General features: G+C 59.9%; 69 protein-coding genes. 36 read left to right on the plus strand and 33 right to left on the minus strand.

What is annotated here, in order from left to right:
* The first annotated feature begins 414 nt into the window (after positions 1 to 414).
* The 4 genes from IE091_RS12570 (at position 415) to IE091_RS12585 (ending at position 7,679) form a co-directional block, all read left to right on the plus strand.
* Entirely contained in the window at positions 415 to 2,085 is a 1,671-nt protein-coding gene (locus IE091_RS12570) for a methyl-accepting chemotaxis protein (RefSeq protein ID WP_189463777.1), read from the plus strand.
* Positions 2,086 to 2,278: 193 nt separating this feature from the next.
* On the plus strand, positions 2,279 to 3,940 hold the full coding sequence (locus IE091_RS12575) for a methyl-accepting chemotaxis protein (protein WP_229800827.1): 1,662 nt from the start codon (positions 2,279 to 2,281) through the stop codon (positions 3,938 to 3,940).
* A 251-nt stretch (positions 3,941 to 4,191) separates the two neighbouring features.
* Positions 4,192 to 5,865 carry a methyl-accepting chemotaxis protein gene (locus IE091_RS12580; protein ID WP_189463778.1) on the plus strand — a complete coding sequence of 558 codons (1,674 nt, stop codon included), beginning with the start codon at positions 4,192 to 4,194 and terminating at the stop codon, positions 5,863 to 5,865.
* Positions 5,866 to 6,023: 158 nt separating this feature from the next.
* Entirely contained in the window at positions 6,024 to 7,679 is a 1,656-nt protein-coding gene (locus tag IE091_RS12585) for a sensor domain-containing diguanylate cyclase (RefSeq protein ID WP_189463779.1), read from the plus strand.
* Here IE091_RS12585 and IE091_RS12590 read toward each other — a convergent pair.
* Positions 7,657 to 8,244 carry a DUF1415 domain-containing protein gene (locus IE091_RS12590; RefSeq protein WP_189463780.1) on the minus strand — a complete coding sequence of 196 codons (588 nt, stop codon included), beginning with the start codon at positions 8,242 to 8,244 and terminating at the stop codon, positions 7,657 to 7,659. The two genes, IE091_RS12585 and IE091_RS12590, sit on opposite strands and share 23 nt — an antisense overlap.
* A 61-nt stretch (positions 8,245 to 8,305) precedes the next feature.
* Complete coding sequence (locus IE091_RS12595) at positions 8,306 to 8,974, minus strand: GntR family transcriptional regulator (protein WP_016914714.1); 669 nt, start codon at positions 8,972 to 8,974, stop codon at positions 8,306 to 8,308.
* Positions 8,975 to 9,189: 215 nt separating this feature from the next.
* Here IE091_RS12595 and IE091_RS12600 point away from each other — a divergent pair, with 215 nt between their 5' ends.
* The 9 genes from IE091_RS12600 to IE091_RS12640 all read left to right on the plus strand — a co-directional run bounded on the left by IE091_RS12600 (position 9,190) and on the right by IE091_RS12640 (position 20,250).
* On the plus strand, positions 9,190 to 9,747 hold the full coding sequence (locus tag IE091_RS12600; protein ID WP_189463781.1) for a chromate transporter: 558 nt from the start codon (positions 9,190 to 9,192) through the stop codon (positions 9,745 to 9,747).
* A complete protein-coding gene (locus tag IE091_RS12605) occupies positions 9,744 to 10,274 on the plus strand; it encodes a chromate transporter (RefSeq protein WP_189463782.1) in 531 nt (176 codons plus the stop codon). Before IE091_RS12600 ends, IE091_RS12605 begins: the two co-directional genes overlap by 4 nt.
* Positions 10,275 to 10,387: 113 nt before the next feature.
* Positions 10,388 to 11,368: a Bug family tripartite tricarboxylate transporter substrate binding protein gene (locus tag IE091_RS12610; protein ID WP_229800828.1), complete on the plus strand. Its 981-nt coding sequence runs from the start codon at positions 10,388 to 10,390 to the stop codon at positions 11,366 to 11,368.
* 104 nt (positions 11,369 to 11,472) lie between these two features.
* Positions 11,473 to 11,943: a tripartite tricarboxylate transporter TctB family protein gene (locus IE091_RS12615; RefSeq protein ID WP_039176840.1), complete on the plus strand. Its 471-nt coding sequence runs from the start codon at positions 11,473 to 11,475 to the stop codon at positions 11,941 to 11,943.
* 15 nt (positions 11,944 to 11,958) lie between these two features.
* Positions 11,959 to 13,467: a tripartite tricarboxylate transporter permease gene (locus IE091_RS12620; RefSeq protein ID WP_096922437.1), complete on the plus strand. Its 1,509-nt coding sequence runs from the start codon at positions 11,959 to 11,961 to the stop codon at positions 13,465 to 13,467.
* Between the two features lie 58 nt (positions 13,468 to 13,525).
* On the plus strand, positions 13,526 to 15,133 hold the full coding sequence (locus IE091_RS12625) for a gamma-glutamyltransferase family protein (protein WP_189463783.1): 1,608 nt from the start codon (positions 13,526 to 13,528) through the stop codon (positions 15,131 to 15,133).
* Between the two features lie 121 nt (positions 15,134 to 15,254).
* Entirely contained in the window at positions 15,255 to 17,099 is a 1,845-nt protein-coding gene (locus IE091_RS12630; protein WP_189463784.1) for an ABC transporter ATP-binding protein, read from the plus strand.
* 163 nt (positions 17,100 to 17,262) lie between these two features.
* The gene (locus tag IE091_RS12635) at positions 17,263 to 18,948 is read left to right on the plus strand and encodes a methyl-accepting chemotaxis protein (RefSeq protein ID WP_189463785.1); all 1,686 of its coding nucleotides are present in this window, start codon (positions 17,263 to 17,265) and stop codon (positions 18,946 to 18,948) included.
* A gap of 153 nt (positions 18,949 to 19,101) precedes the next feature.
* A complete protein-coding gene (locus IE091_RS12640) occupies positions 19,102 to 20,250 on the plus strand; it encodes an EAL domain-containing response regulator (protein ID WP_189463786.1) in 1,149 nt (382 codons plus the stop codon).
* A 29-nt stretch (positions 20,251 to 20,279) separates the two neighbouring features.
* On the opposite strand, the gene IE091_RS12645 is transcribed toward IE091_RS12640, so the two are convergent.
* On the minus strand, positions 20,280 to 22,520 hold the full coding sequence (locus IE091_RS12645; RefSeq protein WP_189463787.1) for an ATP-binding protein: 2,241 nt from the start codon (positions 22,518 to 22,520) through the stop codon (positions 20,280 to 20,282).
* Between the two features lie 53 nt (positions 22,521 to 22,573).
* The gene (locus IE091_RS12650; RefSeq protein ID WP_189463788.1) at positions 22,574 to 23,080 is read right to left on the minus strand and encodes a putative pterin-binding protein; all 507 of its coding nucleotides are present in this window, start codon (positions 23,078 to 23,080) and stop codon (positions 22,574 to 22,576) included.
* A gap of 158 nt (positions 23,081 to 23,238) precedes the next feature.
* Here IE091_RS12650 and IE091_RS12655 point away from each other — a divergent pair, with 158 nt between their 5' ends.
* A complete protein-coding gene (locus tag IE091_RS12655) occupies positions 23,239 to 23,952 on the plus strand; it encodes a response regulator transcription factor (RefSeq protein ID WP_052196350.1) in 714 nt (237 codons plus the stop codon).
* 128 nt (positions 23,953 to 24,080) lie between these two features.
* On the opposite strand, the gene arfA is transcribed toward IE091_RS12655, so the two are convergent.
* The 4 genes from arfA to IE091_RS12675 all read right to left on the minus strand — a co-directional run bounded on the left by arfA (position 24,081) and on the right by IE091_RS12675 (position 29,297).
* Complete coding sequence (arfA, locus tag IE091_RS12660) at positions 24,081 to 24,290, minus strand: alternative ribosome rescue factor ArfA (RefSeq protein ID WP_308428131.1); 210 nt, start codon at positions 24,288 to 24,290, stop codon at positions 24,081 to 24,083.
* 82 nt (positions 24,291 to 24,372) lie between these two features.
* Positions 24,373 to 25,656 (minus strand): phospholipase D-like domain-containing protein, encoded by a 1,284-nt coding sequence (locus tag IE091_RS12665; RefSeq protein ID WP_229800829.1) that lies wholly within the window; start codon positions 25,654 to 25,656, stop codon positions 24,373 to 24,375.
* 82 nt (positions 25,657 to 25,738) lie between these two features.
* Entirely contained in the window at positions 25,739 to 26,623 is an 885-nt protein-coding gene (gene cobA, locus IE091_RS12670) for a uroporphyrinogen-III C-methyltransferase (RefSeq protein WP_189463789.1), read from the minus strand.
* Entirely contained in the window at positions 26,583 to 29,297 is a 2,715-nt protein-coding gene (locus IE091_RS12675; RefSeq protein ID WP_189463790.1) for a nitrate reductase, read from the minus strand. The genes cobA and IE091_RS12675 overlap by 41 nt, the downstream gene beginning before the upstream one ends.
* Here IE091_RS12675 and IE091_RS12680 point away from each other — a divergent pair.
* From IE091_RS12680 to nirD, 4 genes are all read left to right on the plus strand, one after another.
* On the plus strand, positions 29,296 to 29,766 hold the full coding sequence (locus IE091_RS12680; protein WP_189463791.1) for a hypothetical protein: 471 nt from the start codon (positions 29,296 to 29,298) through the stop codon (positions 29,764 to 29,766). The genes IE091_RS12675 and IE091_RS12680 overlap by 2 nt on opposite strands.
* 132 nt (positions 29,767 to 29,898) lie before the next feature.
* A complete protein-coding gene (locus IE091_RS12685; protein WP_189463792.1) occupies positions 29,899 to 31,194 on the plus strand; it encodes an NAD(P)/FAD-dependent oxidoreductase in 1,296 nt (431 codons plus the stop codon).
* Positions 31,195 to 31,196: 2 nt separating this feature from the next.
* The gene (nirB, locus tag IE091_RS12690; protein WP_189463793.1) at positions 31,197 to 33,713 is read left to right on the plus strand and encodes a nitrite reductase large subunit NirB; all 2,517 of its coding nucleotides are present in this window, start codon (positions 31,197 to 31,199) and stop codon (positions 33,711 to 33,713) included.
* A gap of 87 nt (positions 33,714 to 33,800) precedes the next feature.
* Positions 33,801 to 34,187, plus strand: a complete 387-nt coding sequence (nirD, locus tag IE091_RS12695) for a nitrite reductase small subunit NirD (RefSeq protein ID WP_189463794.1) — start codon at positions 33,801 to 33,803, stop codon at positions 34,185 to 34,187.
* 15 nt (positions 34,188 to 34,202) lie between these two features.
* On the opposite strand, the gene IE091_RS12700 is transcribed toward nirD, so the two are convergent.
* Positions 34,203 to 34,718, minus strand: a complete 516-nt coding sequence (locus IE091_RS12700) for a GNAT family N-acetyltransferase (RefSeq protein ID WP_189463795.1) — start codon at positions 34,716 to 34,718, stop codon at positions 34,203 to 34,205.
* 120 nt (positions 34,719 to 34,838) lie between these two features.
* Here IE091_RS12700 and IE091_RS12705 point away from each other — a divergent pair, with 120 nt between their 5' ends.
* Complete coding sequence (locus IE091_RS12705; protein WP_189463796.1) at positions 34,839 to 35,774, plus strand: cation diffusion facilitator family transporter; 936 nt, start codon at positions 34,839 to 34,841, stop codon at positions 35,772 to 35,774.
* 75 nt (positions 35,775 to 35,849) lie between these two features.
* Here IE091_RS12705 and IE091_RS12710 read toward each other — a convergent pair whose 3' ends face one another.
* The 3 genes from IE091_RS12710 to IE091_RS12720 form a co-directional block, all read right to left on the minus strand.
* Complete coding sequence (locus IE091_RS12710; protein ID WP_096922424.1) at positions 35,850 to 37,100, minus strand: PQQ-dependent sugar dehydrogenase; 1,251 nt, start codon at positions 37,098 to 37,100, stop codon at positions 35,850 to 35,852.
* Between the two features lie 119 nt (positions 37,101 to 37,219).
* Positions 37,220 to 38,047: an alpha/beta fold hydrolase gene (locus IE091_RS12715; RefSeq protein ID WP_189463797.1), complete on the minus strand. Its 828-nt coding sequence runs from the start codon at positions 38,045 to 38,047 to the stop codon at positions 37,220 to 37,222.
* A 64-nt stretch (positions 38,048 to 38,111) separates the two neighbouring features.
* Complete coding sequence (locus IE091_RS12720; protein WP_189463798.1) at positions 38,112 to 39,824, minus strand: thiamine pyrophosphate-dependent enzyme; 1,713 nt, start codon at positions 39,822 to 39,824, stop codon at positions 38,112 to 38,114.
* Between the two features lie 153 nt (positions 39,825 to 39,977).
* On the opposite strand from IE091_RS12720, the gene IE091_RS18580 reads away from it, so the two are divergent.
* Together IE091_RS18580 and IE091_RS12725 are read left to right on the plus strand one after the other, a co-directional pair.
* A complete protein-coding gene (locus IE091_RS18580) occupies positions 39,978 to 40,109 on the plus strand; it encodes a hypothetical protein (protein WP_260851376.1) in 132 nt (43 codons plus the stop codon).
* 869 nt (positions 40,110 to 40,978) lie between these two features.
* Entirely contained in the window at positions 40,979 to 41,599 is a 621-nt protein-coding gene (locus IE091_RS12725; RefSeq protein ID WP_229800830.1) for a M48 family metalloprotease, read from the plus strand.
* Positions 41,600 to 41,698: 99 nt separating this feature from the next.
* On the opposite strand, the gene speG is transcribed toward IE091_RS12725, so the two are convergent.
* Positions 41,699 to 42,238: a spermidine N1-acetyltransferase gene (gene speG, locus IE091_RS12730; protein WP_016914738.1), complete on the minus strand. Its 540-nt coding sequence runs from the start codon at positions 42,236 to 42,238 to the stop codon at positions 41,699 to 41,701.
* A gap of 69 nt (positions 42,239 to 42,307) precedes the next feature.
* Positions 42,308 to 43,528, minus strand: a complete 1,221-nt coding sequence (locus tag IE091_RS12735; protein ID WP_189463799.1) for an NAD(P)/FAD-dependent oxidoreductase — start codon at positions 43,526 to 43,528, stop codon at positions 42,308 to 42,310.
* A 93-nt stretch (positions 43,529 to 43,621) separates the two neighbouring features.
* Between IE091_RS12735 and ltaE the strand changes: the two genes are divergently transcribed.
* Positions 43,622 to 44,638, plus strand: coding sequence for a low-specificity L-threonine aldolase (gene ltaE, locus IE091_RS12740; RefSeq protein ID WP_039176897.1), 1,017 nt, complete (start codon positions 43,622 to 43,624; stop codon positions 44,636 to 44,638).
* Here ltaE and IE091_RS12745 read toward each other — a convergent pair.
* From IE091_RS12745 to fhuB, 7 genes are all read right to left on the minus strand, one after another.
* A complete protein-coding gene (locus IE091_RS12745; RefSeq protein ID WP_039176900.1) occupies positions 44,630 to 45,244 on the minus strand; it encodes a LysE/ArgO family amino acid transporter in 615 nt (204 codons plus the stop codon). The two genes, ltaE and IE091_RS12745, sit on opposite strands and share 9 nt — an antisense overlap.
* Positions 45,245 to 45,391: 147 nt before the next feature.
* On the minus strand, positions 45,392 to 46,288 hold the full coding sequence (locus IE091_RS12750; protein WP_189463800.1) for an ABC transporter substrate-binding protein: 897 nt from the start codon (positions 46,286 to 46,288) through the stop codon (positions 45,392 to 45,394).
* 3 nt (positions 46,289 to 46,291) lie between these two features.
* A complete protein-coding gene (locus IE091_RS12755) occupies positions 46,292 to 48,772 on the minus strand; it encodes a TonB-dependent siderophore receptor (RefSeq protein WP_229800831.1) in 2,481 nt (826 codons plus the stop codon).
* A 101-nt stretch (positions 48,773 to 48,873) separates the two neighbouring features.
* The gene (locus IE091_RS12760) at positions 48,874 to 49,890 is read right to left on the minus strand and encodes a FecR domain-containing protein (protein WP_189463801.1); all 1,017 of its coding nucleotides are present in this window, start codon (positions 49,888 to 49,890) and stop codon (positions 48,874 to 48,876) included.
* Complete coding sequence (locus tag IE091_RS12765) at positions 49,891 to 50,442, minus strand: sigma-70 family RNA polymerase sigma factor (protein WP_052196354.1); 552 nt, start codon at positions 50,440 to 50,442, stop codon at positions 49,891 to 49,893.
* Positions 50,443 to 50,449: 7 nt separating this feature from the next.
* A complete protein-coding gene (locus IE091_RS12770; RefSeq protein ID WP_039176904.1) occupies positions 50,450 to 52,108 on the minus strand; it encodes a multidrug ABC transporter permease/ATP-binding protein in 1,659 nt (552 codons plus the stop codon).
* A gap of 49 nt (positions 52,109 to 52,157) precedes the next feature.
* Positions 52,158 to 54,158 (minus strand): Fe(3+)-hydroxamate ABC transporter permease FhuB, encoded by a 2,001-nt coding sequence (gene fhuB / locus IE091_RS12775; RefSeq protein ID WP_189463802.1) that lies wholly within the window; start codon positions 54,156 to 54,158, stop codon positions 52,158 to 52,160.
* Between the two features lie 324 nt (positions 54,159 to 54,482).
* On the opposite strand from fhuB, the gene IE091_RS12780 reads away from it, so the two are divergent.
* From IE091_RS12780 to IE091_RS12795, 4 genes are all read left to right on the plus strand, one after another.
* Positions 54,483 to 55,250, plus strand: coding sequence for an ATP-binding cassette domain-containing protein (locus IE091_RS12780; protein WP_144982002.1), 768 nt, complete (start codon positions 54,483 to 54,485; stop codon positions 55,248 to 55,250).
* A 118-nt stretch (positions 55,251 to 55,368) separates the two neighbouring features.
* Positions 55,369 to 56,142, plus strand: a complete 774-nt coding sequence (gene fhuF, locus IE091_RS12785) for a siderophore-iron reductase FhuF (protein ID WP_039176910.1) — start codon at positions 55,369 to 55,371, stop codon at positions 56,140 to 56,142.
* Positions 56,143 to 56,204: 62 nt separating this feature from the next.
* A complete protein-coding gene (locus IE091_RS12790; protein ID WP_189463803.1) occupies positions 56,205 to 57,071 on the plus strand; it encodes a LysR family transcriptional regulator ArgP in 867 nt (288 codons plus the stop codon).
* Between the two features lie 229 nt (positions 57,072 to 57,300).
* Positions 57,301 to 59,121, plus strand: coding sequence for a diguanylate cyclase (locus tag IE091_RS12795; protein WP_189463804.1), 1,821 nt, complete (start codon positions 57,301 to 57,303; stop codon positions 59,119 to 59,121).
* Between the two features lie 6 nt (positions 59,122 to 59,127).
* Here IE091_RS12795 and IE091_RS12800 read toward each other — a convergent pair whose 3' ends face one another.
* The 3 genes from IE091_RS12800 to IE091_RS12810 all read right to left on the minus strand — a co-directional run bounded on the left by IE091_RS12800 (position 59,128) and on the right by IE091_RS12810 (position 61,440).
* Positions 59,128 to 59,850: a membrane protein gene (locus tag IE091_RS12800; protein WP_039177057.1), complete on the minus strand. Its 723-nt coding sequence runs from the start codon at positions 59,848 to 59,850 to the stop codon at positions 59,128 to 59,130.
* A gap of 36 nt (positions 59,851 to 59,886) precedes the next feature.
* Positions 59,887 to 60,444, minus strand: a complete 558-nt coding sequence (locus tag IE091_RS12805) for a cytochrome b (RefSeq protein ID WP_039176917.1) — start codon at positions 60,442 to 60,444, stop codon at positions 59,887 to 59,889.
* Between the two features lie 126 nt (positions 60,445 to 60,570).
* A complete protein-coding gene (locus IE091_RS12810) occupies positions 60,571 to 61,440 on the minus strand; it encodes a LysR substrate-binding domain-containing protein (protein ID WP_039176919.1) in 870 nt (289 codons plus the stop codon).
* A 108-nt stretch (positions 61,441 to 61,548) separates the two neighbouring features.
* Between IE091_RS12810 and IE091_RS12815 the strand changes: the two genes are divergently transcribed.
* The gene (locus tag IE091_RS12815) at positions 61,549 to 62,427 is read left to right on the plus strand and encodes a DMT family transporter (protein ID WP_039176921.1); all 879 of its coding nucleotides are present in this window, start codon (positions 61,549 to 61,551) and stop codon (positions 62,425 to 62,427) included.
* A 6-nt stretch (positions 62,428 to 62,433) separates the two neighbouring features.
* On the opposite strand, the gene IE091_RS12820 is transcribed toward IE091_RS12815, so the two are convergent.
* Entirely contained in the window at positions 62,434 to 63,222 is a 789-nt protein-coding gene (locus IE091_RS12820; RefSeq protein ID WP_227406941.1) for an RsiV family protein, read from the minus strand.
* Between the two features lie 97 nt (positions 63,223 to 63,319).
* Positions 63,320 to 64,759: a hypothetical protein gene (locus tag IE091_RS12825; protein WP_189463805.1), complete on the minus strand. Its 1,440-nt coding sequence runs from the start codon at positions 64,757 to 64,759 to the stop codon at positions 63,320 to 63,322.
* Between the two features lie 314 nt (positions 64,760 to 65,073).
* Here IE091_RS12825 and IE091_RS12830 point away from each other — a divergent pair, with 314 nt between their 5' ends.
* Together IE091_RS12830 and IE091_RS12835 are read left to right on the plus strand one after the other, a co-directional pair.
* Complete coding sequence (locus IE091_RS12830; RefSeq protein WP_039176927.1) at positions 65,074 to 65,466, plus strand: septal ring lytic transglycosylase RlpA family protein; 393 nt, start codon at positions 65,074 to 65,076, stop codon at positions 65,464 to 65,466.
* A 177-nt stretch (positions 65,467 to 65,643) separates the two neighbouring features.
* Entirely contained in the window at positions 65,644 to 66,642 is a 999-nt protein-coding gene (locus tag IE091_RS12835) for an NADP-dependent oxidoreductase (RefSeq protein ID WP_039176930.1), read from the plus strand.
* 102 nt (positions 66,643 to 66,744) lie between these two features.
* Here IE091_RS12835 and IE091_RS12840 read toward each other — a convergent pair whose 3' ends face one another.
* Positions 66,745 to 68,742, minus strand: a complete 1,998-nt coding sequence (locus tag IE091_RS12840; protein WP_189463820.1) for a TonB-dependent receptor family protein — start codon at positions 68,740 to 68,742, stop codon at positions 66,745 to 66,747.
* 157 nt (positions 68,743 to 68,899) lie between these two features.
* Here IE091_RS12840 and IE091_RS12845 point away from each other — a divergent pair, with 157 nt between their 5' ends.
* The gene (locus IE091_RS12845; RefSeq protein WP_016914759.1) at positions 68,900 to 69,073 is read left to right on the plus strand and encodes a YqaE/Pmp3 family membrane protein; all 174 of its coding nucleotides are present in this window, start codon (positions 68,900 to 68,902) and stop codon (positions 69,071 to 69,073) included.
* A gap of 111 nt (positions 69,074 to 69,184) precedes the next feature.
* Here IE091_RS12845 and IE091_RS12850 read toward each other — a convergent pair whose 3' ends face one another.
* A complete protein-coding gene (locus IE091_RS12850) occupies positions 69,185 to 70,453 on the minus strand; it encodes a dicarboxylate/amino acid:cation symporter (protein ID WP_189463806.1) in 1,269 nt (422 codons plus the stop codon).
* 219 nt (positions 70,454 to 70,672) lie between these two features.
* Here IE091_RS12850 and IE091_RS12855 point away from each other — a divergent pair, with 219 nt between their 5' ends.
* Positions 70,673 to 70,888 (plus strand): TIGR02450 family Trp-rich protein, encoded by a 216-nt coding sequence (locus IE091_RS12855; protein WP_039183856.1) that lies wholly within the window; start codon positions 70,673 to 70,675, stop codon positions 70,886 to 70,888.
* 222 nt (positions 70,889 to 71,110) lie between these two features.
* Positions 71,111 to 71,317: a cold-shock protein gene (locus IE091_RS12860; protein WP_009095703.1), complete on the plus strand. Its 207-nt coding sequence runs from the start codon at positions 71,111 to 71,113 to the stop codon at positions 71,315 to 71,317.
* Between the two features lie 105 nt (positions 71,318 to 71,422).
* On the opposite strand, the gene IE091_RS12865 is transcribed toward IE091_RS12860, so the two are convergent.
* Positions 71,423 to 72,280 (minus strand): putative RNA methyltransferase, encoded by an 858-nt coding sequence (locus IE091_RS12865; protein WP_189463807.1) that lies wholly within the window; start codon positions 72,278 to 72,280, stop codon positions 71,423 to 71,425.
* A gap of 163 nt (positions 72,281 to 72,443) precedes the next feature.
* Here IE091_RS12865 and IE091_RS12870 point away from each other — a divergent pair, with 163 nt between their 5' ends.
* On the plus strand, positions 72,444 to 75,917 hold the full coding sequence (locus IE091_RS12870) for an acyl-[ACP]--phospholipid O-acyltransferase (protein ID WP_189463808.1): 3,474 nt from the start codon (positions 72,444 to 72,446) through the stop codon (positions 75,915 to 75,917).
* A 28-nt stretch (positions 75,918 to 75,945) separates the two neighbouring features.
* Here the strand turns inward: IE091_RS12870 and IE091_RS12875 are convergent, their stop codons facing one another.
* From IE091_RS12875 to IE091_RS12885, 3 genes are all read right to left on the minus strand, one after another.
* Positions 75,946 to 76,731: an alpha/beta hydrolase family protein gene (locus IE091_RS12875; RefSeq protein WP_189463809.1), complete on the minus strand. Its 786-nt coding sequence runs from the start codon at positions 76,729 to 76,731 to the stop codon at positions 75,946 to 75,948.
* Between the two features lie 61 nt (positions 76,732 to 76,792).
* A complete protein-coding gene (locus IE091_RS12880; protein WP_189463810.1) occupies positions 76,793 to 78,613 on the minus strand; it encodes a mechanosensitive ion channel family protein in 1,821 nt (606 codons plus the stop codon).
* 80 nt (positions 78,614 to 78,693) lie between these two features.
* Positions 78,694 to 81,159: a GDYXXLXY domain-containing protein gene (locus IE091_RS12885; RefSeq protein ID WP_189463811.1), complete on the minus strand. Its 2,466-nt coding sequence runs from the start codon at positions 81,157 to 81,159 to the stop codon at positions 78,694 to 78,696.
* Between the two features lie 177 nt (positions 81,160 to 81,336).
* On the opposite strand from IE091_RS12885, the gene msrP reads away from it, so the two are divergent.
* The 3 genes from msrP to IE091_RS12900 all read left to right on the plus strand — a co-directional run bounded on the left by msrP (position 81,337) and on the right by IE091_RS12900 (position 84,847).
* Complete coding sequence (msrP, locus tag IE091_RS12890; RefSeq protein ID WP_189463812.1) at positions 81,337 to 82,353, plus strand: protein-methionine-sulfoxide reductase catalytic subunit MsrP; 1,017 nt, start codon at positions 81,337 to 81,339, stop codon at positions 82,351 to 82,353.
* On the plus strand, positions 82,353 to 82,970 hold the full coding sequence (msrQ, locus tag IE091_RS12895) for a protein-methionine-sulfoxide reductase heme-binding subunit MsrQ (RefSeq protein ID WP_189463813.1): 618 nt from the start codon (positions 82,353 to 82,355) through the stop codon (positions 82,968 to 82,970). The genes msrP and msrQ overlap by 1 nt, the downstream gene beginning before the upstream one ends.
* A gap of 98 nt (positions 82,971 to 83,068) precedes the next feature.
* On the plus strand, positions 83,069 to 84,847 hold the full coding sequence (locus IE091_RS12900; RefSeq protein WP_189463814.1) for a S8/S53 family peptidase: 1,779 nt from the start codon (positions 83,069 to 83,071) through the stop codon (positions 84,845 to 84,847).
* Positions 84,848 to 84,919: 72 nt separating this feature from the next.
* Here IE091_RS12900 and IE091_RS12905 read toward each other — a convergent pair whose 3' ends face one another.
* Positions 84,920 to 85,498 (minus strand): NAD(P)H-dependent oxidoreductase, encoded by a 579-nt coding sequence (locus tag IE091_RS12905; protein ID WP_039183470.1) that lies wholly within the window; start codon positions 85,496 to 85,498, stop codon positions 84,920 to 84,922.
* Positions 85,499 to 85,737 lie beyond the last annotated feature (239 nt).

Genomic DNA, 85,737 nt, shown 5'->3' on the forward strand with positions numbered 1-85,737 from the left:
TGTTGGGCATGGCACTGTCTGGGTGAATGGCGATAATGGCTATATTGCCATGCAGGTCAGTGGGTTAGAAGTGCTTCCGGGGGCCGGTCTCACGGATTCAGGTTTATTTATAGCAGCTTTACTTATCTAGATCTTACTTACATCAATGATTATTTAAAATACAAAACGCATCAAAAGACTGTCAAAGAGAAAACTTTAAAAAACTTAAGAAACAATACCGGATGACAACTTATAACATAACAATGTTTATTATTTAATAAAACTTACCATCATACCCTTACTTCACCAAAAACCTAGACATGAATTAAATAACACTGTCAACTTATTTTTAACAATCAAATCAATAGTAAACAACTATCATGTTAATTCCCTCTAATATGCCAATCCAGGCATATGGGAACATGGAGGTTGACTATGAAAAACATATCCGTCAAAAGAATGATAGGAACGGCATTATTAGTACTGCTAGGCATGGTTGTCATTCTCGGAGGCATGGGGATCAAAGAAGAGAGAGAGGCAGCAGAGACACTCACTGAAATTAACCAAATAAGCGCTCAACAGGCAAGTGCTGCCAATAGGTCTGAAACGAACCTCATGGAGGTACGTGTTCGTCTGGAGAGAATGGTGCAGCATTATCGAAACTTGCGACAAGATAGAGCCGAAAACGCTCTTCGTGAAGCACTCCACAGCCTCTCCAGGGCAGATGCCCGTATTCAATCACTAAGCAGTATCGTTTTGACAGAAGGAATCGAAAGACGCCTGCTGATAGACAACATTCTCAGTGCTTATGGGTTCGTTGTGACCGATGCGTTACGTGCAGACCTGAATAATAGCCACTTCGAGGCCATTGAACAGCAGCTAGACCCAATCAATGAAAGATTTTCTCGCTTTAGCGATGCAGTCGAGGAGTTTAATGGCTATGCGATGGATAGAGGAAATCAAGCTCACGCTAAAGCGGTACGAGATGGTCTGATTTTCTCCATTGTCGTTGGCACATTGGTAGTACTTGCTATCAGTCTGTATGTCGTAATGCAGATGACCCTGAACCGTCACCTCATTGCACCATTACAACGAGCGGTGCAGATTTGTGAAAACATTGCCAAGGGCGACCTGACCAGCCATATCGAAGCCCGTGGACGCAATGAGATGGGCCGCTTGTATAGCGCCATGGACGATATGCAGGAGCGTCTGGAAGAGATGATTGGCACGCTGAACCAGAGCAGTTCCGCCGTGGCCAGCAGTTCACAGCAAATCGCCAGCGGCAGTCAGGACCTGGCATCGCGCACCGAGCAGCAAGCCGCCGCCCTGCAACAAACCGCCGCCAGCATGGACGAGATCTCTTCCATCGTGCGCCAGAATGCCGATACCGCAAGCCAAGCGGAGCTGTTGACCCAGGATGCATCACGCAAAGCCGAAACGGGCCAGCATAAATCGCAGCAAACCAGCCAGTTGATGCACGGTCTGGAAGAAAGCTCCAAACGGGTCAATGAGATCATTCAAGTGATCGACTCCATCGCCTTCCAGACCAATATCCTGGCCCTGAATGCCTCCGTGGAAGCAGCCCGTGCAGGCGAACATGGTCGTGGCTTTGCCGTCGTGGCCAGCGAAGTGCGCTCGCTGGCCACCAAAACCTCCAACTCCTCGAAAGAAATTCGCACCATGATCGAAGATATCTCCCAGCGCATCGTGGAAGGAGCCAATCAGGCTCAGCAAAGCGGCGAAAGCATGGAGGAGATCAACCAGGCGATTCTGCGCGTCACCGACATGATGCAGGAGCTGGCCCTCTCGGCCAAGGAGCAGGAAGCCGGCATCAGCCAGATCAGCACCGCCGTCTCGCAGATGGATTCCGCCACACAGGAGAATGTCTCACTGGTAGAAGAGACCAGCACTGCCTCCGCCTCATTGCAGGACGAAGCCTCACGACTGGCCGAGCTGGTCAGCGAGTTCAAACTCAAACGCGCCAGCGAGCACCACGCCAACACCGGACTCCCGCTGTCGGTACAGCGAGCGTTCCAGGTCGCCTCAGCGCCTAAACTAGCATCTCCTACCCACCGCCCCACCACCCCAGAATGGGAAGCGTTTTAACGACCACGTTATAACATCGACTTAAATAATTAAGGGGAGCCTAACATGGCTCTCCTTTTTTATTTTAATCTTTTCACCCTCAAACGCTTTACTATCAATACGACAAAATCTAAAGTCACGCCCCCTATAACTAAAATAAATCTATACAAATCTGACCAAGCAATTACTCTAGGAAAAAGAAATGATCAAGAACATGTCCGTCAAATTCGCAGTGGCGGGGGCCTTGGCTGCGTTACTCATTGCGCTGTTAATCATTGCTGCTGCAGGCATTATTGGTGAGAGAAGTGCAGTACGTAATTTAAACTACGTCAATGAAATAGCGGCTCACCAAATCACCTATATCAATCGTACCGAAGTCAACCTGATGGAAATACGTATCCGTCTGGCGCGCTTTGGTGAGTACTCACGTACTGGTGAACACCAGGCAGCTCAAGAGTCATTGCGTCTGGCGCAAAATGCGTTGGTGTTGGCAGACAGCCGTCTCAAGGAATTACTTAGCACCGACATTCCCCAAGGCGACCCACGCAGCACCCTGTTGAATTCGTTCGAGAGCTTGTTTCATCAGGTTCTCAATAGTGACTTCAGAAGCGACTTGAGCAGTGCCAACGTCAATGCGCTCATGGAGCACCGAGAGCGCATCAATCAACAGTTCGATGCCATCACTGAAACCGTTGGCCTTTTCAACGACTTGGCTCAGGGAGTATCGAACGACGTGATTGCCGATACGGAGCGCTTCAGCCTGTTCATTACCGTGCTGAGCTGTATTCTTATCGCACTGGCTATCGGGATTTACATTTCGGTACAGATAGGCATCAATAAACTGGTCGTTGGCCCCCTAAAGCGGGCGGGTACTGTCTGTGAAAGTATCGCCAAAGGCGACCTGACCAACACCATCGAGTCTCGCGGTAATAATGAAATTGGACAGCTCTATCGAGCATTGCAAAACATGCAGAGCCAGCTGCAAGCCATGGTAGGCACCCTTTCCCAAAGCAGCGCAGCCGTGGCCAGCAGCTCTCAGCAAATCGCCAGCGGCAGCCAGGATCTGGCGTCGCGCACCGAGCAGCAGGCCGCCGCCCTGCAACAAACCGCCGCCAGCATGGACGAAATCTCCTCCATCGTGCGCCAGAATGCCGATACCGCCAGCCAGGCGGAGCTGCTGACGCAGGATGCCTCCAAGAAAGCCGAAACGGGCCAGCATAAATCGCAGCAGACCAGCCAGTTGATGCACGGCCTGGAAGAGAGCTCCAAGCGGGTCAACGAGATCATTCAGGTGATCGACTCCATCGCCTTCCAGACCAATATTCTGGCCCTGAATGCCTCCGTGGAAGCGGCCCGTGCAGGCGAGCATGGGCGAGGCTTTGCCGTCGTGGCCAGCGAGGTGCGCTCGCTGGCTACCAAAACCTCCAGCTCCTCGAAAGAAATTCGCACCATGATCGAGGATATCTCCCAGCGTATCGCGGAAGGCGCCAACCAGGCCCAGCAAAACGGCGAGAGCATGGAGGAGATCAATCAGGCGATTCTGCGCGTCACCGACATGATGCAAGAGCTGGCGCTCTCGGCAAAGGAGCAGGAAGCAGGCATCAGCCAAATCAGCACTGCCGTCTCGCAGATGGATTCAACGACTCAGGAAAACGTGTCGCTGGTGGAAGAAACCAGCACGGCTTCAGCGTCCTTGCAGGCTGAAGCCTCACGCTTGGCCGAACTGGTAGGCGAGTTCAAACTCGAACGCGCCAGTCATCATCAGGCCAGCACCAGGCTCCCACCAGCGATAAAGCGAGCGTTTCAAGCAGCCCCGACACCGGCGTTGGCGTCTCCCGCCCACCGCTCGGCCACCCCGGAATGGGAAGCGTTTTAAGCTATTATCGAGCTTAGAAAACCAAGGGCCCGCACATGGCGGGCCCTTTTTTTATTCAAAAACGATACGTCTTTCTCAAGCTGTTCAATAAAATTATTACAAAATAATTTTTCTATTAAAAATCAAAATCTTATAAAAGTAAAAAAATGTGACGTCCACTCTCATGATGCAACCAAATGTGCCGATAATGAGAAAGCAGGCCTCCCCTACCTGCCCTGACTCGATCCCCTATCGCACCTGAGAAGACCACCATGCGAAATATCTCTGTCAAACACTCCCTGGCAGCGGTGCTTGCCCTGTTGCTGATCGCTCTACTGGCCATTGCCACGACGGGCATTCTTTCCAAACTCAGTGTGATGGAAAGCCTGCGCGAACTGGACGAGGTGGCAGCACAACAAGTTGCCGCGATTAACCGAACAGAAGTCAACCTGATGGAGATGCGCCTGCGCCTGGCTCGCTACACCGCTTATGTGGATGAGGGAGCCACTGGCCAAGCGCAAGAAGCCCTTGAACTTGCCCGTGCCGCATTGGAGCGCGCGGATACGCGGTTCAGCGAATTTACTGCCATTGAAGTGCCTCCCACGGCCATTCGGGCACCGCTGATTGCTGCCATCGTCGATTATTACCCGCGCATGATCAATGATGCCTTTCGCAATGATATGGCGGCGGCCAACTTTACCGGCTTGGCGCAACATCGCGAGCGCTTCAATGCCGAATTCGATACCTTGACCGACTCGATCCGTGCGTTCAATAGCCGTGCGCAGGCGCTGGCTGCCGAAGAAATTGCCCAGGCTGAGCGCTTGCATCATTTAACCTTGATCTTCAGCGGCGCCTTGATTTTCCTGGCCATTGCCCTGTTCATTGGCGTACAGATCGGGATCAATCGAATGATCGTACGCCCCTTGCAGCGGGCCGTTCAGCTGTGTGAAAACATCGCCCAGGGCGATTTGACCAGCGATATCGAATTGCGGGGCAATAACGAGATTGGTCGCCTGTACAGCGCCATGCATGACATGCAGGCCAAGCTGCAAACCATGGTGGGCACCCTGGCCCAAAGCAGCAGCGCCGTTGCGGCCAGTTCGCGCCAAATCGCCGGAGGCAGCCAGGATCTTGCCTCACGCACCGAACAGCAGGCCGCTGCCCTTCAGCAGACCGCCGCCAGCATGGATGAAATTTCGTCCATCGTGCGCCAGAACGCCGATACCGCTTCGCAGGCAGAACGCTTGACCCAGGACGCCTCGAAAAAAGCCGCGAATGGCAAGCAGGAGTCCGAGCAGACCAGCCTGCTCATGCGTGACCTGGAAAGCAGCTCGCAAAAGGTCAATGAAATCATTCAGGTCATCGACTCCATTGCTTTCCAGACCAACATCCTGGCATTGAATGCCTCGGTAGAAGCCGCCCGAGCCGGCGAGCACGGGCGCGGCTTTGCGGTCGTGGCCAGCGAAGTACGCTCGCTGGCCACCAAGACGTCGAACTCCTCGAAAGAAATTCGCACCATGATCGAGGATATCTCTTCGCGCATTGCCGATGGCGCCGATCAAACGCTGAAAAATGGCGAAAGCATGGAGGAGATCAACCAGGCCATCGTGCGGGTCAACGACATGATGCAAGAGCTGGCGTTGGCGGCCAAAGAGCAAGAGTCAGGCATCAGCCAGATCAGCACCGCCATCGCCGAGATGGACTCCGCCACCCAGGAGAACGTCTCGCTGGTGGAAGAGACCAGCACGGCCTCGGCGTCGCTGCAAGATGAAGCCTCTCGACTGGCAGAACTGGTGGCAGCTTTCCGGCTGCATCATTCAACGCAACGCGCCAGCCACACGCTCCCGACGTCTCGCCCGGCTCCGCGGCTACGCCAAGCCGCCACGAGCGCCCCATCATCCAAGCGCCCCACTTCGCACGCCGAGCCGGAATGGGAAGAGTTTTAATCGCCGCCTCGTCCAGGGCGTTCTAGCGGCATCGCGCTATCGATAACCCCATGACGCAGGCCAGGTAGGCCTGCGTCATTGCCCTGCTCTATCGTACAAAAATTAAAATTGCGATAGGGTAGTCCTTTTCCGCTGCTGACTGCCTCCCTGGCTTCCCCATGCCGACACCCTACACTTCGTTACGCCGCCTGCCGCTTCGCACACGCATCATCGGCTTGATTACGGCGCTCGTCTTTACCATCACGCTGTTGCTGAGCTGGGTCGCCTCTCGCGAAGCCGCGTTTCATCTGGAACGTCAGATTGGTGACGCCAGTGCCAACACGGCGTATCAAATGGCAGATAAGTTGAGCCGCAGCATGGATGCTCGCATCAAGGAGGTGCAGTTACTCCTGGGCATTCGTGACGCCATGGGGAATCCCGATGCCCCGTTGACACGCCTCCAACTCGAACAGCTACAGCGCAACTACGAGGTGACCTCATGGATTGGCGTGACCGACGCGCAGGGTATGGTCGTCGCTGCCACAGGAGGCATTCTCGAAGGCCAATCCATTGCGGCACGGCCGGTGTTCATGGAAGGCCGACAAGCCCTCTGGATTGGCGACGTACATGAGGCTGTCCTGCTGGCCCAACTGCTGCCCAATCCCAGCGGCGAGCCGATCAAGTTCGTGGATATCGCGGCACCGCTGCTCAATGGGCAAGACCAGCTACTTGGGGTCTTGGCCGTGCACCTCAGTTGGGATTGGGCGGCACAGGTAAAAGCCTCGATGTTCACCCCCGCCCTGCGTGAACAGCAAACGGATCTACTACTGCTTTCTGAAGAGGGTTCTGTGATTCTGGGCCCCCCTGACCTGCTGGGGGAAACGCTCACGTTTGCCTCGGCAAGTAGCACGATGTCCAGTGCTACTTGGGACATTGAAACCTGGCCCGATGGGAAAGATTACGTGACGGGCATGGCCCCTAGCCAAGCATTTGGCGCTTTTCCTGGACTGGGGTGGAGCGCCATTAGCCGTCAGCCAGTAGAGGCGGCCTTCGTCCCTGTGGCCCGCTTACAAGAGCTCATTCTAGGCACCGGTTTACTCATGGCGCTGATGTTTTCAATTATCGGCTGGATTCTGGCGGCTCGCTTAGTGGCCCCGTTAACGCGCCTGGCCCGTTCAGCCGATCATATTCAAACGGCCCAAAGCCGCTGTGCCATCGAGATCGAAACGGGCTCACCTGAGCTGGAGCGCCTCTCCACCTCGATCCGCAAAATGGTCGAGCGCCTGCAGGACCAGCACCAGACCATCAATCAACTGGCGGACCTGGTGAATACCGACCCATTGACCGGCTTGCCCAATCGCGCCTTTCTGAATCAGTACTTGCAGCATGCCCAGCCGGAGGCCCAACGCCAACAGCAGAGCCTGGTCATGCTGATGTTCGACCTGGACGGCTTCAAGAACGTCAACGATACACTGGGGCATCATGCGGGTGATCTACTGCTGATCGAAATCACCCAGCGTTTGAGGGCTACCTTGCGCAGTGGTGATGTGGTCGCCAGGCTGGGCGGCGATGAGTTCCTCATGGTCATCAAGAGCACTCCAGAAAACAGTCACTCTCTGGCCGAGGAAGTAAGCCAGCGCTTACTCACTCAAATCGCACTGCCTATCGAATTGCCCGGCAACATGACCACCCAAGTCGGTTGCAGCCTGGGCGCTGCGGTGTGGCCTGAGCATGGCATGGACATTCAACAGGTCATACGCCATGCCGACAACGCACTGTATCAGGCCAAGCATCAGGGCAAACATCGCCTGGTCATTTATCGACCTGATCAGTAAAACAGCGCTGCCACTGCTGCTCCAGCGCGTCCTGGCCCATCTCGGTGAGGTAAGTGATGTTGCGTTCCGGAATGGCCGCCGTATCGCCGTAGAACTCGATGGCTTTTTCCACGCTGGCTTCGCGTAATACGTGGATCATCGGGTACGGCGAACGATTGGAGTAGTTGGCAGCCTCGTCGGGGGCGGCATCGGCGAAGCAGTAATCGGGGTGGAACGTCGCCAGTTGATACACGCCCTCATAGCCCAGCTGTTCCAATAGCTGTTCCGCCAGTTCCACGAAGTCCAGGTAGTGGTCGAAGCTTTTGAACAGCGTGGGAAACACCAGCAGGCTGGTTTCTGCCTCTGGGTGGGCATCCAGCCACTCGAACTCGGCGACCAGCTCCTCCAGCGCAATATCCACCTTTTTGGAGCGCACGACTTCCACACGCACCGCCTCGCGCTCCAATTCACGCTTGGCAAAGGGGCAGATATTGTGCCCGACGATGAAGTTGGCCACCCAAGTGAGCGTCTGGGCAACGACCAGGGCATCGTCAGCGTGATGCGAAGCAGAGGAAGCGGTATCCATAAAGCTATTCCTAAAAACGATTCTTAAAAACGATCCCTAACACTCTTTTGGAACCCAGCCATCAGGCATGCTGGTGGTATCGCGCCAGCGCGACTTCGTAGGATTTGTGGATATGGTCGTCCATTAATGCCCGCGCAGCAACCGCATCTCGTTTCAGGGCAAGCTCTACCAGCTGATGGTGCTGATCGTCCAGTTCCTGACGGATGGTGGGCATTTTCGGGCCTAGCCGACGGTAGCGATCGAACTGGTCGTGCAACTGCTCGATGAAGCGCAGCAGCCACACCGAACCGCAGGGCGCCACCAGCGTGCGGTGAAACTGGGTGTGCAGTCGCTCCCACTCTTCTACCTTGTCCAGTGTGAGGTCCGCGCGTTTGAGGCGGTGTGCCGCCGCCAGTAGATCGGCTTCCCATACCGCATCTCCGTGGGCAATGGCACGCTCCAGCGCCATGCCTTCGAGCTCGGTGCGCATCCGAGCAATGTCGTCCAGCTCTTCTCGGGAGAGCTTGGGTACTCTGAAGCCACGCTGATTCTCCTGAATCAGCAGGCCATAGGCTGCCAGCTTGTTCAAGGCTTCACGTAGTGGGCTCAGCCCCACCTGATACTGCTCCTTGAGCGCATTGATGGCCAGCTTCTCCCCTGCCGCAAAACGCCCCGCGACCAAATCACGGCGCAAAACGTCGTAAATGGAGCCAGGCACTTTCTCTGCGGAGAGCTGAATATGTTTGTTCATTACCGAGTCCTCAGGCAGGTTTTTCTCTGCATCGGTTGGCGAAGATGATGAGACCAAGTGTTGACGCCCCTCGACAGGCTCACCTATATTCTATTTTAGACAAGATAATCGATTTTTTAACCTACAAACGATCAAAGAGTCATCCGCATGCCATTCGACCCCGCTTCGGCCTTTGCCACGCCGTCCTCGAAGACGTTTACACAGGCGTTCGACACATGAAACAAACCGCGCTCTTCTGGGCTTTTTTCAGGGTGGGCATTTTTGGCTTTGGCGGTGGCCCCTCCATGATACCGCTGGTGCATGCAGAAGCCGTGACACGCCACCAGTGGCTCACCGACGAGGAGTTTGCCGATGTACTGGCGATTGGCAATACCCTGCCGGGTCCCATTGCCACCAAGATGCCAGGCTACATTGGCTACCGCGTGGCGGGCATCAGTGGGTGCGTGCTCTCCGTGCTGGCAGTGGTGTTGCCCATGCTGATCGCCATGGTCGTGATGCTGGGTGCTTTCAGTCGCTATCGCGACATTGGCTGGATACAGGGCATGGGGCAGGCCGTGATCCCGGTGGTGATGGTCATGATGGGCCAGCTCACCTGGGATTTCTTCGATAAATCACGCGCCGCGCTGGGCTGGCTGGTGAGTATTGTCATGGCCGTCGTCGCGGGTGGCGTCATCTACTGGCTTGGCGTTCACCCAGGCTTCGTCATCGGCGCCATTCTGCTGGCAGCGCTGCTGCGGCCAAACCGCCAAGCGCGCTCGAAGGAGGCCGCATGATCTACTGGGAGCTGTTTCTGGCGTTCTTTATTCCCAACATCGTGGGTTACGGTGGCGGGCCGGCCATCATCCCGCTCATCGAGGCAGAAGTGGTTGGCCGCTACGGCTGGATGAGTTCGCAGGCATTTGCCGAAACCCTGGCCCTGGGGAACGCGCTTCCCAGCCCTATCGCCACCAAGATGGCGGGCTATATCGGCTATGAAGTCGCCGGCCTGGGAGGCGCCGCCGTGGCCGTGGCCGCGACGGTGGTTCCTTCCCTGCTGCTGATGATCGGGGCACTGGGGCTGCTCTACCGCCACCGTGAATCGCCCAGGGTCAAGCGCATGAGCCAGTGGGTACGCCCGGTCATTGCCATCATGATGGCGTGGCTCACGCTCAGTTTCCTGCTGGAAAGCACCGCCAGTAGCGGTATCGTCCACACCCTGATCATCGGTATCGTCGCGGCTATCGCCCTCGTACGATTCAACACCCACCCCGCTTTCGTTGTCATCGGCGCACTGGTTTATGGAGGGCTCTTTCTGGGCTGATCTTGACGTTTCACTGCATACAACAAGAACCCGAAATGGGACCACGCGCTCACCCTGTCACTGCTGAAAAGCAGTGGCCCACCGCACCAACTCAATCAAAAAAGGTGTATCACATGACGCGTTCGACATTTGCTCTCAGCACTACCCTGGCAGCCATTGGCCTCAGCGCCAGCATGGCGTTCACTTCCAATGCCTTCGCCGACTACCCGGAGCAGGACATCCGGTTGGTTATCCCCTATGGCCCTGGCGGCGCCACGGACATCATTTTCCGGTTGATTTCCCAGGAGGCTGAACAGCACCTTGGCACATCCATCGTCCCCATGAACATGGCTGGCGCTGGCGCGACGCTAGGTTCGCGTAACGTCAAGGATGCCACGCCTAACGGCTATACCCTGCTGGGTAGCCATGACACCATTGCCCTTTCCAAGCTGGCAGGAATGGTCGACTACTCTTACGATGCCTTCGAACCGATTGCCCTGCTGACGCAAACCATCAATATCCCCACGACCTATGCCGGGCACCCGGTGGAAAGCGCTGCCGACATCGCCGAATACGTGCGTGAGAATCCAGGCCAGGTGCGCTTCAGCATGATCCCCAGTTCGACGGACCACTTCTTCTGGGCACAATTTTTCCAGGAGGCCGGGATCGATATGGCCGATATCCGCCTGGTGGGTTACCCGGATACCGGCGAGCAGGTCTCTGCACTGATGGCCCAGGAGATCGACTTTGCCATGTTCAATCTTCCGTCCGGGGGCGCCTTCTACCAGGACGGCACCTTTGTGCCGCTAGGCATCGCTCACCCCGAGCGGCTGGACAGCTTGCCTGACGTCGCCACCCTGCGAGAACAGGGCATCGACATGGACCACTCCACCAGCCGCGGCATTTTTGCGCCCAAAGGCACTCCTCAGGAAATCCTCGACACGGTGGCTGCCGCGTACGGCCAAGCGCTGGAAAACGAACAAGTGCAGAGCCGTATCGAGAATGAATTCGGGTCTGTGGTTCGCTTCCTGGCAGGCGACGACTATCAAGCGTTTTTGACGGAGAACGAGGCAGCGCTATCTGCGGCAGCTGAAAACATCGATTTTCAGAACTGATCGACTCGCAGAGAGCTGTTTCATCACGTACTGACGCTTTATTGGTCTCACTCTGTCATTGGCCCCTGCGGCAAGCACCCCAGGGGCCTGTGGAGGCATCGCTAATGCTAACGCTTACCAAAGACCGCGCACTGGCGCTGGCGCTGCTCTTGATCGTGGCTGTCATGTGGGTGGAGTCGAGTTCCATCAGGCCCCCCACCAGTTGGCAACCCTATGGCTCAGCGCTCTTTCCGCGCATATTGCTGGTCACCATTGCCCTGCTGTCACTGGTGCTTCTGGTGCGCACCTTTTTTTCCCCTGCCACGCCGCCCCCTTCGTGGTCGGCAGCGGTCTCTCACTGGTTCAACCGGCGGAAATCGGTACTGGCACTTTTTGGGATCTTCGGGCTGTACGCCGCCCTGCTTCCCGTACTTGGGTACATCGTTGCCACGATGGGGTTCATGGTGGCCTCGCTGGCGCTGCTGCTAGGTATGGACTCGCGACGCAAGTGGCTGATCAATCTGGGGATCAGCGGCACGCTGGTACCGTTGGTCTATATCATTTTCCGCTATGGCCTCAAGGTCTGGCTCCCCTAACGGCGAGGCGTTCACATGAGTCACTTTTTTCTTCAGGCACTCGCCGAGGTCAGCAGCCCTTCCGTATTGGGGCTCATCGTACTTGGCGTTCTGTTTGGTATCGTCGGGGGAAGCATTCCCGGCTTTACAGTTACCATGGCCATCCTGGTGGTCTTTCCCTTCACGTTCGCCATGGACCCGGTCAGCGGGGTGTCATTGATGGTGGGCGTCTTCGTGGGTGGTTACTCAGGCGGCATCGTCTCGGGCGTCATGCTGGGCATTCCCGGTACGCCCTCCTCCATTACCACGGTTTACGATGGCTACCCCATGGCTCAGAAGGGGGAGCCTGGGCGGGCGCTGGGCATCGGGGTCATGGCCTCGTTTCTGGGCACCTTGATCAGCGTTGCCGTGCTGGTGTTCTTTGGCCCCTTGATTGCCAGCTTCAGCATGAATTTCCGCCCCTGGGAGATCACGGCACTGATCGTGTTCGCCCTGACGCTGGTGGCAGGGCTCTCCAACGGCGCGCTATTGAAAGGCTTGCTGGCCGCGGCCATCGGGCTTTTGATCACGACCGTGGGCTATGACCGCAACAGCAACCTGCGTTTTGACTTCGGCATACCCGCCCTGGGGTCTGGCTTTGAAATGCTGCCGGTGATGATTGGCATCTTTGCCTTTTCTCAGTTGCTCGGCAATATCGAAAAAATGCGTGACTCTGGCAGCAGCGGGAAAAGCGTCGATACCAACGTCGCCATCCCCTACGGTCAGATCATGCGTGACATGGCGGGCCAGAAACTGAACACACTACGCTCGTCACTGATCGGCAGCCTGATTGGCGCGCTGCCGGGAACCGGTGGCACCGTGGCAAACTTCGTCAGCTATGATCAGGCCAAGAAATTTTCCCGCCAACCCGAAACCTTCGGCACCGGCACGCCTAGCGGAATTGTCGCGTCCGAAGCCTCCAACAGCGCCGTCGCTGGAGGCGCTTTCGTGCCTACCCTGGCGTTAGGCATTCCAGGCGACCTGCCCATGGCCATCATGATGGGCGTGCTCATTTTGCATGGCATAACGCCCGGCCCCATGATGTTCGAACAGAACCCGGTATTGGTCGGTGCCATTTACGCGGGGCTGTTGATCAGCGCCGTCGTCATGGTGCTGTGCAACCTGCTGCTGGTGCGCTGGTTCGCCAAGATTTCACTGATTCCCCAGCAAATTTTGGTGCCCGTCGTACTGATGCTATGTGCCATTGGCGCTTATGCCCTCAATAACAATCTGTTCGATATCTGGGTGCTGTTCATCTTTGGCGTGATTGGCTATCTGCTATGGAAGGCCGAGGTGCCGCTGACGCCATTGATCCTCGGTGTCGTGCTGGGCAACAACCTGGAACGACAGCTGTTCAGAGCGCTGGAACTCGACCCTAACTGGCTGACGTTTTTGACACGCCCACTGTCGGCGCTGTTTCTTGCGCTAGCCGTCGCATCGGTGGTGTTTTCGCTCTACCAGGACCGCAAGACCAAACGTCTGAAACAGGCACCTGCATCTCATTGACTCTGATCTCACTGACTCTGATCTCGATAACCCTTGTTCACTGCACAGGAAACCAACAATGCATAACGATGCTCTTTTCTACCCGAGCGCCTCGCGCCGCATGACCACCTATGGCAAACGTGGCATGGTCGCCACGTCTCAGCCCCTGGCTGCCCAGGTCGGGGCCACCATCTTGCAGCAGGGTGGCAATGCCATCGATGCTGCCATTGCAACGGCAGCAGCGCTCACCGTGGTGGAGCCGACCTCTAACGGCATCGGTGGTGATGCCTTTGCCATCGTGTGGGTCGATGGCAAGTTGCACGGCCTGAATGCAAGTGGCCCCGCCCCTCAGGCGGCCACCATCGATGCCCTGAAAGCGCTGGGCCACGATGTCATGCCCAACCATGGCTTGCTACCGGTCACGGTGCCCGGTACGCCAGCCGCCTGGGCGGCGCTCTCGGAACGCTTTGGCAAACTGCCTTTTGCCGACCTGCTCGCCCCTGCCATCGCCTTGGCAGAAGAGGGCTTTGCGGTCACCCCCATCATTCATCAGATGTGGCAAGAGGCCTTCAACACCTACGCCGTTTACCCCGATGCCGCCTTCAAACCGTGGTTTGACACCTTCGCTCCCAAAGGGCGGGCACCTCGTCCTGGCGAGCTATGGGCGTCTCCAGACCACGCCAGAAGCCTTACCGCCATTGCCAACACCCATGCCAAAGCATTTTACGAAGGCGAATTGGCCGATGCCATCGATGCCTTCTCGCGGGAGCACGGGGGCCTGCTGCGCAAGGAGGACCTGGCGGCTTACCAGCCCGAGTGGGTAGACCCGATCAGCGTCCGCTACCAAGGGCATGATATCTGGGAGATTCCACCCAATGGCAGCGGTTTGATCGTGCTCCAGGCCCTCGGCATGCTGGAGCACCTGGGCGCGGCTGCCCATGATCCTGTGGAAACCCTGCACCATCGCATCGAGGCCACCAAACTGGCTTATGTAGATGGCTTCAAGCACATCACCGAAGGTGAAGCCATGCAGCCGTCGGTCGCACAGATGCTCGACGATGGCTACTTGAAGGCTCGTGCAGCTCTCATCAACGAGCAAGCCCTGGACCCTCAGCATGGCAACCCGTTGCAAGGCGGCACCGTCTACCTGGCAACAGCCGATGGCGAAGGCAACATGGTGTCGTTCATCCAGAGCAACTTCAAAGGCTTCGGGTCTGGCATCGTCGTGCCGGGTACGGGGATCAGCCTGCAGAACCGCGGCTGGTCCTTCTCGCTGGACCCCGAGCATGCCAATGCACTGGCGCCGGGCAAGCGCACCTATCACACCATCATTCCCGGGTTCATCACCAAGGGTGATCAGGCGGTAGGACCGTTTGGCGTGATGGGTGGCTACATGCAGCCTCAGGGCCATGTTCAGGTTGTCACGGCCATGCTGGAAGACCACTTGAACCCGCAGGCAGCGCTGGATATGCCGCGCTGGAAATGGACCTCCGGCAAGACCGTCGAAGTCGAAGCCGACTTCCCCAACCACCTGGCCCTGGCGCTGGCACGACGAGGGCACCACATCGTCAAGGTCGCTGACTCGCTCAGCTTTGGCCGTGGCCAGATCATCCTGCGCAACCCGGACACCGGGGTGCTTCAGGGGGGCACAGAGCCTCGTACCGACGGCGCCGTGCTGCCGCTCTAACGCATTTCCGCGTTGGCGCTTCTTGCCCACCCGCCCTTCCCAGGGCGGGCTGGCTCTTGTAGGCAAATCAACGCATCATGGGCACCGATGTTTCTTCTTCTGGCCACCCAGCGATGTCTCCATGAAACCTGCTCCCTCCTCCTCTCCCGCGCTATCAAGCGGGTTTTTCAACGTCTTTCGTTACAGCCAGCATGCCCTGCGCCTGGTATGGGAGACGTCACGCTGGATGATGCTGGGGCTTGCGCTGTGTACGCTGGTGGCGGGGGTACTGCCGGCCGTGGCGGCCTACGTTGGCCAATTGATCGTGGATGGCGTGCTGGCGGCCATGGAAGCCTACCAGGCCACCGAGGCGCCGAGCCTTTGGGAAGCCATTACCCCCGTGCTGGGCTTGGTGGCGCTGGAAGGCGCGATCATTGCCCTCATCGCGCTCGCTCAGCGGGGCCTCTCGGCGCAGCAGGCGCTACTTCGTGCATTGCTGGGCCAGAAAGTGAACGTCATGATTCTGGAAAAAGCGGGCAAACTGTCGCTGGGCCAGTTCGAGGACTCGGAGCTTTACGACAAGCTGACCCGCGCTCGCCGAGAGGCCTCGACACGCCCGTTGGCACTGGTCACTAAAACCTTCGGGCTGCTGCAAAATGCGATCTCACTGGTCAGCTTTGGCGTCTTGCTGGTGCAGTTTTCGCCCTGGGCGCTGCTGATTCTGGTGGCTGGGGCGCTGCCGGTGTTCATCTCCGAAGCCAAGTTCTCCGGCGATGCCTTCCGTCTGTTTCGTTGGCGCTCGCCACAAACGCGCATGCAGATGTACCTGGAAACCGTGCTGGCCCGCGAGGACAGCATCAAGGAGGTCAAGCTGTTTGGTCTCGAGCCGCTGTTCCTGCAGCGCTATCGGGCGATCTTTCAGCAGCTCTTTGCCGAAGACCGCCGGCTCACGCTACGCCGCGAGAGCTGGGGTTTCGTGCTGGGGTTACTAGGCACGCTGACCTTTTATGCCGCCTACGGCTGGGTCGTGATCGAGACCATTGCCGGAGCGCTCACGCTAGGGCAGATGACCATGTACCTGATGGTCTTCAAACAGGGCCAATCAGCATTGTCGGCCAGCCTGACGGCGATCAGCGGAATGTACGAAGACAACCTCTACCTTTCGAATCTCTACGAGTATCTGGAACAACCCACCGAAGGCGAGTCAGGCCACCTCACGCAGGGGGTTCAGCCAGGTGATGGCCTCCGCTTCGAGCAGGTCTCGTTTGCCTACCCAGGCGGCGGAGACGTCTTGCACGATATTTCACTGCACCTGGCACCCGGTAGCAGCCTGGCCCTGGTGGGTGAAAACGGCTCGGGCAAAACCACTTTGATCAAACTGCTGACCCGGCTGTATCGGCCCACCCAGGGGCGCATACTGCTGGACGGCAGCGACCTGAACGACTGGGAAACACAGGCCTTGCGTGCCCGCGTGGGTGTTATTTTTCAGGATTTCGTGCGCTATCAGCTCTCGGTAGGCGAAAATCTGGGCGTCGGCGACATTCAGGCTTTCGATGACGCACAGCGCTGGCAGCAGGCTGCCGAGGAAGGGCTGGCCGACCCTTTCATTCGGCGCATGCCCGAGGGCTACCAGACGCAGCTGGGGCGCTGGTTCAAGAATGGCCAGGAACTCTCGGGCGGGCAGTGGCAAAAAGTGGCGCTATCACGTGCCTACATGCGCCAGGAGGCGGATATTCTGGTGCTCGACGAACCCACCGCCGCCATGGATGCCGCCGCCGAAGCCGATGTCTTTGCGCGCTTTCGCGAACACAGCCGCAATAAAATGACGATTCTGATTTCCCACCGCTTTTCCACCGTGCGTAGCGCCGAGCAGATCATCGTCATCGATCAGGGGCGTATCATCGAGCGTGGCACCCACGAATCGCTGCTTGCCGACAAGGGGCGGTACGCCTCGCTGTTCCACCTCCAGGCAGAGGGGTATCGATAGCCGACCGTCGCCTTTTAATACACTATTAACTTCATATTTTTTCACTATTTAGTGCTTCTCGGAGAACGTGAACAAAAGTGACATTCACCCCGACACTATCGCTCTTTGGAGCTGGGTAGATTATGTTATTACTTGTTAGCCCCCCTTCTCCGAGGCACTAAAAATGAAAACCCGCCTACAATTGATCAGCGTCAAATATTCGATTGCTTTTGTCAGTGTAGCGCTGGCACTGCTCGCTGTTTTCGTTTCGGACGTGCTGCTTGTCAACACCGTGCAGTCGCGCATGAGTGACTTCAGCCAGCGCTTTGGGCCTGCCGCAGCCGCAGTCATCAATGCGGACCGCGACCTGCATCAGGCACGTATCGCAGAAGCCGAATTCGTACTGGTCAACCCCAATAGTGCGGAGGCAAATACCTACCTTGCCACCTTTGAAGAAAATGCTTTGCAAGCCCTTTCCGGCATGCAAAACTTTAAATCGCTAATGCAAGATAATCCTGAGTTATTATCCGAACTAACAACTTTCGAAGCACTATACACACAGTGGAAAGATGCCTCTCTCACGGTATTCAATGCACATAAAGAAGGCAACTTGACATTAGCATTACAGCTACACAAAACAACGTCGTTAACGACATTTAGTGAACTACGTGAACTCTATAACCTTGCCGGAGACCAGGTCGCAGCGCTGGCGAGCGCTACCGAAACCAGCACCATCCAGCATGTTCAGCGTCAGGAGTGGGTCACCGGTCTCTTTGCTGCCATCGTCTTCTTCGTTGCCGTCTTCATTGCCCTGGCAGGCCCGATCAGCATGTCACGGGCCATTCGTCAGGTCACGGCGCGCATCAAGGACATTACCGAGGGTGAAGGCGACTTGACGGCGCGCATCGAAAGCCAACGCAAGGATGAAATCGGCGAACTCGCTCAGCAGTTCGATGCCTTCATCAAACGCATTGACGATACGCTTCAGTCCGTCAGCCATAGCACGGTCAGCCTGCAGCATGCCTCCAATGAAATTGCCAAGAGCAGCCAGGAGCTGGCCACTCGGACGGAACAGGCGGCAGCCAACTTGCAGCAAACGTCAGCCTCCATGGAAGAGATTGCAGCCGTCGTCAACAATGCCTCGGAATCGGCGCAGCAAGCCAATCAGCTGGCGCTCTCGACCCGTGAAATAGCCCAGCACGGCATCAGCGCAATGCAGGGTGTGCAGCAATCGATGACCGATATCAGCACCTCTTCAAGTCAGATTGGCGATATCGTCAGCATGATCGAAAGCATTGCTTTCCAGACCAATATTCTGGCGCTGAACGCCTCGGTCGAGGCCGCTCGGGCGGGCGAGCACGGGCGCGGGTTTGCGGTGGTAGCCCAGGAGGTTCGCACCCTGGCCAGCCGTGCCAGCGAAGCTTCCAAGAGTATTGCAGCGCTGATCAGTACCTCCGCCGAACACACTCATGCGGGCGTGGCCCAGGTACACAAAGCCAGTGCGACGCTGCAACAAATGATGGAAAGCATCGAGCGCGTGGCCGATGTGGTTGCCGAGATCAGCGCAGGCGCCAAAGAGCAGAGTGTCGGCATCGGCCAGGTCAACGACGCTGTCAGTGAGCTGGACAGCATGACTCAGCACAACGCCTCGATGGTGGAAGAGTCGAGCGCCGCCGCCGCCGAGCTTCGCGAGCAAGCGGATAGACTGGGTATGCTGGTGGGCGCCTTCAAGCTCAGCAATACGTCCTCCGCGCCTTTGGTGACACGTAAAGTAGCACTTGCTGAGCCGCGCCGACACACACTACAGTTAACTTCAGCACACTCCAGAAAACGAGTACTCCAGACCACACCGGATTGGGAGTCCTTCTGATGACACGATTACCGTTCGTTAATTCCTGATCTGTTTCTCATAGCGCCTTTGGGGTCCCTGCCCAAAGGCGTTTGAGCCTTGCCTACCCAGGCGTTTGTTCGTGCCGCGATAACGCTTACCCATACGCGACGCACGTACTTTAAAGGACTTTGTATGCCTCCCAGCGCGTTAGTGATCGATGACGATGTAGATATACAGCTGCTAGGCAAGATGCTGCTCAGCCGCCACGGGTTCGAGGTTGTCACGGCGGGCAGTCTTGGGGAGCTGGCCCGCAACCCTGCGCTCTTGAACGTGAACCTGATCGTGCTGGACTTTGGGCTCGGCGACTTTACCGGGCTGGATATTCTGGATTACCTGTACGACCTGCGCTTGAGCGCTTCGATCTTGTTATTGAGCAGCTGTTCGGCAGAGACAGCCGCCCATGCCCTTTCCGAAGGAAAAGCCAAAGGATTGAAGATGCTTGGCTTTCTTCCGAAAGCGAAGCTATTGGCTCACTTGGGGGAGTTTATCGAGCAGATCGAAGCCTCCCCTAAGCCCCCCACGGCAGGGGAGCTGGCAATGGCCATCAAGCACGAGCATATCTGCCTGGCGCTGCAACCCAAAATATCGCTAGCCACGGGCCAGGTGATCGGGGCGGAAGCGCTGGTTCGCTGGCAGGACCCGGTGCGGGGCATGGTCTACCCCGACAGCTTCATTCCTCTGGCCGAAAAAAGCGGCCTGATGGTTCCCCTTACCTGGACTGTATTGACTCTGGCACTGGCACAGCAGGCTGCTTGGCATGCCCAAGGCCTGAAACTGACCATGGCTGTCAACGTGCCTGCCGAGTTTCTCAAGGCAGAGAACATGCTTGCCATCTTTGATGCGCTATGTGCTCACTACCCCGCCACGATGCCCAAGCTGACCCTGGAGCTCACCGAATCAGTGAGCGTCGAGTGTCTGGGCTATGCGCGCCACGTACTGGAAGAGTTACGCAGCCGAGGGTTCAAACTGTCGTTGGATGACTTCGGCACCGGCTACTCATCGCTGACGCAACTTTATCGACTACCTTTCGACGAACTGAAAATAGACCGCAGCTTCGTTTCCTTGATCGATAGCGAGCCCAATGCGCGTACCATCACGCTTGCCATCGTGGAATTGGGAAAGAAGCTCGGCATGAGCGTGGTAGCAGAAGGCATCGAGAACGCCGCTCAGCAATCCCATTTGGCGGCGGCAGGTTGCCCCGTCGGCCAGGGCTATTTCATCTCTCGCCCGCTATCTGGCGATGCATTTAGCCTTTGGCTGGCACAACATCTGGCGGCCTAGGCCCTGCCTGGAAACGGGCCGCCAAACGATCATGAATCCGAAAGGTGGCACAGGCCCTGCTCATTGAGCGCTTTGCGCGTAAGACTCTTCTGAGTTTCCAGTGAGGACAGCAGGGCAGCAATACTCTCTGGCGCCTGAACACTGGCTTGCTCCAGCTTGGCAGCCTGCCCTGCCACGGCCTTGCACCCTAGCGATGCGGCCGCACCTTTCAGCGAGTGGGCTTCTTTTTTCAAAGCGTCGTGATCTCCTGCCAGCCAACATGCCCGCAAACGAATCAAGCGCTCTTCCAGACGTGCCAAAAAAGTAGTGAGCAGCGCATCCAGCGCCGTAGGTTCGAAGGCTTCCTTCAGCTCGTTGCAGATATGCGCATCCAGCACGGACTCGGAGACGTCGGTAGACGGTGCTTCTTCAGCAGGCAAAGGGGGCGCACACAAGGGGCCTTGTGGGTCATTCCCTGCGGCCACGAAGCGACTGATCAACTGCTGTAGCTCATCGCGGGTGAACGGCTTGTTGATCATGTCGTCCATGCCGCTTTCGAAACAGCGCTGACGATGTTCCGGCATGACATTGGCGGTCATGGCCACGATCGGAAGGTGCGGCAACTGGTGTTCGGCCTCGAAGCTGCGCCAGCGCAGCGTGGTTTCCGTGCCGTCCAGAATCGGCATTTGCATGTCCATGAGCACCAGATCGATGGCGGCATACTCTACTTGCAGTCGCTCCAACGCGGCCTGGCCATTTTCGGCAATACTGACCCGCTGCCCCAGCTGCTCCAGCATGACGCGTGCCACGGTCTGGTTGATCGGGTTGTCTTCGACGATGAGGATGTGATGGTCGGCCGTTGGACGAGTACACTGCTCACGTTGTGCGTATTCACAGTCGTTACCTGCTTTGGGCATGGTCACCACGAACCAGAAACGGCTGCCGACGCCCACCTCGCTCTCCACACCAATTTCCCCTGCCATGGCTTGCACCAGCCGTTTGCAAATGGCTAGCCCAAGCCCTGTCCCCTCATGGCGCCTGGCGATGGAAGTATCCACTTGGGAGAAAGCCGCGAACAGGCGCTCCTGATCCGCCTGCGAAATGCCGCAGCCACTATCGTGCACTTCGACCAGCAACTGATCGTTCTCCAGCGGCGACACGGAACATCTGACGTACCCACTTTCCGTGAACTTCAGCGCATTGTTGATGAGGTTCATCATGATCTGGCGTAAACGGGCAATGTCTCCCACCACGAAACGAGGCAGTGCCGGGTCGATGGAGTAACTGAACTCGACACAACGGTTTTTTTCCTGCAAGACATAGCCCATGCAAAGTGCTTCGACACATTCATGAATATCAAAGGGACGGTTGTCCAGGTCCAGACGACCGCTCTCTATCTTGGTGTAATCCAGAATGTCGTTGATCACGCTGCGCAGGCTGTCGGCGCTGCGCTTCAAGGCCGATACGTACGCCTGGCCTTTGGGGGAGTGCACTTCGTCACCAAGCAGGTCGGCCATGCCCACCACGCCATTGAGCGGGGTGCGAATTTCATGGCTCATTACCGCCATGAACTCGGATTTCGCCTGACTGGCGATTTCAGCCCGGCGCGCAGTCTCCTTGAGTTCCTGGCTCTTCAACTCGAGCGCCTGGGCCTTGCGTAAACTCGAGCGCCCCTCCCGCAGCAGCGCACGCACCAACATGCCGCCGGAAAACATCAGCGACAGCAACAACACCAGCGCCAGCCCATACAGCTGAGTCATCCTCTCGCGTTCTTCCGTGCGCATACGCGCCACGCTGGCATTGGTCTCGATCAATACGGTGCCGGTAAATGCCTGCAACTGCTGAGTCGTGCTCATCAGCTCCGTCATCAATGCGGGCGTCAATGCCTCCGGCTGCTCCCATAAAGGGTCTAATAGTCCATCCAGTGCATCCACCCACTCAGCCGCCTGGACGATGTTGTCGTTGATAACGTCGATCTTCGACACTGCAAGGTTGATTTCGCCCTGTTGAAAAAGATTCTTGCGGCTATAGAGAATTTCGAACCTCTGCAGCAGGTCGTCCACGCTGGCACTGCCGATCTGCACGTCTACCAGCGCCATATGCAGTTCGCGAACTTCACGGTCGAACTGATAGCCCGTCCACACCAGGTTTTCCAGCAAGCGGTTCTCGATCGCGTGCTGACGCTGAAAGATGACGCCACCCGTAATGATGGCAGACAGAAAGAACAGGATGGCCGAAAAGGTAGCCACCCTGACGCGTTTGGAAAAGTAGTGTTTGAAAGTGGCTAACATGGCGTTTACCCGGCGAGGTTACCGCGTGGCGAACAATGGCACCTCGCGGCGGGTTACTCGATTTCGATGCGCTTCACTTGCCAGACCGAGCGGGTCAGGATCTCTTCGTTCAGCAGTGACGGGTTTTCATCGAAGGGATAGATGACGAACAGTGGCCCATGGTCGCGAATACGCAGCGGGCTGCCATCGGCACTCATGGCCAGGATCACGTCGTACTCCTGAAAATCACTGACGGGAATCGTGGATGCATAATCATTGAGCGCAATCACCCTCATCTGCTCACCGTCGGCCCCTACCGCTTCCAGCAGCGCGCGCCCCAACGGCCCCTCGAAGCTGACCACGCCATCGTGCCAAGGCGTACTGGTGCGCGTCGTGCGCTGTGCCAGGGCTTCCAGCATGGCGCGATCGAAATGGGCTTCATCCCCCGCATTGGTATGGGTAAGCTTACCCGCCACTTCCAGCACCACTTGCCCGGCAGGAGTCTCCAACGCCTGGACACTGGTAAGGAAAGATACCCCTGCCAACAATACAAAAGCCTTATTAATCAGTTTATTGGTCATTTCACCCCCTCCTCGATGATAAGCGGAGTATAGCGCTGAGACTTAAGCGTTAACTGTAAACCTTTGTGTCACTCGGCCAAACTCAACTAGAATTAATGAATGAGCAGTTCTTCCAGGCGGTGTGAGATTTATCACACGATAAAAATAGGTAACTCACTATGCATATCGGTGTGCTTGAAGACGATCTTGACCAACAAGCATTTATTGAACAGTGCCTGCTCTCTGCCGACCATCAAGTGTCGCTGTTCGGCAGAGCCAGTGAACTTAGACGTGCCACGCAAGAGAAGCGCTTCGATTTTCTGATCATTGATTGGCGCCTTCCAGATGCCTGCGGCATGGACGTGGTGAGCCATCTGCGCCAGAACGATGGTTGGCGTGGGCCGATTCTGTTCATTACCGCCAGCCAAGGCGAAGACGACGTGGTGAAGGCGCTGGAACAGGGAGCCGACGACTTTCTGGCCAAGCCGCTACGCCCCAAGGAATTTCTTGCTCGGGTCAGCGCGCTGGGCCGACGTGCAGGGTATGAAACGCCCCGCCCATCGGCCAACTGTCCTAGCGCGTTCGATATCAATACCGTCGAACATACGATCAGTGTCGATGGGCATATGGTGGAGCTCACCGAGCGAGAGTACCGTCTGGCGACGCTGTTCTTCTCAAAAGTCGGCGAATTGCTGAGCCGTGCACATCTGCTCGAACTGGTGTGGGGGATCAAAGGGGATGTCTCGACCCGCACGGTGGATACCCATGTCAGCCGCTTGCGCCGCAAGCTGGAACTGGATGGGCGGCACGGTCTTCGGTTGCGCAGTATCTACCAGTCAGGCTATCGCCTGGAGACCTGTCATATGGCACCCGTAGAGAAGGTGGTCAATTAAAAAGGTAGCCAATTAAAAAAGCCGACCGACACCCCAAGGTGCCTGGGTCGGCGAAGCTGATGAGAGTCTGCAATCACGCGTCAGCGTGTGCAGTGATGCTTGGGGAAAGCATCGCCAAACTGCCTGCGTCAAGCGGCTTGGCGATGCCCTCTGTCGGTTGATCGAGTCAACCTTCCCCGTCCTTTGCGCGAGTAGCTGCCCTTGCCCTTCTTGGGCGTTTGCTGCTGCAGTTTGAACATGGGTGTTCGCAGCTGTGCTTTCAAGGCATTGTCCTTGATACCGTGTCGCTTTTTCATACGTTTACCTATGTAAATTCCTTCGGACTTGCAAACGAGCATTGGCCCGCTTCTGGACAGACAAGCGGCAGGTTGGTTCCCTGGCGCGGCAATCGCTACTGGAAATGTCTGCTGGAAATGGCTGCTAAAGATGCGCCCCCACCAACATGCTGAGCCACCCGGCCACCCGTTTACGCCAGGGGCGATTCTCCCAGCGCTCGAGGTCGTAGCGCTCCGCCTGCTGCAGATCCTCTTCCACCAACAGGCGCACATACCGGGCAAATTCCTCATCGTAGACGTTGAGATTGCCTTCCTGGTTGATCCTGAACGAGCGATTGTCGAGGTTGGTCGACCCAATGCTGGCAAAGCGATCGTCGACACTGATCAGCTTGGCGTGATACATGGCAGGCTGGTACTCGTAGAACGCCACGCCTGCTTCCAGCATGGGCCGCCAGCGATTCACCGAAGCGTGGCGCACGAAGCCTTTATCGATGCTGTCACCGGGTACCAGAATGGTGATCTCCACGCCCCGCTCCCGTGCCTCGATCAGCGCCTGGAGAAACTGTTCATCCGGGTAAAAATAGGCCGACCCGAGAGTGATATGCTCTTGGGCCGAGGCGATGACCAGCATCAACATCTTGCGCATGCGGTGACGCCCCTCCAAGGGGGTACTGGTCACCATTTGTGCCGTTACATCGCCCTCTTCACTCAGCTCGGGAAAGTAGCGCTCCCCCAATAGCAGCCGTCCGCTGGCATCCAGCCAGGTATCCACGAAGGCCGCCTGCATGTTGCCGACCACGGGCCCTCGAACGCGGAAATGGTGATCTCGATAGCCGACGTCGTCACCTTCCGGCAGCCAGCTGTCCGTCACGTTGGCCCCGCCAATGAAACCGGTGTGGCCGTCTACCACCAGCAGCTTGCGGTGGGTACGGTGATTGAAACGGCTCAACTCGTACCAGGCGGGCTTGCGCCAGCGAATCACGTCGACCCCGGCGGCTTCCAGGCGCTCGAACTTGTCCTGAGCTGCGGGCACCGAGCCTACGTAATCGATCAGTACATGCACTGCCACGCCGCGCTCGGCAGCGGCCGACAGCGCTTCCACGAAGGGATCGGCGGCCGTTGCGCCCCAAAATTCATAGGTTTCGAAGGTAATGCTGCTCTCGGCGGACGCGATGGCTGCCAGCATGGCGTCATAAATGGCTTCGCCATCGGTGAAGGGGTCGATGCGGTTACCCGACACCAGCGGCTGCTCCAGCAGCAACCCCATGGTGCGCATGAACGCCTCGTCCTGCGTGCCCATGTCTACCGACACGGGCTCCAGCAGCCGCTTGGGTGACGGCTGGGCATTGTGATACAGCACGCTGCCCACCATGAAGAGAGCGGCTACTACGCAGCTGGTATAGAAAACGAGTCGAGTACGGCGTTTCAAGGGTGGCTCCCTGCCTCATAAGCGTGGCTCATGATTGCAGCTCCCCCCAGTGAACGCCAGCCAAAGCGTCAACGAGAAAGCGTCAGCGCGCCAACGTCGCCCCCCGAGCCGCAGGGCTATGGGCCACCATGCTGACCACGCTGCCGACCATGATCAGGCAAGGCGATGGCAGCGGCTGGTCTTTCAATTGGCCAGGCATACTTGCCAGGGTGCCGGTCAGCGATTGCTGGTCGGGCTGACTGGCGTTGGCGACCAGCATGATGGGCCAGGCGTCTGGCAGTCCTGCTTGGCGCAAGCCGTGGCAAATGGCCTCCACCTTGGATAACCCCATATAGAACACCAGCGTTTCATCCTGACGGGCCAACGTGGCCCAGTCCGGGGTGCCGCCTTCTCGGCACAGCTGCGCGGTAATGAAGCGCAGTTGCTGGGCATGGCTGCGGTCGGTCAAAGGAATTCCCATCCCCGCCGCGGCTGCCGACGCGGCGGTAATGCCCGGTACGATGTGTGCCGGTAACGCGGCTTGCGCCAGCGCTGCCAGCTCTTCACCCATGCGTCCGAACACGCCCGGGTCACCGCCTTTCAGACGCACCACCGACTTGCCCGCTTGGGCCAGTGACACCAGCAAATGGCCGATGTCGGCCTGTGGCACGCTGTGGTGGCCTCGGGCTTTCCCGACGTAGTAGCGCTCGGTGACGGAGGGAATCAGCGCCAGCACGTCATCCCCGACCAAACGGTCGTAGACCACGGCATCGGCCTGCATCAATAACCGCGCCGCCTTCAGCGTCAACAGCTCGACGTCTCCGCTGCCAGCGCCCACCAGGTAGACCGTACCTGCTCGGCACTCGCCGCTGAGCGGCAAGCGAACGTTCGCCGTAGCGTCGTCTTGCAGCGGTGCCAGGGCCCGCAGGCCAAAACGCATGAGGGCCTCAGGCCATTTCTGGGTCAGTTGCTTGGCGAGTGCGCGCATGTGGCCGCTCCTGTTCGAGTAACGCGTTTAATTCAGGGATACAACTCCCGCACTGGGTGCCGCAGGCCAGCCGTGCGCCCAGCGCCTCGAGGCTGGTATCCCCTTGATGAATAGCCTTGACGATGCTGGCCTGCCCCACCTGATGGCAGCTGCACACCACCGGGCCAGCATCCGCTGCGCCATCGTCACAACCGGCCAGCAGGCGTCGCCGCTGAGCCTGGGAGAGTGCCGCATCGGTGAACCGTTCAGCCAACCAGGCAAGTCCCGGCAGCTCGTCAGGCGGCCCGACCATCAGCCACCAACGCAGCTGCCCGTCGATCACGCTGGCCGCTCGCAAACGCCCCGTGGCGGCGTCTTCACACCATAGCGAGGCCGGGGATCCACACCAGTTGGCGAGCGTGGCCAGCCAATCCTCCCTCGGCTGGCAGCCCGCCAGTTGCCAACGAGTACAGCCTGGCAAGGGAATACGCGCCCAATAATCGCTGTCGCACCACGCGGGCGACTCGTCTGCCTGGGCCACCAGCAAGGTGGCCTGCCAGGCGATGGGTAACCGACGCAGGGCCACGGCGCCCTGCTTGGATTCTGGCTGGCCCGAGACCGGGTCGGTGATGCCTTGCAGCAAGGCGCCACTGCGCCCCTGGCCCGTAAAGCAGTCGGTCCAGTGCATGGGCACGAACACTTCCCCCCGCCGCTGCCCGTGGGCAAGGCGCACACGCCCACGATACTCCCCCGTGGCCGCGCTCAACTGAGCCAGCGACTGCGCTTCGAGCCCATGCTCGGCAGCGTCCTCGGGATGCAACTCGATGAAGGGTTCGGCGCGATGGTTCATCAAGCGAGGCGCACGGGCCGTGCGGGTCATGGTGTGCCACTGGTCGCGCACGCGGCCGGTGTTGAGGCGCAGCGGGTAGCGCTCGCAAAGCGCCTGCTGGGGCAAACGCGGATCAATCGGCAGCAGCCGTGCACGGCCGTTGGGCGTGGCAAACTGGCCATCCACGAACAGCCGCGGCGTGCCGTGGGGCGCTTGCCGAGTGACCGGCCACTGAATGGGGGCCAGCGCATCATACGCCGCCTGGCCCAGGCCGCTCAGGCCTGAGATGTCGAACAGCCGCGCAGAGGCACCGCTATTTTCATAGCCGGAAAGCCGCGCATGCTCATCGAAGATTTCCCAGGGGTGGGCATAACCGAACGCTTCTGCGAACCCCAACCGTTTGGCCACCTCGCAGATGATCCACCAGTCGTGTTGAGCTTCGCCCGGCGGAGGCAGCATTCCCCGCTGGCGGGAAATGCGCCGCTCGGAGTTGGTGACCGTGCCATCCTTTTCCGACCAACCCGACGCAGGCAGCACGATATCGGCAAAGGGCAGCAGGTCGGTATGGGCCACACACTCCGAAACGATGACCAGCGGGCACTTGGCCAGGGCGCGACGCACCTGTTCACCGTTCGGCAGACTCACTGCCGGGTTGGTGGCCATGACCCACAGCGCCGTGACTTCGCCACGCTCGATGGCCTCGAACAGCTCCACCGCCTTGTGGCCCGGACCGTCAGGCAACGAGGCTGACAGGTGCTCCGTGGACCAGAAGCGGCTGACACGCTGGCGTGCCCCGGGCGTGTGGTAATCCATATGCGCCGCCAGCTGGTTCGCCAACCCGCCCACTTCGCGCCCGCCCATGGCATTGGGCTGGCCGGTGATCGAAAAGGGCCCGGCCCCCGGCAGGCCAATCTTGCCGCCCGCCAGGTGGCAATTGATGATCGCATTGCACTTGTCGGTACCACTGGAGGATTGGTTGACGCCCTGAGAGTACAGAGTGACCACATGCAGCTGGCTGGCAAACCAGTAGTAGAAGGTCTCCAGCCGCTCTTCATCGACGTCGCAGGCCTTCGCGACCGCTTGCAGGCTACCGGCGCTCTGCTGGGCGGCGGCCAGCGCCTGCTCGATACCTTCGGTGTGCCGCTGCAAATAGACGTCGTCCAGCTTCTGCTGGGCCGCCATCCAGGCCAGCAGCCCGTTGAACAGCAAGGCGTCGCTGCCTGGCGCGATGCCCAGGTACAGATCGGCGATATCACAGGTGTCCGTGACTCGCGGGTCCACCACCACCACACGCATCAGTGGATTACGCTCCTTGGCGACTTTCAGGCGCTGATACAGCACAGGGTGATTCCAGGCCAGATTGGAGCCCACCAGCACCACCAGCTCGGCCTCTTCCAGGTCTTCATACTGGCAGGGCACGGCATCCGCCCCGAAGGCACGCTTGTAGCCCGCTACGGCCGACGCCATGCATAGCCGTGAGTTGGTATCCAGATGCGGGGTGCCGAGGAAGCCTTTGAACAGCTTGTTGGCGACATAGTAGTCTTCGGTCAGCAGCTGTCCTGACAGGTAGGCCGCCACGCAGGCATTGCCATGGGCACTGCGCTGGGCCTGCAGCCGCTCGGCCGTGGCGGTCAATGCCTGCTCCCAACTCACCTCACGGCCATCTACCCGAGGGCGCAGTAGTCGCCCATGGTGGCCCAGGGTTTCATGCAGCGCCGTGCCCTTGACGCATAACCGGCCATGGTTGGCAGGGTGCCCGCGATCCCCTTCTACCGCTGCAACGCGGCCGTTTTCCAGGGTAGCCGTCACTCCGCAGCCCACGCCACAGTAGGGGCAGGTGGTGTTGACCTGAGCGGTCGTTGGCATGGCATTTCCTCCCGCGCTAAAAAGCAAAAAGCGCCCAAGCCAGCCTCTCTCAAGAGGCTTGCCTGGACGCCGTTGTCACAGGGGCACGTCACGTGCCGTACTCATCAGTGGTTTGCTGCGTTTAGCGTTATTCGACGCGATTAGTCATTGTGCTGATTATGGGCAAATATGCTGCAATGAGCCGTTGTTGGTTGTTACCTGGGGTATTGCAAGTATTGGCCCTATATTCCAAAAAACTCATAAATATCAGCAAAAACATAAACCTAAAGAAACCACCTCTCACATACTGCGCCTCCACAACACGCCAGCGAGCCTTTCGCTGGTGCAGGATCATCCCAGGGGGCACCAAACCAGTGCAGGCATGGCTCGCTCCACGGCTACTGCTGTTTCTTTTGATGCCCTCAAACAGTTGATTTTAAAAAACTATACTTCTCCAGCCATCGGCTGGCCGATTTTTTGCTGCTGCTAGCCATGCGAGTTTACATCGCGCAGCCAATGGCGGTTGCGGCATGTAACTGAATCTGCCCATGGGCAACGACGCCCCTGACACCCTTCCTCGTGAAGGTCGTGTCAGGGGCGTTTTTTATTCACAGGAGCCACCATGGAAACGGTCTCTCGATGCACACCCAACGCGCATCTGGTGGTCATTGGCAACGGCATGGCCAGCCATCGACTGGTCGAAACGCTGCTGCGTCACCCGTCGCGCCCAACACGCATCACCGTGATCGGCGAGGAGCCGGTGCCTGCCTACAACCGTATCCTGCTGTCACCTCGGTTAGCCGGTGAACTGGAGCAGCAGGCCCTGACCCTGCAAGACCCAGAGGCCCTTGCCCAGCAAGGCGTGACCCTGCGCCTTGGCCAGCGCGTTGCGCAGATCGACCGTCAACGTCAGCGGGTCATCACTCACTCGGGGAATGCACTCTCCTATGACCGACTGGTGATAGCCACCGGCTCCCGCTCGGCCATGCCCGACCTGCCGGGGGTCACCCTGCGCGGCGTGCACAGTTTTCGCACCCTCGAGGACGTGGCCACCCTGGAAGCCATTGCCCAGCGCAGTGGCCACGTGGTGGTGGTGGGCGGCGGCCTGCTGGGCCTGGAAGCCGCCGACGGCCTGCGCAAGCGCGGCGGCCCGGCACTGCGTGTCAGCCTGCTGCAGCGCAGTGAGCGGCTGATGAACCGCCAACTGGATACCACCGCCGCCAAATTGCTGGAAGCCACCTTGCAGGAACGGGGTATGACCTTTCATACCGGCGTGACGCTGACCGGCCTGCAAGATGACGGCCACGGCCAGGTCTGCGCCGTGACGCTGGCCGACGGGCGCCAGCTGCCCGCCGATCACGTCATCATGGCGGCGGGGGTTTGCCCCAACAGCGCCCTTGGCCAGCAGGCGGGGCTCGCCTGCGAGCGGGCCATCCTCGTCGATGGCCATCTGACCACTTCCGACCCGCACATCTTTGCGCTGGGCGAGTGCTGCCAGTTCGAACAGCACACGTATGGCCTGGTGGAACCGATCTGGCGGCAGGTCGAGGTTTTGGCCGCCGTACTGTGCGGCGAAACGCCAGCCCATTATTCAGAAGCCCCCACGGCCACCAAGCTGAAGGTCAGCGGCGTGCAGCTCTATGCGTTCGGGCCCACCGAGGCGGAACCACACCACGACACGCTGCACTACCTGGATCCTGAAAACGGCGACTACTGCCGCCTGCTGATGCATCAGGGACGCCTGGAGGGCGCCATTCTATACGGTGATACCCGGCACGGGCCCTGGTACTTCGAACAGGCGCTGGCCGCCACCGATCTCACTGCATGCCGCCACCTGCTGCTGTTTGGCGCAGCCGATGTACAGGCCGTGCTGGCATCCCACGCATCTTCCCCACTCTCACACCGCGAGGCGGCTTAGCCATGTCTACTCAACATCCCCAACAGAAACTGATCATCGTCGGTAATGGCATGGTCGGTCACCATGTCGTCGAGCAGCTCGTCGACAGCGGTGCGCTGACCACCTTCGAGGTGACGATCTTTGGCGAAGAGCGCCACCGTGCCTACGACCGGGTTCACCTTTCCGAGTACTTCAGCGGCCGCGATGCGCAGTCCCTGGCCCTGTGCGATGCCGATTATTACGCCACTAATGGCATTACCTTGCGCAGCGGCGAAGCCGTCACCGCCATCGACCGCGAGCAGCAAACGGTGCGCACCGCCCAGGGCGCCTACCCTTATGACCAGCTGATCCTGGCCACCGGCTCGTTTCCCTTCGTCCCCCCCATTCCCGGCAACGATCAGCCCGGCTGCCTGGTCTACCGTACCCTGGATGATCTGGACGCCATTCGCGCCGCCGCCCAGGACGCCACCAATGGCGTAGTGGTGGGCGGCGGCCTGCTGGGCCTGGAGGCCGCCAACGCACTGCGCGGCCTGAATCTGGACACCGCCGTGGTGGAGTTTGCGCCCCGCCTGATGCCCATGCAGGTCGATAGCGAAGGCGGCGAGCTGCTGCGTGAAAAAATCGAGGCACTGGGGGTTCAGGTACTCACCGAACGGGCCACGCAGCGCATCGAGCCCGGCGACACCAGCCGCCTGCGCATGGTGTTTCAGGATGACAAGGTGCTGGAAACCGACCTCATCGTCTTCTCGGCCGGTATTCGCCCCCAGGATACGCTGGCCCGTGAGTGCGGCCTGCGTATCGGGGAGCGCGGCGGCGTGGTGATCGATGACCAGTGCCGCACCAGCGACCCCAACATTCTCGCCGTTGGTGAGGTGGCGCTGTGGAACCAGAGTATTTTTGGCCTCGTGGCGCCGGGCTACCAAATGGCCAAAACGGCGGTCTCGACGCTGACAGGCGGCGACGCCTGCTTTGGTGGCGCCGACATGAGCACCAAGCTCAAGCTGCTGGGTGTGGATGTCGGCTCTATCGGCGATGCCCACGGCACCCAGAACCCGGGAGCCCGCATGTTCCGCTACCTGGACCCCCTCACCCAGGTCTACCGCAAGCTGGTAGTCAGCAGCGATGGCAAGAAGCTGCTGGGGGCGATGCTGGTAGGCGATAACAGCGTGTACGACACCCTGCTGCAGTATTACGCCAACGGCATCCCGCTGCCCAAAGAGCCCGCTGCGCTGATTCTTCCTCAGCAAAGCGGCGCTGCCCCGGTACTTGGCCCGGATGCGCTGCCGGAAACGGCGATGATCTGCTCTTGCCATAACGTCACCAAAGGCCGTATTTGCAGCGCCATCGACGAGGGTTCCAGCGACCTGGCCAGCGTGAAAGGGGCCACCAAGGCCAGCACGGGCTGTGGCGGCTGCACTTCCCTGCTGAAAAGTGTCGTGGACCACGAGCTGACCGCCCGCGGTGTCGAGGTAGACACCTCGATCTGCGAACACTTCGCCCACACGCGCCAGGAGCTTTACGACCTCGTGCGCGTGGAAGGCATCAAGACGTTCAGCGAGCTGATGGCAAGGCACGGTAACGCCGATACCCACGGGCTGGGCTGCGACATATGCAAACCCGCCGTGGCGTCGATCCTCGCGTCCTGCTTCAACGAACCGATCACCGATGCCGCCCACGTGCCGCTGCAGGACACCAACGACACCTTCATGGCCAATATGCAGAAAAACGGCACCTACTCGGTGGTGCCACGCATTGCGGGCGGGGAAATCACGCCTGACAAGCTGGTGGTATTGGGTCAAGTGGCCCAGAAATATCAGCTCTACACCAAAATCACCGGCGGCCAGCGTATCGACCTGTTCGGCGCCCGCCTGGAGGACCTGCCCGCCATCTGGGGTGAACTGATCGAAGCAGGGTTCGAGACCGGCCACGCGTACGGCAAATCCCTGCGCACCGTGAAGTCTTGTGTGGGCAGCACCTGGTGCCGCTACGGCGTTCAGGACAGCGTTGGCATGGCGATTCAGCTGGAGAACCGCTACAAGGGCCTGCGCGCGCCGCACAAGATCAAGTTCGGCGTCTCCGGCTGCACCCGGGAGTGTGCGGAAGCCCAGAGCAAGGACATCGGTATCATCGCCACCGAAAACGGCTGGAACCTCTACGTGTGCGGCAACGGCGGCATGCGCCCACGCCACGCGGAACTCTTCGCCACGGACCTGGATGACGAACAGCTCTACCGCACCATCGACCGCTTGCTGATGTTCTACGTCCGCACGGCCGACCGTTTGCAGCGCACTTCGGTATGGTGTGAAAACCTGGAGGGCGGGCTGGACTATCTGAAAGACGTGATTCTGGAAGACAGCCTCGGCATCGGTGCTGAGCTGGAGCGCCAGATGCAGCACGTGGTGGATAGCTACCAGTGCGAGTGGGCCAACGCCATCAGCGACCCGGAAAAGCTCAAGCGCTTCCGCAGTTTCGTCAACGACCAGCGTCCCGACCCGTCGATCATCATGACTTCCGAGCGTGGCCAGCTGCGCCCCGTATAACTTAGCCCATCCGCCACGAGAATCGCCATGACCGCGACTGCACAGCACACAATGTCGAGTCCAGACACCATGCCAAGTCCAGACACCATGCCGAGTCCAGACACCAGCACTGATATAAGCACCACTGCCAGCGCGAATACCTGGCAGCCCTTGTGCAACAGGGCCGACCTGGTCGCTTTTTCAGGCGTGGCCGCCTGGCTGGATACACCGGAAGGCCCCGCCCAGGTGGCGCTCTTCTACGTACCCGGCCACGGGCACGAACTCTATGCCCTGGACCACCGCGACCCCTTCTCAGGCGCCTATGTCATCGCCCGAGGTATCGTCGGCGACCTGCAGGGCAAGCCCGTCGTGGCCTCCCCGCTGTATAAACAGCACTTTCGCCTGGAGGATGGCCTGTGCGTGGAAGATGACACCATCAGGCTGCGTACCTGGCAGGTACGATTCCAGGGGGAGGAAGTGTGGATAAAGGGGTAAGGTGAGCCACACGCCTCACCAACAACGGCAAAACACCTGGCAATCCCGAGGGCTGCCCAATACGGTCGAGTAAGCCGTCAAACGCTGTTCCGCACGGAAACCCGCCTTCTCCAGCACCCGCCTGGAGGCCGCGTTCTCCTCCGCCACGATGGCCTCCAGGCGGGTGATGCCATACAGGCAGCGGGCATCCTCGATCAGGCGGTGGAGCGCTTTATGGGCCAGCCCCTGACCGCAGGCCGCTTGCGCAATGCGATACCCGACGCGGGCTTGGCCGTTGTCGATATCACGCAGGTTTGCACGGCCCACGATTCTGCCGCGCCAGCGGACGATCAAGGGGCTCATCCGCCGCTGAGCATGGAGCGCCAGACACTCGACGATGTGCTGAGCCACGCCTTGCGGCGTGTAAAAGCGCTCTGGACGCGCTTCGATGTGCTGTTCGAACCAGACGCGCTCGGCTAGCTCGAAGTGCAGCAGGTCAACGCTGTCTTCAGGGCACATCAAATCAAAGGCCAAATCCTTGGCATGCTGCATGGGTATCACCTTCCTTGGGGCCTCTGAGGGCAATTCCAAAAGAAATCGCTGACATTGCCTGCCATCCTGTTGCTATGCTTGCCAGCCTCTTGATTAGGTAGGCATGGGAGCCATCAGTTCATGAAAACAGAAGCCTCGACCCTGGCTTTTTCCGCCTTCATGGCCCTCTTGATCGGCTGTGCGGGCATCATCGCCACGCTGGCCTCGAATTCTCAAGCCATTCTGTTGGACGGCCTGTTCAACCTTATCTACTTTAGCGTAGCGCTGGTGACCATCAAGGTCAGCAAACTCGCCAGCCGTCCGGACAGCGAGTCGTACCCGTTCGGCTACAGCTACTTCGAGTCATTGGTTAATCTATGCAAAGGTTTGCTGATTCTGGGCGTTTCCATCTTTGCCCTGGTCGATGCGGTGGCAGCACTGCTGACCGGGGGACGCGCCATTTCAGCAGGGCTGGCGGTTCTGTATGCCCTGTTTGCCACCGCGGCGTGCTCTTTGACGGCCTGGGTCATGCACCGCAGTCAAAGGCGTGTCAGCAGCCCGTTGGTGGCCGCCGACAAGCTCAACTGGGTGGTCAACAGCGTGATTTCAGGCGCCGTATTGGCTGCCTTTTGCCTGGTTCTGGTATTTGACTACCTGGGTTGGCAAACCCTGCTCCCGTATGTGGATTCGGTGCTGGTCATTGCCGTTGTGGTGCTTTGCCTGGGCGTGCCGGTACGCATGGCCTCACAAGCGCTGGCCGAGCTACTGAACAAGACACCCGAGGAAAGCGTTGCCGCCCCCGTGCGCCAGGCGGTGGCCCGTGGCCTGGCAGACGTGGATACCGAGGAGGTTCGCGTTCGGATGGTCCGCCCAGGTCGATTGCTGTACGTGATCGTGCACGTGGTGCTGCCAGAGCACCTGCCCAACCTGTCCTTGAAAGCGCAGGATGCCTTGCGCCAGCGCATCGACCAGGAGGTGCGTCAGCACTACTCCCCGGTGGTCTGCGATGTGGTCTTTACTTCCGATCACCGCTGGGCGGCGCCCTCCTGCGGCATGCTGATAGAAAAAGCGCGTTGAAGCACTCGCTCTATACCATGAAAGGCACCCGAGGGTGCCTTTCATGTGCTTCTTCACTGTTTTAGCTTATCCGTATCAGGATTCGGGTTCGATGCGATACAGGCCGCCATCTTCCTCGTCGGTCAGCACGTAGAGGTAGCCGTCCGGCCCCTGACGCACATCGCGAATACGGCCCAGGGTATCTGCCAGCAATACTTCTTCATGGGTGACTTCGTTGTTGTCGTCCAGCACCAGCCGGTGCAGCTGCTCACGCTTGAGCGACCCTACGAACAGGCTGTTCTGCCACTCGCTGACGCCATCGGCGGTATAGAACACCATGCCGGAAGGCGCCATCGACTCTTCCCACACGTGGGTGGGCGCGGTCACACCGGGCGCTTCGGTGCCCAGGCCGATATGGGCATCGGTCGTATATTCGGTGCCGAAGGCCACCATGGGCCAGCCGTAGTTGGCGCCCGCTTCGACACGGTAGAGCAAATCGCCGCCGTTCGGCCCATGGTCTACCGCCCATAGCTCGCCCGTCTCAGGGTGCAGAGTGAGCCCCTGATTGTTGCGGTGGCCATAGGAGTAGATTTCAGGACGCAGGTTGCCGGGCTCGACCCCGATGAAGGGGTTATCCGGGTGGGCACCCCCCTCTTCCAGCAGGCGGATCATCTTGCCGCCCGGGTTGGTCAGGTCTTGCGGCAGGTTCTGCACGTTGCGGTCGCCGATGGGAAAGATGATCTCGCCGTTGCCCGGAAACGCGATGCGCGAACCATAGTGCGCGCCCGGATGGGTGCGCGGCACTTGGGTATAGAGGGTTTCGAGATCGACCAGCTCGGCGCTGTCCGCATCGATACGCGCTCGGGCCACCGCCAGGCCGGTGCCGTAATCCGGCTCGTAGGTACTGAAGGCGCGGGGATCACCAGGGCTGGAGAAGGTAAAATAGACCCAGCCATTCTCGTCATAATCAGGATGCACGGCCACGTCCAGCAAGCCGCCTTGATTGCCACCCTCCGTGGCAGACTCCTCATCCTCGTCGATGTCCGTTTTGGGCAAGTTACCCAGCTCGGTCACGCTGTCGCCATCGACCAGGTGCAGGCGTCCGGGACGCTCCGTCACCAGCATCCGTCCATCCGGCAGCCATGCCACCGCCCAAGGATGCTCCAGCCCACTCAACACCTGCGTGATGGTGAAGCGGGTCTCTTCACTTTCTACGCCACTGGCAACTTCTTCATTGACCGCGCGGACATCGGCGTGAAGGGCGCTCGCGCTGCCCAGCAGCGCAAATGCGGCCGTCCAATGGGGTAGTTTGCCAACGGAAAGCGGAAATCGTCCCTGAGTCTTCATGCGGTGCTCCTTGCTTGAACCCAAAAAAGTTAAACATTAGCGTTATCACCGGTTCAGCCTAGAAGACCCTGGTAGAGGCAGCAACAATAGTTAGCAAGCAAAGTTAGTGATCAAAACACTCACGCATTCGTAACGCTTACTTCAAGCGTCAGGCGGGCGACAAACTCCTCGATCAAGGCCACTACCGTGGATTCTGCTTCACGATGGGGAACGTGGCCGACGCCTGGCAGGATGTCACAGTGGGCTGGGCCGTGGGTGTAGCGCGCAATGCGTTCTGGCTGGCGGTGGGAGCCATATTCGTCTCGCTCGCCGTGCAGTACCAGGGTCGGGCACTGCACGCGCTCGAGTGCAGGCACCAGCGTCCACTCTGCAAAGTCGGGGTGCAGCCATGTGTCGATCCAGGCATCGAGCACCCAGCGCGCGTTGTCGCCATGGTACTTGGCTAGCCTGGCAAACTGGTCGGGCTGTTGAAATGCTTCCTTGGCCGCTTCGATACCCTGACGAGTGCGCGGTTCGTTGAACGCCTGCGCGGCGATCGTGATCAAGCCTCGGCAACGCTCCGGCTGTTGGCCTGCACAGTGAACGGCCATGCAGCCTCCTACGCTGTGCCCCAGGGCGATGAAGTGGGTGATTGCCAGCGCCTCCAGCAGTGCTGCAACCGCTTGCCGGTATTCGTCCTCGATGAAGGTATGGGGCGGTTTCGCCAATCGAGCGCCAGAACGCCCGAAGCCCGCACGGTCGTAGGCAACGACTGGGTGCTGCGTGGCCTGGCAAAGGGCGGCGGGAAAGCTCCGCCATAGCTCCACACAGCCCAGCGAGTCGTGAAACAGCAGAATCGGCACCGCCGAGCGTGCATGGCGAGGCTGCCAGGTGCGGGTAAACAGACGACCGCTGGGGGTATCTACCCAGCGGTCATGAACGGTCACTGCATCCGAGTGTGAGGTCATGGCATGGCTCTTTGTGTTGTCAGTGTTGTGTGAGCTGCTGACAACATAGCATGCCACTGCCGCGCTAGCGCTTCAGGAAATTGCTTTTGACCAGATGCACCACGTCATCCATCCGTCCGCTCAACACCGCCTTGGCCGAGTACAGCGCGGTCGAGGCGACCTGCCCTGCTTCTACCTTGGGCGGCATGACCAGCTCCATGGGGTTGACCACGACGTCCAGCAGCGCGGGGCCAGGTTGAGCCAGCCACTGGCTGATGGCCACGTCCAGCTCCGACTGCTGCTCTACTCGGCGCCCCCACAGCCCCATGGCCTTGGCTACTTCTCCAAAGTCGGGGTTCTGCAGCTCTGTGTAGCTATCCAACAGCCCCTCCACTTTCTGCTCCAGCTCCACGAAGCTCAGGGAGCTGTTGTTGTACACCACGATCTTGAGCGGGATTCGTTGCTGGACCAGGGTGAGTAAATCGCCCATGAGCATCGTCAGGCCACCATCGCCACACATGGCAATTACCTGGCGATGGGGGTAGGCCAACTGAATCCCCAAGGCCTGCGGGTAAGCGTTCGCCATGGTGCCATGCTGAAGGCTGGAGTGGGTGCGGCGGCCCGCCAGGGCACGGATATGGCGCAGCATCCACACGTTGACACTGCCGGTGTCTGCGGTCAGCACGGCGTTGTCGGCCGCGTGCCGGTCGATGGCCAGGGTCAGCTCTTGTGGGTGGATCGTATCGTTATCTCTGGTTTGATGAGCCGACTTTTCCAGCGACTTGGCATAACGCTTGCGGCATTTTTCCAGCCACCGGGTGTGCGTATTGGGTTGCACCACCTGGCACAGCGCTTCACAGGTGTCCCGAGTGCTGCCGACGATGCCCACATCCACCGGGTAACGCTTGCCTATCTGAGCGGGGTCCCTATCTACCTGAAGAATACAGGCGCGCTCCGGGTAGAACTGGCTGAAGGCAAAGTTGCACCCCAGCAGCAACAGCGTGTCGCACTCCGCGACGGCATGGTAGCCCCCTTCCAGGCCATACACCCCGGTCATGCCTACCTGGTAAGGGTTGTCGTACTCCATGAAGTCCTTGGCACGGGAAGTCCAGGCAATCGGCGCCTGGAGCTTTTCTGCCAGCGCCATGACCTGCTCGCGGGCATCTTCACAGCCTGCGCCTGCAAAGATGGTGATATTGCCCCCCTTGTTGAGCTGCTCGACGGCAGGCACCAGCGCCTCGGCACTGGGGCGCACGGAGTAGCTGAAACGGTGGGTACGGTAGCCCAGGGTGCTATCGGGCGTTTGCGTCATGATATCGCCGGGCACGATCAACACCGCCACCCCACGTTTGGTAAGGGCGGCCTGGGCCGCCAAGGCAGCCATGCGGCGCGCCTGCTCCGGCGATACCACGGTTTCACAAAACACGCTGTACTGCTGAAAAATGGCGCTCTGATCGACTTCCTGAGGAAACTGGCTACCGGCTTCACCCAGCGCTATTTGCGAGGCAATCAGTACCACGGGGGAGCCATTACGGTGGGCATCGAACAGGCCGTTGACAAAGTGCAGGCTGCCAGGCCCACAGGAACCGGCACATAGCGCCAGCTCCTGAGTGATATAAGCCTCTCCTCCTGCTGCAAAGCCGCCTGCTTCCTCATGGCGAACGCCTATCCACTCGATATCGCTCTGCCGGAGGGCATCGGTAAAGTGATTCAGCGTATCCCCTACCACGCCATAACAACGTTTGGCACCGGCGTCTTGCAGTGTTTCGACAATGATTTCAGCTACATTTGCGCTCATTTGCGACTCCTTTCGCGACGATTACGTTCAAACAACACCTTCAGCCTAGCTGCTGTGACGTGGCTTTGCAGGACGGGGTGGTCTGGAAAGCAATGCTGCATCGCAGCAAAAAACGTCTATACTGATCAAGCGGTATCCCAAAAGGAGTACGCAATGACACTATCTGTGGATCGCACGAACGAAGATACGGAAGTAGTCAACTTCTGGTGCCAGCACGCACAGTGGCAGCAGGCCGCCAATGACGCCATCAGCGCCTACGTCGATCAGCATCCGTCTGATCAGTAGCGCCGGGCATATCGGCCATATTGGCTGTTTCTGTATTTCTCCCCTCCCTTAGACGAAAAGATAACACCTCAAGCCGGCATCCTCTGCCGGCTGCTTTTCTTTATGAAAACCTTTTCCATTCAATAAAATAGGTGCGCTTTCGATTCAAATGTAAGCAATCGCTTACAGGCTATGGCAAAACACCTACATCCTTTGGACTAGCCAGCTTGTTCAAAAGCGCATAATATTCATATCACAGCTAACTTGCTGCAACGCACAACGCAGGCTGTGTATAACAAAAACGATTCATCAACCTCTGCTCCAGGAGTGAGTACCATGCCGACCACCCTTAGCCAATCCAACCCTGATGTCATGGAAGTATGGGCAAAACGTGCACTGCAACAGCGTGCTGCCTTCGACGCATTGGCCGACTACATGCGCCAGCAATAAACCTTGCCATACGGTTCCCCAAAACGCTCCGCCAGTGCGTATATATAGATACGTCACGCAGGAGCGTTTTCTTTTACCGCACTTCCCTTTTTCTCATTACCAGCACGTTGCCCGTGACACCTATTTATTCATTTTGAACCTCTGATCGTCAGGTTCATTGACCTGTCATGAATTCGCACAGAGCACAATAAAGATGGCTTTGGGTAGAGACGCGTCAAAAATTCATTTAACATTGCCTCGCTTTAAAAAAGCAGTACGCATTTTGCAAACTGGAATAGTCATATAGAAGAAGGAACTACAGGATGACAACATCCTTTTCAGGGATTAAAACTCGTGCAGCGTGGGTAATGGCAGGGGCATTATTATTGGGCGGCTGTCAATCTGGAGCAGATCTTGGCGGACTCATGTCGGCAGGCTCCAGTTTCGCAGGTGCAGCCACCATGTCGGATCAGCAAATGCAGCAAATCGGCGATCAAACGATTGCGCAATTGGATGCTGAAAACCAAGTGGCTCCCAGCAATAGCGAGTATGCTCAGCGTTTGGCTAATCTCACTCAAGGTTGGGAAACCGTCGACGGCAGTACGCTGGAATATGACGTTTACTTGCGTGATGAAATCAACGCGTTTGCAGTGCCCAACGGCGCTATCCGGCTTTACAGCGGTTTGATGGATGAAATGAGCGACGAAGAAGTACAGTACGTGATTGCTCATGAAATTGGCCATGTGGTACTCGGCCACTCCAAGCGCGCTTTTCAAGTCGCCTATGCCGCCTCAGCAGCGCGTGAGGCAGCCGCTGCCAGCGGCAGCACCACCGCAGCGGCACTCTCCAGTTCCGAGCTGGGTGCGCTGGGTGAGAAACTCGTCAATGCTCAGTTCTCACAGCGCCAGGAAAACGAAGCCGATGACTTCGCCCTGGAACTCATGCGCCGCCACGACCTGAGTGCAGAAGCCTCCGTCTCGGCGCTGCGCAAGCTCGAAGCCAAATATGGCAACAGCCGTAGCGTCTTCTCCAGCCACCCCGCTGCCGGTGATCGCGCCGACCGTCTGGAAGCCCAGCTCTAATGTAGCTCGGCCACGAGACGCGGCAAATTTGATCATTACTGGTTTGATCGTTACTGGGCAGCCTATGCCTGGTAACGATCATGGAGGCCGAGTTCTGGCTCAATCCTTCGGTTGTTGCGCTTCGAGTTCGGCCAGATAGCGCTCTTGCAAGATGTACATACGCTTTACATCACGATATTTGCCATTGATGAAAAACTCCTGCACCAAATGCCCCTCTTCTATAAAACCGCTTTCCTCGTATAAGTGAATGGCCTTGACGTTCTCTACCGCGACGATCAGATAGACCTTGTGCAAGTTCAATATGGTGAAAGAGTAGTGTAGCGCTTGCCGTATCAGCGAACGTGCGAACCCTTTGCCCTGATGCTCTGGCGTAATGATGATCTGAAACTCGGCGCTACGGTGGATGTAATCGATTTCGATCAACTCCACCAGGCCAATCGCACTACCACTACTGTCTTCGGCAACGAATCGGCGCTCTGCGTTATCGTGAATGTGCTTGTTATAGAGCTCTTCCAGCTCATCGAAGGACTCGTAGGGCTCTTCGAACCAGTACGACATGATGCTCTGGTTATTATTCAACTCGTGCACGAAACGCAGGTCGTTGCGCTCCAGCGCCCTCAGATACAGTACTGGGCTCATGATAGGTGTCTCATTCAATCGCGTTGACTCATTGGGTTACCGGCTTTGTCTGGTGGTTGAGCGATAAGTTCAGCGCGCCAGGTGACGCCGTTCGAAGGAGAACAAGTCGCTCAGCGGATGCCGCCTGCCTTCGAGATGGGCTCTCAAGAGATGCGCACCCATCATGCTGTACGTAATACCATTTCCGCCATAGGCCATGGCAAAATGCACGTTCGGCCCCAGCGCCTCATGGGTCCCGAAATAAGGCAGCCCATCCTCGGTTTCAGCAAAGGTCCCCCCCCAACTGAAGGCAGGCGTCATGCGCAGAGAAGGCCATAGCGAAGATACCCTTTCAGCCAGCGATGCCGCTTTTTCAAGCACCCGCGCGTCCCTGCGCTCAGGAATATCCTCTTCGTCATCTTCACCGCCCACCAGCAAACGCCCATCATGGGTGGAGCGCAAATAGAGGTAGGGGCGCGCCGATTCCCAGACCATGGTATCGCGAAGCTTGCCGAGCATGCCGCCTGGCAAAGGGTCGGTGACGAACGCGTAACTGCTGCGGTTGCTGGCGACCGGCTCTGGCAGCCATGTCTGGCTTTCATAACCGGCCGCAATGATCACCTGCTGGCAGCGTACCAGGGCGCCGTTGCGCAAACGAACCCCCATGGTCGCCCCGTCTGCCTCCAACGACTCCACCGCCGTTCGATCGTATACGTGCCCACCTCTGGCAACGACCTCATCGAGCAGTTGGTAAGCCATGCGGTAAGGGTCCACGGTAGCCGCCAGATGCGAGAGGATACCGCCGGGTGCGCTAAAGCCATACGCCTCCTGCAACTGCTCGGGCGAACACCACTGCACATCGAACCCCCACCGCTTGCGAATGGCAAACTCGTCCCGAAGAGAAGAGAGATGGCCCGCTTCACTGGCAAAATAAAGGCTCTGTTGGCGACGAAAGGCGATATCGCCCAGCTCTGCCGCACGGGCGGCCAATGCATGAACCGCCTCGGCACACCCCTGATAGGCCATGACGGCACTCGCTTCACCGTATTGCTGCGCCAGGTGATACAAGTGTGTATCGATTTCGTACTGCAACAGCGCCGTACTGGCCGCCGTGCTGCCCCACCCCACGTCACGACGCTCGAGGACGGCCACGTCATGGCCATGGCGTGTCAGCTCGTCGGCGATCAACGCCCCGGTGATACCGCCGCCGATGATGGCTATGTTTACCTGAAGATCATGGGTAAGCTGAGGATAACGGGTCAACAAGCCATTACTGACCGTCCAGAAGGGGTAGCCACTTTTAAGATCCATTTTTTCGCCTATGCTGGGTGATCCTGTCACCCATTAACCATAGTGGTTTATCGGTGATCTGCCCGACGGCCACGCTGTGAACAAGGAGTCACGATGATCGATTTACGTAGCGATACGGTCACTCGCCCCACCTCCGCGATGCGGGCAGCCATGCTGGCAGCGCCTCTGGGCGACGATGTCTGGGGCGACGACCCGACGGTCAATGCCTTTCAAGCGACCCTTGCCGAGCGCACGGGCAAGGAGGCTGCCCTGCTGTTCCCCAGTGGCACCCAAAGCAATCTGGTGGCGCTCATGGCGCACTGCGAACGCGGCGATGAGTACATCGTGGGCCAGAATGCTCATACTTACCGCTACGAAGGCGGCGGCGCCGCCGTGTTGGGCAGCATCCAGCCACAGCCGATAGAACACGCCGCAGACGGCAGCCTGCCACTCGACAAAATCGCTGCCGCCGTCAAAGCCGACGACGTTCACTTTGCCCGTACGCGGCTCCTGGCGCTGGAAAACACCATCGGTGGAAAAGTGCTGCCCGCCGAGTACGTTCAGCAGGCCACCGAGCTGGCGCGCGCTCACGGGCTGGCAACGCACCTGGACGGTGCTCGGCTCTTCAATGCCGCCGTCGCCACGGATACCTCGCTGAAGCAGCTGTGCCAGCCGTTCGACAGCGTATCACTCTGCTTTTCGAAAGGGCTGGGCACGCCCATGGGTTCGGCGCTGGTAGGGTCGCACGCATTGATCGAGCGTGCACGGCGCTGGCGCAAGATGGTAGGGGGCGGCATGCGCCAGGCGGGCATCATCGCCGCGGCCTGCCAGCATGCCCTCGACCATCACGTGGCCGACCTGGCCCATGATCATCGCCGCGCGGCGCGTTTGGCAGAAGGGTTGGCAGCGCTGCCCGGGCTCGAGGTCACCTCTCACGCCACCAACATGGTGTTCTTGCGCGTCGATCAAGCCCACGTGGCCCCGCTGGCTGCCTGGCTGAAAGAGCACGACATTCTGATCCAGCTGCTTTACGCCACGCGACTGGTGATCCATCGCGATATCGATGACGCCGCTGTCGAGCGTGTGCTGGAGGTCATGGGGCGCTACTTCGACGCGGCGGCATCACGATAGCAGTGTCGACCCCAAGGCCAGGTGCACGGCAATCACCAGCATCATCACGCCAATGGCGCCATCGATGACACGCCAGGCGCCGGGGCGAGAGAGCCAGGGGGAAAGCGCCGAGCCACCCCAGGCCAGCAAGCTGAACCAGAGAACCGAGGCCGTCGCGGCGCCCGCCACGAACACCCCGGCGCTCTCCTGCTGGGCCCCGACGGCAGGAATCAACAGCAGCGTATCCAGATACACTTGTGGATTGAGCACCGTGACAGCCAGGGTCGCCAACAGCACGCCGCGTAAACTGCGTGTGCGTGCGTGGTTGGCGGTCAGCCCCTCTCGGCCACTACCTGCACGCCACAAGGCCTGGGCGGCCAGCCAGCCCAGAAACAGCACCCCTACCCAGCGCAGGGCCTCCATGGCATTGGGCATGGTCAGCAGGAACGCACTGACGCCAAACATGCCAGCGGTCAACAGCACTATGTCCGCACTCATGCACACACCCGCCGACCACCAGTGGTACTCCCGACGAATGGCCAACCCCAGCACATAGGCGTTCTGTGCACCAATGGCCATGATGATCCCGCCGCATACCACGAGCCCCGTTATATAGCTTTGCCACATGACCTATCCCTATCGCCGCTGCAAGAAGTGAAGCGCTACGATAGGCGGCAACGTCAATAAATAAAAATCATACTGTGAATAGGCCATTAGCTTTTCTTATAGTCATAAAGTGTCGATTGGCAAACACGAGAAACATGAGCCTGCAGGTCACGGCATCTCGTGCGGACCCAGCGCTTCCACCAGCGAGGTGGCAAAGCGTAATGCCGAGGGCCAGCCACCCCAGTGCCAATAGGCTACGGACAACGTCGTGGCTTCCTGACGGGTCACGGCCGGCCAATATTGCCAAATTCCCCGTTCAAGCAGCGTTTGCTGTGTCCCCGCCGCAGAATAAGGGCTTTCCAACAGCATCACTCGGCCTTCGAGTTCGAACAGCTGCCCGGCGGTGACGGTCGCAAACCCCCAGCGATTGACCTCCCCATCCCACCCATTGCGCAGGCCCAACTGCTCCAGCACCAGGTTTTCCAGGCTTCCTTGGCCAAACACTCTGGCATGACGCTCATCCATCAAACTGACCAGCACCAACGGTTGAGTCGCCTGGTCATGGTTCTGAAAGTGAGTAGCCAAGATCTCCAGCTGTGCCCTGACACCCTGCAAATACTCATCTGCATGGCTGCGTACGCCTGCTAATTCTCCCAGTTGCTCCGTCAATCCATCCAACCGCTCACTTAACGGTGTGCCCTGCTGATAGATTGTCCACTCTTTCAGTGCGGCCAGGCGGCTCAGTTGGGGCACCAGATTGGCGTGGGCGGGTGGCGAGATCAGAATGTGCGAAGGCGCAATGTCTTGTATCAACTCGAGGTTGGGCAGGTGGCGGCTACCCAGCTCCACCACGGCGGGCAGCGCTTGAGGGTCGCGCCACCATACGCGATAACCCGAGAGACCGCCCAAGGCTTCAGGCGGTTCCCCCAGCGCTTGCAAGGTTTCGGCTATCGCATAGTCCAGCGTTATGACGTTACCGGGCGTGTCGTGTTGACCCCACGCCGGAGCCGCCAACAACATGGCGGGCAACAGCCCGCACATGGCCCTGCGCATGATCTGCAGCATGGATCAATACCGGAATGACAGCGTGCCCAGGACCGTACGGTCAGTGCCCCAGTAGCAACGGGCGGCATTGTTGCACTCGCCCACATACTGTTTATCGAAGAGATTCTCCACATTGAGCCCTACCCGCCAGTTCGCATCCAAGGCATAGCCGAGGGAAAGGTCAGCGAGCGTCACGGCGCGCGTGGCGAGCGTATCGCCGTATGCCAGGCTCGCGTCAGGATAGGCGTTGGAGCTTCCCAGGTAGCGCACGCCCAGCCCTATTTCAGCGCCTTGCATGGGCCCTTGGAGAACCTCATAGTGGGCCCACAGAGAGGCCTTGTGGCGAGGTACGCCAGCCACCTGATTATCCTCATAACGGGGAAACGCCACGTCCTCGACAATACGCGCATCGGTGTAGGTGTATGCAGCGGCAACGCTAAGCGCATCGCTGACATCACTGACCAACTCCAGTTCGATACCATTGGAATCGGTACGCCCCACGTTGCGGTAGCCACCGATGGCGCTGTCGTAGTTGATGTCATTCTTCATCACGATATCGTAGGTCGAGAGCGTAATGGCGGTATCCGAGTCAGGCAGGTCGTAGCGCAGGCCCAACTCGTACTGGCGGCCTGTAATGGGATCTAGCGGCTCGTTGGTGGCGACAGAGACCTGGCGCGCGGGCACAAACGTAGTCGCATAATTCACATAGGGTGATAAACCGGAGTCGAACTGATACATCAAGCCTGCTTGCCAGCTAAACTCCTCATCGGTGACAGAAAAGCCACTTCCGGGTGCCAGATGGTTGTTGTACTCCGTCCTGGCCGAGTCAAAGCGCCCACCCACCTGGGCAATCAAGCCCCCCACTTGGCTATGCAACTGGGAGTAGATACCGGTCAACGCCTGGACGTCCTCACCGTCTTCAGAGCGCTGCAGCGTTTGCGGTGATGAACTCCACTGGGGGTTAAAGATATTGATCAGTTGAGGCGTACTGAACCCCACATCCTGGGTCTGAGAAAAAGAGGTTCGATCATAGCCAAACCCGGCGAGCCAGGTGTGCTCAACGGTATCGTTACCAAATTTGCCTACCACGCGGTTATCAATCGCCAAGGTCCTGCTATCGTTGTCGCGGTCTCTGCCGTAAGCACCAATGACATCGTCATAGCCATCGCCTGGGTAACTCCACCACACTTCCCGACGATTCACGTGAGAACGCAAGTAACGGGCATTTTGTTGAAAACGCCAATCCTCGTTGAAAGCGTGTTCGTACTCATAGCCTAACGACCAGACTTCCCGCTCGAAGGTGTCCCACTCAGGATGGCCCAGGTTCGTGCGGGAGCTCAGCGTTCCTGAAGGGTGATCGAGCAGGGTCCCCGCCGCTGGCAATCCTAGCTGCAGCTCGGTGTCATCTTGTTGGTACATACCCAACACGGTCAGCCGGTCTTGATCACTCAGCTCGAAGGTCAACGAGGGGGCGATGTAGGTGCGATCGTCCTGTACGCTATCGATCTGGGTATCCGAGTCGCGATGCAAAAAGACGACTCGGCCCTGTACCGACCCGTCAGCATTCAGCGGGCCAGACACGTCGGCCGAGACCTGGCGGCGGTCATGGCTACCATAACTCAGGTTCACCTCGCCTTGATGATCAGCGGTAGGTCGTTTGCTGACCAAGTTGACCAATCCGCCAGGCACGTTTTCACCGTAAAGCGCCGTGGTGGGCCCTTTGAAGACTTCAACCCGCTCCAGGCCATAGGGCTCTGCCGACGTGGAGTAGGCGTTGGGTTGCACACGCAGGCCATCGCGGTAAGTACCGTAGCCATAATCGCGCTGGTTCATACCGCGAATAAAGAAGATATCGCCTGCCAAGCCATCCCCCACCGGGAAGTCACTCGACGAAATACCGGGCACGTAACTCAAGATGTTGCTGAGTGTGCGAGGGTTCTGATCCTCGATGCGTTGACGAGTCACCACGGACACCGTACGCGGCGTGTCCTCGAGCGCGGTATCGGTCTTGGTGGCCGTCAAACTGCGCTGTGCTCGATAGCCATGGTCAGGCCCCACGGCAGAGGGGCTCAACCACTCGGCTTCTACATGAAGCACCGGCAACGCTTCATTACCGGCCTGCTCTACCAGCCGATAACTGCCATCGCTCTGCCGCGCGGCTCCAAGGTGGGTTCCGTACAGCAGCCGCTCAAGCCCCGCCTCGACGCTGTACTGCCCAGACAGCCCAGGGCTCTGGCGCCCTTCGCCCAGTTGGCTGGCACCGCTGATGAATACCCCCGCTTCCGTGGCAAACCGATTGATCACTGTGCTGAGCGAGCCAGCGGGGATCTCATAGTCGCGAGCTTGCTGCTGGCTGGTTTGCGCCATGGCCGGCATCGCCAGCAGTGGTGTCACCAACCAGCCCACGGCTGTGAGGTGCACTGCCAGCGCGAGGGCGCGGTGACGCCTTGGCAACAGACGGGTGACAGTCGACGATGAAGGCAATGCAGAGCGCTGATGCGGCATATCGATTCCCCTTGCAGATGATGTTTGACGACTTATGGAGAGGAATCGAACCAACGCCAAAAAGGGGAACCCAGAACGTGTTTTTTATATTGGGCGTGCTGTTATTTGTCAGCCGACACCGCCTCGATCTTGATCCAAAAGGGCATGACTCGGAGTGCCTTCACGGGTAGGGTCGTTTCGACCATGCTCAGGGTGCGCTCCAGGTCGTCAATGGGGAAGGCACCGAACAGGGTCAGCTCTGCCACCGCTGGATCGACCTCCAGGCGGCCATGATGATGCCGACTCAGCTCCATGGCGAAGGCTTTCAATGACATGTCTTCCGCCAGCAAGACACCCTGGGCCCAAGCTGCCTGACTCACCACGGCAGGCGTGAGCCCGCTAACCTCATGAGCGGAATAGCTGGCCTGATGCCCGGCATCGACCACCTCACGTTGGCCAGCCTGCCCGCCATCGCCAAGGGTCTGAATAGCCACCGCGCCCTCGAACACCGCCAAAAGCTCGTCGTCTTGGCGCTGGCGAACGCTGAAACGGGTTCCCAGGGGAGTCAGTCGCGCATGACGGGTATCCATGTACAAGGGGCGCTCGGGGGCATCCCCTGTGTCGATCAGCACCTCGCCTGCCACCAGCTGTAGCCGACGATACCCAGCGGCGTAGTCGACATTCAGCGCCGACGCGCTACTGAGCCATACCTGAGTGCCGTCCTCCAGTTCGATACGGTAAATGTCGCCGGTGGCAGAGCGGTAATCGGCACGCCAATAGGCTACCCATTGAGGCAACGGCGTCCACTGCCAGGAGAGCCCTGCCAGCACGACCACGACCACCAGGCTGGACAGCCCGTTCAGCAGATGCCACCTACCTCGGCGCCGATGTCGCGCCGAGCTGATGACTCGGTCGGCGGCCTGCCGCTCTGCATCATCAAGGTGGGCGGTGAAACGCTGGCTGACGCCTTCCACTTGCTGCCAAGCCCAGCGGTGGGTGTCGTTGGCCTCATGCCACTCCTGCCAACGACGATGTGCCATGGCCGACGGCTCCGCTGCTTGCCTCTCGGCAAACCACTCGGCAGCCTCCGCCAACGCACGACGTTTGGCTGCTTCATCGTCGCAGGTAGCCGTCTCCATCTAGAGGCTCGCCTCGAAGCCTGCTTCGATCAACGCGCATTGCAGCATGGCCTGCGCCATATATTTTTTGACCATCCGTTCGGAAACCCCCAGCTCCTCGGCAATCTGCCGATAGGGTTTACCGTGTAGCTGCGAGGCCAGAAAGGCACTGACGACTTTCTCCGGCAGTTGCGCCAGCATGCGGTCGATTTCACACAGGGTTTCGATGACGATCTGATGGTGTTCGACGGAGGGCATGTTCACTTCCGCGCGGACGGCCAATGTCTCTCGCCAGGCTCGCTCGATGTCCTGACGGCGCCAATGATCCACGCACATCCCCTTGGCCATCCGGCTGAGATAGGCTCGGGTGCCATCGAAACTATCGAAATGGCGCGGCGTCTTCAGCAACCGCACAAACGCATCCTGCGCCAAATCGGCCGCCGATTCGCCGCATCCCAGCCGTTGCCTGAGCAACTGCTGCAACCAAGGCTGGTGGTGATGATAGAGCTGGCCCAGTGACTCTCGACAACCCGTATGATAAGCCGAGTGCCCGACGGCGGGAGGGATCGTCATGGTGCTTTCATCCGCTCACTCGGGCCACCGCGTCGCGGCTGGCGGCTGCGCGCTGCTCACCGGAGAGCTCGACGAGCTGCCCGCCGCGCATTTCCAGCAGTCGGTCGGCCTGGTCGAAATAGTGGTCATCGTGGCTGATCACGACCAGCGTTTTGCCCAGCGCCCTGAGCTGCGGCAGTAGCTCGCGGTAGAAGACGCGCCGAAACTGAGGGTCCTGGTCGGCAGCCCACTCGTCCAGCAGCAACACATCGCGCTGTTCGGCTACCGCCAGCAGCATGGCGAGGCGCTTGCGCTGGCCCTGGGAGAGGTTGACGTTGGTGACGCGGTCGCCGTCGAAATCGAGCTTGTTCTGCATGGCCAGGGCGGCCAGCCACTGTTCCACCAGGGCCGGGTCGGGTGCCTCGCCCCCTGGCCCCATCAACCGGTCAAACAAGTGCAGGTCCGTGTAAATGGCCGAAAAGTGCTGTCGATAGCGTGTCCAGTCTTGGTCGCGTAGCGGCTTGCCATCGACGCGGACACAGCCACGCTGAGGGTGGTAAAGCCCGGTCAGTAGCCTCGCCAGGGTCGATTTTCCGCTGCCGTTTCCGCCAATCAGGAACACCACTTCGCCACGCTTCAAGGTCAGATCGATAGGGCCAATGGCAAAGCCCGCGCGCGACTCCTCATCCGGATAGCGATAGCAGACCTGCTCCAGGGTCAGTTCCTGCCAATCGTGGCGCTGGGCCGCGTGGCCGAAGGTTTCACTGTGCTCGGCCAGCTCCAGACTACGAATCTTTTCAAACGCGACTCGGGCGTTGATCAGCGTCGGGAAAGCGCCTATCGCCTGTATCAGCGGCGCGCGCAGAAACAGCAGAGTCAGCGAAAAGGTGGTGGCCACCTGCACCGATGCCCAGCCAAGGCCATTGGCCAAAAAGAAGGTGATGCCAATCGCCCCTAGCATCATGATGTTGAACCAGTTCACGGCGCTGAGATGATAGGTATCGCCCAGAATGTAATGACGGCGACAATCCTTGGCGTTGGGCGTATAGACATCGCGGTACAGCCATTCGGCGCGGTCGCGGTTGAGCGCCAGCTCTTTGCGCCCCTCGATCACGGCCTGGTAATCCGCGTAGAGACGATCCTGTATCTCGCGCAGCTTGGCCATGTGCCCATAGACTCGCGCCACCAGACGCATACCGATGACCACCGTCACGATCACCCACAATGCGGAGATCCCCAGCATGGCAGGCGAAAGCCACCACAGGTAAAGCGTGGCACCCACCGTCAGCACCCCGCCTTGCACCAGTTCCGGCAAACGTATGAAGGCAACGGTGACCGAGTTCACATCGGTGGAGAGGCTCGCCAGCAGGCGCGCACTGCCGATCTGCTCGGCACGCTCGAGATGGGTATCCAGAATGCGCTTGATCAACTGCCCCCGCAGCCGATAAACGAACTGGTGGCCCAGCGTGGTCAGCGCCAATTGCGATGCCAGGGTTATGAGCAGCAGTAGCGCGATCAACCCCAGAAACTCGGGCAGGATACGCCAGGGATCAACGAAGGAACCCAGCAGCCGCTGATTGATAAACGCGATGACGCCAATGCCCAGGCCCGCACTGGCCAGACTCAGTAGCAACACGGCGACGAAGGGCCAGCGGTAATCACGCCATACGATCTTCAACAGCTCCATCACCATGACTCCTGGGCTTTTTTCATATCACCACCAATAGAGAGGGCAATCACAACCGCCGCAGCCCCCACATGAAATAGGCGCCGCCGATCAAGGACGCCACCAAGCCCGCCGGTATCTCATAGGGAAAAATGATCTGTCGGCCGATCCAATCCGCCAGCACCATCAGCAGCATGCCGATCAACGCAGCCCCCAGCAGGTGCTGCCCCGCCCGAGAGAAACCGACCAGGCGTGCCATGTGCGGCGCCAGCAGGCCAATGAACGACAGCGGCCCGACCACCAGGGTGGCGCAGGCGGTTAACAGCGCCACCAACAGCAGCAGCGCCAAACGGGCACGGTTGAGGGTCACTCCCAGTGCTCTGGCAGTCGGCGCGCCCAAGGGCAAGATATCCAGCCAGCGGGTGAAGGGCAGCGTAATCAACGCCAGCATCGCAGCCACTCCCCCGACCGTCACCGCATGGGTGACATCTACGTAGTAGGTGGAGCCCGCCAGCCAGGCAATGACCTGCTGGCCACGCGGATCGCCCCCCGCCAGCATCACGCTGCGTACCGCATCGAAAAGGGCACTGACGGCCACCCCAGTGAGCAGCAAACGCTCGGGGAGATAACCGCTCTTGCGGTTGATGCCCACGAGCACCAGCAACGTGGCGAAAGCCCCCAGCGTGCCGACCCCCATCAGCATCATGTTGGTGGGCGTGGGTAACAGAAAAATGCCCAGAATCAGCGCGATGGCACAGCCACCGCTGATACCCAGCACTTCCGGGCTGGCCATGGGATTGGCGGAAAGGCGCTGGAGTATCGTCCCGGCAATGGCCAGCATCAACCCGCTGGCAGCGGCCGCCATCACCCGTGGCAAGCGCCACTGCATCACATTCCAGCTCTCTGGCGAGAGCAGGTACCAGCCATCGACACCCTGGCCTACGAGCAGCCCCAGCAGCGTGGCCGCCAAGAGTGCAAAGATCAATCCGGTGACCAAGCGTGACGGCGCAGCATGGCGGCGGGCAACGACGCTCGCCCCTCTGGGCGGCTGATCGCCCTGAAGTTTCAGGCGCGGAATCAGCCACATCAGTAGCGGTGCCCCCAGGGCACCGGTAACCGCCCCGGTGGGAATGAAGGCTGCCCCCATACCACCGAACTGCTGCAGCAGCAGGTCCGTGGTCGCCAGCAGCACGCCCCCCAGCAGCGTCGACCACAACACCCGCGACCCCAATCGGCGCGCCCCGGCCATGCGCACGATATTGGGCGCCGCCAGGCCAATGAAACCAATGATGCCCACCACGCTGACGATGCTGCCGGTAATGAAGACGGCCAGCCCCATCCCCGCAAAGCGCAGATAGGCCAACGAGACACCCAGGCTCTTGGCGCTGGCGTCGTCCAGCTCCAGCACTGCTAGCGGGCGCAGCAAGAACCAGGCAGCAATGCAGCTAATCGCCAACCGAGGCCAGAGCACGGCCACGCCGTCCCAGCCATTTTGCGCCAGCGACCCCGCCCCCCAGATCAGCAGCCCCGACAGCGCCTCATGGTTGAACAGCAGTAGCGCTGTCGAGAGCGCGCCCAGGTACAAATTGACGACCAGGCCCGCCAACACCACCACGATAGGCGCCAGCCCCCGACGCCAGGAAAGCAGAAAAACCAGCCCCACGGCCAGCGCGCCGCCCAGCAAGGCGACCCACTCACGCCCAGCCACCAACAACCCCGGCGCCAGCAAAGTGGCGGTCATCAGCGCCAGGTTAGCGCCCGATGCCACCCCCAGCGTCGTCGGCGAAGCTAACGGGTTACGCAGCACTTGCTGCATCAGCACACCCGCCAATCCCAAGCCAGCCCCCGCCAGCAGCGCGACCGACAGGCGCGGCCACCAAGCGTAGTAAAGCAGCAGCTCGTCGACACTCTCGAAAGAAGGCGCCACCAGGGCACGCAGGCCCAAGGTGACTCCGCCTTGGCTTTCCAGTCCGGCCCAAAACAGCACCACCATCGGCAGGCTAAGCAGCAGGCAGGCTTTCGCGGGTGATACTCCTCCCAGACGTTGAGCAACTCGTGCGGTACCTAGCATGGCAAGCCCTCGTTCGTGATGGCCATACCGCTCACCAGACTGGACGTGATAGCCAACACCATCATGGTCTTACCCTTACCTTGGAGGAAAACGAGTGGACGGAACATTGCCGATTTAATCATCGGCGATGATTCTAAATGATAACGATTAGCACTACAATTGTATTATCATGCACAGGAGCCGCCCGGCAAACGCCCCAGGGCTGGCGAGATAGCCCTGGCCGTGTGCCTGCCGTTGTAGAATCAGTGCATCTTTATTTTAAAAATGAGAACCATTAGCACTAGAATGGAACGCTAAGGTCCTACCCATCTTCAGGAGTCATTCATGTTCGAGGTCAAAGGTGCCACCTTTGAAATCAATGGCAAGCAGATCCTTGCACCCATTGAGCACACCTTTCATGAGGGCAAGGTATACGGTCTGATTGGCCATAATGGCTCGGGCAAGTCGACGCTGATCAAACTGTTGGCACAGCAGCAGCCCGTCACCGAAGGCGATATCCTGTTCGACCATCGCCCGTTGCGTGCCTGGGGCACGCGCGAGTTTGCGCGTCAGGTGGCCTACCTGCCGCAGCATTTGCCCAGCGCTGAGAATCTCACTGGCCGTGAACTGGTCGCCTTTGGCCGCTACCCTTGGCACGGGCTGCTGGGGCGTCACGACCAGCGGGATAAAGCGGCCATCGAGCGCGCCATTACCCTGACGCATACGGAGGCCTTTGCCGACCGCCTGGTAGATACCCTTTCCGGGGGCGAGCGCCAGCGGGTATGGCTAGCCATGCTGATTGCCCAAGGCAGCCGATTTCTACTGCTGGACGAACCATTGGCCGCCCTGGACATTGCCCACCAGATGGAAGTGCTGGCACTGGTACGCACGCTATGCGACGAACTGAACCTGTGCGTCATCATCGTGCTCCATGACATCAACATGGCTTCGCGCTACTGCGATGAGCTCATGGCCCTGCATAGTGGACAGCTGCTGGCACACGGCGCCCCCGACGTCCTAATGCACGGCGCCACCCTCGAAGCCATCTACGGGCTACCCATGCAGGTGATGCCACACCCCAATGGAGAACACCGGATTGCCGTCGCCCAGTAGGCGCCACTCCCCCCCCACAGGAAAAAGAGTCGTTCTCAATCAGTACTTCAACTGATAAGCATTATCGCTTATGCTGACTCTCTTTCCTCGCGCCCCGTTTACGCCTTGGAGTTTGGTCATGCCACTTGCCTTGCGCCAGCCCGACACCGTCACGCCGCCTACCCTGGCCGACTGCTACCAGGGCCCACTTGAGCACTTTACCGTGCCAATGATCGGCGGTGTGCCCCCCCAAGGGGCCATCAAGGCTGCGCGATGGCGTAATGCCGCGCTGCTGGAAGAGGACATGGCGCACTTCGCCAGCCGTTACCCAGGTGGCGACCTGCGCGCCATTGCATCGCTCTGGTCGAAGTGGCATTTCAGTACGGTCACCGTCCCCACACTGACGGCACATCTACTGCTTGACCGCGATTTACCCGTAGGGCTGGACGACCTCCATGTGATGCAAAATGATCAGGGGGGGACACAAGGACTCTGGCTTCCGCATGAAGGCGAACGGTTTACCACCTTGGACACCCGCCAACGCTTCGCGACGCTGATAGAGCAACACTGGGCGCCGCTCATCGAGCGCTTGTCAGCCTTGTCAGGAGCGGCTCCCCGCGTCTTCTGGAGCAACGCCGGTGGCTATGTGGATTACTACGTCAATGCCCTCGCTACTCACCCCTTGGTCAAGCCTTCCGCCTTGGCCGCGACCCGGGCACTGCTGGAGTCGCGCACGCTCAACGGCCAACGCAATCCACTCTTCGAGCCAGTACGCACCTACCAGCCCAGCGGCAGCGACGACGTCAAACGTGTGCGCAAACTTTGTTGCCTGCGATACTTGCTGGAGGAGTTCGACGTCTGCAGCAACTGCCCGCTGGAGGGCTGCGACCGCGCGGCGCGCAAGCGCCATTGAGTTCTGGCATCGCAGTGGCGTATTGAGGGAAGATCATCACTTTCTCCCCGAATAGAACGGCCATGGTGGACTACAAATCTCTTCAAGCACTGGCAGCGGTCATGGAAGGCGGCGGGTTCGAACGAGCGGGTGAGCTGCTCGGCCTGTCCCAATCTGCCGTTTCACAGCGGATCAAAGCGCTGGAGACGCGCCTGGGCCAGCCAGTACTGATACGTCACCCCGAGTTGACCCCTACTCCCGCTGGGCAGCGGCTGCTGACTCACTACCAGCAGGTACGGCTGCTCGAACGCGACCTTCGGCAAACCCTCCCCACTCTGGACCAACAAACCTCCCGATTGAGAGTCGCCGTCAATGCCGACAGCGTCGGTACCTGGTGGGCCGATGCCGTTGCCCCAACCTGTCTTGCCGAGGGCATCCTGCTGGATCTGGTGATCGAAGATCAGGAAATCGGCTTGAAGCGCCTGAAGGATGGCGATGTAGCAGCCTGCCTGTGTGCAACGCCCACGCCCATGGCAGGCGCGCGCTGCATCAAGGTCGGCGAAATGGTGTACCTACCGCTGGCCTCGCCCGGCTACGTGGCGCATTTCTTCCCGGATGGCCCAACGGCCACGGCCTTTCAACACGCACCCGCCATCGTGTTTGGCCCACATGACCAGCTGCAGCATCGCTTTCTGGCGCAGTGTGGCTACCACGGGCATTTTCCCTATCACTTGTGCCCCTCTTCCGAAGGCTTCGTGCGGCTTGCCGCAGCAGGCATGGGGTATGGCATGGTCCCTCAGTTACAGGCCGCCACGCTGTTGAAGAGCGGACAGTTGGTCAGCATTGCGCCAGGCAGCTCACTGACGGTACCGCTGTACTGGCACTTCTGGCGGCACAGTGGCGACCTGCTGCATCGGCTGACCGAAAGTCTGAACCGCTTCACGATTTAGCACCAATCTTGCTTTACCTTCATGCCTGCATCTTCAAAGCTGGCTACACTCACGTTTGTATCGTTGGAGCACCCGCCGCTAATGCCAAGGCAGAGCACTGGTCGCGGCGTGATTAATTTGCTACTACTGTCATCGGGAAAACCCAGTGACAACGTATAGCGCTCTCCCAGGCCAAGGGAACCCTGCAGCGGCCTGCCGAGAGGAGAAAAAAATCAAAAAAGCGATGCTTATGGGTCATCACGGTTGGGGAAAGCGCCTGCTGGTCATCCTGCTGCTGTACCTGTCGGGTATCAGCTCTCTTGCGGGGGCTGTGCCGACGCTGTCTGTTTCACCGGATCAGACGTCTTACTCCCTGAATGGCACCACCCGCTTCTGGCACACGCCTGACTCGTTGACGCTGCGCGAATTGCTGGCACTCGCCCCATCTTTCACGCCCGTGTCACAGACCTCCGACCTGCATTTTGGCTATACCGCCGAAGAGACCTGGCTGACCACTCGTCTGCACAACGCCTCGCCACGACCCGCCCAATGGATGCTCAAGTTCGAGTATCCGTTCATCGACAGGATTGCGCTCTATACGCTGCGCGACCAGTTCAGCGAAGTACAGCTCGGGGGCAGTACTCTGCCCGTGGATGAGCGTGCCCTGGCCCATCGCCAGATCGTCTTTCCCATTCATCTGGAAGGAGGAGAAAGCGTCACGCTGTACCTGCAAGCCAATACCTCCGGCAGCAAGTTCTTGAGCTACAGCCTGATGACCCCTGATGCGTTCCATGCGCAGAACGATCGTTACAACTTCTGGCTGGCCACCTACTTTGGCATGCTGCTCGCCTTGGGGCTTTACAACTTTTTGCTGTTCTTTGGCCTGAAAGAACGGGTCTTTTTGCACTACGCCCTGTTTGCATTCGGCTTCACCCTGGCCATTCTGACCTTCAACGGCCTTGGGACACTGATGTTCTGGAGCTTTCTGGCCGAACAGACACCGCGGCTGGTGGCCATTGGTTTTACCTTTGCCTCCGCCATGGCGACGCTGTTTGCCCAGAGCTTTTTGAACACGGCGCACTATACCCCTCGCTGGCATCGCGTCATTTCACTGTTTCGGCTTTACTGCTGGGCGGCACTGGCAGCGTCACTGGTGTTACCCATTCCGTGGGCACTGCAGTTGACGGATGTCACGGGGCTGAGCGCATCGCTTTTGCTGCTGGTATGCGGCATCTACGGCAGTTGGCGGCGCGTCCCCAGTGCCCGCCTCTTCGTATTGGCGTGGAGTATCTTCCTGCTGGGTGCGGCGGTATTTGCGCTACGCAACATGGGGGTTCTGCCCGCCAACTTCATTACTTTGCACGGCATTCAAATCGGCTCGGCACTGGAAATGCTGCTGCTATCGTTTGCCCTGGCCGCCCGCTTCAACAAGCTCAAACACCAGAAGGAGCAGGCACAGGCCGATACGGTGGCCATGCTCAAAAAGCAGGAGGCCATTCTGGAAGCCAAAGTGGCCTTGCGAACTCAGGCACTGGAACAGCTTGCCAACCATGACATGCTGACGGGCCTGTTGAACCGCAACGGGCTGACACGCTGCGCAGCGGCTGCCTTTGACCAGAGCTATCGCACCCATGAGCCGGTGGCACTGATCATGTGCGATCTCGACCGTTTCAAGCCCATCAATGACCAATACGGCCACGATGCCGGGGATTTCGTGCTGCAACAGGTAGCCAAGCGGCTCGTCCATGCAGCGCGACTGGGCGACCACTGCGCTCGGTTCGGTGGCGATGAATTCATCGTCCTGCTGGAGGGTGGCCAGCAGCCCAACACCCTGGACAGCGTGTGCCAACGCATCGAGCAGTCCATCCGCTCGCCCATCAAGCTGCCCTGCGGGGTCAGTGTCTGTGTCGGTATCAGCCTCGGCGTCAGCGGGCTGCACCACTATCAACGCAGTGACGAACAGGGTCACGATGCGCTGCTGGAGCGCATGATCCACGAGGCCGACCAGCACATGTACGCCGCCAAGGCACGCACTGACGCTGCCGCTTATCGCTACTCTGCCAGAGGTTAGCCAAGCTCAGGCAAACATCAAAAGCCCCGCACATACCGCAGCGCCACCCGCGAAAGGTAAAAAGCGGCTGTGGCGGTCTTCCGGCAGCTCTTCTTTCAGCACGTTCAACACCAGCCCACCCGCCACGAAGGCGTACAGCAGGCTGATCAAGGCATCCGTGAGCTGAATGGCATGGCCAATCAGCCAACCCACGAACACCGCCGCCGCCAATACCCAACGGCCTTTCATCAGATAGCGCTGACGATGGTGCTGCACCAGCCCGTGGTCGTTGACCAGAAAGTGAAACCCCATGGCCAAGAAGAAGAACAGGGCTTCCGGAAGCTGATTGTCGCGGTACACCAGCAGATAACCAATCAGCAGGTTATAAAGCGCAAAGGAGCCAATATGGATCCAGAACACACCCCGCAGCTTGCCCAATGACACCCGCTTCTGCGGCGTATCACGATGGGAGTAGACCTTGGCCAACTGCTCCAGGCCATAAAAGACGCCCAATCCCACCAAGGCCGTCAGGTAGGCGTTATGTTCGAGAATGAACAGCGGCCCATGCTCGGTGATGGTGTCGTGAGCGTCGCTCAAGGCAGGGAAGATATGGATAAAGACATAGCCTACCGATACACCGCCCGCGAACGAGAGCCAAGCGCTGCGCGGCAGCGCATTGAGCCGCTGAAGCCGACCAGCGAACAGATGAATGGCCGCCAGTCCCAACGCGAAAGCAAGCTGCTGGGCCATGGTCATCACGCTCCTTGTGATACGGTGGGGATATGCTTAGTCGAACAGACTCATGCGCTTCATCACGTTGTCGCGCTTGATGCGCCAGTGGAACAGCGCCCCGGCCACATGCAGCGTGATCAGCACCACCAGCGCCCAGCCCACCCGCTCGTGCCACATGAACAGCGTTTGCGAGAGCGCTTCGTGACGCCCCAACAGCCCGGGCAAATGCCACTGGAAGAACTCCACCGGAAAGCCTCCCGTTGCCGTGGCGGCCCAGCCCAACAGCGGCATGACGACCAGCGCTGCATACAGCAGATGATGCACGCTGGTGCTCACCAGACGCTCGAAGGTCGACAGCGGCGGATCATGGTCGGGCACGACGAATGCCAGTCGCGTCACGATACGCAGCGTCATCAGCAGCAAGACAGCAATGCCCAACGTCTTGTGACTGGTGTACAGCAAGTTGGTCAGCGTGTTGCCCAGCAACGCCAACGTCCGCTCGTAGCCCAGAAAGCCCAGCGTCAGACCAGTGGCCAACCCCAGCAGTACGGCCCCCGCCACCAGCCAATGCAGCACTCGGTGAGGGTAGATATAGTGATCAAGCTCGTGCATTCAAAACTCCCTGCCCCGTCACATCGTTATCATCAGCCCGCCGCCTTTGCGGCACGGCGTTAGATTACTATAGTCCTGGAATAGCGTAAGTCATGGAATTGCGTACCGCTTGTTTCTCACGGCACATCAACCCTCACTGGGCACGGCCAGCTGTTCTCGAATCAGCTCTGCCAACCGGCGGGCAGGTTCGGTGGGCCGATGCGGCGCTCGGTGCAGTGCCAGTTCGATCATCGGCAAGGCAGGCAGCCCGCTGCTTTCGTCCAGCGGGCGCAGCGAGGGGGTCAGCATGCTGCGGGTGACCACCACCACGGCAAGCCCAGCGGTCACGATGGGCGCCAGCCCGGCCATGGACTGGCTGGTATACGCCACACGCCAGTGGCGCCCTGCGGCCTGAAGCGCCTGTTCCGCCACTTCCCTGAACACATCGGCCCCTGGGGTATAAAGCGCCAAGGGTACCGGGTCGCTGAGCAGCGGTTGTTGATTCACCCCCACGGCCCACACCAGCGGTTCTCGACGAATGACTTCCCCACCCGGTGAATGGCGCTGGCGCGTTACCAGCGCCAGGTCCAGCTCCGCCGTTTTCACCTGCTCGACCAGATGGGCGCTGGTGCCACACTGCACGGTCAGCCCTACGGCGGGATAGAGCTGGTGGAAATAGGCGAAGACCGACGGCAGCAACGACGCATAATCCTCGGGAATCCCCAGCGTCAAATCGCCCGTCACCTGACGGGCCTGCATGTCGCTCCACGCCTCGTCATTGAGGGCCAACAAGTGCCGTGCATGGGCCAGCAGACGCTCTCCTTCCGCCGTAAAGCGCAGCCGCCGCCCATCACGCTCATGCAGTCGCATCTCCAGCTGGGCCTCAAGACGCTGCAACTGCATGCTGACCGTCGATTGGGTGTACGCGAGCCGCGTCGCCGCCGCGGTGACGCTTCCGGTGTCGGCAATGGCCACCAATGTTCGCAGTAGCGTCAGGTCAAACGTGGGCGCACGCATACATCACCATCCTTGATGAAAACCATCATAAAAGATCGTTATCTTGATGAATGAGCCGTGAGTATGCTGCGCACAAGAGGTCAATTTCAAGGTTCAAGGAGACGCGTGATGCAGCCCCTTCACTCCCCGGTCGTGGTTTCCCCCAAATACAGTGTTGCCGCCGCGCTGGTGGCTGTCGCGCTATGGAGCATTGCCCCGTTACTGGCGGAGCTGGCGCGCACGGTCGCTCCGCTGCAACTCACTGCTCTGACCCTGCTGGCAGGCGCGCTAGCCACCCTGCCCTTGAGCCGTAAGGTGCCGCTGAGCCACTGCACGTGGCGCTGGCAGGCCGGTATCTGGCTGGGCGTTCCACTGCTGATCGTCGGGGCGGTAAGCAGTTACTTCATCGGCATGCGTTGGGCCCCAGCGGCAGAAGCCGCCTTGATTACCTATACCTGGCCGGTGCTGTTCGTCCTGTTGAGCCAGTGGTACCGCACGGGCCGCTTGACGTTGGCCAGCGTGTCGGGAGCGCTGATCGCCTTCATGGGGGCCGCGCTACTGCTGGTGCCACAAGCACTGGGTAGCGGTGTTGGCGGGGCAGCACCAGGTTACGCCCTGGCCCTGCTCGCCGCCTGCTGCTGGGCACTCTACTCCTGGACGGGCCAGGCAGCGCCGGTCTCGCTGACGCCGCTACTGCCCCGCCTGCTGTTGATTGCCTGCGCCATGACCTTTGCCGCCAGCATGCTGCTGGAAGGCCCCACGGCGCTGCCCCAGCAAGAAGCCCTGCTTGCGGGCATTGCCCTGGGTCTCGGGCCTTACGGCATCGCCATGGTGGCCTGGGATAGAGCGCTGCGCTTCGGCCATGCCAGCCTGGTAGGCAGCCTGGCCTATGGGGTGCCCATTCTGGCGGCCCTGTTACTGGTCATGGCAGGCGTCAGCGTGCTGGACTGGCGGCTGCCCAGCGCCGCCCTGCTGGTGGTGGTCGGCTGTTTGAAAGCAGGCCGCTAGCAGCCTTTACTCTGCGCCGATAAAACGCGGCTTGGCCACGCCGTCGAGGGCTTCAACGGGGATCGTCAAGGTGGGCTGACCCACGGCGTAAGGCGCGATGTCGTATACGTTGTACTTGACCTCCCATGCCTCCTCCAGCGGAGCAATGTTGCGGCTGGGGGATAACGGCCAGTTCTCCAGGAACTGTTCATCCTGCCCCATGTCGCTTGCCCAGCGCTGGTGAGCCTCCGTCAGTAACGCATCGAAGGCCGCCTCCTGCCCATCCAGCAGCATATCCTCGGCTTCGACCACTGCTCGGCGGCGCTCATCGATCACCATGAACGCCGTCATGGGCAGCCCATGGGCCTGCCCGGCATGGTAGACGTAGCTGTTCAGCTCCAACACCAGCAGGTCGTCGTGATGGGCATGAACCGTGGCTTCGAGCATGGCCTCACTGGTCATTTCCGGGGGCGTCAAGCGGTTGCCCTCTTCGGCCAGTTCGAAAAAGTGCTGGGCATACGCCTCCCAGGAAGCGGCAGGCTCGGCCTGCTCTTCGGTGATCCCCATGCCCAGGGTCAGCAGACGCTCCTGCAACTGCTGCGTCAGTGCTTCATCCTGGGGGAACTCCAGTGCTGAAATACGCACCGTCGAGCAGCGCTCCCCCTCACAGCCGGGCGCCACGAACTGCTGCTCTACGGCCAGCGTGGCCAATGCCAGCGGCTCCTCCTGAGGTTGCTGCGATGTGTGGCAACCGGTTAGCCATACACTGCTGGCCATCAATGTGCCCACGCTCATGACCGATGTCAGACGTACCATATCAACCTCCTTGTAAATGCGATGCTGCCCATACCAGCATAAAAAAATGCCCCTGCACAGAGCAGGGGCATGATCACCGCGTTACCTACTGGCCCACTCAGGTGTCAGGCTGCATTTCCGTAGGCTCTGCGCTTACCTCCAGCTCGAACATGCCGCTTCCGCTGGCGCTGAAACCACGGGCACTCACAGTGTAAGTACCCGGTAGCAGCGCCTGCTCCAGCAGGGCGTTGGTTCCCTGACCGCCGTCGTCGTCACTGTAGGAGACACCTTCGCCATACAGTTCGAGATAGGTATCGAAGTCAGTGGAGTTCATCGCCAGCGTTACCCGCGAACTCTCCGTCAAGGTTAGCTGATAGGTCAACGGTTCGCCGCTGTACCAGCCATTGATGGTTTCATCGGGGGTCAATTCGCCCTCGTTGCGCAGCTCTACGTCTTCTGGCAACTCACGTGTTGCCACTGACAGGGTAAACAGGCCGCTGTCGGTACCGTACGCCGTGCGGGCCGTGATCTGATAGCTGCCCGGTGCCAGGAAATCGGCAATACGGGCGTCCAGATTACCGGCACTGTCGTCGTCTTCACGGTAATAGCCGTTGGCACCTTCCAGCACGAGATAAGCATCCACATCGCTGGAATTCATCTCGATCTGGTACATGCCGGCTTCTTCGATCTCGAGCTCGTAGCTCAAGGGCTGCCCGCTGAACCAGCCATTCAACGACTCACCCGACTGAATGGCACCGTCATTGCGCAGGTCGCCATCGCCCGGAAGCTCACGCGGTTCTGCCGCCAAGGTGAACAGGCCGCTGCCATCACCAAAAGCGCTTCTTGCGGTCACCGTGTAATCGCCCGGCTCCAGAAAATCGGCAATGCGGGCATTCAGGTTACCGGCGCTGTCATCGTCTTCCCGGTAATAGCCGTTGGGGCCACGTAGCTCCAGATAGGCGTCGAATTCATCGGCACGCATCTCGATCTGGTACATGCCCGCCTCTTCGACGGTCAACGTGACTTCGCGGGGGGTGCTCTCCAGCCAGCTATCCATGGGCGTGCCCACCGCCAATGTGTCGGAGTCGCTCAGTTCGATGGTGCGAGCTTCGACACTGAAGGGGCCATAGCTCTGGGCATTGGCTCCGCTGACCACGACCATGTAGTCGCCGCTCTCTTTCACCCGATAACGCACGGTATCGGCACTGGAGAGCAGCTCCAGCTGATCATCGTACAGCGCCACGATGCCTTGCAAGGCACCGCGCAGCGACACCTCCACCAGCGCATCTTCATCCAGCTGGATGACGTAGCGGGTAAAGCGGCTACCGTCGTTACCGTTCAGCTCATTGGCAGAGGTGATTTCGCCTCGGCCACGCTCGCCAAGCGCCAGGGTCTCCAACCCTTCGAACCTGGAGCCTGAATCACTGGCAACCTCATCCAAAACTTCCACCGTGTCCGGTGTGGAGGGGGTTTGAGAGAGAGACTGTGCTGCGAAGTAACCCACCGCAACGCCGCCCACGGCGACCAGCAGCAGAGTAACAGGAGAGGATTTGGCCATAGGTGCATCCTTGATCGTAGGCAAAAACGCCGATATAGCGTCATCGGATTATAAGGCGCTTCGATCCATTAAAGTGAGCGTTTCAATAAAAATAACCCACGCTTTTGACGCTCGTTTCCACCTTGCACCGCCTCCGTTAACTTACTGAAACACAAAGGCATAATGATTCGTTACAAAAAACGCAATTATGGAGCTATTTGCACCGATCTTCTTAAAGCTTGCCGACTCGCCATACGCGGGCTACTATCACCTGGCCAATTTGGCGCCTCATCGATGAAAGCGGAGTCCGCGACACGAACCTCTGAGGTACTCCAATGGGAGCCCTAAAACACCTGGTACGAACGAGTTGCCTGGCCACACTGCTGGTATTTTCTACCGCTCACCAAGCAGTTGCCAGTCAATCAGCAGTAAACCTGGAGCTAGAAGAAGGCGTTGCGTCTTTCTACAGTGACCGCTTCCAGGGAGCCCTTACCGCTAGCGGTGAAACCTTTGATCAGCAAGCCCTCACGGCGGCTCACCCAAGCCTCCCGTTCGGTACCAAAGTGCTGGTCACTCGCCCCGACACAGGGCAGGAAGTAGAAGTGATGATCAATGATCGTGGTCCCTTCGTTCAGGGACGAGTCATCGATCTTTCAAAGCGAGCGGCGCGCGCACTAGGCATGGTACGCCGAGGCACCGCCCCAGTGATGATCACTCTGGTAGATTAACGGATAACACACCCGCGAGCGTGTGCTACCCCTTAAACGATCAGCGTTGCCATGCAACCTGCTGACTAAAAGCGGCCCCCAGCGGGGCCGCTTTTTTATGGCCTAATGAACCTGAAAGCAGGCTAATGGTCTTTATGAGGCAAGGATTACCGCATTCCCTGACAGCAGGAGGCTATGATGATTTCTCGTTTCTACACGCTCACGACCTACCCCGCAGGCCTACCCGACCTCTCTACGTTCGCGCTGGAAAGTGCCGAGCTGCCGGAACTGGAAGAGGGCGAGGTTCGCATCCAGAATCGCTGGCTATCGGTCGACCCTTACATGCGCGGCAGAATGACGGGGATACGCACTTACATTGCCCCTTTCGAGCTGGGCAAGCCCATGGAAGGCGGCGCCATTGGTGAGGTCATCGCATCGAGGCATCCCGATATCAAGGAAGGCCAGCGCGTCAGCCACATGGGCGGCTGGCGAGACATTGCCCAACTGCCGGGCGAAAGCGTCACCCCGCTGCCGGAAGGCGACGCCCCCGAGCAAGCCTATCTGGGCGTGCTGGGCATGCCGGGCATGACCGCCTGGACAGGCCTGAACCTGATTGCCGAATGCAAACCCAGCGATAACGTGCTGGTCAGTGCCGCCAGCGGTGCCGTGGGGTCACTGGCGGTACAGCTGGCCAAGGCCAAGGGGTGCCATGTGGTGGGCATTGCCGGGGCGGCCCACAAGCTGGCCTGGCTGGAGTCCATCGGCGTCGAGCCAGTCACCTATCAGGACCGCACTGCGCAGGAGCTCAGCGACGCCATCAAGCTTGCCAGCCCGAACGGCATCGATGTCTATTTCGAAAACGTGGGGGGCATCTGCCTGGAAGCCGCGTTGGCTCAGCTCAACGAAGGGGCACGTATCGCCGTCTGCGGCATGATCGAAGGCTACAATGCCGAGGCACCTGCGCCTGGCCCCCGCAACCTGTCACAACTGGTGGTCCGCAAGGCCAGGATGCAAGGCTTCATCGTGGCGGATCACTGGGCCAGCTATCGCTACTTCCTGAATGAAGTGACGCCTCAGGTGGCCGATGGTCGCATCGTCTACCAGGAGACCATCAAGGAAGGCCTGGAAAGTACCCCAGAGGCGTTTCTGGCGCTCTTCTCAGGCGCCAACACGGGCAAGATGCTGGTGAAGCTGTAACTCACCAAGGTTCGCTACCACCCCATCTTATGCTCAGGGGGCAGCCCAGGCTGCCCCCTGCTATCTACAGCGCTATCGTGTTGGCTTAGCGATCGGTTTGGCTTAGAAGCTCAGCTCGACGCCGCCATGAACACTGCGCCCCGGCGCAGGCTCGTAAAAACGCCCAAAGGTGCCGTTGATGCGCACGTTGTCGTTGTACTCTTCGTCGAACAGGTTACGTAGCCCCAGATAAGCGCTCAGCCGCGTATCACCACTGAGCTGCCACTCATCGCCTACACGCAGGTTGACCAGCCAATAGCTGTCGACTTGGGTGGCATTGGCGTTGTCGGCCATCAGGCTACCGATATATTCGGTTTCCAGCGTGGCAAAACGTTCCTGTTGCTGCCAGGTCAACTGGTTGATCCAGGTCTGCTCGGGCAAGCCGGGGAGCCGATTGCCATCAAAATTCGCCCCTGAATCGTCAAAGTTATCGAACTCGTAGCGCGCCAGCGTCAAGGCACTGTTCACCCGCCATGCATCGGCCAGCTGCCAGCCCAGTGCCAACTCGATCCCGTCACGCTGGGTATCGCTGGCGTTCTCGTAGAAGGTGCGCCCTCCTTCATCGAAAGGCACCAGCTCATCGCGCACCCGCACGGAAAACAGCGCCAGATCGTAATCCAGGGCCAGCGGTTCGACATACCCGCGCATCCCGATTTCTCGATTCCAGGCTTTTTGCGGCTCGATGGCTGGGTTGAAGCCCCCGCCCGCAGGGTTGGCGAATTCGGCAAAGGTGGGGGTTTCGAACGCGGTGCCGGTGTTCAAATAGAGTTGATGCTGCGGCAGGTAACGGTAGCTCACCCCGGCCGAGCCGCTCCATTCGTTGAAGGAGCGTCGGCCACTCTGGTCGCCATCTGCCAGAAAGTCATCGTCTACCCTGAGCGCCACACGATCGAAGCGCGCGCCCAGCGAAAACGTCACCTGCTCGGAAAGCGCCAGATCCCCCTGAGCAAAGACGCCGCTGGAGGTGGCACGCTGGGTTTCGTCAGCCGAGGCATCCCCCACCGCGCCCACGGCATTGACCCGATTGCGGTAGCGGTCATCCTCCTGGCGAGCAAGGTCGACGCCGACCACGTAATCGAGGGGCAGCTCGCCCAGCATGGCTGCCTGGTGATACTCGGCGCTGGCCCCCATGTAATCACGGCGATAGCCCAAACGGCTGTCACCGACAAACGGCAGCTGCTGTTCGAAATCACGACGAGCCACAAAACCGCGCAGGTACAAGGCGCCGTCCCCCAGCGCCAAGTCTTCGTATTGCAGCCCCAGCACCTGCTGTTCGGCCTGCTGCCGGGCATCCAGCGCCAGGGCGTTGGGCGCAGCCTGATCGCGCCCCTGCGCAACCTCGGTGGCCGTCAGGGCACCGGGATCTTCCGAGCGCGGGTTATCCAGCACGTTGATGATGGCCGTCAGTGCCCGTTCACTGCCCAACTCACGGCGCAGCTTGGCATTCAGCAGGTACTTTTCCGTGGCGCTCTGCTCGCGATAACCATCCACGTTGAGGGCCGTCAAGCTGACATGATGCGACCAATCCCCCTGCGCGCCACCGTGCTGCAGCGCCACTTTCTGATAGCCATGGCTGCCCGCCCCCAGGCGGATGCGAGTGCCAGGGTTGTCGCGCCCATCGGCCGTGGTCACGTCGATCACGCCCCCGGCAGCATTACCGTAGAGCACCGATGACGGGCCGCGAATCACCTCGATCCGTTCGGCGCTGTCCAGGTCGATGGCATCCAGCTGCGCTTGACCATCCGGCAGGGTATACGGAATGCCATCCACCATCACCGTAATCCCCCGTACGCCAAACGGCGCCCGGGCACCAAAACCACGAATGGCGATACGCTGGCCCTGGGCAAAATTATCGCGGTTCTGCAGCGATACCCCGGGCACCCTGTTCAGCGACTCATCCAGCCGCACCCGCTGCTGCCCCTGCTGGATCTCCTGGGCGTCGAGGGTCGAAACAGCCGCTGGGGTCGCATAGAGTTCACGGGCCAAACGGGGAGCGCTGACCTCCACGGCAGGCAGCACGGTACTGGCCTCGGGCGCAGTTTCCGCCGCCGCCGGGGTCATCACCACCGACCCCAACAACAGAGCCAGCGGTGTACGTGAAAACGGTAGTTGAAAACGATGCATGGATTCCCTTCCCAATGATTGGCGCTCAGCCTAAGCTGAACGATAGTGTAAGTGGTTGGTCTTATAGGTTAGCTAAAAAAGCAAAGGAGGCTTTATGGCGTTGACAGCGACAGACCCGATCAAGATGATTTTTGCGGTGATCTTCCCCCCTCTCGGGGTGTTTCTCGAAGTCGGGCTAAAAGGACATTTCTGGCTCAATATCCTGCTGACCCTGTTTGGTTTCATACCGGGCATCCTTCATGCGTTCTATGTCATCTTGAAGCACTAGCCCGCTCGTATCACCCCGTCTGACAAACGCCGCCTTGCCTCGTGCAAGGCGGCGTTTTTGCACCCGCCCTTTATCTTTCCAGCAGTTCTTTCCAGAGGTTCTTTCCGAAGGTCATGCCTGCTTGTTAACAGCGGGGCTATCCGTTTCGGGTGGCGCTTCGCTCAGGTCGTTCCCTTCACTGCGGCTGATCACGGACGAGCCGACCAGGTCTCCCGTCACGTTCAGTGCCGTGGCCCCCATGCCGACCAACGCATCGATTGCCGTCAATAGCGCCACGGTTTCAATGGGCAGGCCCACTTGAGCAAATACCGTCGCGATCATGATGATACCCGCCCCCGGCACACCCGCCGTCCCGACGGTCACTAACGTGCCGATCAGCACGATCTGGGCCATGCTCATGAAATCGAGCGGGGCACCAATGACGTTGGCGGCAAACACCGCCGAAATGGCAATACGAATTGCCGCGCCATCCATGTTCAGCGTTGCCCCAAGCGGCAAGCTGAAGCCATAGATGCTTTTCGGGATGCCCATGCGTTGGGCTGCATTGATGGTCAAGGGTAGCGTGCCTGCACTGCTTTGCGTCGCAAAAGCAGTCGCCATGGGCGTGCGCGCCTCACGAAAGAAGGTGCGTAACTTCACTCCGAAAAGCATCATGATCAGGCAATAAATTAGCAGCTGTACCCCCAGGGCGATATAGAGCACCATCACCATATCCCCCAGCGATACCAGGGTTGCCATTCCCTGCTGGCTGACCGTCTTGGCGACAATGGCAAAGACCCCTATCGGTACGAAATGCAGCACGCCAGCCATGACCTTGAGGGTGACTTCGTTCAGCCCTTCGATCACCTGATAAAGCTGTTCTCCCAGCACATGCTGTTGCTCGGATTGGCGCAACTTCAGCAGGGCAATGCCAAAGACCAAGGCGGTAAAAATGATGCCCAGCATGTTCAGCTCGGCAAAAGCCGTCACGATATTTCTGGGCACGATGTTCAGCAAAGCATCGACCACGCCAGGGCTCTCGGGAACCGAAAAGCTCGCACTATCATTCAGCGTCATGCCGCTGCCAGGACTGAACAGCGTCGCCACGCTCAAGCCCACCATGATCGCCAAGGCGGAGGACCCCAAATAGTAGAAGAACACCTTGCCCCCTACCCGGCCGGCGCTCCCCTCACGCGATTGATTCACTCCCACCATGAGCGTGAACAGCACGATGGGCACGATGAGAAAGGTCAACAGACGCAGCAGCAAATCCCCGACCGGGCCTAGCCATGTGGCGACCCACTCGCCGCCCACCAGGCCGACCAGCACGCCCAAAACCAGCGCAATGGTCACGCGTAAAATAAGCGACGCCTGAAGATAGCGCTTCCATAGATATTTCATTGAGTGCCCTGTTGGTGTAAATGGTTGATGTAAATAGTTGGTGTGAATCGTTGGTAGGAATCAGCGATAGAAATCAGCGGTCTACATCGTGCGTCGCAACATCATTACGTGGCCTAGCTTAGCATGGCGCATGGGCCTCATTTTACAACGCGCATGAAGGCCCCGTTCTCCACCACCCTAGCCACGCCACAGGTTTTCTCTTCGATTGCCGGAGCTCCCATGAACAGCATCAACCCCAATAAGCTACACCACAGCAAATGGACCGCGGTCACGCCTCGCAACAAGGAAAAACATTTCATCGTGACCCAGCTGCTGCGCGACGAGGAAGAGCAGGTCGTCGATGTCGTGCTGGAAGCCGTGCATTCCCATCGTGAAACCACGCTGCCCTGGCAGGCGCTCAAGGATGACCAGACGTGGAAAATGGGCTGGAAATAGCGCTTCCCATGGCAAGACTCAAAAAATAATCACGAAAGGCTTTGACCCGGCAGCGCAAGCATGACACTGTAGCGTCAGTTGGTTAGTAAGCAAGCAGCATGGTTTCAGTTGCGTACGATCTTTTTCGTTAGCCTGAATATTGTATTCCTTGTTTCACCCGCTACTTCATCTGGGTCATACCAGGAATTTTATTAAGGCGCATCAGCGCAAAGGATCTACACAATGGCAACTGGCACAGTTAAATGGTTTAACGACACCAAAGGCTTCGGTTTCATCGCTCCTTCTGACGGTGGCGACGATCTGTTTGCACACTTCTCCGAAATCCAGTCTGACGGCTTCAAAACCCTGCAAGAAGGCGCTAACGTCTCTTTCGACGTTACCCAGGGTAAAAAAGGCCTGCAGGCTTCTAACATCAAGCAAATCTCCTAAGTCTTCGGACTTGAGCATTTGCTGGAACCCACGCCTCGTGTGATGGGTTCCACCAGAAAGGCCCGCTTCGGCGGGCCTTTTTGCGTTTGAGCGTTATATTCTGGACTACACTCGCTTCCAGACGATGAGCCGTGCATCCACGGTCAACGACAGCGCCTCCAGATTCGCCGCTCGCTCACGGCCTTCGGCACTGGCGCGGTAAAGGTGAGGCGTCATGGCCAGCAAATCGCCAATCGACTCGGCCCCCTTCAAAGTGACCACATAGCGCAGCTCATGCGCTGAATGCGCCACAAAGCCTGCGGGCATCTCAGGAGACTTTTCACGGGCGGGCTTCAGGGTCGGGTAGATGACCTCACGCAGCTCTCGCAAATGCTCAGGCCCCGCTTCCACCTGCAGCAGCTGCCCACCCGGCTTGAGTACCCGCGCAAACTCCGCATGCACCGGAAAGCCGAACAGGCACAGCACGCTGTCCAGCGTGGCCGACTGTACCGGCAGCTGCGCATTGCTGCCCACCACCCAACGGCACGTCTCGGCCCCCTGCCTGGCAGCCGCCAACACCGCCCACTTGGAAATATCCAACCCCATCAGCGCCAGCGACTGTTCGGCAGGCCATCGCCCCGCCAGTTCACGCAGGTAGTACCCCTCGCCACACCCCGCATCCAGGCAGTGGTACGCCTCCTGCCCATGGGCATGGGCATGGGCATGGCGCTGGAGGATATCGCTCACCGACTCGGCAATCGGCCGATAATGCCCCGCCGCCAGAAAACGCTGGCGGGCAGCCACCATGGGCTTGCTATCGCCAGGGTCCGTCGAGCGCTTCTGCTGCACCGGCAGCAGGTTCACATAGCCCTGCCTGGCCACATCGAAAGCGTGGCGGGCGGCACATCGCCACGTATTGCCTTCCAGATAGAGCGGTTCGCCATCGAGCGGGCAGGCCAACGCCTGAAAGGGGGTGCTATTCATCAATGGGGATTCTCTTGGCAGCCTTGTCGAGCGTATGCGCAAGCACGCTATACTGCATCACCCTGCAAGACGATCAGTTTCAAAACCGACCACGATACCGGAAAGCCCGCACAACACAATGCGCGCAGGTGTATCAAGCATCCGGCAAACAAGGCGAGACACCATGCAAGCATTGCTGCGCAGCGCGGGCGCTTGGCCCTACCTGATGGCCATTTTCCTCAATGCGTTTGTGGATCTAGGGCACAAGATCGTTATCCAGAACACGATTTTCAAAAGCTACGACGGTACGCAACAGGTGGTGCTGACGGCGCTGGTGAATGGCCTGATTCTGCTTCCGTTCATTCTGCTGTTCAGCCCTGCGGGCCATCTTTCCGACCGGATCCCCCGCGTCAGCGTGCTGCGCGTCTCGGCCTGGGCGGCCGTGGCGGTGTCGCTCGGTATCACGGCGGCTTACTTCCAGGGCTGGTTCTGGCTGGCGTTTGCCATGACGCTGCTGCTGGCCATTCAGTCGGCCTTCTACTCCCCTGCCAAGTACGGGTTGGTGAAAGGGCTGTTTGGCAAGCCACGTTTGGCCGAGGCCAATGGTCTGGTGCAAGCCGTCACCATCGCCGCGATACTGGCAGGCACCGTGGCCTTTACCGCGCTGTTCGAATACTGGGTGCCTGCGGGCGGCGGCTCCCCTGACGAGCTGCTGCGCCACATTGCCCCGTTGGGTTGGCTGCTGGTCCTCAACAGCGTCCTGCAGGTGGTCGCTCTGTACCGCTTGCCGCTGGACCCACCGCGCCCCGCGCCCACCCTCTTGACCTGGGCGCGCTACCGCAGCGGCACCGCCCTCAGGGAAAACCTGCGACTGATTGCCCAGCAGCCCGTACTGCGGTTGTCGATCATCGGCCTGGCCACGTTCTGGTCGGTGGGCCAGGTGCTGCTGGCCGCCTTTCCGTCCTATGCCAAGGATGCGCTTTCCATCGATAACACGCTGGTGCTGCAAGCCATCCTGGCCGCCAGCGGGATCGGGATTGCGCTGGGGTCGCTGCTGGCCAGCTCGCTGTCCCGCAACCGCATCGAAACCGGGCTGATTCCGGTGGGAGCCGTTGGGGTCGCCATCGGCCTGTGGTGCCTTCCCCTGTTCACGACGCCCACCAGCCAGGCGTTGAACTTCGTGTTCATCGGCATCATGGGCGGGCTGTTCATCGTGCCGCTGAACGCACTGATTCAGTTCCATGCAGCCGACCACCAGTTGGGCACCGTGATGGCCGCCAATAACTGGATCCAGAACCTGGCCATGCTGGGCTTTCTGGCGCTCACCGCGCTGTTCGCTCTGGCAGGGGTCGATAGCCACTATCTGCTGCTGTTGATTGCCAGCGTTGCCATGGCGGGCGGCGCTTACACTATCTTGAAGCTGCCGCAGAGCCTGGTGCGCTTCGTATTGGGGTTTCTGCTCACCCGCCGCTACCGAGTAGAAGTGCATGGCCTGGAGAACCTGCCCGCCCAGGGGGGCGTGCTGCTGCTGGGCAACCATATCAGCTGGATCGACTGGGCCATGGTGCAGATTGCCAGCCCACGCCCCGTGCGCTTCGTGATGCTGCGCTCCATTTATCAACGCTGGTACCTGCGCTGGTTTTTCAAGGCCCTGGGCTGCATCCCCATCGAACGCGGCGAGCAGGCCGACATTGCGCTGGCCAAAGTGGCCAACATGCTCAATGCAGGCGAGGTCGTGTGCCTGTTTCCAGAGGGTGCCATCAGCTATAACGGCCAACTGGGCGAGCTGCGCCGAGGCTACCAGCGCGCCTGCCAGCAGGCCGACCCGAGTGTGTGCATCGTGCCCTTCTATCTGCGCGGGCTGTGGGGCAGTCAGTTCTCCCGCTCCTCCAGCAAGCTGAAGGAGCTGCGCAACGCGCCGCTGCACCGCTCCGTGGTGGTCGCCTTTGGCAAGCCGCTGCCGAAAGACACCTCCGCCGATGTGCTCAAGCGGCGCATTTTCGAACAGGCCACCCACTCCTGGCTGCACGCCATGGATACCTTGCCCAGCCTGCCCTGCGCCTGGATCAAAAGCGTCAAACGCCGCCCCGGCGCGCCTGCCGTGGCAGATACGTTGGGTAGCGCATTGAGTGCCGGCCAGGCGCTCACGGGCAGCCTGTTGATCGCCAAGCGTCTGATGCGCCACAGCGCCCAGGAGCCCGTCGTCGGGGTGTTGCTGCCCACCAGCTCGGCGGGGGTATTGGCCAATATGGCGACGCTGTTGGCGGGTAAAACGCTGGTCAACCTGAACTATACGGCCAGCCAGGAGGCCCTGGCCTTTGCACTTCAGCAGGCAGAGGTACGCACGCTGCTCACCTCCCGGCGCTTTGTCACCAGGCTGGAGCAGCGCGGCCTCGACGTCACACCGCTGTTGGCCAGCCTTCGCATTCTTTACCTGGAAGACCTGCAGGCCAGCATGACGCGCCGGGAGCGGCTGATGACCTGGCTGGCCGTTCGCTGCCTCCCCGGTTGGCTGCTGCAAACGCTCTTCTGCCGCGCACAGGATGCCCGCGCCACGGCGGCCATCCTGTTCTCCAGCGGCAGCGAAGGGATGCCCAAGGGCGTCATGCTCAGCCACCGCAACCTGATGGCCAATATCAAGCAAACCTCCGACGTACTGAACACCCAGCACGACGATGTGGTGATGGCCTCGCTGCCGACATTTCATGCGTTTGGGTTCACGGTGACTCAGCTGCTGCCACTGGTGGAAGGGCTGCCCCTGGTCTGCCACGCCGACCCGACCGACGTATCCGGGGTTGCCAAGGCCGTCAGCCAGCACCAGGCCACCATCATGTTCGGCACCTCCAGCCTGCTGCGGCTGTTCAACCGTCACCCCAAAGTGCAAGCCGAGCAGTTGCACAGCCTGCGCATCGTGGTCGCCGGTGCCGAGAAGCTGGATGAGCGCGTGCGAGAAGGCTTCATGGCCAGGTTCGGCATGCCCATTTATGAAGGTTACGGGGCCACCGAAACCGCTCCGGTGGTCTCGGTCAACTTGCCCGACACGCTGGGCTCCCGTTCGCAGCCGCTGCAAAAGGGGCATCAGCCGGGCACGGTGGGCATGCCGCTGCCGGGCACCAGCGTAAAAGTGGTCGACCCGGAAAGCCTGGATGAACTGCCCACCGGGCAAGCCGGTATGGTGATCGTCAGTGGCCCTCAGGTCATGCAGGGCTACCTCCATGACCCCGAACGCACTGCCTCGGCGCTCAAGACGCTGGATGGGCAACGGTGGTACGTCACGGGTGATAAAGGATACATGGACGAAGACGGCTTCTTGACCCTCATCGACCGCTACACGCGCTTTGCCAAGATCGCTGGAGAGATGGTCAGCCTGACCGCCGTGGAGAACGCCGTCCGCGCAGCCCTCGAAGAGGCCGACACCCCCTTGATGGCAGTCAGCCTACCCGACGCACGCAAAGGCGAGCGGCTGGTACTGCTATCGGAAACACCCCTGGACCGCCAGGCAACCGCCTCGGCCATGCGCAGCCAAGGCACCCCCAACCTGATGATTCCAGATCACTGGCTCACGACGGCTGCCCTGCCCCGCCTCGGCTCCGGCAAAGCCGACTTCGCGGGCGCCAAGCGGTTGGCCAAGGAGCAGTTGGATATGGCCAACACCTAATGCCAAGGAATGCATGCCTCGACTTCGATCATCCCTTACCAGATTGCGTGGTATGCAGGTGCAACGCATGGGCAAAGAAGCCAAGCACCTTCTGGTAGTGGAGATTCTGCCCTTCACTACCAGGAATGTGGTCCTCGCCAGCGTAGTAATGAACCTCCGGTTCGCGACCATGGTGACGCAAGCGCTGCTCAAGGCGTCTCGTCATCTCTACCGACCACATTTGATCATCGGTTCCGTGAGAAATGAACAGCGGGCCTGGATAACGTTCGATCTCGATAGGCGTTGTGGGCAGTAGACCATCATGACGCCCACGCCATTGCCAGGCTCGCTGACGGGCGTCCCAGGCTTGCCAACCAGGGTCGCCTGCATCCCGAAAACTTCGCGCATCGAAGGCGCCGCACACTACATCGGGCGGGCTATGCACGGCGATGGCGTCAGGCAAGCCAGGCATTGCCTCACGCGCCATCAAAGCACCCAGCAGTAGGGCTTGCTCGGCACCGCGAGAAACGCCGTAGAGGCCGACCCAGTCAGCCGCATAACCAAAAGCGCGTAACGCTAGCAGCGCTTCAGCACTGCGCTCCAAGGGATAATCAATGATGTGTCCCGCATTCCAGATGTTGCCACCCTGTGAATAACCCAATGGAAACGCCAGGTATCCCTGTGCAGCCAACAGCATCGCATCTCGATGGCTCCATCCCGACCAGGCCCCTTCCGAACCATGCAGCAGCATCACGGCAGGAAACGGCCCTTCACCGGCAGGGCCATAGGTCACGCCCCAACCAGGCAGCATCCGTTGCACGATATTGAGTGTCATCTCGCTAATCTGTCTCCGTCATGTTCATGATATCGGCCCGCATATCTGGGCAAATGCGCCCCTAGTCGGGTGCGCTGTTGCCTGAGGTTTCTGCGCTGCCTTCGCTGCTGGCGTCTCCGCGGTTGTCGCTGCTGCCTTCACCGGGCCCGCGGGGGGTGCGTTCATGGGTTTCCTGGCGGGCGCTCGACGTGGTTCCCGAGCGCTGGCCGTGGCCCTTGGCCACGTCGTGGTGGCTGATGACCATGACCTCGCGGGGCCACCATTCGGGGTGCTCATCGCGGATGTAGGCCATGAGCTGCTCGCGGATGTTCATTTCGGCGGTCCAGCCCGATAGCGGGTCGGAGGTCATCAGGTAGCAGGTGACGGTCTGCGCATGTGCCGTTTGGCCTGTGACGTAGCACAGCAGCTTGTGGTGCTCGACCACGGACTCTTCGGCCTCGGCAAACTCGATAAACTTTTCACGAATTTTGGAGATGTCGGCACTCAAGTGCAGCGTCAGCTCCAGAAAGCGATACATCTTGGCACTTTTGACCGACAGGTTCTCGAAAGGCTTCGAGATGAAGTAGGTCACCGGCACGATCAAGCGACGCTCATCCCAGGAGCGCAGGCGGATGAAGGTATAGAAGATACCCTCTACGTAGCACCACTGGCCCTCGAAGATCACCAGGTCACCGATGCGCACCGGCTTGGCCAGCGAAAGCTGAAAAGAGGAGAGAATGTTGCCCAGCACTGCCTGGCCCGCAATGCCCACCAGCACGGCCAGTACGCTGGCCGAGGCCAACAGCGAAAGGCCCAGAGATTCGAACAGCTTGATCTGCCCCAGCACGTACACCGATACCGACACCACCGTGACCAGAATGATGCCACGCCGCAAGGCGTACAGGCTGGTCAGCAAACGGCGCTTGTCGCGGGGTTTGGTATCGTCGATTTCCCCCACCAGGTGACGCGTCATGCGCAGCATGATGGTATCCACCAGGCGTAGCGCGATGGTGCCCGCGCCCCAGGCCATCACGGCAATCAGCAATACCCGGAAGGTGGTAGTGGCCACGGCGGAAAACGACACCACGTAATCCAGCAGTGCCTGAGTGAACAGCGCCATCACGATCAGCGCAACGGGCACCCCGATCTGGTCGGCGAAGATGGTCGACACACCGGAGGGCAACAGGCGCGCCACGAGCCTCACGGCATAGTAGGCCACGACGCCCACTCCGCTCACCGTCAGCAAAAACAGCGGAATGGCCAGCCACTCCCATACCTTCAGCATGCCGAACGAGGTCTTGAACCGCTCGGGGATATACTGCTCGATCACCGAAGGCCCGTACTCTTCATACAGCTCGGGAATCGCTGACACGCTCTCCGGCATCACCAGCCACACGGGGTCTTCATCGGGGATGCGGTAACGGCCCAGGCGCACATCGTACGCATCGCCATTGATCTGCAACGAGGCCAGCTCGATATTACGTCGGGGTTGGCCGGTCATCGGGTTCTGGCCGGACGGGTCTTCAATGGCCGCATCCTGGCGCCCGGACAAGTTGGAGGCGTTGAGCCACTCGCCGCGCCGCAATACTTCGGCCAGCTGCTCGGCCAGTTCGGCCCCCCGGCCGGGCTGCTCACCCGAGTCGATATCCGCCAGGTTGAGCAGATGCGCGGCGGCCGCGTAGTCCCCCTCCTCGGTGAGCGTCAGGAAGCTGCGAATCGCCTCCCTGGGCGATAGCCGCTTGACCTCTTCCGGGGCTTCGCCCAGTCCGGCATTCAGCGTGTCTGCGGTGAACCAGCGCTCATCTTCGCTTTCGTCGCCCTGGCTCTGCGCCAGGCCCATGTGCGAGAAACATAGCCCTACCAGCAGTACCAGCCAGTATCGCCATCCGTGTGCTTTCGTCATTCTCGCCTCTATCCGTGCTTATGATTGGACCAAGTACAGACCACGTTAGCCCGTGAGGCAAGTCACGCCCCGGCGGGCGATCACTGTGCCAACCCTCCCAGGCGCTGCAACGCCTCATCATAAAGCCCCGTCAGCAGTAGCGCCCCTTGGGCATTTACCCGGAACTGGCCATAGTGCGCCGCTTCGTAGCGCTCGGCATGTCCCTCCTGAAAGAAGAAGGCATCGGTGGCAAAGCGCACCTGCCCATGGCGCAGGCGAAACGCCAGACGGCGCTCGTCACTGGCCAAGGGTGAGCCATCGTCCAGGCGCTGAAAATGAGCGACCTGCGCATCGTCCAGACGCACTACGACCTCGCCATTCAGGGCGTCAGGAAGGGCCGGGGAGTGATCCTCGTAAAGCGCCTGCCGCAACCGCTGGGCCAGCGCAAAGTCGAGCGCCATGTAATCGCCCTGCATCAAGGAACGCGGGTCCACCGGTGCCAGCGCCAGGTAGACGATTTCGCCTTCGGCCAGGTGGCGCTCCTTCTGCCAGATCGCAACATTGACGGCCGCCAGCACCAGCAACGTGGAGAGCATAAGCGCCCAGCGGAAGCGACTGGCACGAGCACGGCGCTCCTGCGGTCTGGAGTCAGCCTCGTGTGCGCGCCTCGCCAGCAGTCCACGCGCCCCCAACACCGCTATTCCCAGTAACAGCAGCAGTCCGGATTTGGCCAGTAGCGACAGGTCCAGCCAGTAGTAATAGTGCCCCAGTGCCACCAGCCACAGCACCACGCCTGCGCCCAACACCAGCCGCTGGCCAAGGGCGTATCCGAGCAACAGCAGCGCCAGCCCGGCGCTCAGCCCCGGCACGTAGAAGGCCAGCCCAGCCGTGAACAGCGCGGCGGCATAGGCAAGCCTGCTTGAAGTGGGGGGCAAGGCACACGCGGTGAGCGCACGATGTACCACCCACAGCAGGGCGCCCCCTGCCAGCAGGGTCGTGACACCGCGCACCAGCCCTGGCCAACGGGGCGCCGTCCCCAGCAGGCTATCCAGCCCGCTGGGCGCCAGGGCGTATAGCACGCCTTGCACGGCCAGCAGGCCCATCAGCAAGCCCAGCCCCCAGGCGTGCATCACCTCCGGGTGGCCACGCCCCCACGAATACCCATGCCAAACGCTGACCACCGCCAACAGGATCAGGCCGCTGGCGGCAGCCCCCATACCGTGGAGTGCCAGAGCCATATACAGCGCCATGCAGGCCAGCAACGTCGCCACGAAACGGTGCAACGCGCTGGGCATCACCACGGCCAGGCCGACCTGCAGCATCCACAGCAGCCAGACGCTCTTCCAGGTACCGTTCCAGGCACTGTTCCAACCACTGTTCCAACCACCCTCCGAGCCAGCTCCCCATCTACTCGCCAGCAACGCCCACGCCACCAGAAACTGCCCTGTCAGGCTGAAGACCAGCGCCAGATGCGTCATCACATCTTGCGAGCGCATTTTCCGTAGCACGATAAAGCCAAGCCCAAGGCAGCCCAGCCCCATCATCAGCGTCAGGGGGCCGCTGTCGATGACGGCCACCAACAGCGTTGCCACGAACCCCAGCAAACACAGCGCGGCCAGCCATCCGGCCACGGCCTGTACACCTCTCAGCAGCCATGGCAGCGGGCCTTCTCCCGCCATGCGCTTCAACCAGGCCACGCTCGACATGCCCATCGCGGTGACGGCCAAGGCCATCATCAGCAGGCCAATCGCGTAGCCGTCACTCGACAGCCAATAACGTGCCATCAGCCACAGGACCAGCACCATCACCGACAGGCACCCTCCCGCCAGCATGAACAACTCCAGGCGAAGGTAGCGATATACCCCGTACAGCAGCGCCAGCCAGGTGCCATATACGGCCACAGGCAGAAAAGCGTGGGTCAACGCGCCCGACAGCCAGTGCATCATCAGCAGGGTCACCGGCACCCCGCTGCCCAACGCCAGCACGCGCAGCGCCCAGCCCGCTGGCCAGCCCCGCCGCTGCACGCCCCACTCCCAACCGGCCAGCGCCGCGCTATTGACCACCGCCAGCCCCCACAGGCCCGCCACCTGAGGCCATCCCAACGCCCCCCATAACCCCCAAACGCTGGCATAGAGCCAGACGGCCATGTTCACCAGCCCCCACCACAGCAGCCACAGCCCGCTCAGGCGGGCCATGACTACCCAAGGCAGGGCCAATACCGCCCAACCTGCAAACAGTTGCCACGGGTCTGCCCCGGTCTGATACACCTGCCCGATCAGCGCCAGCAGCACACCCACCACGCACACCGCCATGCATAGCGCCAACTGCCTGCCCCTGGGCCGCCGGGCCTGCCACAGTGCCATGCCCACGGCCAGCAACAGCACGGTTTGCAGCAAGCCCAGCCGCGCCCAGCGCCCCATGCCGGCCCAGTGGTAAGCCACGAAAAACAGCAGCGCACCGGCAAGGGCCAGGCAGCCCAGCCAAGGCAGCAGCCGCATGAACAGCTGGTGCCAGTCCGCGCTCGTTGGGTAGCTCAGGGGGTTCTGCTCATCAACTCTTGAAGGCATACGCATGGAGTCCACAGGGGCCAAGGCCTTGGCCAGTAAGACATGACGCCTGACAGCGCCAAAGCGATATAAAGGTTATACACTGACAAAGAAGTGGAGAACTTCTCCTGCCATCCATCGTCAAAGGTGACGCTCTTCCTGCACCTTGGACATGTTCTTCTACGCAGAGGCTCCCCCATGCTGATAAAAATTGCCAAGCCCAGTGATTTGAAAGAATCGGATGTCACCCCGGAATCCATCTATCTGTCGCGCCGACAATTCATGGGCGGCATGGCGGGGCTGGGGGCTGGGCTTGCGCTGTCGGGGCACGCCCGCGCCAATGCGGACTATTCGGATGTGCCAGCGGGCAGCGGCCCAGAGTGGCTGCAGCAAAAGATCGGCGATACCCAGTGGGGAGCCGTGACTCCCAGCGACCCCGATACAGACACCCTCACCCCCTTCGACGATGCCAGCGGCTATAACAACTTTTATGAGTTCGGCACCGGAAAAACCGACCCCGCCCGCCGGGCTGGCAGTTTAAAAACCGAGCCCTGGAGCGTGGTGGTCGATGGCGAAGTGAACAACGGCGGTCGCTTTGCGCTGGAAGACCTCGTCAGCCCTACCCGGCTCGAAGAGCGCATCTACCGCTTGCGCTGCGTGGAGGCGTGGTCGATGGTCATTCCCTGGCTGGGCATTCCGCTGGCCGATATCATCACCCGCGCCGAGCCCACCAGCAAAGCCAAGTACGTGCGCTTCGAAACCCTCGTGGACCCAGAGCAGATGCCTGGCCAGCGCTCGTCGTTTTCGCTGATCGACTGGCCTTACGTGGAGGGCCTGCGCATGGATGAAGCCATGCACCCGCTGACCCTGATGGCGCTGGGCATGTATGGCCGCGAACTGCCCAACCAGAACGGCGCACCGCTGCGCCTGGTGGTGCCCTGGAAGTACGGGTTCAAGAGCATCAAGTCGATCGTGCGCATTTCGCTGGTCGAAGAGCAGCCGATGAACTCCTGGCAGCTGATTGCCCCCAACGAGTACGGCTTCTATGCCAACGTCAACCCGGAAGTGGATCACCCCCGCTGGAGCCAGGCCACCGAACGCCGCCTGCCCAACAGCCTGTTCAGCCCCAATACCATGGACACCCTGATGTTCAACGGCTACGCCGACGAAGTGGCCGAGCTGTATGCCGGCCTGGACTTGAGAGCCAACTACTGATGGCCACACCACGCACCTGGTGGCTATGGCGCGGCGGCGTGTTCCTGGCCGCGCTGGCCCCCCTGCTGTACTGGAGCGGTCAGGTGGCCAGCAACGCCGCTGGCCCGGAACCCGGGCGCTACCTGCTACTGAACCTGGGCATTGGCGCGCTTTGGCTATTGCTGATGACCCTGAGCCTGACCCCGCTGACCAAGCTCACCCGCTGGAAAGGCTTCAACCTGATCCGGCGGCAGTTGGGGCTGTGGACCCTCGCTTACGCGACCCTTCACCTGCTGAGCTATGCCCTGTTCATTCTGGGGCTGAACTGGGCCCTGCTGGGCAGTGAGCTGGTCAAGCGGCCCTACATCGTGGTGGGCATGATCGCCCTGCTGGGGCTGGCCGTGCTGGGGGCAACCTCCAACCGCTGGTCGATGCAGCGGCTGGGCAAACGCTGGAAGCCCCTGCACAAGTTTGCCTACGTCATCCTCGCCCTGGTACTGCTGCACTTCTTCTGGGTGGTACGCGCCGACCTGCGCGAATGGGCCGTGTATGCCGCCGTTTCCGCCCTGATCATGGCGACCCGCCTACCGCCGGTGGCACGCACGCTGCCCAAGCTGCGTGTTCGGTTCAGCCGCTGATGAGGTAATACCCCCCACGTAGAAACAGGTTCATGTTCTGTTCATCGCATACGGTTATGCTGCGTGCTACCCACCGTATCCAGCATGGAGTCAACGACATGGCAGTCGACTATCGAAGCATGGCGCGGCGAATTCCTGCGCTGCTCCTTCTCTGCATGGCACACGGCGCTGCCGCAGAACAACCTCTTCGTGTGGAGCAGCTACAGCGCTGTGGCGACCTTCTGGCCACGTCGCATCAGGAGTTTTGCCTGATCGTAAAAGGGCTCGACCATACGGATTTCCAAGCCAAGCTGAACGGAGAGCCCATTCCCCAGAGCCAGCTTCGCTATGACGCGAACGAGGACGAGGACGAGGTGCGTATCCGCCTGGAGGCGGATGAGGTGCAAAGCGGCCCGCTCTGGCTGGAACAAGACGACCAATCCAGCAACCCTGTCTGGGTCAGCCTCAAGGCCAGCCACGTCGTGGCGGCCACCGAGCAGGAGGTGGCAGAGAACATGGATGGCATCACCACCTACGTCGATCTGGTCAGTCTGATCATCGAAGAGAGCCACGAGGGTGCCGAAGAAGCCCAGCGGTTAGCGGAAAAGTATGGGGCCGAAGTGGTCGGGATGATTCCGCCTCTCAACACCTACCAGCTCCGGTTACCCGCCGACGACCTGGAAGCGCGCGATGCCCTGGTGCTGCGGCTTGGCAACGAAGTGAGCGTGGATGCCGTGGTCATCGAAGAGTCTGGCGCGGAAGAGAGCGTTGAGCGCGAAGCCGACGCGCCGCCCAGGGCGGACGACCAGGAGTGGGCGTCGAACCGCTTTCTGGATGCGGTGAACTTCTACCAGCGACGCCTTGGCCAAGACAGTGATATCGACACACAGCCCATCCGCATTGGCGTCATCGAGCGCAACGTGGACTTCGATGCCCCCGACTTCGCCGACTACCTGGGCGACTGTCGCGCCAACACCCGCCGAACCTGCGTCTACAGCCGCGATGCCGCGACACCCGACGGCCATGGCACGACAGTAGCAGGCGTTCTAGCCGCAGCATGGAACGAAGGCGGTAACAGTGGCTTTCTGCGCGGGCTCGACGACGTTGGCCCAGGTTTCGACGTGATCGTGGAACGCAACTCCGATGCGGGCATCACGGCCAACATCGCCGCTTCGGTCAATCTGGTGGAGGACGGGGCGCGCGTACTCAACTGGAGTTGGGGCATTCATCGGGTAGGTGCCATCGATATCAACGGCGACGTGGTCGATTCGCTGGTGCGCTCGGGCATTGCCATGAGCGGCTACGAAGAGCTGCTCGAAGAGTTCTTTCTCTGGCTACGCCGGGAACACCCGGAGGTGGTGGTCGTGAACTCTGCGGGCAACGCATCGTCGTTTTCCAGCCGCGACGAATATCGCCTGCCCTCTTCGTTCGTGACGGAGCAACTGTTCGTGGTCGGAGGACATGAGCGCAGCGACCAGGACGTCAGCGTAGAAGACCCTCGCTACGCCCAGAAACGCGATGCCTCGAATATCGACATGCGTGTGGACATCACGGCGGCGGCCTGCGTGCGCGGTTCAAGCCTGCAAGAAGACGAGCAAGGCCCCGCCCACTGCGGCACCTCTTACGCCACCCCGCTAGTGGCAGGCCTGGTGGCCGCCATGATGTCCATCGACCCTGCGCTGACGCCTGCACAGCTGCGTATGCTGATACGGCGCAGCGCCATGACCATCGGTGAGGAGTACGATTTCGAGCCGGTGGATGCCGACGACCTGACCGCCCCCATCTTGCCGTCCGAGCGCGCCAATGAACTCAATCATCCCGACGTGGGGCTTTCGGCCAGGCTGGATATGTACAAGGCTCTGGACCTGACGGTACAGAGCTTGGCGCGGGAGCGTTGAAGGCCCCCTCGGCCATGCCGCGCTCCAGATACGGGCGGTAGGTAAGCGCTCACCGCCCGTGTGCGATGGTGCCTAACCGAACACGCGACGCAGGTGGCGGCGATACTCCGCTTTGTCGCGCTCGACGTCCGGTGCCTTGATGACATCGTTGGCGATGAACGTGGGCTGGGCGGCCAGCCCGACGAACTCCTGGGATTTGTGGAACGCAAAGTAGACGCCATCGACCCCACGCCCTTCAAAGAAGTTGCCCGGCTCATCGAAGGCTTCGGCGGGGGCATTCCAGGTCAGCGACAGCATGTAGTGGCGGCCCTGCAGCAGCCCGCCGCTGCCGTACTGTTTGGAAGGGTCCTGACGCGAACGGCCATCGCTTGCGTACAGCGCGCCATGCCCCTCGGTAAAGACTTCATCGATATAGCGCTTGACCGTCCAGGGCGCGCCCATCCACCAGCCGGGCATCTGGTACACGATGGTGTCGGCCCACAGGTAGTGCTGTACTTCGGCAGCAGTCTCGTAGCCTTGCTCGATGACCGTCTCGCGCACGTCATGCCCCAGTTCCAGCAGGGTTTCCTTTGCGACGGCATGCAGCGTATTGTTGAGTTCACCACCAGAGTGGGCAAACGCTTTACCGCCATTGATCAACAGTATCTTCATGGCTGACACCTCACTGTGTTGTCGATTGGCTTGCTTGATGTTTCACTGCGAGCCATTGAGTGGGCGATATTGTGCAGTGAACAATGCCTTGGAAACAGCGCTCACCCCGCAAGAGACTCTTGCACAAAAATCAACGTAACTATTCAGGTGGTTGCGGATAGCCTGTCGACAACCACCTGATTTTTCTGGCATAGTGCACAGCATCATTCGGCACACCTATGCGGCGATATGACCATCAG

This window comes from Vreelandella hamiltonii (genome assembly GCF_014651775.1).
In the GTDB taxonomy this organism is placed as follows: Bacteria; Pseudomonadota; Gammaproteobacteria; order Pseudomonadales; family Halomonadaceae; genus Vreelandella; species Vreelandella hamiltonii.

Bases quoted from the DNA above. Each gene is read 5' to 3' on its own strand.
- IE091_RS12570 (WP_189463777.1), top strand. From the start codon at position 415: ATGAAAAACATATCCGTCAAAAGAATGATAGGAACGGCATTATTAGTA.
- IE091_RS12575 (WP_229800827.1), top strand. From the start codon at position 2,279: ATGTCCGTCAAATTCGCAGTGGCGGGGGCCTTGGCTGCGTTACTCATT.
- IE091_RS12580 (WP_189463778.1), top strand. From the start codon at position 4,192: ATGCGAAATATCTCTGTCAAACACTCCCTGGCAGCGGTGCTTGCCCTG.
- IE091_RS12585 (WP_189463779.1), top strand. From the start codon at position 6,024: ATGCCGACACCCTACACTTCGTTACGCCGCCTGCCGCTTCGCACACGC.
- IE091_RS12590 (WP_189463780.1), bottom strand. From the start codon at position 8,244: ATGGATACCGCTTCCTCTGCTTCGCATCACGCTGACGATGCCCTGGTC.
- IE091_RS12595 (WP_016914714.1), bottom strand. From the start codon at position 8,974: ATGAACAAACATATTCAGCTCTCCGCAGAGAAAGTGCCTGGCTCCATT.
- IE091_RS12600 (WP_189463781.1), top strand. From the start codon at position 9,190: ATGAAACAAACCGCGCTCTTCTGGGCTTTTTTCAGGGTGGGCATTTTT.
- IE091_RS12605 (WP_189463782.1), top strand. From the start codon at position 9,744: ATGATCTACTGGGAGCTGTTTCTGGCGTTCTTTATTCCCAACATCGTG.
- IE091_RS12610 (WP_229800828.1), top strand. From the start codon at position 10,388: ATGACGCGTTCGACATTTGCTCTCAGCACTACCCTGGCAGCCATTGGC.
- IE091_RS12615 (WP_039176840.1), top strand. From the start codon at position 11,473: ATGCTAACGCTTACCAAAGACCGCGCACTGGCGCTGGCGCTGCTCTTG.
- IE091_RS12620 (WP_096922437.1), top strand. From the start codon at position 11,959: ATGAGTCACTTTTTTCTTCAGGCACTCGCCGAGGTCAGCAGCCCTTCC.
- IE091_RS12625 (WP_189463783.1), top strand. From the start codon at position 13,526: ATGCATAACGATGCTCTTTTCTACCCGAGCGCCTCGCGCCGCATGACC.
- IE091_RS12630 (WP_189463784.1), top strand. From the start codon at position 15,255: ATGAAACCTGCTCCCTCCTCCTCTCCCGCGCTATCAAGCGGGTTTTTC.
- IE091_RS12635 (WP_189463785.1), top strand. From the start codon at position 17,263: ATGAAAACCCGCCTACAATTGATCAGCGTCAAATATTCGATTGCTTTT.
- IE091_RS12640 (WP_189463786.1), top strand. From the start codon at position 19,102: ATGCCTCCCAGCGCGTTAGTGATCGATGACGATGTAGATATACAGCTG.
- IE091_RS12645 (WP_189463787.1), bottom strand. From the start codon at position 22,520: ATGTTAGCCACTTTCAAACACTACTTTTCCAAACGCGTCAGGGTGGCT.
- IE091_RS12650 (WP_189463788.1), bottom strand. From the start codon at position 23,080: ATGACCAATAAACTGATTAATAAGGCTTTTGTATTGTTGGCAGGGGTA.
- IE091_RS12655 (WP_052196350.1), top strand. From the start codon at position 23,239: ATGCATATCGGTGTGCTTGAAGACGATCTTGACCAACAAGCATTTATT.
- arfA (WP_308428131.1), bottom strand. From the start codon at position 24,290: ATGCTCGTTTGCAAGTCCGAAGGAATTTACATAGGTAAACGTATGAAA.
- cobA (WP_189463789.1), bottom strand. From the start codon at position 26,623: ATGCGCGCACTCGCCAAGCAACTGACCCAGAAATGGCCTGAGGCCCTC.
- IE091_RS12680 (WP_189463791.1), top strand. From the start codon at position 29,296: ATGGCATTTCCTCCCGCGCTAAAAAGCAAAAAGCGCCCAAGCCAGCCT.
- IE091_RS12675 (WP_189463790.1), bottom strand. From the start codon at position 29,297: ATGCCAACGACCGCTCAGGTCAACACCACCTGCCCCTACTGTGGCGTG.
- IE091_RS12685 (WP_189463792.1), top strand. From the start codon at position 29,899: ATGGAAACGGTCTCTCGATGCACACCCAACGCGCATCTGGTGGTCATT.
- nirB (WP_189463793.1), top strand. From the start codon at position 31,197: ATGTCTACTCAACATCCCCAACAGAAACTGATCATCGTCGGTAATGGC.
- nirD (WP_189463794.1), top strand. From the start codon at position 33,801: ATGCCGAGTCCAGACACCAGCACTGATATAAGCACCACTGCCAGCGCG.
- IE091_RS12700 (WP_189463795.1), bottom strand. From the start codon at position 34,718: ATGCAGCATGCCAAGGATTTGGCCTTTGATTTGATGTGCCCTGAAGAC.
- IE091_RS12705 (WP_189463796.1), top strand. From the start codon at position 34,839: ATGAAAACAGAAGCCTCGACCCTGGCTTTTTCCGCCTTCATGGCCCTC.
- IE091_RS12710 (WP_096922424.1), bottom strand. From the start codon at position 37,100: ATGAAGACTCAGGGACGATTTCCGCTTTCCGTTGGCAAACTACCCCAT.
- IE091_RS12715 (WP_189463797.1), bottom strand. From the start codon at position 38,047: ATGACCTCACACTCGGATGCAGTGACCGTTCATGACCGCTGGGTAGAT.
- IE091_RS12720 (WP_189463798.1), bottom strand. From the start codon at position 39,824: ATGAGCGCAAATGTAGCTGAAATCATTGTCGAAACACTGCAAGACGCC.
- IE091_RS18580 (WP_260851376.1), top strand. From the start codon at position 39,978: ATGACACTATCTGTGGATCGCACGAACGAAGATACGGAAGTAGTCAAC.
- IE091_RS12725 (WP_229800830.1), top strand. From the start codon at position 40,979: ATGTCGGATCAGCAAATGCAGCAAATCGGCGATCAAACGATTGCGCAA.
- speG (WP_016914738.1), bottom strand. From the start codon at position 42,238: ATGAGCCCAGTACTGTATCTGAGGGCGCTGGAGCGCAACGACCTGCGT.
- IE091_RS12735 (WP_189463799.1), bottom strand. From the start codon at position 43,528: ATGGATCTTAAAAGTGGCTACCCCTTCTGGACGGTCAGTAATGGCTTG.
- ltaE (WP_039176897.1), top strand. From the start codon at position 43,622: ATGATCGATTTACGTAGCGATACGGTCACTCGCCCCACCTCCGCGATG.
- IE091_RS12745 (WP_039176900.1), bottom strand. From the start codon at position 45,244: ATGTGGCAAAGCTATATAACGGGGCTCGTGGTATGCGGCGGGATCATC.
- IE091_RS12750 (WP_189463800.1), bottom strand. From the start codon at position 46,288: ATGCTGCAGATCATGCGCAGGGCCATGTGCGGGCTGTTGCCCGCCATG.
- IE091_RS12755 (WP_229800831.1), bottom strand. From the start codon at position 48,772: ATGCCGCATCAGCGCTCTGCATTGCCTTCATCGTCGACTGTCACCCGT.
- IE091_RS12760 (WP_189463801.1), bottom strand. From the start codon at position 49,890: ATGGAGACGGCTACCTGCGACGATGAAGCAGCCAAACGTCGTGCGTTG.
- IE091_RS12765 (WP_052196354.1), bottom strand. From the start codon at position 50,442: ATGACGATCCCTCCCGCCGTCGGGCACTCGGCTTATCATACGGGTTGT.
- IE091_RS12770 (WP_039176904.1), bottom strand. From the start codon at position 52,108: ATGGAGCTGTTGAAGATCGTATGGCGTGATTACCGCTGGCCCTTCGTC.
- fhuB (WP_189463802.1), bottom strand. From the start codon at position 54,158: ATGCTAGGTACCGCACGAGTTGCTCAACGTCTGGGAGGAGTATCACCC.
- IE091_RS12780 (WP_144982002.1), top strand. From the start codon at position 54,483: ATGTTCGAGGTCAAAGGTGCCACCTTTGAAATCAATGGCAAGCAGATC.
- fhuF (WP_039176910.1), top strand. From the start codon at position 55,369: ATGCCACTTGCCTTGCGCCAGCCCGACACCGTCACGCCGCCTACCCTG.
- IE091_RS12790 (WP_189463803.1), top strand. From the start codon at position 56,205: ATGGTGGACTACAAATCTCTTCAAGCACTGGCAGCGGTCATGGAAGGC.
- IE091_RS12795 (WP_189463804.1), top strand. From the start codon at position 57,301: ATGGGTCATCACGGTTGGGGAAAGCGCCTGCTGGTCATCCTGCTGCTG.
- IE091_RS12800 (WP_039177057.1), bottom strand. From the start codon at position 59,850: ATGGCCCAGCAGCTTGCTTTCGCGTTGGGACTGGCGGCCATTCATCTG.
- IE091_RS12805 (WP_039176917.1), bottom strand. From the start codon at position 60,444: ATGCACGAGCTTGATCACTATATCTACCCTCACCGAGTGCTGCATTGG.
- IE091_RS12810 (WP_039176919.1), bottom strand. From the start codon at position 61,440: ATGCGTGCGCCCACGTTTGACCTGACGCTACTGCGAACATTGGTGGCC.
- IE091_RS12815 (WP_039176921.1), top strand. From the start codon at position 61,549: ATGCAGCCCCTTCACTCCCCGGTCGTGGTTTCCCCCAAATACAGTGTT.
- IE091_RS12820 (WP_227406941.1), bottom strand. From the start codon at position 63,222: ATGGTACGTCTGACATCGGTCATGAGCGTGGGCACATTGATGGCCAGC.
- IE091_RS12825 (WP_189463805.1), bottom strand. From the start codon at position 64,759: ATGGCCAAATCCTCTCCTGTTACTCTGCTGCTGGTCGCCGTGGGCGGC.
- IE091_RS12830 (WP_039176927.1), top strand. From the start codon at position 65,074: ATGGGAGCCCTAAAACACCTGGTACGAACGAGTTGCCTGGCCACACTG.
- IE091_RS12835 (WP_039176930.1), top strand. From the start codon at position 65,644: ATGATTTCTCGTTTCTACACGCTCACGACCTACCCCGCAGGCCTACCC.
- IE091_RS12840 (WP_189463820.1), bottom strand. From the start codon at position 68,742: ATGACCCCGGCGGCGGCGGAAACTGCGCCCGAGGCCAGTACCGTGCTG.
- IE091_RS12845 (WP_016914759.1), top strand. From the start codon at position 68,900: ATGGCGTTGACAGCGACAGACCCGATCAAGATGATTTTTGCGGTGATC.
- IE091_RS12850 (WP_189463806.1), bottom strand. From the start codon at position 70,453: ATGAAATATCTATGGAAGCGCTATCTTCAGGCGTCGCTTATTTTACGC.
- IE091_RS12855 (WP_039183856.1), top strand. From the start codon at position 70,673: ATGAACAGCATCAACCCCAATAAGCTACACCACAGCAAATGGACCGCG.
- IE091_RS12860 (WP_009095703.1), top strand. From the start codon at position 71,111: ATGGCAACTGGCACAGTTAAATGGTTTAACGACACCAAAGGCTTCGGT.
- IE091_RS12865 (WP_189463807.1), bottom strand. From the start codon at position 72,280: ATGAATAGCACCCCCTTTCAGGCGTTGGCCTGCCCGCTCGATGGCGAA.
- IE091_RS12870 (WP_189463808.1), top strand. From the start codon at position 72,444: ATGCAAGCATTGCTGCGCAGCGCGGGCGCTTGGCCCTACCTGATGGCC.
- IE091_RS12875 (WP_189463809.1), bottom strand. From the start codon at position 76,731: ATGACACTCAATATCGTGCAACGGATGCTGCCTGGTTGGGGCGTGACC.
- IE091_RS12880 (WP_189463810.1), bottom strand. From the start codon at position 78,613: ATGACGAAAGCACACGGATGGCGATACTGGCTGGTACTGCTGGTAGGG.
- IE091_RS12885 (WP_189463811.1), bottom strand. From the start codon at position 81,159: ATGCCTTCAAGAGTTGATGAGCAGAACCCCCTGAGCTACCCAACGAGC.
- msrP (WP_189463812.1), top strand. From the start codon at position 81,337: ATGCTGATAAAAATTGCCAAGCCCAGTGATTTGAAAGAATCGGATGTC.
- msrQ (WP_189463813.1), top strand. From the start codon at position 82,353: ATGGCCACACCACGCACCTGGTGGCTATGGCGCGGCGGCGTGTTCCTG.
- IE091_RS12900 (WP_189463814.1), top strand. From the start codon at position 83,069: ATGGCAGTCGACTATCGAAGCATGGCGCGGCGAATTCCTGCGCTGCTC.
- IE091_RS12905 (WP_039183470.1), bottom strand. From the start codon at position 85,498: ATGAAGATACTGTTGATCAATGGCGGTAAAGCGTTTGCCCACTCTGGT.